The 115,343-nt window shown below is 65.1% G+C and carries 93 protein-coding genes and 5 pseudogenes (2 of these 98 running past the window's edge); 54 read left to right on the forward strand and 44 right to left on the reverse strand.

The genetic code is table 11. From position 1 onward, the window contains the following. From B1756_RS10775 to B1756_RS19655, 4 genes are all read left to right on the forward strand, one after another. Nucleotides 1-22, forward strand: the final stretch of a protein-coding gene (locus B1756_RS10775) for a bacteriorhodopsin (RefSeq protein ID WP_086888541.1). The gene continues 695 nt to the left of window position 1, outside the view; the window shows 22 of its 717 coding nt (coding positions 696-717); its start codon lies off the left edge, out of view; it ends in the stop codon at nt 20-22. Nucleotides 23-94: 72 nt separating this feature from the next. Further along, a complete protein-coding gene (locus tag B1756_RS10780) occupies nt 95-829 on the forward strand; it encodes an MBL fold metallo-hydrolase (RefSeq protein WP_086888542.1) in 735 nt (244 codons plus the stop codon). Nucleotides 830-1,036: 207 nt separating this feature from the next. Further along, a complete protein-coding gene (locus tag B1756_RS10785; RefSeq protein WP_086888543.1) occupies nt 1,037-4,603 on the forward strand; it encodes an efflux RND transporter permease subunit in 3,567 nt (1,188 codons plus the stop codon). 79 nt (nt 4,604-4,682) lie between these two features. Then, complete coding sequence (locus B1756_RS19655) at nt 4,683-4,859, forward strand: hypothetical protein (protein WP_186336450.1); 177 nt, start codon at nt 4,683-4,685, stop codon at nt 4,857-4,859. Nucleotides 4,860-4,913: 54 nt separating this feature from the next. Here the strand turns inward: B1756_RS19655 and B1756_RS10790 are convergent, their stop codons facing one another. After that, nucleotides 4,914-5,867: a transcription initiation factor IIB gene (locus B1756_RS10790; protein WP_086888544.1), complete on the reverse strand. Its 954-nt coding sequence runs from the start codon at nt 5,865-5,867 to the stop codon at nt 4,914-4,916. Between the two features lie 834 nt (nt 5,868-6,701). Between B1756_RS10790 and B1756_RS10795 the strand changes: the two genes are divergently transcribed. Continuing rightward, nucleotides 6,702-7,301, forward strand: a complete 600-nt coding sequence (locus tag B1756_RS10795; protein WP_086890147.1) for a DUF7344 domain-containing protein — start codon at nt 6,702-6,704, stop codon at nt 7,299-7,301. Nucleotides 7,302-7,706: 405 nt separating this feature from the next. On the opposite strand, the gene B1756_RS10805 is transcribed toward B1756_RS10795, so the two are convergent. The 4 genes from B1756_RS10805 to B1756_RS10820 all read right to left on the reverse strand — a co-directional run bounded on the left by B1756_RS10805 (nt 7,707) and on the right by B1756_RS10820 (nt 13,932). Next, nucleotides 7,707-9,494: a hypothetical protein gene (locus B1756_RS10805; RefSeq protein WP_086888546.1), complete on the reverse strand. Its 1,788-nt coding sequence runs from the start codon at nt 9,492-9,494 to the stop codon at nt 7,707-7,709. A 433-nt stretch (nt 9,495-9,927) separates the two neighbouring features. Next, entirely contained in the window at nt 9,928-10,866 is a 939-nt protein-coding gene (locus B1756_RS10810) for a hypothetical protein (protein WP_086888547.1), read from the reverse strand. Nucleotides 10,867-11,111: 245 nt separating this feature from the next. Continuing rightward, complete coding sequence (locus B1756_RS10815; protein WP_152031302.1) at nt 11,112-11,750, reverse strand: hypothetical protein; 639 nt, start codon at nt 11,748-11,750, stop codon at nt 11,112-11,114. A gap of 391 nt (nt 11,751-12,141) precedes the next feature. After that, on the reverse strand, nt 12,142-13,932 hold the full coding sequence (locus B1756_RS10820) for a hypothetical protein (protein WP_086890148.1): 1,791 nt from the start codon (nt 13,930-13,932) through the stop codon (nt 12,142-12,144). A gap of 255 nt (nt 13,933-14,187) precedes the next feature. Here B1756_RS10820 and B1756_RS10825 point away from each other — a divergent pair. Beyond that, nucleotides 14,188-15,499: pseudogene (locus tag B1756_RS10825) on the forward strand (RNA-guided endonuclease InsQ/TnpB family protein). Nucleotides 15,500-15,864: 365 nt separating this feature from the next. After that, nucleotides 15,865-17,223 (forward strand): hypothetical protein, encoded by a 1,359-nt coding sequence (locus B1756_RS10830; protein ID WP_086888549.1) that lies wholly within the window; start codon nt 15,865-15,867, stop codon nt 17,221-17,223. Between the two features lie 62 nt (nt 17,224-17,285). Here the strand turns inward: B1756_RS10830 and B1756_RS10835 are convergent, their stop codons facing one another. Further along, nucleotides 17,286-17,684 (reverse strand): hypothetical protein, encoded by a 399-nt coding sequence (locus B1756_RS10835; RefSeq protein WP_086888550.1) that lies wholly within the window; start codon nt 17,682-17,684, stop codon nt 17,286-17,288. A 57-nt stretch (nt 17,685-17,741) separates the two neighbouring features. After that, nucleotides 17,742-19,334: an alkaline phosphatase family protein gene (locus tag B1756_RS10840; RefSeq protein WP_086888551.1), complete on the reverse strand. Its 1,593-nt coding sequence runs from the start codon at nt 19,332-19,334 to the stop codon at nt 17,742-17,744. Between the two features lie 401 nt (nt 19,335-19,735). On the opposite strand from B1756_RS10840, the gene B1756_RS10845 reads away from it, so the two are divergent. Next, nucleotides 19,736-20,755, forward strand: coding sequence for a polysaccharide deacetylase family protein (locus B1756_RS10845; RefSeq protein WP_228434333.1), 1,020 nt, complete (start codon nt 19,736-19,738; stop codon nt 20,753-20,755). 1 nt (nt 20,756) lies between these two features. Here B1756_RS10845 and B1756_RS10850 read toward each other — a convergent pair whose 3' ends face one another. Then, a complete protein-coding gene (locus B1756_RS10850; RefSeq protein ID WP_086888552.1) occupies nt 20,757-22,688 on the reverse strand; it encodes a rhomboid family protein in 1,932 nt (643 codons plus the stop codon). 164 nt (nt 22,689-22,852) lie between these two features. Here B1756_RS10850 and B1756_RS10855 point away from each other — a divergent pair, with 164 nt between their 5' ends. From B1756_RS10855 to B1756_RS10895, 9 genes are all read left to right on the forward strand, one after another. Next, nucleotides 22,853-23,962 carry a Gfo/Idh/MocA family protein gene (locus B1756_RS10855; RefSeq protein WP_086888553.1) on the forward strand — a complete coding sequence of 370 codons (1,110 nt, stop codon included), beginning with the start codon at nt 22,853-22,855 and terminating at the stop codon, nt 23,960-23,962. Beyond that, nucleotides 23,959-25,023 (forward strand): DUF362 domain-containing protein, encoded by a 1,065-nt coding sequence (locus tag B1756_RS10860; RefSeq protein ID WP_228434334.1) that lies wholly within the window; start codon nt 23,959-23,961, stop codon nt 25,021-25,023. Before B1756_RS10855 ends, B1756_RS10860 begins: the two co-directional genes overlap by 4 nt. Then, on the forward strand, nt 25,020-25,985 hold the full coding sequence (locus B1756_RS10865; RefSeq protein WP_086888554.1) for an NAD-dependent epimerase/dehydratase family protein: 966 nt from the start codon (nt 25,020-25,022) through the stop codon (nt 25,983-25,985). The genes B1756_RS10860 and B1756_RS10865 overlap by 4 nt, the downstream gene beginning before the upstream one ends. A 258-nt stretch (nt 25,986-26,243) precedes the next feature. Next, entirely contained in the window at nt 26,244-27,347 is a 1,104-nt protein-coding gene (locus B1756_RS10870; RefSeq protein WP_086888555.1) for a DUF354 domain-containing protein, read from the forward strand. 189 nt (nt 27,348-27,536) lie between these two features. Next, on the forward strand, nt 27,537-28,454 hold the full coding sequence (locus B1756_RS10875; RefSeq protein WP_086888556.1) for an ATP-grasp domain-containing protein: 918 nt from the start codon (nt 27,537-27,539) through the stop codon (nt 28,452-28,454). 358 nt (nt 28,455-28,812) lie between these two features. Further along, nucleotides 28,813-29,754, forward strand: a complete 942-nt coding sequence (nikB, locus tag B1756_RS10880) for a nickel ABC transporter permease (protein WP_086888557.1) — start codon at nt 28,813-28,815, stop codon at nt 29,752-29,754. After that, on the forward strand, nt 29,751-30,680 hold the full coding sequence (nikC, locus tag B1756_RS10885) for a nickel transporter permease (protein WP_086888558.1): 930 nt from the start codon (nt 29,751-29,753) through the stop codon (nt 30,678-30,680). Before nikB ends, nikC begins: the two co-directional genes overlap by 4 nt. Next, a complete protein-coding gene (locus B1756_RS10890) occupies nt 30,681-32,858 on the forward strand; it encodes a dipeptide ABC transporter ATP-binding protein (RefSeq protein WP_086888559.1) in 2,178 nt (725 codons plus the stop codon). A gap of 3 nt (nt 32,859-32,861) precedes the next feature. Next, the gene (locus tag B1756_RS10895; protein ID WP_086888560.1) at nt 32,862-34,403 is read left to right on the forward strand and encodes an ABC transporter substrate-binding protein; all 1,542 of its coding nucleotides are present in this window, start codon (nt 32,862-32,864) and stop codon (nt 34,401-34,403) included. Between the two features lie 55 nt (nt 34,404-34,458). Here B1756_RS10895 and B1756_RS10900 read toward each other — a convergent pair whose 3' ends face one another. Genes B1756_RS10900 through B1756_RS10920 form a run of 5 tightly spaced genes read right to left on the reverse strand, consistent with a single transcriptional unit; the run spans nt 34,459 to nt 40,065 of the window. Next, entirely contained in the window at nt 34,459-35,679 is a 1,221-nt protein-coding gene (locus B1756_RS10900) for a glycosyltransferase family 2 protein (RefSeq protein ID WP_086890150.1), read from the reverse strand. Further along, on the reverse strand, nt 35,672-37,258 hold the full coding sequence (locus B1756_RS10905) for a nucleotide sugar dehydrogenase (RefSeq protein WP_394340681.1): 1,587 nt from the start codon (nt 37,256-37,258) through the stop codon (nt 35,672-35,674). Before B1756_RS10905 ends, B1756_RS10900 begins: the two co-directional genes overlap by 8 nt. After that, nucleotides 37,255-38,265 carry a Gfo/Idh/MocA family protein gene (locus tag B1756_RS10910; RefSeq protein ID WP_086888561.1) on the reverse strand — a complete coding sequence of 337 codons (1,011 nt, stop codon included), beginning with the start codon at nt 38,263-38,265 and terminating at the stop codon, nt 37,255-37,257. Before B1756_RS10910 ends, B1756_RS10905 begins: the two co-directional genes overlap by 4 nt. Nucleotides 38,266-38,293: 28 nt before the next feature. Beyond that, a complete protein-coding gene (locus B1756_RS10915) occupies nt 38,294-39,490 on the reverse strand; it encodes a DegT/DnrJ/EryC1/StrS family aminotransferase (RefSeq protein ID WP_086888562.1) in 1,197 nt (398 codons plus the stop codon). Then, nucleotides 39,487-40,065: an acyltransferase gene (locus tag B1756_RS10920; RefSeq protein WP_086888563.1), complete on the reverse strand. Its 579-nt coding sequence runs from the start codon at nt 40,063-40,065 to the stop codon at nt 39,487-39,489. The genes B1756_RS10915 and B1756_RS10920 overlap by 4 nt, the downstream gene beginning before the upstream one ends. An 889-nt stretch (nt 40,066-40,954) precedes the next feature. On the opposite strand from B1756_RS10920, the gene B1756_RS10925 reads away from it, so the two are divergent. After that, nucleotides 40,955-41,485 (forward strand): DUF7344 domain-containing protein, encoded by a 531-nt coding sequence (locus tag B1756_RS10925; protein WP_086888564.1) that lies wholly within the window; start codon nt 40,955-40,957, stop codon nt 41,483-41,485. Nucleotides 41,486-42,156: 671 nt separating this feature from the next. Here the strand turns inward: B1756_RS10925 and B1756_RS10930 are convergent. The 3 genes from B1756_RS10930 to B1756_RS10940 form a co-directional block, all read right to left on the reverse strand. Then, on the reverse strand, nt 42,157-43,161 hold the full coding sequence (locus B1756_RS10930; protein ID WP_086888565.1) for a DUF1616 domain-containing protein: 1,005 nt from the start codon (nt 43,159-43,161) through the stop codon (nt 42,157-42,159). 417 nt (nt 43,162-43,578) lie between these two features. Continuing rightward, complete coding sequence (locus B1756_RS10935; RefSeq protein ID WP_086888566.1) at nt 43,579-43,854, reverse strand: PadR family transcriptional regulator; 276 nt, start codon at nt 43,852-43,854, stop codon at nt 43,579-43,581. A 246-nt stretch (nt 43,855-44,100) separates the two neighbouring features. After that, entirely contained in the window at nt 44,101-44,433 is a 333-nt protein-coding gene (locus B1756_RS10940; RefSeq protein ID WP_086888567.1) for a winged helix-turn-helix domain-containing protein, read from the reverse strand. Nucleotides 44,434-45,103: 670 nt separating this feature from the next. Between B1756_RS10940 and B1756_RS10945 the strand changes: the two genes are divergently transcribed. Together B1756_RS10945 and B1756_RS10950 are read left to right on the forward strand one after the other, a co-directional pair. Further along, entirely contained in the window at nt 45,104-45,304 is a 201-nt protein-coding gene (locus B1756_RS10945) for a DUF7563 family protein (protein WP_086888568.1), read from the forward strand. A gap of 209 nt (nt 45,305-45,513) precedes the next feature. Further along, complete coding sequence (locus tag B1756_RS10950; protein ID WP_086888569.1) at nt 45,514-46,017, forward strand: DUF7344 domain-containing protein; 504 nt, start codon at nt 45,514-45,516, stop codon at nt 46,015-46,017. 40 nt (nt 46,018-46,057) lie between these two features. Here B1756_RS10950 and B1756_RS19425 read toward each other — a convergent pair whose 3' ends face one another. The 3 genes and pseudogenes from B1756_RS19425 to B1756_RS10965 all read right to left on the reverse strand — a co-directional run bounded on the left by B1756_RS19425 (nt 46,058) and on the right by B1756_RS10965 (nt 47,494). Continuing rightward, entirely contained in the window at nt 46,058-46,228 is a 171-nt protein-coding gene (locus tag B1756_RS19425) for a hypothetical protein (protein WP_161493176.1), read from the reverse strand. 148 nt (nt 46,229-46,376) lie between these two features. Beyond that, a pseudogene (locus B1756_RS10960) lies at nt 46,377-46,856 on the reverse strand (helix-turn-helix transcriptional regulator); the annotation flags it as partial. A 284-nt stretch (nt 46,857-47,140) separates the two neighbouring features. Further along, complete coding sequence (locus tag B1756_RS10965) at nt 47,141-47,494, reverse strand: hypothetical protein (RefSeq protein ID WP_086888571.1); 354 nt, start codon at nt 47,492-47,494, stop codon at nt 47,141-47,143. Between the two features lie 274 nt (nt 47,495-47,768). Here B1756_RS10965 and allB point away from each other — a divergent pair, with 274 nt between their 5' ends. The 7 genes from allB to B1756_RS11005 all read left to right on the forward strand — a co-directional run bounded on the left by allB (nt 47,769) and on the right by B1756_RS11005 (nt 57,212). Continuing rightward, complete coding sequence (gene allB / locus B1756_RS10970) at nt 47,769-49,136, forward strand: allantoinase AllB (protein WP_086888572.1); 1,368 nt, start codon at nt 47,769-47,771, stop codon at nt 49,134-49,136. A gap of 1,414 nt (nt 49,137-50,550) precedes the next feature. Next, complete coding sequence (locus B1756_RS10980; protein ID WP_086888574.1) at nt 50,551-51,099, forward strand: hypothetical protein; 549 nt, start codon at nt 50,551-50,553, stop codon at nt 51,097-51,099. A 390-nt stretch (nt 51,100-51,489) separates the two neighbouring features. After that, nucleotides 51,490-52,497 (forward strand): ABC transporter ATP-binding protein, encoded by a 1,008-nt coding sequence (locus B1756_RS10985; RefSeq protein ID WP_086888575.1) that lies wholly within the window; start codon nt 51,490-51,492, stop codon nt 52,495-52,497. Beyond that, nucleotides 52,490-53,527: an oligopeptide/dipeptide ABC transporter ATP-binding protein gene (locus tag B1756_RS10990; protein ID WP_086888576.1), complete on the forward strand. Its 1,038-nt coding sequence runs from the start codon at nt 52,490-52,492 to the stop codon at nt 53,525-53,527. Before B1756_RS10985 ends, B1756_RS10990 begins: the two co-directional genes overlap by 8 nt. A gap of 203 nt (nt 53,528-53,730) precedes the next feature. Continuing rightward, entirely contained in the window at nt 53,731-55,302 is a 1,572-nt protein-coding gene (locus tag B1756_RS10995) for an ABC transporter substrate-binding protein (RefSeq protein ID WP_161493177.1), read from the forward strand. Between the two features lie 24 nt (nt 55,303-55,326). Further along, a complete protein-coding gene (locus B1756_RS11000) occupies nt 55,327-56,313 on the forward strand; it encodes an ABC transporter permease (RefSeq protein ID WP_086888578.1) in 987 nt (328 codons plus the stop codon). After that, on the forward strand, nt 56,310-57,212 hold the full coding sequence (locus B1756_RS11005; protein WP_086888579.1) for an ABC transporter permease: 903 nt from the start codon (nt 56,310-56,312) through the stop codon (nt 57,210-57,212). Before B1756_RS11000 ends, B1756_RS11005 begins: the two co-directional genes overlap by 4 nt. A gap of 126 nt (nt 57,213-57,338) precedes the next feature. Here the strand turns inward: B1756_RS11005 and B1756_RS11010 are convergent, their stop codons facing one another. The 5 genes from B1756_RS11010 to B1756_RS11030 all read right to left on the reverse strand — a co-directional run bounded on the left by B1756_RS11010 (nt 57,339) and on the right by B1756_RS11030 (nt 63,188). Beyond that, on the reverse strand, nt 57,339-58,463 hold the full coding sequence (locus B1756_RS11010; protein ID WP_086888580.1) for a mandelate racemase/muconate lactonizing enzyme family protein: 1,125 nt from the start codon (nt 58,461-58,463) through the stop codon (nt 57,339-57,341). 88 nt (nt 58,464-58,551) lie between these two features. Continuing rightward, nucleotides 58,552-59,634 carry a magnesium chelatase ATPase subunit I gene (locus tag B1756_RS11015; protein ID WP_086888581.1) on the reverse strand — a complete coding sequence of 361 codons (1,083 nt, stop codon included), beginning with the start codon at nt 59,632-59,634 and terminating at the stop codon, nt 58,552-58,554. Next, complete coding sequence (locus B1756_RS11020) at nt 59,631-61,607, reverse strand: VWA domain-containing protein (protein ID WP_086888582.1); 1,977 nt, start codon at nt 61,605-61,607, stop codon at nt 59,631-59,633. The genes B1756_RS11015 and B1756_RS11020 overlap by 4 nt, the downstream gene beginning before the upstream one ends. Nucleotides 61,608-61,699: 92 nt before the next feature. Continuing rightward, nucleotides 61,700-62,104 carry a hypothetical protein gene (locus B1756_RS11025; RefSeq protein WP_086888583.1) on the reverse strand — a complete coding sequence of 135 codons (405 nt, stop codon included), beginning with the start codon at nt 62,102-62,104 and terminating at the stop codon, nt 61,700-61,702. Between the two features lie 7 nt (nt 62,105-62,111). Further along, nucleotides 62,112-63,188, reverse strand: a complete 1,077-nt coding sequence (locus tag B1756_RS11030) for a 2,5-dihydroxypyridine 5,6-dioxygenase NicX family protein (RefSeq protein WP_086888584.1) — start codon at nt 63,186-63,188, stop codon at nt 62,112-62,114. A gap of 286 nt (nt 63,189-63,474) precedes the next feature. Here B1756_RS11030 and B1756_RS11035 point away from each other — a divergent pair, with 286 nt between their 5' ends. Continuing rightward, nucleotides 63,475-64,239, forward strand: a complete 765-nt coding sequence (locus B1756_RS11035; RefSeq protein WP_161493178.1) for an IclR family transcriptional regulator — start codon at nt 63,475-63,477, stop codon at nt 64,237-64,239. 406 nt (nt 64,240-64,645) lie between these two features. Here the strand turns inward: B1756_RS11035 and B1756_RS11045 are convergent, their stop codons facing one another. Next, nucleotides 64,646-65,863 (reverse strand): MFS transporter, encoded by a 1,218-nt coding sequence (locus tag B1756_RS11045; RefSeq protein WP_228434337.1) that lies wholly within the window; start codon nt 65,861-65,863, stop codon nt 64,646-64,648. 254 nt (nt 65,864-66,117) lie between these two features. Here B1756_RS11045 and B1756_RS11050 point away from each other — a divergent pair, with 254 nt between their 5' ends. The 4 genes from B1756_RS11050 (at nt 66,118) to B1756_RS11065 (ending at nt 71,813) form a co-directional block, all read left to right on the forward strand. Continuing rightward, nucleotides 66,118-67,125: a TAXI family TRAP transporter solute-binding subunit gene (locus B1756_RS11050; RefSeq protein ID WP_086888588.1), complete on the forward strand. Its 1,008-nt coding sequence runs from the start codon at nt 66,118-66,120 to the stop codon at nt 67,123-67,125. A gap of 6 nt (nt 67,126-67,131) precedes the next feature. Continuing rightward, nucleotides 67,132-69,072, forward strand: coding sequence for a TRAP transporter permease (locus B1756_RS11055; protein WP_086888589.1), 1,941 nt, complete (start codon nt 67,132-67,134; stop codon nt 69,070-69,072). Between the two features lie 318 nt (nt 69,073-69,390). Then, nucleotides 69,391-70,155 carry an ABC transporter ATP-binding protein gene (locus B1756_RS11060; protein ID WP_086888590.1) on the forward strand — a complete coding sequence of 255 codons (765 nt, stop codon included), beginning with the start codon at nt 69,391-69,393 and terminating at the stop codon, nt 70,153-70,155. Beyond that, on the forward strand, nt 70,152-71,813 hold the full coding sequence (locus B1756_RS11065) for a hypothetical protein (protein ID WP_186336451.1): 1,662 nt from the start codon (nt 70,152-70,154) through the stop codon (nt 71,811-71,813). The genes B1756_RS11060 and B1756_RS11065 overlap by 4 nt, the downstream gene beginning before the upstream one ends. 9 nt (nt 71,814-71,822) lie before the next feature. On the opposite strand, the gene B1756_RS11070 is transcribed toward B1756_RS11065, so the two are convergent. Together B1756_RS11070 and B1756_RS11075 are read right to left on the reverse strand one after the other, a co-directional pair. Beyond that, nucleotides 71,823-72,893 carry a quinone-dependent dihydroorotate dehydrogenase gene (locus B1756_RS11070; RefSeq protein WP_086888591.1) on the reverse strand — a complete coding sequence of 357 codons (1,071 nt, stop codon included), beginning with the start codon at nt 72,891-72,893 and terminating at the stop codon, nt 71,823-71,825. 520 nt (nt 72,894-73,413) lie between these two features. Next, the gene (locus tag B1756_RS11075) at nt 73,414-74,211 is read right to left on the reverse strand and encodes a ZIP family metal transporter (RefSeq protein WP_086888592.1); all 798 of its coding nucleotides are present in this window, start codon (nt 74,209-74,211) and stop codon (nt 73,414-73,416) included. 117 nt (nt 74,212-74,328) lie between these two features. Between B1756_RS11075 and tenA the strand changes: the two genes are divergently transcribed. After that, nucleotides 74,329-74,997 carry a thiaminase II gene (gene tenA, locus B1756_RS11080; RefSeq protein ID WP_086888593.1) on the forward strand — a complete coding sequence of 223 codons (669 nt, stop codon included), beginning with the start codon at nt 74,329-74,331 and terminating at the stop codon, nt 74,995-74,997. A gap of 422 nt (nt 74,998-75,419) precedes the next feature. Further along, nucleotides 75,420-77,867: a hypothetical protein gene (locus B1756_RS11085; RefSeq protein WP_152031303.1), complete on the forward strand. Its 2,448-nt coding sequence runs from the start codon at nt 75,420-75,422 to the stop codon at nt 77,865-77,867. A gap of 77 nt (nt 77,868-77,944) precedes the next feature. Here B1756_RS11085 and B1756_RS11090 read toward each other — a convergent pair whose 3' ends face one another. From B1756_RS11090 to B1756_RS11105, 4 genes are all read right to left on the reverse strand, one after another. Next, on the reverse strand, nt 77,945-79,420 hold the full coding sequence (locus B1756_RS11090) for a methyl-accepting chemotaxis protein (RefSeq protein WP_228434339.1): 1,476 nt from the start codon (nt 79,418-79,420) through the stop codon (nt 77,945-77,947). 210 nt (nt 79,421-79,630) lie between these two features. Next, a complete protein-coding gene (locus B1756_RS11095; RefSeq protein WP_086888596.1) occupies nt 79,631-80,029 on the reverse strand; it encodes a response regulator in 399 nt (132 codons plus the stop codon). A gap of 114 nt (nt 80,030-80,143) precedes the next feature. Next, nucleotides 80,144-82,969 (reverse strand): DEAD/DEAH box helicase, encoded by a 2,826-nt coding sequence (locus tag B1756_RS11100; protein ID WP_086888597.1) that lies wholly within the window; start codon nt 82,967-82,969, stop codon nt 80,144-80,146. A gap of 65 nt (nt 82,970-83,034) precedes the next feature. Further along, nucleotides 83,035-83,604, reverse strand: coding sequence for a hypothetical protein (locus tag B1756_RS11105; RefSeq protein WP_086888598.1), 570 nt, complete (start codon nt 83,602-83,604; stop codon nt 83,035-83,037). A 238-nt stretch (nt 83,605-83,842) separates the two neighbouring features. Between B1756_RS11105 and B1756_RS11110 the strand changes: the two genes are divergently transcribed. Beyond that, the gene (locus tag B1756_RS11110; RefSeq protein WP_086888599.1) at nt 83,843-84,754 is read left to right on the forward strand and encodes a PGF-CTERM sorting domain-containing protein; all 912 of its coding nucleotides are present in this window, start codon (nt 83,843-83,845) and stop codon (nt 84,752-84,754) included. A 290-nt stretch (nt 84,755-85,044) separates the two neighbouring features. Then, nucleotides 85,045-85,257 (forward strand): DUF8149 family protein, encoded by a 213-nt coding sequence (locus B1756_RS11115; RefSeq protein WP_086888600.1) that lies wholly within the window; start codon nt 85,045-85,047, stop codon nt 85,255-85,257. Nucleotides 85,258-85,285: 28 nt separating this feature from the next. Here B1756_RS11115 and B1756_RS11120 read toward each other — a convergent pair whose 3' ends face one another. From B1756_RS11120 to B1756_RS11130, 3 genes are all read right to left on the reverse strand, one after another. Further along, on the reverse strand, nt 85,286-86,305 hold the full coding sequence (locus tag B1756_RS11120) for a GNAT family N-acetyltransferase (protein WP_086888601.1): 1,020 nt from the start codon (nt 86,303-86,305) through the stop codon (nt 85,286-85,288). A 129-nt stretch (nt 86,306-86,434) separates the two neighbouring features. Beyond that, nucleotides 86,435-87,688, reverse strand: a complete 1,254-nt coding sequence (locus B1756_RS11125; RefSeq protein ID WP_086888602.1) for a glycosyltransferase — start codon at nt 87,686-87,688, stop codon at nt 86,435-86,437. Continuing rightward, the gene (locus tag B1756_RS11130) at nt 87,685-89,046 is read right to left on the reverse strand and encodes a prenyltransferase/squalene oxidase repeat-containing protein (RefSeq protein ID WP_228434340.1); all 1,362 of its coding nucleotides are present in this window, start codon (nt 89,044-89,046) and stop codon (nt 87,685-87,687) included. Before B1756_RS11130 ends, B1756_RS11125 begins: the two co-directional genes overlap by 4 nt. A gap of 195 nt (nt 89,047-89,241) precedes the next feature. Between B1756_RS11130 and B1756_RS11135 the strand changes: the two genes are divergently transcribed. Continuing rightward, nucleotides 89,242-90,360 carry a DUF354 domain-containing protein gene (locus B1756_RS11135; RefSeq protein WP_086888603.1) on the forward strand — a complete coding sequence of 373 codons (1,119 nt, stop codon included), beginning with the start codon at nt 89,242-89,244 and terminating at the stop codon, nt 90,358-90,360. A gap of 117 nt (nt 90,361-90,477) precedes the next feature. On the opposite strand, the gene B1756_RS11140 is transcribed toward B1756_RS11135, so the two are convergent. Both B1756_RS11140 and B1756_RS11145 read right to left on the reverse strand, forming a co-directional pair. Further along, the gene (locus tag B1756_RS11140; RefSeq protein WP_086888604.1) at nt 90,478-91,359 is read right to left on the reverse strand and encodes a coiled-coil protein; all 882 of its coding nucleotides are present in this window, start codon (nt 91,357-91,359) and stop codon (nt 90,478-90,480) included. Nucleotides 91,360-91,733: 374 nt separating this feature from the next. After that, nucleotides 91,734-92,822, reverse strand: coding sequence for a tubulin/FtsZ family protein (locus B1756_RS11145; protein WP_086888605.1), 1,089 nt, complete (start codon nt 92,820-92,822; stop codon nt 91,734-91,736). Between the two features lie 132 nt (nt 92,823-92,954). Here B1756_RS11145 and B1756_RS11150 point away from each other — a divergent pair, with 132 nt between their 5' ends. The 3 genes from B1756_RS11150 (at nt 92,955) to B1756_RS11160 (ending at nt 95,719) form a co-directional block, all read left to right on the forward strand. Then, nucleotides 92,955-93,380: a DUF5791 family protein gene (locus B1756_RS11150; RefSeq protein ID WP_086890151.1), complete on the forward strand. Its 426-nt coding sequence runs from the start codon at nt 92,955-92,957 to the stop codon at nt 93,378-93,380. 89 nt (nt 93,381-93,469) lie between these two features. Further along, nucleotides 93,470-94,363 carry an SDR family oxidoreductase gene (locus B1756_RS11155; protein ID WP_086890152.1) on the forward strand — a complete coding sequence of 298 codons (894 nt, stop codon included), beginning with the start codon at nt 93,470-93,472 and terminating at the stop codon, nt 94,361-94,363. A gap of 150 nt (nt 94,364-94,513) precedes the next feature. Then, entirely contained in the window at nt 94,514-95,719 is a 1,206-nt protein-coding gene (locus B1756_RS11160; RefSeq protein WP_086888606.1) for a DHH family phosphoesterase, read from the forward strand. Nucleotides 95,720-95,785: 66 nt separating this feature from the next. On the opposite strand, the gene B1756_RS19660 is transcribed toward B1756_RS11160, so the two are convergent. Then, nucleotides 95,786-95,956 (reverse strand): HVO_0758 family zinc finger protein, encoded by a 171-nt coding sequence (locus tag B1756_RS19660; RefSeq protein WP_186336452.1) that lies wholly within the window; start codon nt 95,954-95,956, stop codon nt 95,786-95,788. Nucleotides 95,957-96,112: 156 nt separating this feature from the next. On the opposite strand from B1756_RS19660, the gene B1756_RS11165 reads away from it, so the two are divergent. From B1756_RS11165 to B1756_RS11175, 3 genes are all read left to right on the forward strand, one after another. Then, a complete protein-coding gene (locus B1756_RS11165; RefSeq protein ID WP_086888607.1) occupies nt 96,113-97,327 on the forward strand; it encodes a glycosyltransferase family protein in 1,215 nt (404 codons plus the stop codon). A gap of 81 nt (nt 97,328-97,408) precedes the next feature. Then, nucleotides 97,409-97,915 carry a DUF7109 family protein gene (locus tag B1756_RS11170; RefSeq protein ID WP_086888608.1) on the forward strand — a complete coding sequence of 169 codons (507 nt, stop codon included), beginning with the start codon at nt 97,409-97,411 and terminating at the stop codon, nt 97,913-97,915. Between the two features lie 49 nt (nt 97,916-97,964). After that, nucleotides 97,965-98,552, forward strand: a complete 588-nt coding sequence (locus B1756_RS11175) for an NUDIX hydrolase (protein WP_086888609.1) — start codon at nt 97,965-97,967, stop codon at nt 98,550-98,552. Between the two features lie 19 nt (nt 98,553-98,571). Here B1756_RS11175 and B1756_RS11180 read toward each other — a convergent pair whose 3' ends face one another. Continuing rightward, complete coding sequence (locus B1756_RS11180) at nt 98,572-98,823, reverse strand: bacteriophage holin (protein WP_086888610.1); 252 nt, start codon at nt 98,821-98,823, stop codon at nt 98,572-98,574. A gap of 171 nt (nt 98,824-98,994) precedes the next feature. Between B1756_RS11180 and B1756_RS11185 the strand changes: the two genes are divergently transcribed. Then, a complete protein-coding gene (locus B1756_RS11185) occupies nt 98,995-100,350 on the forward strand; it encodes a tRNA pseudouridine(54/55) synthase Pus10 (RefSeq protein ID WP_086888611.1) in 1,356 nt (451 codons plus the stop codon). Nucleotides 100,351-100,876: 526 nt separating this feature from the next. On the opposite strand, the gene B1756_RS11190 is transcribed toward B1756_RS11185, so the two are convergent. Then, nucleotides 100,877-101,356, reverse strand: a complete 480-nt coding sequence (locus B1756_RS11190; RefSeq protein WP_086888612.1) for an RNA-binding protein — start codon at nt 101,354-101,356, stop codon at nt 100,877-100,879. Nucleotides 101,357-101,487: 131 nt separating this feature from the next. On the opposite strand from B1756_RS11190, the gene B1756_RS11195 reads away from it, so the two are divergent. From B1756_RS11195 to B1756_RS11220, 6 genes and pseudogenes are all read left to right on the forward strand, one after another. Then, nucleotides 101,488-102,105, forward strand: coding sequence for a TMEM175 family protein (locus B1756_RS11195; protein WP_086888613.1), 618 nt, complete (start codon nt 101,488-101,490; stop codon nt 102,103-102,105). A gap of 75 nt (nt 102,106-102,180) precedes the next feature. Next, nucleotides 102,181-102,543 carry a metallophosphoesterase gene (locus B1756_RS11200; RefSeq protein WP_086888614.1) on the forward strand — a complete coding sequence of 121 codons (363 nt, stop codon included), beginning with the start codon at nt 102,181-102,183 and terminating at the stop codon, nt 102,541-102,543. 76 nt (nt 102,544-102,619) lie between these two features. After that, the gene (locus B1756_RS11205) at nt 102,620-103,669 is read left to right on the forward strand and encodes an RNA-guided endonuclease TnpB family protein (RefSeq protein WP_086888615.1); all 1,050 of its coding nucleotides are present in this window, start codon (nt 102,620-102,622) and stop codon (nt 103,667-103,669) included. 238 nt (nt 103,670-103,907) lie between these two features. Beyond that, nucleotides 103,908-104,993, forward strand: a pseudogene (locus tag B1756_RS11210) (metallophosphoesterase family protein); the annotation flags it as partial. A gap of 66 nt (nt 104,994-105,059) precedes the next feature. Next, entirely contained in the window at nt 105,060-105,644 is a 585-nt protein-coding gene (locus tag B1756_RS11215) for a hypothetical protein (RefSeq protein ID WP_152031304.1), read from the forward strand. Nucleotides 105,645-105,750: 106 nt separating this feature from the next. Further along, entirely contained in the window at nt 105,751-107,049 is a 1,299-nt protein-coding gene (locus B1756_RS11220) for an RNB domain-containing ribonuclease (protein ID WP_086888617.1), read from the forward strand. 189 nt (nt 107,050-107,238) lie between these two features. Here B1756_RS11220 and B1756_RS11225 read toward each other — a convergent pair whose 3' ends face one another. The 3 genes from B1756_RS11225 to rtcA all read right to left on the reverse strand — a co-directional run bounded on the left by B1756_RS11225 (nt 107,239) and on the right by rtcA (nt 110,152). Beyond that, nucleotides 107,239-107,661 (reverse strand): CBS domain-containing protein, encoded by a 423-nt coding sequence (locus B1756_RS11225; RefSeq protein WP_086888618.1) that lies wholly within the window; start codon nt 107,659-107,661, stop codon nt 107,239-107,241. Between the two features lie 162 nt (nt 107,662-107,823). After that, nucleotides 107,824-108,777: a bifunctional 2-dehydro-3-deoxygluconokinase/2-dehydro-3-deoxygalactonokinase gene (gene kdgK1 / locus B1756_RS11230; RefSeq protein ID WP_086888619.1), complete on the reverse strand. Its 954-nt coding sequence runs from the start codon at nt 108,775-108,777 to the stop codon at nt 107,824-107,826. Between the two features lie 205 nt (nt 108,778-108,982). Continuing rightward, nucleotides 108,983-110,152: an RNA 3'-terminal phosphate cyclase gene (gene rtcA / locus B1756_RS11235; RefSeq protein ID WP_086888620.1), complete on the reverse strand. Its 1,170-nt coding sequence runs from the start codon at nt 110,150-110,152 to the stop codon at nt 108,983-108,985. A gap of 132 nt (nt 110,153-110,284) precedes the next feature. On the opposite strand from rtcA, the pseudogene B1756_RS11240 reads away from it, so the two are divergent. Both B1756_RS11240 and B1756_RS19890 read left to right on the forward strand, forming a co-directional pair. Then, a pseudogene (locus tag B1756_RS11240) lies at nt 110,285-111,583 on the forward strand (MFS transporter); the annotation flags it as partial. A gap of 42 nt (nt 111,584-111,625) precedes the next feature. After that, nucleotides 111,626-112,054: pseudogene (locus tag B1756_RS19890) on the forward strand (GNAT family N-acetyltransferase); the annotation flags it as partial. A gap of 177 nt (nt 112,055-112,231) precedes the next feature. Here the strand turns inward: B1756_RS19890 and B1756_RS11245 are convergent. Further along, entirely contained in the window at nt 112,232-112,852 is a 621-nt protein-coding gene (locus B1756_RS11245; protein WP_086888621.1) for a DUF7509 family protein, read from the reverse strand. Between the two features lie 95 nt (nt 112,853-112,947). Here B1756_RS11245 and B1756_RS11250 point away from each other — a divergent pair, with 95 nt between their 5' ends. Then, nucleotides 112,948-113,331 carry a winged helix-turn-helix domain-containing protein gene (locus B1756_RS11250; RefSeq protein WP_086888622.1) on the forward strand — a complete coding sequence of 128 codons (384 nt, stop codon included), beginning with the start codon at nt 112,948-112,950 and terminating at the stop codon, nt 113,329-113,331. Nucleotides 113,332-113,379: 48 nt separating this feature from the next. Here the strand turns inward: B1756_RS11250 and hmgA are convergent, their stop codons facing one another. Further along, a complete protein-coding gene (gene hmgA, locus B1756_RS11255) occupies nt 113,380-114,606 on the reverse strand; it encodes a hydroxymethylglutaryl-CoA reductase (NADPH) (RefSeq protein ID WP_086888623.1) in 1,227 nt (408 codons plus the stop codon). A 166-nt stretch (nt 114,607-114,772) separates the two neighbouring features. Here hmgA and B1756_RS11260 point away from each other — a divergent pair, with 166 nt between their 5' ends. Next, nucleotides 114,773-115,343: the 5' portion of an ABC transporter ATP-binding protein gene (locus B1756_RS11260; protein ID WP_086888624.1), read on the forward strand. Its footprint extends 221 nt past the window's final position; the window shows 571 of its 792 coding nt (coding positions 1-571); its start codon is at nt 114,773-114,775; its stop codon lies beyond the right edge, outside the window.

Raw genomic sequence — 115,343 nt, forward strand, 5'->3', positions numbered from 1 at the left:
TGGCAGCGGTGCCGGGGAGTAGTACGCACAGCACGTCGACTCTCGACTGGCGGCAGTGAGAACGCTTTTTCCCGGCTCGAACGGACTGTCCCGTATGCGCGTAACCTTTCTCGGAACTGGCAGTGCGATGCCGACGGGCGAGCGTTTCCAGACGGGAATCGCGGTTCAGGAGGAAGAACGGTTGGTGCTCGTCGACTGCGGTTCGGGCGTCCTCCACCGCCTCCAGCAGTCGGGAATCGGCTACGAGAACGTCTCGACGGTGTTGCTGACACACCACCACTTAGACCACGTCGCGGACCTCCTCCCGCTGTTCAAGGCCCGCTGGCTCGCCGGCGAGGACCATCTCGAGGTCGTCGGTCCACAGGGGACGAAGGCGCTGGTCGACGACCTGCTCTCTGTGTTCGACTACATGGAGGGGCGACTCGACCTGCAGGTCCGTGAGGTCGTCGCCGACGAGTTCTCGGTCGCCGGATTCGACGTCGCCGCCTACGAGACGCGCCACTCCGTGCCGTGTCTGGCCTACCGGTTCGACGACCGGTTCACGTTCAGCGGCGACAGCGAGGCCTTCCCCGGACTGGCAAACTTCGCAGATGGCTCGGCTATCTTCGCTCACGACTGTTCGTTCCCCGACGACGTCGACGTCTCGAACCATCCGACTCCCGAGACGCTCGGACGAGCACTCGCCGACCACGATATCGGTCGCGTCTACCTCACCCACCTGTACCCACACACCGACGGCCGCCGCGAGGAGATGCTCGAGTCGATCGGTTCTCACTACGACGGTGACGTCCGGTTCGCCGACGACCTGACGACGGTAACGATCGATTGACTGCTCGACTCCCCACGGTTGGTTCGCCCGTGATGGGGGGCACGTGATTCTCTTCTCTCGACCAGTTCGGTCCCCGTAAAGTCACTGTGAATGGACGTTCACAAAAGTGTTAGAATCCTAATAGGTATAGGCGACCGTTTGGTACAGACGTAGCGAAGACATGGTCCCCACGATCGACGACAGACGCGAGAGGACGGGGGCGATCTGATGTCGCTTCCGGAACGCATCGCCGCCGTCGTCACCGGCTATTCCAAGACCGTTCTCGTCGTCTTGCTGCTCGTGACTGCGTTGCTCGGGGCCGGTGCGGGACTGGTCGACGACGACACGTCCCTCGACCAGTTCGAGAGCGAATCTCCCGAGGCGCAGGCAGCCGAGGACATCGAAGAGCGCTTCGCAGCCGAGGACGGCGAGGATACGACGACCGTCCAGTTGATCTACCGGGGCGACGTGACCGACGACAACGTCCTCTCACAGGAGGCGCTGGTCAGTTCCCTCGAGTTCCAGCAGGACCTCCGCGACGATGCCTCGGTGAACGCGACCCTCGTCGAGGACGACCCGATCACGGGCGTCGAGAACATCGTGGCGATGACGGCGATCACCCAGCAGGAGGTCGCCGAACTCGAGGAGCGCGGGGAGGAACTCGAAGAACGTGGCGAAGACCTCGAGGAGCGCGGTGAAGAACTCGAAGAACGCGGCGAGGAACTCGAACGGGCGGGCCAGGAACTGGCCGAGCGCGAGGCCGAACTCGAGGCCCGCAGTGAGACGCTCGGGGCCGGCATCGACGAGGTCCGGGAACTCCAGCGCGAGTACGAGGAACTCGCGGCCGTGACCGACGAGGACGACCCCGAGTACCAGCAGGCAGTAGCCGAACTCGAGGCCGAAACCGACGCTGTACTCGAGGAGACCGTCGAGATGGCGGACCTCGACGACGAACAGGCCGCCGAGTACGGCGAACTGGCCCAGCAGGCCCAGGCGATCGAGACGGGGCTGTTCGAGATCGAGCAGACGGCACCCGATCCGACTGCAGTCCCCGAATACGAGGGCCTCCAGGAGGACCTCGAGGACCTGTACCTCGGCGCGACGATGGGCGTCCTCGAAACGGAGTACGAAGGGCTCGAGGAAGATGGTGAGCAACTCGAGGCCGAACAGGAGGCCCTCGAGGAAGACGGTGAGCAGCTCGAAGACGAACAGGAAGAACTCGAAGAGGCGAGTGCGGAACTCGAGGCGGAGTTCGAGCAACTGGAGGAGGAAGACGACGATGACGACGGTCCGCCGCTCGACGAACAGATCGAGACGCTCGCCGACCTCGACGACGAGGAGTTCGAAGACGCTCTCGAGGCGACGCTCGAGCCAGACGACGCCGAGGAGGCTCCCGGACTCGCGTTCATGCCCGCCGAGTACGAGCCGGGTGAACTCGAGGCCGACGCCCGGATGACCGCGCTCACACAGGAACTCGGCGACGCCGAACTCGAGGCCGGCGAGGCCGACGAGGTGCTCGAGGCGCAACTCGACGTGCGGTCACTGGCGGGAGATCACGATCACGAGTACGTGGTCTTCGGAATCGGGATCATCACCGACGAGATCGATCGATCGATGACTGACAGCCTGGCGATCGTCGGGCCACTGGCGCTCGCGTTCGTGATCGCGGCGCTGTTGATCGCCTACCGCGATCCGCTCGACATCTTGCTCGGCGTGGTCGGCATCGTCCTCGTGCTCGTGTGGACCTTCGGGTTCATGGGCTGGGTGGATATCGCGTTCAACCAGATGATGGTCGCGGTCCCGGTCCTGTTGATCGGGCTCTCGATCGACTACGCGATACACGTGTTTATGCGGCATCGAGAGCAACGCGAGGTGCTACGCACCTCGGAACGAATAGCGAGGGATGCAGGGCGTCCCTCGGACCATGCGAGCGGACCGGAGGTCCGCGAGCAGACGGGGAGTGAAACGACCCGTGAACGACGCGAAGCGCTACGCGTTTCGGACCGCTCGCCCGAGGAACCGGACGATAGCGTCGAGACCGTCCGCGGCTCCATGACGATCGCACTGGCCGGCGTCGGCGTCGCGCTCGTCTGGGTGACCGCGACCACGGCCATCGGCTTCCTCGCGAACCTCGTCAGCCCGATCGCACCGATCCAGGAGTTCGCGATCGTCAGCGCCGTCGGCATCGTCTCCGCGCTGCTCGTCTTCGGCGCGCTCGTGCCCGCCGCGAAGGTCGAACTCGACTCGCTGCTCGAGCGGTTCGGCCTCGACCGGCACAAGCGAGCGTTCGGGACCGGTGGCGGGCGCTTCAGCGACGTCCTCAGCGTCGGTTCGGTCGCCGCACGACGGATTCCACTGGTCCTCATCATCGCCGTTCTCCTGCTCACCGCCGGCGGCGTCTACGGGGCGACCCAGGTCGACACCAGCTTCGACGAGGAGGACTTCCTCGCCGAGTCCCCGCCCGAGTGGACCCAGCAACTCGGTCCGCTCGCACCCGGCGACTACCAGGCCGCCGCCGACCTCGAGTACGTCAACGAGAACTTCCAGCGCGAGGACATGCAGGCCCAGCTACTCGTCGAGGGGGCGGTTGCCACCCCGGAGGCGCTCGAGCGTCTCGACGCCGCTCAGGAGGAAGCGAGCGAGAGTCCCGTCGTCTTCACGGGTGCAGATGACGAGGCGGACGTCGACGGCCCGCTGGCGCTGATGGCGGAGACGGCAGCCCAGAACGAGTCGTTCAACGAGTCGTTTATCGCGGCCGACACGACCGGCGATGGGGTTCCCGACGAGGATATCGACGACCTCTACGACGAACTGTTCGAGATCGACGCGACGGCAGCGAGCCAGGTGCTCGATCGGACCGGTGACGGCGAGTATCAGGCGGCCAGGATGGGGGTCGCTATCGACGGCGACGCCGCTGCCAGCGACGTCACCTCTGAGATGCGGGCTATCGCGGCGGGTATCGACGACGAGGGCGTCGGCGACGACCGCGAGGTGGACGACGAGGGCGTCGGCGTGATCCCCGACGACGGCTTGCAGGCCATCGCGACCGGTGACCCGCTCGTGAACTACGTCGTCGAGCAGGACCTCTTCGAGACGGTCATCCAGAGTCTGCTCGTGACGCTCGTGGCCGTCTTCGTCTTCCTCTCGCTCGCCTACAGGCTGACCGGCAACAGCGCGACGCTCGGGGCCGTCACGTTGCTGCCCGTCGCGTTCGCCGTCAGCTGGATCCTCGGGACGATGTACCTCCTCGGGATGCCGTTCAACGTGCTGACGGGGATGATCACCAGCCTCACTATCGGCCTCGGGGTCGCCTACAGCATCCACGTCAGCGCCCGGTACACGCTCGAACTCGATCGCACGGGCAACGTCTGGGACGCGATGCGCACGACCGTGACGGGAACTGGCGGGGCGTTGCTCGGCAGCGCGGCGACGACCGTCGGCGGCTTCGGCACGCTGGCGTTCGCCATCCTGCCGGCGCTCCGGCAGTTCGGGATCATCACCGGCCTGACGATCACCTACGCGTTCCTCGCGAGCGTCGTCGTCCTCCCGACGCTGCTCGTCCTCTGGACGCGGTACTTCGGCCCTGACGTGTCGTTCGACCTCGAGCCGAGTGCGCACTCGACGCCGGCAGCGAGCGACGGTGGCCGACCCGAGTCGGCGGCCGGTTCCGATTCAGACCACGATCCGGGTACTGACCCGGGTTCCGATGGCACCGCAGCCGACCGATCCGACGCGGGGACGACCGGACCGGACGACTCAGGCGACGACGTCGAGGGCGACCGAACGGACGGCTGATTCGGCCGCTCGAGTGGCGTCGATTCCGAGCCGTCCACTCGAGTCCAACGTTTTATCGCTGGCCGTCGTAGGCGTGACTATGTACCGTGCAGTCTTGCCCGAGGGGCAGATCCTGTGTGAGCGCTACGAGCACGTCGACGAGGGCGTCGAACTGTTCGACGAGGACGATCAGTTCGTCGCGTTCGTGCCGTACGCGGCGTTACAGGCGATGATCCACGAGGACGTCTACAGTTCCGACGAACGGTCGATCATGTAACGGGCGTCGTCGACCGCGTCTGTGCCGCACCCGGCACCACCGCGACGAACAAGGTCAGGCCGCTTCCGCCCGATCGATCGCCTCGAGCTGTTCTCGGTAGCGGTTCCTGACGGTGACGACCGTCGTCTGTGCGGTTTCGGCGACCGCACGCTGTGGTATCGTCTCCTCACAGAGCAGGCCGGCCGCGTAGATGGCCGCCGCGGCGAACCCGGTCGGCGACTTGCCGGAGTGGAGCCCCTGGTCTGTCGTCCGGTCGATGATCTCCATCGCCGTCGTCTCGACGTCCTTGTCGACCTCGAGTTCGGAGCAAAAGCGTGGGACGAACTGGCGTGGGTTCGTCGGCTCGAGGTTGATGTCCAGTTCGTGTGCGATGTAGCGGTACGTGCGGCCGATCTCGCGTTGATCGACCCGCGAGACGGCGGTCACTTCCTCGAGACTGCGCGGGATGTCTTCCTTTCGGCAGGCGGTGTAGAGCGCACTCGTGGCGACGCCTTCGATCGAGCGACCCCGGATGAGGTCCTGCTCGAGGGCACGTCGGTAGATCACGCTGGCGGTCTCTTTGACGGGTTTTGGGACGCCGAGGGCGCTGACCATACGATCGATCTCCGAGAGGGCGTACTTGAGGTTGCGTTCGCCGGCGTTTTTGGTCCGGATGCGTTCCTGCCAGACGCGAAGCCGGTGGAGCTGGCCGTGTTTGTCGGCCGACATGGAGTGGCCGTTTGCGTCCCGATTGCGCCAGTCGATAGTGGTCGTCAGGCCGCGGTCGTGCATCGACTGCGTCAGCGGCGCACCGACGCGAGAGAGTTCGTCGTGTTCTTGGGCGTTGAACGCTCGCCACTCGGGGCCGTAGTCGATGGGATCCTCGGTCAGGACGAGTCCACACTCCGCACAGACGCGCTCGCCACGATCTGGGTCGTGGACGATCGTGTCGGTCTCGCAGTCGGGACAGCGTTCGACGTCCCGTTCTTGGGACTCCGTCGTCGTCTGGTCGATGATGGACTGCGTCATCAGTAGCCGGTGGAAACCGGGCCGTCACTGTAAGGAGTTCACATGGTTCCACGACGGAAACTCCGACTTACCGTCGGCGAGGCGACCGATTCGCTCACCCGGCGAAACGGAGAGTGCCTCCCTGAGCGCTCGAGGGCGCGTAACGCGAGCGTTCGTCTCGTAAAGGTCCCTTTCAGATTCGAACTGTCGCGTGCGTTTATGTCGATCCGGCCGAACGTTCCGACTGACTGCCGTGTTGCTGACGAACCACCCGACACCCGGTTGCGCATCGCCGACCAGCCCAGCACTGCCTGTACGCCGTCGATATCGGGACACAACTGGTCGATACTCTCGACCGCGAGACGGCGGGTGCAGACGACGTCGACCGGGCGATGGCCGCCGCTCTTTCGACCGGTGGCCCGTCGACAACGCTCGTCGACGAAGCAGCCCCGTACGACCTTTGCAGCGGGTGCAAAACGTGGCCGCGTTTAAGAGAGTCACTGTTGGTGTACAACTTGGTGTGTCAACAGTGACTGCGAATCGCCGTTCGAACGAACTACGGACGCGGACGTGGATCCGTCCCAGGGCTAGCCGTCGACTCGGTGCCGAGTTCCGGCCCAGGCTCCAGTCCCGGTCCCGGTCCCGGCCACGGTCCCAGTTCGAGTTCCAGCTCCCGTCTCGTTCTCGACCTCGCCCCCCGTCGTGGCTCCCGCGAGCGACGCTCCCCCGGACGTCGCCGCGACCACAGCCCCCGTCGTCGCGGAGTTCGCGAACGAACGTCCCCTGCGACCTCAGCCCCCGAGAACTGGACTGGTCACCGCGGACCGATCGATTTCCGTTCGGAGGGTCCTCATAATGTCGTCGATCGATACGTCGCTTCCGGACGAACTCACCTCGTCGGTCTCGGATTCCGACGAGGACGATGGTCTCTCGAAAGACGTCATTTTCGAACTCCTGAAGAACCGCCGCCGACGTGAGGTCCTCTCGTACCTGCTCGAGGCCGACGAGACCGTCACGCTCGGTGAACTGGCCGAACAGATCGCGGCGTGGGAAAACGACACCGACGTCAACGCACTCAGCTCCGATCAACGGAAACGCGTCTACGTCGCCCTCTACCAGACCCACCTCCCGAAGATGGACGACGCGGGTATCGTCGAGTACGATCAGGACCGCGGCCTGATCTCCCTCGCCGACAACGCCGACCTCCTGATGATGTATCTCGATACGGACACCCACAAACAGGATCGGTGGGACCGGTGGTACGCCGCACTCAGCGTCGCCGGCCTCCTCGTCGTCGGCGGCGCGCTGGTCGGCGTTCCACCGCTTACGATTCTTCCAACGCTCGGCGTCGCCGGTGGCGTCGTCGTCGCGTTCCTCGTTCTCTCGATCGTCCACGTCGTCGCGAACCGACAGCGTGAACGGTCCGTCGACGGGAAACTCTCCCGAATCGAATAACGTCCGTACGCAGCGACTCGACGACCACTCCGGCCGATTCTCACTCGCGCTCGACTCCACCTGCGCTCGACCGACGAACCTGTTTCTCGAGCGAACTGTGATCGATCTGGAACAGACTTTTACCCACGCCGTCCGTATCGCCAACCGGCTCCCGGCGACACCAGTACCGGAGCAGTTCGCGTGCCAGCTTGCTGTTCCTCTGCGGGGGCCACTTCTGAGGAGTGACGCCGTCGCTCGAGCAGACTCCCGTTCGTCGAACGGGGTCGCCGTTTCCCTCGTCCGTCGCTCGCGGGCGCGGTCGTCGTCGGGCACCGTCGGCCACTGCCGCCACCGACGGCGATCGATCGCTCCCGAACCGCACAAAACGAGTCTGTGCTAAAATTCGACGCGGTCAATCGCGTCGACTCACTGATCGCGAACGTTGTACTGGACGTCGACGGTCGCGTCACCACTGACGAGCAGCGACTCGACGTTCCCGTCGAACCAGTACGCGTCGAGCCACTCGTCGACCTCGCCGCTGACGACGCCGTCGTCGATGACGTCGTCCTCGTCGATCGTCGCGTCCCGGAACGTGGACTTGACGACCGTGCCACTGATCTGGAACCGGTAGCTGCTCGAGCCGTCGTCCTCGCTCCCGTCGATCACCAGTGCGTGGGGGAGGAGTTCGTACTCGCCGTAGTCGTTCGGATCGATTTCCTCGCCGTCGACGAAGATGGCCGCCTCACCCTCGATGAAAGTGACGTCGGTCACCACACCCGAGAAGCGGAACGTCTGGGTCGCGTCGGTGACGGAACTCTGGACGGTCGACCCCGAAATCGTCGTCGCCTCGTCTTCGGGATCCTCGTCGCCCTCGAGTTCGATCCTCCCGTCGACCGTAATCTCGAAATTCGTGGGCGCGCCGCGACCCTCCACCTCGAGGACGTGAGGCAAGTCCTCGCCGTAGTCGGCCGGGTCGATCTCTTCGCCGTCGAGATAGACGGTCGCCGGGCCGTCGACGGTCAGTTGCTCGAGGTCGCCACTGAACCGGAAGGCGTCCTTCCAGTCTGCGACGACGCCGTGGGCGGACCCGCCGTCGGTGCCCGCTTCGGGGTCGATCGTCGCACCCTCGTCGGTCGAGGGCTCGACCTCGCCGCTGACCTCGAACTCGTAGCGCGTTACGCCCGAGGAATCGCCGTCGAAGAGGAGCACGTGCTCGAGGGCGTCGGTGTCGTCGTCTTCGTCTGCGTCCTCGTCTTCGTCGCCCGTGTCGGGATCAGACCGCGACCCACCGGCTGCGGCTTCCTCTGCGGAGGTCGGAACGCCCTCGGGCATCGAGAGGTCGGCCGAACTCGAGACCGACTGGCGCTGGAGGCTGCCCTGAACGGCACCGCTGATTCCGCCACCGGACATGCGTGCGGACCCGTCGACGACCATCGCGTAGGGATACGACCCCGCGGCGAAGTTCGAGTCTTCGATGGAGACGGTGCCACCGGACCAGACCCAGACCGGGCGGCCCTGGTCCTCGACGTAGCCACCCCACCCGGGGCCGTAGTCGGTCGAGTCGTTGTAGGCGACGCAGTTTTCGATCGCGTCGTTCCCGCCGGCGACGCGGAACGTCGAGACGCCGTTGTTCTTCCCGTAACAGTTCTCGAACCGGGCCGATCCGCCGTAGGCGGTGTTCGAGCAGTAAAAGCCGTTGTTGGGCCAGCCCTGAACGTTACAGTAGCGGAACGTCACGTCGCAGTCGGCCCGCCGGTGCATGAAGACCGCACCGGGGCCGTGGACGTGACCGCCGCCTTCCTTGGTCGACCCGTCCCCGAGATAGACGTTCTCGATCAGCACGTTTCCGCTGGGCGCGCTGATCGAAATCATAAACCCAGCACCCCGGTGGAGTCCTTTGAATCCGACGTTCCGGATCGTCGAATTACCACCCGTGACGTTCAACAGAACGCTGTTCCCGTTACTCAGGTCGATCAACGTGTTTTCGAATGTCTCTCCCTGACCGATCTGGATCGTCTGTCCTCGGGCTGTAATTTCGTCGTATCCGTCATTTCCACTGACAGTTCCTGCGAAGAGCGACCCGGCCGCGGTTGCGCCGGCGAGTTTGACGTACCCTCGCCGGCCGAGTAATGGCCTATTACCGCCGTTATCGTCCCCATCCGGGTCCGAATCGGCGTCTCGCTCGTCTCCCAGTTCCGAAGGTTCGCGTGCCATGCAAACGGGTAATACGACACTACCAGCATAAACTTTCCCGTGTATTATATCTAAAATTAACAGACGGTCGTTATTATCTGTGAGTTCGAGGGGAATTTGATCGGGAGACGATCAGGAAATCTATGTTCTGTAGTTTCTAGATATGTTTTGAGGATACCATGTTCTGCAAACCGGCCGAGTGTGTTTCGACTGCGATCACGCCCTCGAGGAGAGCCCGCTCGAGGCGGTGTACGAGAGTGAGACCTCAGCAGTACGCTGACGAACGGCTGGTGGAGGGCCGGTGGAGGGCTGGTCAGCGGGGCGGAACAGGGAGTCGGTAGACGGGCGCAAGCGGGGGGCGGATGGTGGGGCCGATCAGCGGAGGGATCGATGAAGGGTCGTCAGCGGGACCGGGCGGGTGGCCTCCGGGAGTCGACAGTGGCTGCCGGGAGAATCACTCGCCACGGGCGGCTTCTTCGGCGCTCGTCGGGACGCCGTCGGGCACGTACGGCTCGGGATCGGTGCCGACACCGTCGCCGAGGTTGACGCTCGAGCCGGCGTCTTCCTGGATACCGCCGGATTCGTCGTAGTCGGTGTCACGGACCTCGACGGTCGTTGCCTGCCCGTTCGCACCGGCGACGATGGCCGCGTGCTGGCCGTTCGTCGCGAGCTGGCAGTCTTCGACCTCGACGGTACCGGGTGCCCAGGCCCAGATTCCCCGTCCGGCGTAGCCCTCGTCGTCGATGTAGACGACGGAGTTGGTCACCTTGCTTCCTTCCGTCGCCAGCCGGTAGTGGGAGACGTAACAGTTCGCCGCGAAACAGCTGTCGACGTGGACCGTGCCACCGCCTGCGTTGCCGGGTGCGGACGCGTAGATGGCGTTGTCCGCGAAGCCCTGGATGTTGACGTTCTCGAAGTCGACGTGGCCCGCGTGGTTGGGGTTCACCCAGAACGCGGTTTCGCCGTGCCCGTTCGGGGCTGCGTTGCCGCTCGTGGAGCCGTCACCGAGGTAGACGTTCTCGACGGTGCTTTCACCGCCGCTGTCGGAGAGACCGAACGTCCCGGAGCCGGCGTCCGAGGAGTTTTCGCCCTCGAATCCGACGTTGCGGATCGTCCAGTCGCTGCCCTGGGCAGCGATGGTGATGTCCTGACCGGTGGTCATATCGATCAGTTTGTTCTCCCAGGTCTCACCGGACTCGATGGTGATCGTCTGGTTCGCGGCTTCGATGACCTCGTAGTCGTCCGAGGCCGATACGACACCGGACGCGCCGACTGCGGTCGTCGCCGTCGCGACTGCTGCGAGCGAGCGAACGTAGTTGCGGCGGGTTAATCCGGTGTTACGGCCAGTAAGCGGTGTGGAATCCGATTCGGACGTACGGGGATTCTGCGCCATACACTTGCGTAACCCAACCTTATACTCATAAACCTTTCTTTGGAAAAAAGTATAGTGTTTCGTGATTGTCTTCGATTCGTGGACGTCTGTATAACGTTCCGTCAACTTCCGTTCTGGATATAACGACGCAATACTCGGGGCCGAGACCCGAAACTGCCCGACTGTCGTACGGTCGGGGCGGGTGAGGGTGGATTGTTGTCCCGGACATTCCGGGATTTCCTTCAGTATCGTGTCGTTACAGCGGGCTATCGTGAGTCGTCGGTCTCGACGTAGATGGTCACATTACCGCCCACTTCGGTCGTCGACTCCTCCGACCGGTTCGGTTCGGGACCTGGTCGCCTCGGACCACCTGCATCGGGTCGTGGACGGACCTCGAACTCGTCAACGACCGTCCCGTCCAGCGTAAGCCTGACCGGCCCAGTCTCCAGTAGTCGAACTGTCACGCTGCGTGACTGCGTCTCGGAAGGCTCGAGCGAGCCACTGACCGATTCGCCGTTTCCCTCACCGTCGTCGGGTTCGAGTCGAACAGGGGTCTCGTACTGTTCCGGACACGGGCCGTCGTTGGAGACGGTCAGCTCGACGGTGACCGTCTCCAGGAGCCGTGGCCGTGGACGTCGGTCGATTCCCGTTACCTCACTGGCGAGGGTGGCTGGATCGGTGGTCACCTCGTCACAGGACGTCTCTTCGCCCGTGGTCGTGCCGTCCGAGATGGTTTCGTCCGACGGAGTCTCGTCAGACGGACTGGGAACCGACAGGTCACCGGACCTGCTCGGATCGCCTCCATCGTCGTCACGGTCGTCGGTTGGGTGTTGCAGTCTCGTACATCCAGCGAGTGCGGCCCAGCAAGCCGTCACCGCTCCCACCGTGATTTGCCGGCGTGACACCATCGAATCACGCCGATTCTCCGCCGACACATCGGCGCTCGATCGCTCTCAGTCGCCCGGAACGGGACTTCTGACAACCGTCATCGACGCCGAAGACGGCTGTTTCGAAGCCTACCGTCGTCGATCCCGATCGTTCACCTGCTCCGAGGGCCACCACGCTCCACACACCCGTACGCGAGATTCCACGTTCCATCCAGACAGAACGTCACGAAATTGTGTATTAGTTAATTGCTGATGGAACGCCCGCCGAACGGAGTCTGGTCGGTGTTACCAAATAGACAGCGGTAATTGACTGCTAGAAACGGTGGGTTTCACCAGTGGCGACGGTAGGTGGCCCCTTCGCACGCTCCGACCGGCCCGTATCGATGCGACTCGAGTACCGCCCGATCGATCAGTCGCTTCCTGTCACGTCGTACAGTTCGAACTCGCCGTTCGAGATGACCCGGTTGACCGCTGGATCGGCCTCGAGGCCGGCGACGCCGGATTCGCTGTAGTAGAGTTCGTCGTAGACCTCGACCTCGCGGGTGACGTCGTAGGCAGTGACCGCGAGGTAGTAATCGAGATCGTGGTACGCGCCGCTGTAGTTGCCGGCCTCGAACGGCTCGTGTTCGACTTCGCCGCTGGCGACGGTCCCGCCGGTCAGCGACTCCTCACCCTCGAGTCCGTTGATCGCGTGATCGTACCGGAACGGGTCGTACCCGAGGCCGACGAGCGGCTGGTCCTCGACGCCGTGCTCGAGGGTGTTCTCGTAGCCGCCGTAGGTCTGGTCGCTGACGTGCTGGCCGGGGTCGTAGATGATCGGGGAGCCGAAGACCGTTGCCAGCGCGAGGACGAGCAAGCCAGCGAGGACGACCGCCGAGAGCGCCGTCGCTCCCGGTCGCGTGAGCAGGCGGGAGAGGCCACCGACGACGTGGGCGAGCGCGATGCCGGCGAGGATGGTCAGGACGACGAAAATGAACCCGACCTGTCGGAAGGCCATGGTTGGCGTACCCACGAAGTAGAGGACGAACATGCCGCCCAGTGGGACCAGCGCGAGCGCGAAATAGGTGAGAAACGACCTGGTTTCCCGGTCGGTCTGGGTGAGTCCGAGCCAGGTCGCGAGCACGAACAGTCCGACGAGGAGGCCGATCACGGCAGCGTCGAGGAACATCACGACGAACAACTCGCCGAGGCTACCGCCAATTTCGGTGAGGGCGGCTTCCCGTTCGCCGACCTCCGCGGCCGCGCCGACGTCTTCGGCGAGCAGTCCCTCGACGAGGCCGATGGCTGCGTTGCGGAACCGTTCGTTCGAGAGCGCCCAGACGGTGACGATGGTCCCGAGGACGACGGTCTGGAGGTACGTCGTCGGGTGGTCGACGATCGGGTGGTCTGCGAAGCGGTAGCGGGCGAGAAACTGGACGGTGGCGACGGCGGCCACGAGGACGACGACGTTGATCATCTGCTGGGGGTGGACGAGCAACAGGGCGATACCCGACAGGTAGACGAGGATGCTGAACGGCGAGATCCCGAACGGCAGTCGGTCCATCGCTGCGGGACGGCGGATGTACGCGACGAGCGCGAACAGTATCACCGGGACGACGAAGAGCGCGTTCGAGTTCGTGTGGACGCCCATGTGCGTCGCGACGTTGTTCACCGGCAGGATCAGCCACGAGACGATCGCCGCCAGCCCGACCGCCGTCGCGTTGCCGGAGATGGCCCGCACGGTGAGCGGGACGAAAAGCAGGAAGGGAACGAAGAGGACGACCATCGTGAGCATGAGCGCCCGTTCGATCGGAATCCCACCCAGGAAGTGAAAGACGCTGCCGAAGGAGTGAACGGCCGGGTAGAACAGGTCGTGGGGTGCGAGTTCGCCACCCACGAGGTCGCGGGTCCACCCGAGGTGTGTCATCGCGTCGCCCATGCCCGAGAACCGGTAGTTTCGGATCAACGGGAGACTCACGATCGACGTGACGACCGTCCCGCCGAGTGCGATCCCGATCGCCCGTGACCGCCCGCGCGCGAGCAACGTCGTCCCGACGGCGATAGCGAGTCCCACGCCGAACCCGATCCAGGTCACCACTGGCGTCCCCGCGTAGATCGACGACTCGTAGACCGTCGCCGGGTTCGCGCGCGCAAAGAGCAGTCCCACGGCAACAGCGAGGAAGCCGACGGCCAGCGTCGCTTCGAGCGTCTGTCGTCTCACGGTACCGTCGCCTCCGACCACGTCAGCCGACACGAATCCTCTTCGGTCACGCTCGAGACGGTGCGCATCGTGCACGGACCTCGTCGATACCCGAGTTTGTTATAGGCTGAATAGGCGCAATACCACGGCCTTCAGGCCGTGGATACGCGCCGTCACTCAGTGACTCATTCCACCGACTCCGACAGGGCTGGATATTCCACCTCAAACACAGCCTTTAATAGATTATTTTTCATAACAGATTATGGACATAGTACGATGCTGGAGACGACCCGCACCTACGTCGCACGCATCACGAACCACTCACAGGTTCGTGACGACCTCGACCAGTGCGGGTTCTCCGCCTCGAAACTGTGGAACGTCGGACGCTACTACATCCAAGACCGGTGGGACGAAAACGGCAAGATACCTGACGAAGCCGAACTCAAATCGGAGTTGAAAGACCACGAACGCTACAGTGACCTCCATTCTCAGTCAAGTTCGTTCGAGACGGCGAAGCCGTCTCGTGATGCCAATGAGCTTCGCTCATTGAGCACAGCGAGTTCTCGAAGAACTTGCTGAAGCGTTCAACGGCTGGTACAACTCCGACGACGGCAACAACCCACCGGGCTACCGAAAACGTGGCGACCGACACCCGCGCTCCACCGTCACATGGAAGAAACGAGCCATCAAGCACGACGATAAACACGGCCAACTCCGCCTCTCGAAAGGGTTCAACCTGAAAGAGAGTCGGTCTGACTTCATCCTCGCGGAGTACGAAACCCGCCCCGACGTAGAAGTCGAGAACATCCAGCAAGTGCGTGCCGTCTGGAACGGAGACGAGTGGGAACTGCACCTCGTCTGCAAGAAAGAAATCCCCGTCGAGGACGCCCCCGGCGACAACACGGCGGGAATCGACCTCGGTATCAGCAACTACCTCGCCATCGACTACGAGGACGGCCCCTCGGAGTTGTATCCGGGGAACGTGCTGAAAGAGGACAAGCACTACTTCACCCGCGACGAGTACCAGACCGAAGGCGAGAACGGGCCGTCAAAGCGTGCGCGGAAAGCCCGCAGGAAACTCTCTCGACGCAAAGACCACTTCCTTCACACCCTCTCAAAACACATCGTACAACGGTGTGTCGAAGCAGGCGTGGAGAAGGTAGCAATTGGCGACCTCAGCCACATCCGCGAAGACGAGAACGGCGACTCGCGGAACTGGGGTGCATCGGGGAACAAGAAGTTGCACGGGTGGGAGTTCGACCGCTTCACGAACCTGCTCGAATACAAGGCCGAAGAACACGGCATCCTCATCGACCGGGTGGACGAAGAGAACACCTCGAAGACGTGTTCGTGTTGCGGGCAGATTCGAGACAGCAACCGCGTAGAGCGTGGACTGTACGTCTGTGAATCGTGCGAGACGGCGATGAATGCAGACGTCAACGGTGCGGTGAACATCAGGCGAAAGATAACTCAGAGTCCCCCGACGGGGGATATGAGTAACGGCTGGTTGGCACAGCCCGGAGTCTTCCTGTTCGACCGCGAGAGCGGGACGTTCAACACGAGAGAACAGGGAGACTGCAAACCCTAATATCCCAACGCTTGGGATTCCTCCGCCTTCAGGCGGAGGAGGATGTCAAAGGCATCTTATCCGTGATCGGGGCCCACCGACGACGGTGTCGACCCCGTCGTCCCCGCTCGAGAACCTCACGGACGCGCAGGGTGACCGTGATGGACGTGGGCGACGGCCACTGCCCCACTCGATGGGGTCGGCCGCTCGACGAACTTCCGGAGCACGCAATCCGAACGGGCCGCGTACAGGCTCCGTCAATGGGGTAACGCGGCCGAACGCGGCGCGTACGAATCCGTTACGCGATCGGTCAATCGCGAACGATTCTCCCCGTTTTTGCCGCTCGAGGTGGTGGCACCGATCGACGGCTCGGCCGTCTCAGCTCCATGTCCTGGCTCGCCATCGATCGGATCGACGCCGACGGATCGACCCTCGAGTGTACCCTTCGTTCCTCACCGGACCTCGAGCGGTTCCTCACGGGCGAACCGTTCCGGGTCAGCTACGATCGTTCGATCGAAGGGGTCCCCGAGGGCATCCTCGCGATTCCCGCCCTCGCGAACGTCTGCCCGGTCGCGTGGGCCAACGGCGGCGACGTCTACGTCGACCGGGTCGACGCGACGTTCGCCCACGCACTCGAAGAGGTCGAGGCGTCGCTGTGTTCGATGCACGATTTTCTCGAGGGCGGGACGCTGTACGCGCGGGAGACGACGAGCGCGACCGTGACGGAGCGGAGCGTCGCCGGCGACGACCGGCACGCGACCGGGGACGCGACCGAGGACGGTGGAAGCGCCCTCCTCTTCACCGGCGGCGTCGACTCGACGTGTTCGTACGTCCGCCACCGGGAGTCCGAGCCGACGCTCGTGAGCATCCGCGGCTGGACGATCACGCCCGACCGCGCAGACGACGAGAAGTGGGATACCCTGCGCGCTCGGGTCTCGAGCTTCGCCGACGAGCGCGGCCTCGAGACGGCCTTTCTCGAGACCAACGCGCTGTCGGCGCTCGACCACGCGATGTTGCTCGCCCACTACCGGCGGTACGTCGACGGCGCGTGGTACAGCTCCGTCGGTCACGGACTCGGGCTCCTCGGCCTCTGTGCGCCGATGGCGGCCGCCCGCGACGTCTCGGACCTCTACCTTGCTGCGACCCACTGGGACGGCATCGACCTCGAGTGGGGGTCGCGCCCGGACGTCGACGAGCGCGTCCGCTGGACCGCCACCAGATGTCACCACGACGGCTACCACCTCACCCGGCAGGACCGTCTGGACGTCATCGCCGACTACGTCCGGTGTGACGCCCCGAACCTCGAGTTGCAGACGTGCAACCGCCGTCTCGACGGTAACTGCGGCGAGTGTGAGAAGTGCTATCGGACTGCCGTCGGCCTCCGTCTCTCCGGACTCGAGCCGTCGAATCACGGCTACCCGTTCTCCGACGCCGACTACGACCAGCTTCGGCGCTCGCTCGAGGCCGGCGCGTGGGAACTCGGCGAGGACGAACGCTACATGTGGGAAGATATCCGCGACCGGGTTCTCGAGGCGGGTCCCGAACCCCGGTCACCGGAGGAACGGGCTTTCTTCGAGTGGCTCCGGGCTGCCGACCTCGAGTCGCTGGTCGAGGACACGCGGGCACCGCTGTCTCACCGACTCTTTCGGGTCGGTGCCCGGAACGCGCCGACGCCGGTCTACAACGCGGCGTATCCGGCGCTGAAGACGATGCAGACGGGTCTCGAGCGGGTTCGGTCGCGGTAGTTCGGGTCGGTGCGCCCGCTGGGTCTTGTGTTCGGTCTCGTTCTCGCAGCCGCCCGCTGCGTTCAGCGGTCCGACTCTTGCTCTTCGTCCGTGATGTCGACGTGCAGTGGGTCGACCCCCTCGCCACTGCTCCGTTCTCGGCTCTCGCCCTCACTTTCGCCGCCGACCGGAATCTTCGTCCGGAGGTCAGCGGCGAACGACTGGACCTGATCGATAAGCGTCTCGACTTCCGACTCGAACTCCTCGACCGACCGCTCGACGTAGTGGACACGTTTCGACGGGATCCGCCGGACGATGTCGTTCCCCTCGTCGTCTTCGTCGGTCTTGACGATCCAGTGGTCCTGGAAGTACGCGACGTGCTCGTTCGGGATCGTCTTTCGCACCGTCCCCTCGTCAGGCTCCTCGTAGACGATCGTCGCCTCTCCCAGGTCACGCTCGAGTTCGAGGTCGTCGTCGACCATATCGGTGACTGGTGCTCGAGACGGGTAGGGTCGGTGCTTGCGTACCCTCGCCGCCCCTCATTCCATGTATCCGAGTCCCTTCAGCCGGTTCTCGACGTCGGAGAAGTCGTCGTCGACCTCGTCGTCGCGGTCGTCCCGGGAGACGTCCGCGCGTTCGACCTTGGTGCGAGACGGGGTCGCGTCGGCGTCGAACGCGTCGAAGAGGACCCGGCCGTCGGCGTCCCTGGGGACCGGTCTGCCGATGCCGTGCAGGAGCGTCGGCGCGACGTCGACAACCCGCGCGCCACGGAGGACCCCGCCGGGTTCGATCGAGGGGCCCCGACAGAGCATGATCCCGGTCGAGCGGTGGCTCGCGACGTAGGCCCCGGGTTCGCCCATCGCCTCGTCGGTGATCGCCGTTCGCGACTCGTAGCCGTCGATGGCGTTCACGACCAGATCTGGCGATTCGGGGTCCGTCGGGAACAGTTCGTCGCCGTCGTCGACCGAGAGGAGTTGCGTACCGTCCTCGTCGGTGACCGACTCGAACACCTCGACCAGGTCGGCTTTCACGTCGGGGACGTCGGCCGGATCGACGACACCCGTCTCGAATCGCCGGGTGTCGTTGACGTAGCAGTTGCCTGCCTCGTGGACGAAGGCGACGGTCTGCTCGAAGTCGACGTCGTAGAGGGCGTGATCACCCGGAAGCTGCTCGGCCACGGAGTCGAGGACGGCCCGTGGGAGCGTCGATACCAGCCGTTCCTCGGAAATACCGACCCGCTCGAGCGCGTCGGAGATCCGATCGCGCGAGATACCGAGGCTCGCCAGTGCGCCACGAGCGCCTTCCTCTTCCCGGCGCGCGAGAAAGCCCTCCCGTTCGAGGACGTGATTCACGTAGACGAGTTCCTCGATCGGGCCGAAACCGTGGTCGGAGACGACGTAGAGGTCGGCGTCGTGGGCGTCCGTGTACTCGATCACCTCGCCGAGGACGTCGTCGAGTTTCCGGTAGTGGGCGAGGATCCGGTCTTCGTCCCAGATGAGGTGCTGGAAGCGGTCGGGGGCGGTGTAGACGAAGAAGAACAGCTCCCAGTCGTCGCCGGCGTGGTCCATCTGGAGGGTCATGAGTTCCCGCCGCGACTCGAGCATGCCGTCGACGGCGACCTCGAAGTCGTCGAGCCGATCGGCGTAGTCCGGGTAATCGAGGCTAATCTGGTAGTCGGGAACCCGCTCGTCGATCTCGTCCTCCAGGCTCGAGGGATGAGTGAACCCCTGTTCCGTCGAGGGCGTCATCATCCCCGTGACCATCGTGCCGTCGATGGTCCGCGGCGGATAGGTCATCGGCACGTTGCCGACGTGGGCCGGCGAGAGCTGTTCCCACAGCGGCGGACACTCGAGGTCCGCGCTCGTGTACATCTCGTGGGAGTAGGATCGAGAGAGGTTCTGGAAGCCGTAGATGCCGTGTTTGTCCGGCCAGACGCCGGTCGCGATCGACGGCCAGGCCAGCGGCGTCGTCGGCGGCGTCGTACTCTCGAGCGGGCCCGCAGCGCCCTCCTCGCGTAGCCGGTCGAAATTCGGGAGTTCACCCGCCTCGCTCCAGCGGTCGATCAGTCGCCACGGGACGCCGTCGAATCCGAGGACGAACGCTCGCTCTGCCGAGTGGGTATGTCCGCTCATGGTTACGTACAGAATCCTGCTGTCCGGGGAGTGGCCGGTTTCGCGCTTTGTTATGCTCGCTGTTCAGGCGACGGCGGTAGACGATCGGAATGGCGTTCGACCGGCCTACCACTCTCACTCGAGGGAGAATCCGCCGTTCGTGAACGTTACCGTCCGACCACCTGACCGTCAACTCGAGTGACTCGACCGTCGTCCCCGTCTCGATATCGGCCGTCGAGTGCTCGGCTGGGCCGGCACTATCCGCCGCGGGCAGACGTACGGCGTCGCGTCTCGCGCTCGAGCCACCCGACTGCTCCGGGTCACCCGGCGACTGAAAGGCTCCGAATAACAAACCCACCGCTCACAGAGCTTCTCGAGTATGATCGCTTGCGGTAGCCTCGGTGGATGTAGTGGGATCGTCGATGGTCCTCGACGGACCGCTGGAAGCGGTGGTGAGCACGGTGGGTAGCGTCGTCATCTCGCTCGACGCCGAACTCGGCTGGGGATTTCACGACATGGCCGACCCACCTCGAGACCGCGTCGAGGCAGGCCGCCGCGGCTGGTCCGTCTGCCTCGAGCTGTTCGACGAGTTCGACGTCCCCGCGACCTGGGCCGTCGTCGGCCACCTGATGCTCGCAGACTGTGACGGCCAACACGACGGCCATCCGGCACCCGACGGCTGGTTCGCGCGCGAACGCGGTGCGTGGGCCGACCGCGAGGACCTCCGATTCGGGTCCGACCTCGTCGAGGACCTCCTCGCGGCCGACGCCGACCACGAGTTCGCGAGCCATTCCTTCTCGCACGTCCTCTTCGGCCGACCGGAGACCGATCGCGCGCTCGCTCGCGCGGAGATCGAACGGGCACTCGAGATCGCCGAGGAGTGGGGGCTGTCCATCGACTCGTTCGTCTACCCGCGAAACGACGTCGGTCACCGCGACGTCCTCGCCGAGGCCGGGATCAGCGCCTACCGTGGACGCTCACCGACCCGTGACGGCGTCGGCGGCATCGTCGACACGCGACTGCGAAATCGCTCGTTACTCGTCCAGCCGGTCGTCGACGAGCACGGCCTCGTGAACGTTCCGGCGTCGCTTTTCTGTTACTCCTTCGAGGGACCCCGACGGACGGTCGCCGAATCGATCTGGACCGACCCGATGGTCGCCCAGGCCCGCCGTGGGATCGACGAAGCGACCCGCTCGGACGGTCTCTTCCACCTCTGGTTCCACCCAAACAACCTTATCCAGCCGCGTGACGACCAGCGCCTGCGGACGATTCTCGCACACCTCGAGCGAGCGCGCGAGCGGACCGATCTCACCGTCGAGACCATGGGTGCAGTCGCCGACCGCGTGGCCCGCGGGGACGGGGTTACGGGCCAACGGGACCCGGAGTGGGCGGAAGGACGGGATCTCTCGGGATCTGACTCCGTGCGCGCGTCCCTCGAGTGAGCTACGACACCTGTTCGCCCTCGCGTTCGGCGACGGTCACCTCGGTCTCGCCGTCGTCTGTCACCGCCAGCAGGCGGACGCCGTCGTCGATCGTCTCCGTGACGAACTCGAGGTCGCCGACGGTCGCAGATTCGTTCTCGTCTGGAATCGGCGTCTCGCCGACGCTCGAGCCATCGCGGTCGACCAGCAGGCGGAACTCCTCGGCATCCGGTTCGATGGCGACCTCGTGGCCGTCGAGTCGGACGCTCGCCGACACGGCCTCGGAGGTGAACGAACGGACGGTCTCGCCGTCGTGGGCGAGGTCGACGGCGTAAGCGCTGTCGTTGCCGACGACGTCCCAGCCACTGCGATCGGCGGTGACCTGCTCGTACCAGCCGATACCGCCGACTTCGGCGCTCCCGTTGCCATCGTGTGCGAGCAGGTCGTCGTTCACCGCGACGGTGAACAGTTGCCGGTCGGCGTCGACGACGAGCAGCCCGGACGCGCTGGTTTCGAACGTTCCGAGGTCGTCGTCTTCCTCGAGGTCGAGGCCGAATCCGGGGTCGATCGCCGGCCCTTGCTGGACGGTCACGTTCTCGCCGTAGGCAACAGTGTAGCCGTCGACCTCGATCGTCCCGTCGACTTCGTCCTCGAGGCCAGCGTCGCCGACGACGAGCGCGTTGAGGGGAACGCTCGGGAACGCGACGAGCACCGTCACCACCAGCAGGAGTGAGACGGCGACCTGTCGGCGCTCGAGTGGACCCGACGGTCGCCGGCAGAGCGACGGCAGGGCGGGAACGGCGAGCAACAGCGTGACGGCGACGAGGACGACCGCGACCGGGCCGACCGGTTCCTCGAGGGCGACGGCCGCACCGACGCCGAGGAGCGCGGTCACCGCGAGGAGGCCGACCCAGCCGATGGCCGCGAGTCGCCGGATCGACCACTGGGCGGCCCGTCCCGTTCGATCGCTCACGTCCGCGGCGAGTCGGCCCAGTACTGGGCGGTCGCTCCCGCCTGCGGCCACCGCGACCAGCGCGGCGAGGACGAACATGAGGCCGACGCCGGCAGCCTGGTATCGAGCGTAGACGTCGTCGCCGAGGACGCCCACGAGCAGCCAGAGGCTCTGGGCCGCCCCGAAGAGGATCGTGGCGAAGAAGACGCGCTCGGTCGAGGGTCGCTGGTCGCGATACCGGAGCAGCCCGATGGCGAGGACGACCCCCACGAGGAAGCCGAGCAGGTGGGCCTGAAAGCCCACACCTGCCCAGTTCGGCGGCATCGGCGGGCCGGCTTCGACGGTTGCGTAGAGGACCGGCTGGCGCAGCGCCTCGAGGACCACGTTGACCGTCGTGGCCACGAGGACGCCCAGCACTGCCCAGAGCGGTGCGACGACGACTGCGAAGCCGGCGATGGCGTAGACGGCCCCGGAGAAGCCGATGCCCGGACCGAGGGCGAAGACGGCCGTCAGGAGCGCCGTCGCGAGCATCGCCGCGGGGACGATCACGACCGCGCGAACCCACGGTCGGGCGAGCAGCCCTCGAGAGTCCCCTGCTGATCCCGCCGTTCTACCCGTGCGACCGTCTCGACGCCCGGGCGGGTAGTGACCCCAGACGTACTCTGCGATCGGCGCGAACGCGAGCGTCGCCGCCATGTTCGACAGCAGGTGGTCGGGCGAGCCGTGGGCGATTCCGGCCGTCAGTTGCCCGGTCGGGTAGAAGTACGACCACGTGACGAACGGGAACACGACCGGCTCGCTCCAGTTTCGCAAGCCACCCTGTGCGAACAGGTAGAACGCGACCACGATCGCGACCGTGACCACCGTTCCCCACGGGACGCCGTAGACGAATCGTTCTTCGAGCCGGGCACGCCAGCGACCGCGTCCCTCGAGGTACCAGACGAGGGCGAGGACGGCCACGACCGAGAGTGGGAGGGCGATCTGTCCTGGAGAGACGACCATTAGTGGGTCGATTAGGAGCAAGCACCTGTCAAATTTTGGTTCCCGGCTGGTCGGTTTCGAGCGTCGAACCAGCCCCACTCTCGAGTCGGTAATCACTGCACACTCGCCACCCTGCGACGGTACGCGCGCGATAACAATACCGGCTCGAGGTGGTCAACTGGTAGATGCTCAGTACACGGAGCCGTCGATGGGACGATACCGAGCGCCTCTCCCTCGGGATGCTCGGGGTCGGTAACATCGGCACGGTCCACCTGAAGTCGGCGCTCACGATGGACGACGTCGACGTGGTCGCCGCCGCGGACGCGGTCGCTGCAAACCGTGACCGCGCCGCCGAGGCCGGCGTCGATCGAACGTACGACGACTACGCGACGCTGCTCGAGTCGGAATCGCTCGACGCGGCGGTCGTCGCGCTCCCACCCTTCCTCCACGCCGACGCGGTCGAACGCGCCGCCGAGAACGGCGTCGACGTCTTCGTCGAGAAACCGCTCGCCCGGTCGACCGAGGAGGCCGATCGGATGCTCGAGGTTGCAGACGACGCCGGAATCGCCGTCGGCGTCGATCACACCCTTCGCTACCAGCCGGATATGCAGGGCGTCAGGACCGCCTACGAGGAGGGTCGGGTCGGCCACGTCCCCCACGCGTCGATGACCCGGCTGAACGACGGGCCGCTCGGCCGTCCACCGGCGACCGAGGAACCGCCCGCGTGGCTACTCGACCCCGACGCGGCCGGCGGCGGTGCGCTAATCGAACTCGGCGTTCACTGCTTCGACGTCCTCGAGTGGCTCTTTGGCGACCTCAGGGTCGAGGCCGCGACGCTCGATCGGACCCTCGAGATTCCCGTCGAGGACGCCGCGACGGTCCTCCTGCGAGCCCCCGAAACGGGAACGTCGATCACCCTCCACTGTGGTTCCTACCAGTGGGAGGAGTTGCCCGAGGTGAACACGCGACTTCGACTCGAGGGCGTGACGGGGACGATCAGCAACCGCGAGTACGAGCCGTCGAACTTCTACGCGAGCGCGGCCGCCGCCGCGGTCTCGAACGTCGCCAGCCGCGTGACGGGCGACGAGCCGGACGTCTACGGGCCGACGTTCTACCTGCAGGCCCACCACGCGGCGCTCGCGGACTTCTGTGGCGCGATCCGCGAGGGCGAGTCGCCACCGGTCGACGGTGCCGTGGGGCGACGGACGCTCGAGCTGGTCGAGCACGCGACCGAACTGGCGGCCGAGGACGATCGTGAACTGGCCGAGCCGCAGGAAGCGGAGGTGTCGACGTGAGCGCGAACGTGAACGGTGACGAGCGCGGGAGCGGCGACGTGGTCCGGACGGTCGGCGTCCCCCGGGAACGCCAGCGATCCAACTCCGGAACCAGTCCCGGCCCGGCACGGGGCTGGCTTCCGGACGTCGATCGGCGGCTCGATCGCCTCGAGTCGCCCGTCGAGACGCTTCTCGAGCCCGAACTCGAGTCTGGCACGGTCGTCCCGTTCGAATCGGGCTCCAGCGACGTCTCGCTCGCGTCGGCCGACCGGATCATCGTCGTCCCCGACGCCCACTACCCGTTCCATCCCTCGACCGGCGTCGTGACCGATCCGGCGCTCGTCGGCGCGGTCGCGAGCCTGCTCGCTTTCGAGACCGACGCTGACGTCGCCGTCGGGCTCGGTGGTGGCGACGCGCTCGTCGACACCGACCGGATCGCCTCGTATCTGGGCTACCGCTCGCTGCTCGAGCGGCTGGACGCCGACCTGGTGGACCTCGACGACGAACCGCGGACGCAGGTGACGCCCACGCTCGCGGATCGACCGGTCCCGCTGTGGCTCCCCGAGCGCCTGCTCGAGGGGCGGGTGGTCGTCGTGCCGTCGCTCCGACCCACGGAAGACGGCCCGATCGCCGGCGGGATGCGAACCCTCGGGGCCATCGCGGACGGGCCGGAGAACCCGCCACTGGCCGCCGTGGCCGCGACCCGGGCCGTCGACCCCGTGACGTGCGTCCTCGACGCCGTGGTGGCCTACGGTGACGGCCCGTACGCGGCCGATGCGCTGCTCGCCGGACCGACGCGGGCCGTCGACGCACTCGGGAGTTCGCTACTCGAGCGCACGCTCGCGGACGACTGGATCTTCTCGCGCGCGTACGACAACAATAAAATAACAGTCACAGTGGACCAGCGAACGATCGACGACGCCAGCGCAGCCACCGTCGACCTCGACGCGCTCCAGACGGCTCTCGGCGGCGGCGCGTTACCCCCGTCGGGCGAGACGAACCCGGCCGTCTCCGCGGCCTACGGCGTCTACGCGGCAGTCAGCGGGGACGCCGTTCCGCCACAGATGGAGGGATCGAGATGACCCGGTCGGCCGCCGTCACGGGAGCGACCGGCTTCCTCGGCTCCCGGCTCTGTGACCGCCTCGCAGCCGAGGGTTGGGACGTGCGGGCGCTCAGTCGCCCCACCTCGGACCGCAGCGGGATCGACCACCAGGGCGACCTCGAGTGGGTCGTCGGCGACGTCTTCGACCGGCAGGCTCTCGGGGACCTCGTCGACGGCGCGGACGTGGTCTTTCACCTCGCGGGGATCGGCCTCTGGAGTGCGGACCCGGCGACCGTCGAGCAGGTCAACCGCGAGGGGACCCGGAACGTCCTCGAGGTCTGCCGGGACAGCGACGTCGGTCGGGTGGTCTTCACGAGCACCGCGGGGACGCTCCGGGCGACCGACGGCGACCTCGCGGACGAGACCGACGTCGCCGAACCCATCGGGGCGTACCAGCGCTCGAAGGCAACCGCCGAGCGACTGGTCGACGCCTACGCGGAGGCCGACGGCGACGCAGTTACCGTCCATCCCACCTCGATCTTCGGCCCCGGAGACGAGGGGTTCACGATGCAACTGCTCGCGATGGGTCTCGAGCCAACGATGCCGGCGACCCTGCCCGGCGGGGCGAGCATCGTCGGCGTCGACGACGTGGTCGCCGGGTTGCTCGCGGCGGCCGACCACGGGACCTGCGGTGAGCACTACCTGCTTGGGGGCGAGAACCTCACCTACGACGAGGCCGCCGCCCGGATCGCCGACTACGTCGGCGGGACCGCTGCCCCGATCCAGGTGCCCGCGGCTGCCATCCGCGCTGCCGGCCCCGTCGCCGAGGGCGTCAGCGCCGTCACGGGCCAGCAGGTGTTTCCCTTCACCCGCGGGATGGCCGACCTCGCGACGAAGCGACTGTTCTACACCTCGCGGAAGGCCCACGAGGAACTGGGCTACGAATACCAGCCGCTCGAGGCGCACGTTCCCGACGCGCTCGAGTGGTACCGGTCGCAGTGACCGGGTGTAGTCGGCCGTTGAACCTCGAACAGTGCGGTTGTGACGACCGTTCCGCCTCATACATTGGGGTTTTCAGCCGCCTCGAGCCGTGAGCCGACCCATTGGGGCCACTCCCGGCAGGTGCAAGCAGCGTGGTAACCGTCGGCAAACTGTCCGGTAGAAGCCGTCTGTTTTCGAGTACACGGCTTCTAACCTGTTTCTCGCCCACAATCTGTACCCTTCGAATTACAAAGCGGTGATCGACCCTCTGTCCGGCCGATGCGGATTCTGGTCTTCACGAACACGCCGGCGCACGTCCACCTGTACCGTCACGCCGTCGCCAGGCTCGAGGAACGGGGACACGAGGTGTGCGTTCTGGGGCGCGAGGCCGGCTGCACTACGGACTTGCTCGAGTTCTACGGCATGCCGTACCGGACGTACGGCGAGCACGTTCCGGAGACGGCCTCGCGACTCGAGTTCGGGACGGCGCTGGCCAGTCAGTTCGCCCGGATCGCGCGGGCGACCCTCGAGTTCCAGCCGGACGTCGTCTTCGGCCGGGGTCCCTACGCCGCCGCGGCGGGCACGCTCGCGCGGGCACCGACCGTGCTCGTCCTCGACGACGAACCGACGGATTTCAACCATACCATCTCGCGGCCCTTCGCCGACACCATCCTCTCGCCGTCGGTCACTCGCCGAGACCTCGGCGACGCCCACTACACGTTCGACGGCTTCGTCGAGTGTGCGTCGCTCCACCCCGAGGTGTTCGATCCCGATTCTACCGTCCACGAGTACCTCGGCATCGACGCCGACGAACCGTACGCCATCCTCCGGTTCAACGCGCTCGAGGCGCTCCACGACGCCGGGCTCGAGGGGTTCACGCCGTCCCAGCGCCGTGACCTGATCGACCGGCTCGGCGAGCGCCTGACGGTGTTCGTCTCCGACGAGGGTGGGACCCTCGACCTCGCTGACCTCCCGGCCCGACCGTACGACCTGCACCCGGCGCTGATCCACGACGCGATGGCCGGCGCGTCGCTGCTGGTCGCCGACACCGGCACGATGGTCACCGAGGCTGGCCTCCTCGGGACGCCTGCGCTCCGCTACCGCGGCACAGATGACCACGTCTACGGCGAGTTTCAGGAACTCGAGCGGCAGGGCCTCGTCGAGCAGTTCGACACCTACGCCGAGGTCCGGGATCGAGCGCTCGCACTCGCTGGTGACGGGACGGCCGCTGACCGCTGGCAGCGCCGTCGCGAGGCGTACGTGACCGACCTGGTGAACCTGACCAACCTGCTGGTCGACGTCGCGGAGGCTCGCGGGTCGGTCGACCGGCTCGACCCCTCGAGTCGCAGGGTGGTCAGGCCGCGGTCGGTAGTCTCACGCTGATCGTGTGCTCGACGAACGATAGCTACTTGCTCACCGACAGGAACCGTCGATCATGGAGTCGACACCGTTCGCCGGCGTGGCCCTCGCCGCCGGTGTGACGAACACGCAGCGTCGTATTCAGCCACCCAGCACGGACCGTCGAGCGTCGGGACGACGTCGACGAACCGGGTCCAGACCGGCTGGTGACCGATGACGATCGACGAGCCTCGCGTGGGAATTCTCACCGGTGAGCGGTACCCCGACCTCTTCGACGACGGGAAGGCGATTGCCGCTACACTCGAGGATCGTGGCGTTCGCGCCGACCCCATCGTCTGGTCAGCCGCCGGAGATCTCGACGCCTACGATGCCGTTCTGGTTCGCTCCTGCTGGGACTACCACACCGATCCGACCGCATTCCGGGAGTTCCTGACGACTCTCGAGCGGTCGGATCCAGACGTCTACAACCCTCCGTCGGTGATGCGGTGGAACGCCCACAAGTCCTACTACCGCGACCTCGAGGCAGCAGGCGTCCCGATCCCGCCGTCGGTTTGCGTCGAGGCAGGAACCGACGTCGCTCTCGAGTCGATCCTGCGGCAGCGGGGGTGGACGGAGGCGGTGGTAAAACCCGCAGTCGGGGCGAGTTCCACGGGCGTCTGGCGGACCAGTCTCGACGACGTGGCCGACGACCAGTCACGGTTCGAGGCCGCCTGTGCCGACCGCGACGTGGTGGTCCAGCAGTTCGCTCCGGAGATCGAGCGTGGGGAACGCTCGATCGTGTTCGTTCGCGGGGAGTACAGCCACGCCTGGAACGATCCGACGAAACCGGACGACTTCAGCGACTTCGAGGAGGCTGACGACTCCTACGAACCACACGACGACCTGCGATCGACCGCCCGGTCTGTCCTCGAGACGGCCTGTGACCGGCTCGAGTGTGCTCCGTCCGACCTTTCCTACGCTCGCGTCGACTACGTCGAGCGCGACGGTCGGCTTCTCCTCATGGAACTGGAACTCATCGAACCCTATCTCGGGCTCGTGAGGGAGGACGGCGCACTCGAGCGGTTCGTCGACGCGTTCGAATCACTCGCGCTGACTGACCTCGAGAGTGTCCAAGCGATCACTGACGACTGACCCACCACCATCCTCGCTGGTGTGTTCCGTGGTATCGCTTCTGGTGCTACCGTCGTGTCGTAACGCCGGCTCCGAACCAATGAAGTTATTAAATAAAACGATAAAAATAATAATATGGCGTACGACATCGGGTCCGACGACGTGATCGTTCGGTAGCGTCGATGCGCGGGGAAGTGAGCGGACAGGGAAATCCGAATCTTTACAACACAGATTGCACTACCTAAAGTTGAGTTTCATGATGTGGAGGAGGCGGTCGAACGCGACCGACGGGACGGGACGACTGTGGGTCTCTCAGCCGGGCGTGTCGATTCCGACGCGACCACAGTCCCGGCGCCGTCGTCCCCAGAATCTGTAACACATGCTCCGAGGGTTCGCCACACGATTGGGGTCGCTGACGGTCGTGCTGGCCGGCGTTTCGTTGCTCACCTACGGGCTCATCTATCTCACCCCCGGTGACCCGGCGTACACGGTCCTCCACGAGCGACGCGGGAGTCCGCCCTCGGAGGCCGAGGTCGCCGCTTTCCGGACCGAACACGGCCTCGACGAACCGTTCCTGAGCCAGTATCTCACCTGGCTGGGGAACGTACTCCGGGGTGATCTCGGGACCTCCTACACCCGATCGGAGCCGGTGACGGCGATTCTCCTGCAGCACCTCCCGAACACCGTCGAACTCGCCCTCGCGGCGATGGCAGTCTCGCTCGCGCTGGCGATCCCTGTCGGTGTCGTCAGTGCCGTCCATCAGGACACCTGGATCGATCGGGCGAGCCAGCTGACCGCGTTACTCGGCGTCTCTATGCCCAACTTCTGGCTCGGCTACCTGTTGATCCTCGCCGTCGCGCTCCACCTCGGACTCACGCCGGCCGCCGGATCCGGCACGCTCGCACACCTGGTGCTTCCAGCGATCACTCTCGGCACCGGCCTGGCAGCGATCGTCGTTCGACTCGTCCGCACCTCGATGCTCGAGGTACTCGAGGCCGAGTACGTCGACACCGCTCGTTCGAAGGGCGTCCGGGAGCGACTCGTGGTGTACAAACACGCCCTGCGAAACGCCCTGATTCCGGTCGTGACGATCGTCGGCCTCCAGTTCGGGTTCGTCCTGAGCGGGGCGGTCGTCGTCGAGGTCGTCTTCCAGCGGCCGGGACTCGGGACCGTCCTCGTCGACGCCGTCTTCGCCCGGGATTACCCGGTCGTTCAGGGCGTCGTCCTCCTGACGGCGGTCGCGTTCGTGCTCACGAACCAGCTGGTCGATCTCGCCTACGTCGCCCTCGACCCACGAATCGATCGGGGTGAGCGCACGTGAGTGAGCGACACGCCCGTTCCGGGTCGGCCAGACACGCCTCGAGAGCGATCCTCGAGTGGGTCCGGGACCGAACGCGCTCGCAACTCGCGTGGTCGCTTCGATCCAACTCGAGTGTCCGCCTCGGCGGCGGACTGGTCATCCTGCTCTCGATCGTCGCCGTCGTCGGGCCGGTGCTTACGCCGTACGACCCGACCGCGCAGGTGCTCGAGAACCGACTCCAGGGTCCCTCACTCGCCCACCCACTTGGTACCGACGCGCTCGGGCGGGACGTGGCGACGCGGATCGTCTACGGCGCACGAGTCTCGCTCGCCCTCGCGATCGTCGCGACGGCCGTCCGGGTCCTCGTCGGAACGACGATCGGCCTCGTGGCAGGGACAGTCGGTGGAGTCGTCGATGCCGCACTGATGCGCCTCGTCGACGTTCAACTCGCCTTCCCCGCGCTCGTCCTCGCGCTCGTGATCGCGGGCGTCCTCGGGCCGAGCCTGCGGAACGTGCTGATCGCCCTTTCGGTCGTCGGCTGGGCGAGCTACGCCCGCGTCGTTCGCGGAACCGTCCTCGCGGTCAGAGACCGCCCGTTCGTCGAGGCTGCCCGCCTCTTCGGGACGCCGCGACGACGGCTCGTTCGCCGACACCTGTTGCCGAACGCCCTCACGCCAGTGGTCGTCCTCGCGACGATGAACCTCGGGACGATCGTCCTCACCGCCGCCGGACTCTCCTTTCTCGGGCTGGGCGCACAGCCGCCCACGCCCGAGTGGGGAACGATGATCGCTGGCGGCCGGGAGTACCTGCGTTCTGCCCCGTGGCTCGTCACCGGCCCGGGTATCGCGATCATGGTGACCGTCATCGGCTTCAGCGTCCTCGGTGACGGCCTGCGAGACGTTCTCGACCCCGACCACCTCGACGACGGCCAACGGAGGCGAGGCTGAATGCCCCTCGAGGTCTCCGATCTCCACGTTCGCTTCCGAACCCGGTCCGGGCCGGTCCACGCGGTCAACGGGGCCACCTTCACCGTCGACGCCGGTGAGATCGTCGGACTGGTCGGCGAGAGCGGCTGTGGCAAGTCCGTCACTGCCCGCTCGATCGTCCGGCTCGAAGACCCCGGTGAGATCGTCCGCGGGAGCGTCACGTTCGACGGCACTGACCTGACGGCGGCCGACGACCGGACGCTCCGCCGAGTGCGCGGCCGGGAACTCGCGATGGTGTTTCAGGACCCCGAGACGACGCTCAACCCGACCTATACCGTCGGCGAACAGATCGCCGAGGCGATCCGCGTCCACCGCGATCCGGCCGCTCAGCCGTTCGTCCGGGAACTGCTCGCCGGCGTCACCTCCCGGCTCGGCTCGAGCGAGACTCGAGAGCGGGTGCTCGAGTTGCTGGCCGAGGTCGGCATCCCGGATCCGGACGCACGGATCGACGACTATCCACACCAGTTCAGCGGTGGCATGCGCCAGCGGGTGATGCTCGCCATCGCACTGGCCCGCCGTCCCTCGCTGCTGATCGCCGACGAGCCGACGACCGCGCTCGATACGACGACCCAGGCGGCGATTCTCGATCGGCTCGCGACGCTCAACGACGAGTACGGGATGGGAATCGTGCTCATCAGTCACGACCTGGGCGTCGTCTCCCGGCTCTGTGACCGCATCGTCGTCATGTACGACGGCGTGGTCGTCGAGTCGGGACCGACCGAAGCGTTACTCTCGAATCCCGGCCATCCCTACACGAAGGCGCTTCTCGGCTGTCTTCCCGGCCGATCGACGCCGAGTGAGCCGCTGCCGACGGTCGGTGGAACGCCACCCGACGGCTCCCCGCCGCCGGCAGGCTGCGTCTTCGCGGACCGCTGCCCGTTCGCACGCGAGGACTGTCGATCCGCCGAACAACCCGTCGTCACACTCGAGTCGGGTCAGACGGTCCGCTGTGGCGTCCCGGCGGCTCGAGGGGCCGACCTCGAGTCGCTCCGTGAGGCTATCAGGGTCGACCGGCCCGGTACCGGGATGTCGACCACCGACGACGAAGCCGCGAGCGTGGCCGTCGACGGTGGCGTGGCGACCGGTGCCGTGACTGCTCGAACCCAGAACTCGGCGTCGACGTCCGGACAGCCGACGCCAGATGCGGATCCGATACTTGAACTCGAGGGCGTGACCAGGTCGTTCCGGACGTCCGAGGGGCTGATCGATCGGTTCGTCGGGACCGACGAGCGGCTGACGGCCGTTTCCGACGTCTCACTGTCCCTGCGGGCGGGCGAGACACTGGGGCTGGTGGGTGAGAGCGGCTGTGGCAAGTCGACCCTCGCCCGCCTGATCGCCGGTCTCGAGTCACCGACCGCGGGAACGGTCTCGCTCCACGGCGAGCCCGTCGACGACGTCGACTCGCGACGGCCGGATCAGCTCGCCGACGTCGGTGTCGTGTTCCAGCACCCGGGATCGAGTCTCGACCCGCGCCTGACGGTCGGCGAGTCGATCGCCGAACCACTGGTCGAGGCTGGCTGGGCAGCTGACCGGCGCGAGGCTCGGATCGACGACCTGCTCTCGCTCGTCGACCTGCCAACCGACCTCGCCGACCGCTACCCGCGCCAGCTCTCGGGTGGCCAGCGTCAGCGGGTGGCGATCGCCCGTGCGCTCGCACTCGAGCCCTCACTGATCGTTCTCGACGAGCCGACGGCCGCCCTCGACGTCTCGATCCAGGCAACCGTCCTCAACCTCCTCTCGCGACTCCAGTCGGACCTCGATCTGGCGTACCTGTTCGTCTCCCACGACCTCGAGGTCGTCCGCCACGTCGCCGATCGGGTCGCGACGATGTATCTGGGACGACTCCTCGAGGTCGGTCCGGCGAGTCAGGTCCTCTCGCGGCCGGCTCACCCCTACACGGCGACGTTACTCGAGGCGATCCCCGGCCGGGACGGCTCGGCTGACGCCGGTGGACTCGCCGGCGAGCCTCCGAGCCCGACCGACCGTCCGTCGGGCTGTCCGTTCCATCCACGATGTCCGATGGCCGACGACGACTGTCTGACCCAGCACCCGGACTGGCAAGCCGTCGGCGAGGCCGTCTCGCGATGTCACTACGCCGAAGAATCGGCAACCGAACGCGAATCCGAATTCGACAACTGACCCATGACCGAACACGCAGCTTTCACGATGGATCGACGAACCGCACTGAAAACAGCGCTCGGAGGAGGGACGCTCGCGCTCGCGGGCTGTCTCGCCGACGGAGCGAGCGACGACGACTTCCGCATCGGCGCGCCGTGGGACGTCGGCAGCGATCCGCTCGAGGGCGGCCACGCGCTCAGACGAATGGGCGTCACCGAGGCACTCGTCGCCGTCGACTACGACGCCGAACCCGAACCGGGGCTGGCGACCGACTGGGAACGCGTCGACGACACCCGCTGGGAGTTCTCCCTGCGGGAGGGCGTCACGTTCCACGACGGCACAGCGCTCACCGCCGACGCCGTCGTCACCTCCCTCGAGCGCACCGTCGACGCGGAGGCGTTCGCTGGCGTCCCGATCGACGTGGTCGAGGCCGTCGACGACTCGACCGTCGGCGTCGAGACCGAATCGCCGTTTGCCCCGCTGCCGGCTCACCTCTCGCGACACGAGGCGGTCGTTCTGGGCCCTGGCTCGTTCGACGACGGGGAGCTGACGGAGCCGATCGCCACCGGTCCGTTCGTCGCCGATTCGATCGATCCCGGTTCACAGCTCCGGGTGGTCCGAAACGACGACTACTACGGCGAGACCCCGGCGTTCGAATCCGTTCGTTACGAGGTCGTCGAAGACGACCAGACCCGGCGGATGCGACTCGAGAACGGCGAACTCGAGATGGCACGCATCCTCCCACAGGAGGCCGTCGACTCCCTCGAAGCGACCGACGGAATCGACGTCTATACGCCCGAAATCCCTCGGATCAGGTTTCTGACGTTCGACACCCAGTCCGAGCCGTTCGACGACCGGCGCGTTCGTCAGGCCGTAACCCACGCCGTCGACCGGGAGGCGCTTACCGACTCCGTCCTCGAGGGCGTCGACGACCCGGCGATCGCTCCCATCTCCCCCGAGATGACCGACTGGGCCGATCCGGATCTCGAGGAGTCGCTGTTCGATCCCGACCGGGCCCGTGACCTGCTCGAGGAGGCTGGCTGGACGATGGCCGCGGACGACGAGATCCGACGTCGTGACGGTGAGATGCTCTCGATCGAGATCGTCACTTTCGATGCCCGGAGTCTCCCACTGATCGCCGAAGTACTGCAGGGCCAGCTTGCCGACGTCGGTGTCGACCTCGAGATCACGGTTCTCGAGTACGGGACGATGCTCGACACCGTCTCGCAGGGCGATTTCGACGCCTACCTCACCTCCTGGGGAACGCTGTGGTATCCCGACCCCGACAGGCTCGCCGACATGTTCCACTCCGAGGGCGACCTCTACCACGGCTACGAGAACGAGACGGTCGACGCGTTACTCGAGGAGGCCCGCGAACTCGACGACCGCGAGCAGCGACGGGACCGGTACCACGAGGTCCAGTCGATCGTCCTCGAGGATGCACCGATCGCCGTCCTGACGAGCTACACGAACGTCGTCGCAACGGCCTCGACCGTCAGCGGCTACGAGCCCCACCCGACGGAGATCACCTACGGGCTCGAGCGGATCGACCTCGAGTCCAGCTGAGCACCGGTCGCTCGCAGACCCGAGTGATGGCTTCCACGGGACCACGACGGCCCGCTCACTCGAGTGCCTCGCCGGCGAGTCCGTCGGCGGCCTCGCTCGAGTCGGGGTGTGGGTCGAACGTCCCCGGCTCCGTCCACTCGCCCGGGTCGCACCCGTCTTCGTGTGCGCCACGCTGCTCTGCGGACTCCTCGTCACTCGTCGCCGCCTCGCCGCGATACTCGTAGCGCGTCGTCTCCAGCGGCTCGTTTTCTGTGGCGTCCATGGCGATGGCGATCCCTAACGCGACCAGCCCGAGCAGGACTGCCACGAAGCCGGTGAGGACGCCGGCGAGCGCGTTCGAGTCCTCCGCTCGAGCGCCACGCCAGCACGCCGCCAGCGTGCCGACCACGCCGCCAGCCAGTCCGGTCGCGCCGGTGGCGTAGAACAGCGCCGCCGGGTGAAACCCCTCGACGACGTACTGGCGCTCGAGTCGCCACAGGAAGCTCCGCAGGAGCAACAGCGAGACGAACCGGACGAACGTCGTGTAGCGGATGCTGCTCTCCTCGTCGCCGTAGACCGCCGACATGGCGACGTCGGCGACCCGTCGATCGTCGACGTTGAGGTGTGTGAGGATGTGGTTCAGGAAGCCGTACCGGTCCGTGATCGACTCGAGGTCGAGCGATTCGATCGTCTCCCGCGAGATGGCGGTGTAGCCGTTCTGCGGGTCGCCGATCGTCCAGTAGCCGGTCGCGAACTTCGAGAGGCCGGTAAGCATCGCGTTGCCGACGAACCGGAACGTCGACATCCCCTCGCGGTCCTCGGCGGTCAGCAGGCGGTTCCCTTTCGCGTAATCGGCCTCGCCCGTTGCCACGGGGTCGACGATCCGATCTAAGATGTCGGGGTCCATCTGGCCGTCGCCGTTCAGCACCGCGACGACGTCGATGCCGTCGGCCGCGGCTCGCCGGTAGCCGGTCTTTACCGCACCGCCGTAGCCCCGGTTCTCCTCGTGGCGGATCGGGACGACGCGCCGGTCGTCCCTGTCTGCGTCGCCTCCCGCTTGTACACCACTCCCGAGGTCTGGGCCCCCGTCGGCGGCCACGACCTCGGGCGGCACCGACTCGCGAGCGTTGATCTCGGCGGCGACCTCCTGAATCACGTCCCAGCTGTCGTCCGGCGAGGCGTCGTCGACGGCGTAGATCCGGTCGACGAAGTCCGGCACCGTCTCGATCACGCCGCCGACGAACGCGTCCTCGTCGTAGGCGGTCACCACCACGCCGACCGTCTTGCCCTTATACATCGTCTCCTCCGTCCGTTCGTCCCGCGTCGGTTGGTTCGGGGTGCGCGTCCGTGCCCGTCTCGATCGTTCCATCGACTGGCTCGACGTCGGTCCGACTCGAGCCCGCGTGCCCGCGAGGCGGCGCGCCCGATCGCGATCCGCCGAGCGTGTAGACGCGATGGCGCTCGAGGGCGGTCTCGCTCGCCACCGACCCGTCGCCGGCGAGGGCGTCCCGACCATCGACGATCACCGTCGGCTCGAGCGTGTCCCACTCGATCGCTCCGAACTCCTCGTGTGGCGTCACGAGGACGATCGCGTCGACCGATTCGTCGGGGAGGTCCTCGCGGTCGATCGCGCGTGCGCCGTACTCGCCCGGATCGACGAGCGGGTCCACGCCGACGACGTCTGCTCCTGCCTCATCCAGCGCATCGATGACACCGATCGCCGGCGACGCGCGGGTCTCCTCGACGCCGGGGCGATACGTGATCCCGAGGACGACGACCGTGGCGTCCTCGAGCGGTGACTCGCCTGCCGCCACATCGGTGCCATCTTCGACCGCGGCGAGTTGCCCCTCGAGTCGATCGACCACCACCGCGGGCATCCCGTCGTTGATCTCCCGCGCCGTTCTGGTGAGCTCGAGTGGCTCCTCGGCTCCCGAGAGCAGGAAGTGCGGGTAGAAGGGGATACAGTGGCCCCCGACGCCCGGTCCGGGGTCGTGCAGCTGGCACATCGGCAGGTCGTTGGCCGTGGCGAACGCCTCGCGCGCGGAAATACCGAGTTCGTCGGCGAGTCGCCCGAGTTCGTTCGCGAGTGCGATGTTGACGTCGCGGTAGACGCCCTCGAAGACCTTCACTGCCTCCGCAGTCGTCGCGTCCGAGACCGGGTGTACGTCGTTGTCCGAAAGTTCGTCGTAGACGACCGACGCCGCGCGCGTGCTCTCGTCGTCGACGCCCCCGACGACCTTCGGGTACTGGCCGCGGACGTCCCGCAGCGCCGTCCCCGAGGACGTCCGTTCCGGACAGAACGCGAGGCCGAACTCGTCGGGCTCGAGCCCCGACTTCGCCGACAGGTGCGGGCGGAGCACGTCCCGGCAGGTCCCCGGTGGCAGCGTCGATTCGGCGATCACGAGGTCTCCCGGCTCGAGTCCGGCCGCGACGTCGTCGGCGACCGATTCGACCGTCGTCAGGTCCGGATCGTCTGCCTCGTCGAGCAGCGTGGGGACGATAACGACGTGGATCCGCGCTCGGCCCGCGGCTGCAGGTCCGTCCGTGGTCGCCTCGAGTCGGCCTGCCTCGACCTGCTCGGCGACCAGTTGGTCGAGGCCGGGTTCGCCGACGACGTGGCAGTCGCCCGCGTCGACGGTCTCGACGACTGCGGGGTCGACGTCGACGCCGGTAACGTTCCCCGTCGTCTCCGCGTAGACGCCCGCGAGCGGGAGGCCCATCTTGCCGAGGCCGTAGACCGCGACGGGGATCGACCCGGTCGTCAGCGCCTCGCGCTGGGCGGAGTCGGACAGATTCGAGTCGTAGAGGCCGACCTGCTCTCGCTGTTCGATCTCCGACGACTCCGCCGCGGATCGACGACGTTCGCGCTCGCTCACTGGGCTTCCACCTCCCGTTCGGCCGCGGGTTCGTCCTCGGCCACCAGCGAGTCGATCGTCTGGACCGTCTCGAGCGCGCGGATGCCGTCCTCGGCCGTCACCTCCGGCTCCGAGCCGGTGCGTGACGCCTCGAGGAACGACTCGAGTTCGTAGCGAAGCGGTTCGCCGTTGTCGACGCGCGGGCGCTCGACGACGCTCTCGTGGCGGTACCGGCGGGTGCCGTCGTCGACCAGGTACGCCGGGTAGGAGTCCCGGTGGATCAGCACCGACTGCTGGAGGTAGTCGACCTCGAGCAGGCACTCGGCGGCCGTCACGGTCAGTTTCCGCACTTTCTTCTGGGTCACGCGACTCGCGGTCAGCGACGCGACGACGTCGTCGTAGGCGAGCGTCGCGGTGGCGTACTGGCCGTCGTCGGTCCCCATCGCCGTCACCGAATCCGGCTCGGAGCCGAGCAGCGAGGCCACGATGTCGACGTCGTGGACCATCAGATCGAAGACGACGTTCCCGCGGGCCGTCCGGTCGACCGGGGGCCCGAGTCGCTCGGCCTCGATCCCGATCACCTCGACGTCCTCGATCAGGTCGGCGACCGTCTGGACGGCCGGATTGAACCGCTCGATGTGACCGATCTGGAGCACCTGGCCGGTCTCGCTGGCGCGTCTCGCGAGCTGTCGACCCTCCTCGACCGTCGGCGCGATCGGTTTCTCGACGAGAACGTCGACGCCCGCCTCGAGACACCGCGTGACCGTCTCGACGTGGGCGGGCGTCGGCACGGCGACGGAGACGGCGTCACACCGCTCGAGTAGCGTCTCGAGGTCGGTCGCGGTCGTGCCGTACTCGGCGGCGACGCGTCGGGCAACCGCCGCGTCCCGGTCGACGACGCCCGCGAGGTCGACCTCCTGGTCCTGCAGTTCACTGTACACTCGCGCGTGATTTTCACCCATCGCGCCGACGCCGACGACGCCGACGCGCATGGGATCCGTTCGGGCTGCTGTGTCGTTCCTGCTCATGATAGGATGGCTGCGATCACGTGTGTGGTCACCTCGAACTGGCGTACGAACCGATCACGTCGACGACCCGCTCTCGATCGCTCCGCTCGAGCCCCGGATGGACGGGGATCGAGAGCACCTCGTCGGCGGCCGACTCGGCCGCTGGAAGGCGCGTCGCCGCCGTCGCGACCGTCTCGTAGGCCGGCTGGCGATGGATCGGCGGATCGTAGTAGACCGACGTGTCGATCCCCGCGTCCTCGAGTGCCTGCCCGAGCCCGTCGCGGTCGCCGCTCCGGATCGTATACTGGTGGTAGACGTGCCTGTAGCCGGACGGTTCGGTCGGCGTCTCGATCGGTGTCTCTGCCAGTGCCTCGTCGTAGAAATCGGCGTTCTCGCGACGGGCCTCGGTAAACGCCGGCAGGCGCTCGAGCTGGGCCCGGCCGATGGCTGCGGCGACGTTGGTCAGCCGGTAGTTGTGGCCGAGTTCGTGGTGGTCGTAGCCGCCGTCGCCGTCGGGGTCCCGTCCGTGGTTGACGTAGCTCGCGGCCCGTGTGGCGACGTCCTCGCGGTCGGTGACGATCATCCCGCCCTCGCCCGTCGTGAGGTTCTTCGTGGGATAGAACGAGAAGCAGGCCGCGTCACCGAGGCTGCCGACGCGGTTCCCGTCGATCTCGGCTCCGTGAGCCTGACAGGCGTCCTCGAGGACGAACAGGCCGTGATCGTCCGCGAGGTCACAGAGAGCGGGCATCGGGGCGGGGAGCCCGTAGAGGTGCACCGGCAGGAGGCCAACGACGTCGTCGCGTCGAGCGAGGACCGATTCGACGCTCTCGGGCTCGAGCGTGTAGGTCTCGGGATCGACGTCGGCGAAGACAGGCGTCCCGCCGGCCAGTCTGATCGCGTTCGCGCTCGCGACGAACGAGAACGGTGACGTGATCACCGCGTCGCCCTCCTCGACGCCGAGGGCCTCGAGCGCCGCGTGGAGCGCCGTCGTCCCGTTCGAGGTGGCGACGCCGTGGTCGACGTCGCAGTAGTCTGCGAACTCGGCTTCGAACGCCCGGACCTCTTCGCCCGCGGCGAGGTCACCGCGCTCCATGACGGCCGCGACGCGTTCGATTGCCCGGCGGCTGACGTCTGGCTCGGCGATGGGGATCGGGCGCGACCCGGAGTCGACGTCCGACTCGCGTCGCTCGTTCGCGGTGTGTGAGTCCCTGACGTCGAGGTCCTGAGTAGGTTCTGCGTCGGTCATGCGAGCTGGTTCGGCCCCTCGAGGCCCTCTGGGAGCGCTGTTTCGGTCGCGGGGACGCCGACCGCGAGCGTGTTCGCGGACACGTCCTCGGTCACGACGGCACCAGCGGCGACGAAGGCGTTCTCGCCGATCGTGACGCCCGGCAGGATCGTCGCGTTCGCACCGATCGACGCGCCGTCTTCGATAGTCGGCCCCTCGAGGTCGGCGTCAGCGCGGACGGGGTAGGGATCGTTCGTCAGGACGGCGTTCGGGCCGACGAAGACGTTGTCGCCGATGGTCGTGCGCGTGGGGACGTAGACGCCGGTCTGGAGGCTGACGTCCGACCCGATCTGGGTGTTGCCGTCGACGACTGTCTTCGTGCCCGCGAGGACGTCCGACCCGATCGTGGTCCGCTCGCGGATCACGACGTCGTGACCAGTGGTGAATCCGTCGCCGATCGTGACGTCACCGTAGACGATCGACCCGGCACGGATCGTCGCCCCGTCGCCGATCTGCGCTGGCTCGTCGAACGAGCCATACCCGAGCGTGACCGTCTCGTCGATCGAACAGTCCTCGCCGGTGACGAAGCCGCTCACGGCGATTCACCTCCGACAGCGGCCGATCCGGTGACCGGCCGGCCAGTCCGTGCGTGTCGTCTCTCTCGTATATACATTGGATCTCGATACCCGGGTGGGAATCGTCCTGATACAGCCGATGCCGGGCTTTTGTTATCTCGCGCCTGCACCCCCGTAGACTCGTGCTACAGCGACGCGGTCGTTCGCACAACGATCACGGGGTCCATACACCGCGGCTGGAGACTCGTTTTCCGACCGTTTCTCGACCGTTTTTCCCTCGTTTCTCGCCTGTATCCGTCGGCGGCTCCGCAGTTTTCGGTCCCTTCTCCGACTATAGTCCGGCCGCTCGCCGGCTGCGCTCTCCCCGCTGCCCCGCGTTCGAACGACGGCCGTGGCATCCTGCTCTCTGTCGGCCTCCCCGACCGGCCCGGCCAGTCGGCCGTCGTGACCCGACTCTCTTCTCGAACACGCACAGCCATCCGAGGGGATCGCGCTCGAGGCCGACGATCGACGGGCTGGAACCGCAGGTTCGTGAGCCGCTGGTTCCTGATGGTTGGCCGTGAACCGTTGACTCCTGTCGGCAGGCACTGCGACACCGCTCTCCGATGGCACGACCCACCGGTTACAGCGGTAGCGAGGCGAAAGCCCACCCGTTTACGGGCGAGATGAAGCCGACGTACGCCCGTTCGTGACCGTCCACGACGGCAGCGCAGACTTGGCCGTGGCCCGACTCACGTCACACTCTTGTCCTCGAATCGTTCGATATCGCGTCAGTCACGTCTTCTAACGGGTATACTCGGCTTTCGAGAAGGTAGCTGTGAGATAGTAAAGGGGGCGGGGCTGGCAGGGGGCTGTGTGAGGTATTCGTCCACCCCCGATCGACGGTCGAATCGGGACCACGAGGGCAGCCATGTCTGAACGTGAACTCACCCAGGCCGAGCTGTTCGACGTCTTCAGCAACGCTCGGCGACGACGGACCGTCCAGTTTCTCAAACGACAGGGTGGCAGCTGCGACCTCGCGCCGCTCGTCGAGCAGGTCGCAGCCTGGGAGAACGACGTCGAGGCCGACGAGGTCACGAGGACCCAGCGGCGTCGCGTCTACATCTCCCTCTACCAGACCCACCTCCCCATGCTCGAGGACCACGGCATCGTCGAGTGGGACCCCGACGCCCACCGCATCGAGCTCATCCCGAGCGAGGAGGTCTTCGAACCCTACCTCGACCGCCGCCTCGAGACCACCCGCGAGTGGCACCGCGTCTACGCCACCGTCGTCGGCGCGGGTGCCGTCGCACTGGTCCTCACGGTCCTCGCCCCCGCCACCACCACCGTCGCCCCGCTCGTTGCACTCGCGCTGTGTCTCCTCGTGCTCGCCGTCTCGGTGATCCAGTACACCACCCGTCGACCCGACCTCGAGTTCCCGCTCGTCGGCTCGAGTCCGTGATCGGTCGCGCTCGAGTACAGCTTTCTCGGTACTGCAAGACCCCGGCTAGTCGTCTTTCACTCCTGTTAAGGGTCTGTTGGTTTTCGATATATTATCTGTACTCGAGTATATGGAGAGTAGACCGAGCACACCTCGAAAGCCCCCGGCACGCTCGCGGCGGCTGGCGTCGTGCGCGCCTCGACTCGCTTACGGCCTTCGCTCGCCTGCGGTGCTACCAGCCACCAGCCGCCGCGACCGCACCGGCCCCTTTCAATCCCACCCGGTCCTCGCCCTCCCCAGCCGACTCCCTCACTGCGTTCGCTCGCCCCTCGCGCTTCAACGACCTGGCCTCGCGATACTCGGACAGGTCGTCGGCGCGCCAGCCGGCCGGGAGCGCGCCGCCGCGCCGTTCGCGCGGTGGCGCGTGAGTCGGCGAAAGAGCACGCTCTTCCGAGCATCGCGAACCCGTCGGGTTCGCTCAACGGGGAAGGGCAGGCGTTCTACGGCCCTGGTGGATTGAAAGGGCGAAGTGCGGTTGCGGTCGTTCAGGCGGCCCTATCCGAGCATACGAGGATATCCGCCTGAACGACCGCAAGCGTGCTGAGGGCTTTCGTCGTGTTCTCGTTTCTTGTCTCTTTCTTAGAATGGTTGGTGAATTGAGAAGAGTATTCTTGATAGACTCCTAGCCGAAACTACTCGTCCTCGAGTGCGTCTTCGGTCACGGTCGTCCAGAAGTAGGTGTCGACGACGGCGTCGTCCGCGGTCGGATCGTTCGGCGGCTCGCCCTCGAAGAGGAGGAAACCGACCCGGACGGGCTCCTCTAGCTCGACGTTCGGCGTCGGCGCGACGGCCGTCTCGGTCGTCACGGTCTCTCCGTCGGGGACCGACGCCTCGAGTCGGTCGAGTTCGGTCCGGTCCGTGACCTCGCCGTCGTCGAGTATCTGTTGCTGGACGACGACCGTGTACTCGGTGTGGGCACCCTCCTGGTTCTCGAGACCGACGGTCACCGATGCCGTCTCACCAGGGGCGATCTCGGCTGGGAGGTCGCCGGTGACGAGGTCACCGGTATCGTCGTCTTCTGTGTAGAGGCCGAGTTCGCTGTATCCGCCGGCCGAGGTCGGTGCCAGCAGCCCGAACAGCAGCGCGCCGATGGCGAAGACGATCGCGCCACCGAGGACGATCGTCGAGAGCGTCACGGTCGGACCCGATTCGCGACGCCGCTCGAGGGCGGAAACCGGCGACACCGTGAACCGGTCGGCTCGAGAGAGACGCAACCGCCGAACGACGCCAAGCTGGGCGGCGACGACGGTGATCCCGCCGAGCGTCGCGGCGATGGGCTCTGCGCCGAGCCCCCAGCCGGTTATCGGGAGGACGAGCACGACTATCGGTACGACCGTGAGCGACAGTGCGAACGAGATGGCGAGCCGTTCGACGACGTCGATGCCACTCCACTGCACGGGTCGGGCCGCTCGAGTGGCGGCCCTCGTTTCCGTCCCCGGGAACAGCAACGCCGTCAGGGCATATCCCGGCAGGAATAGTGCGAGCGGCAGGGTGACTGCCAGTCGCAGGGCACTCCCGCTCGAGGCCGTTGCGACGATGGCGTAGGCGACAATCGCCGCGACGGAGACGACGGCGAGGTCGAACGGGTACTGCCTGAGCGCCACGAGCGGGCGCGTGGTGTACGTCCTGATGCTCATCGTCGTCGTTCTCTCCGTCGCTCTCGTCGCGCTCGCTGTCCGCTTCGTCCAGTGTGCGTCACGGCCGCGCGCACACGCTCGTTCCCTGCGACGGCAGATACAGCGTGGCTACCCATTGCTCCCCCGTTCCGAGTCCCGGCGTTTTGTTATGGGCGGGATATCCGTCCCCGAACCCCTGTGAGGTGGCTCGCGGAGGGGACGTCGGGTATCGCGATCGGGCCTGCCGAGGCCGTCGTCGGATTCTGGGCGGTTCGTCGTGGCCGTCGTCAGACTACCAGCACGGTTTGCAGGCTGCACTGGCTACACTGACTGGTTCGATCACTGCGGGGTCGATCGCCATCGACGAGGGCCGTCCCCGAACGCCGACGACTGCCACCGCTCACCGGGGACCTGAAACCGGCTCTCGAACGCCTGCGGTTAGAATTCGACGTATTGCTCTTCCCACTCTCGTCTCGCTTCGATCTCCTCGAGCCCGTCGTCGGTAATCGCGTAATAATTCGTCCGTCTGTCGAGTTGCCCCTTCTCGACGAGCTCCTTGTTGACCAGCGTGTCGAGATTCGGATACAGCCGTCCGTGATTGATCTCGGTGCTGTAGTAGGTCTCGACCTCCTCTTTGACGGACTGCCCCGAGGGTCGGTCTGCGCCTGCGATCACGTACAGCAAGTCGCGCTGAAAGCCGGTCAGGTCGTGCATTGCTCACTCACGCGAACGGTTCTACTGATTGGCTTTTTGTTATCCGTCTCGTACAGTCCAGTAGCCCCGTGTTCATCGGCGACGGAGACTGGCCGCTCGAGCGCTGGCTGGCGCGGAAACAGGGGTTTCGTCGTCCGGGGCGTGAACCTCAGCGCGGCCAGTTTCCACGCCGACCGACCGTCGACGAAACGGAACCCGCCGGAGCCGAATCGAACCCGTGGTAGACCCGGTGGCCGCGGGCTCGAGTCAGTCTCGAGTCATCGGCCGCGAGACGACGATCCCGTCGGCGTCGATCGTCACGCACAGCTGGTCGATCGTCGCCTCGTAGGCCGTCGTGTGCGACCCGTCTTCTTCGAACCTGACGCACTCGGCGAGCAGGTCCGTCTCGATCAGGTTGTTGATGCGTCGATAGACGGTCGCCGACGAACTGTCCGTCCGATCGGTCAACTCGCGAGCCGTCTTCGGCTCTTCGCTGGTGGCGACGAGGATCGTCCGGGCGCACTCGTCGCCGAGGACGTCGAGCTGGGCGGCCGGATCGCCGGTCGATTCTGTACCCGCGTTGGTTACTTCTGTCGACATTCGATCACCCCCTGAGCGGGCGTAGCCACACGACCGACTCGAGGCGAAGGCGTGTCAGCCGTCTGGATTGTTCGAACGGAACGAATCTGCTGGGGATCGTGGTTCCTGTGGACGGGATGGGACATTCCAGTACGACGACCGGTAAGCGATACCGGTATTTGATAACGAAGGTCCTTCGAAATCGAAACTCGCCGCTTCGACGACGAAATGCCATATTTCGGTTACGTAAGCTGCGATTTATCGACCGCTTCTGGCCGGTCCACCCGACTCCCGCGCGGCTGGAATCGACAGAATCTCGCCCAACCCGTCGAAAGTGGCCCAAAGAGTTCACTTCGCGTGACAGTCCCGACCCGTAGCGGCCCCCCGAGAATCGACGGTCGACGAAGACGGTCGCGTCCGCTGGTTACCCTTTCGACCACTACCCGGTGATGCGATCACGCCATCGACGATGACGGGGGCGGTCGCGACGTAAGGACGGCTTCCCGAATCCGGAAACGCGGTGTTTCCCGATCGCTCGTGACCGGCGTCGATGAACGGTCTCCGTCCTTTATTCGCGTCAATCCACCTCGGTTCTACTGATGCTCGGACGGACTCGCGGCGACCCACATCGGGGACCGATCACTCGACTCGGTGTGAATCCGGTTCGAACCCGTCCGTCTCATCCCCTATCATGAGATCACAACGCGAAGACTGGCGACCGATGGAATCGTCGACAGCGGGACCGCGCTGTCGAAACTGTGGAACGCACGTAACCCAGCAGTTCGCACGCGTCTTCGGCGACAACGGCGACGTCGTCCACGGTTGTCCCGCGTGTACGACCTATCGCGAAATGCAGTCGGGAGGTCACCTCCCGGGCAACCGCCGGCGGTAACCGTTCGGTGACACCCTGACGACGTCCTGCCGTTGGCTCCATCAGCCTGGACGGTACCGACGAGTCACCCTCGATCGCAACGGCTGTTTCTCCGACCGACTGGCGAAAATAAAACCAGAGGTTAAAGTCGGTGGTCGATGTACCGGTTTGGTATGATGACCGACGACGGACAGCACGCAGACTCCACAGCCGAGACGACCGCCTGATCGATGTCGTTGCAGACGAGTCGATCCGAGTCGCTCGCAGAGAGTGAAGTCTTCCACATCCTCGGAAACGACAGGCGGCGCGCGATCGTGCAACTGCTCGCCGAGACCGCCGGTCAGATCGACGTCTCCGACGTCGCAACCGAGATTGCGGCGACCGAGGCAGACGGCACGCCAGTGCCCAACAACCTCTACAAGAGCGTCTACGTCTCGCTCCAGCAGACTCATCTCCCCCAGCTCGAGGAAGACGCAGTCATCGAGTACGATTCGGAAGCGAAGACGATCTCTCCGGGGCCGAACTTCGACGACGTGCTGACGTACGTCGACGGTCAGCAGGACCGCCGTCCGCTCACACTCCAGTTCCACCTCGGCCTCTGCGTCCTCGGACTCGCGCTGATCGCCATCGCGGGCCTGAACCTGCCCGGCATCTCGAGCATCGATCCGGTGTTCTGGAGCGTGCTCGTCATGCTCGCCGTCGCGGCAAGCAGCCTCTACCAGTTGCTCTCCTGAGTTCACGGTCGTCGAGTCACTCGCCTGCATCACGTACATGTCAACGCACTCGAGTCACGGACCTCGGCAGACGACGCCGGCTCACGCCGTCTGAGCCGCCGTCGTTCGGCTGGATGCCGTCGTTCGGCTGGATGCCGTCGTTCGGCTGGATGCCGTCGTTCGGCTGGATGCCGTCGTTCGGCTGGATGCCGTCGTTCGTCCCCGAATACACGGCTCCGATGCCCGACCTGCGGCTGAGCGGCTCCACTCTCCATGCAAAAACCGAGACAGCCGGTCTAATCGTGGTTCGATTGTGATTGCGAGCGAGACCGGGCGCTCGTTCCAGCGCCGGACCCAGCCCCCGTCCCTGCCCTCGAACTGGACGAAGACTGGTCCGGCGACTGTGAGGCCGTCGGTTCGTGCCCCGGGAGGCAGACGAGATTCTCCCGTCCGAGCCTGAGTTTCGTCACCTGACCGTCTTCCTCGAGGTCGGCCAGTAGTCGGCTCACTTTCGCTTTCGACCAGTCGACCGAGTCGACGATCCGAGATTGCTTCATTCGGCCCCCGTTTTCCTTGATAAGTCGTCGGACTCGTTCCCGGTCGGTCACGAACTCGTCTGGCTGGCCCTCCCGGCTGGTTCCGATCGTCGACCGCCCGTCGAGGCGCTTTCGGACCAGAAGCACCCCGCCGAGGATGGCGAGGACGACGATACCGGCGAACGCGGCCAGGTGCGGACTCGCAATCTGACCGACAGGGACAGACTCGATCGAGTATGGAAAACTCTCTATTTCGATTATCTTTCCGACTTCCCATACTATATCTGAGGCGACTAGATCTGGGTCACGGTTCTCGGCGATCATGGCGTAGATATCGGGATTGATGGCTCACTCGTGGGTTACGATCGTTGTCTCCCCACAAAGCAATTGTTGTTGATCTGCATTCTTACTCGATCTCTATACTGTCTTTATTTCTTTTCTGTGGCCGCCCGGCGGCCCCGGGTGATGGCGAGATTCGTCACAGACTTCCCCGATGGTCCACATTCGCGTTGTCCCTGCAACTGCCTGCGACTGCACCGACGGCTGTCGAGTCCCGGTCCGTTCGACGGTTCGCCGGGTGCTCGTGAGTCGATCGGACCCGCTTCCGATCAGACTCCTGGCACACCGGCGGCCTCGAACCCCGTCACGCCGAGGAACGCGAGGACGTAGAGGACCACGAGCACGGAGAGCCAGGCGACGATCGTGATCGCCGCCGCGTCGATCCACCCACCGGGATACCGGGTGTTGATCACCGCCAGATAGGCGATGAACACGAGCACCGGCCCCAGCAGCGGAATCCACCCCAGGAAGAACCCGACGACGGCCCAGACGACTGCCCCGATCAGCGCCGTGATGATCGCGTAGGTGTAGTCTTCGGCGTCGACGATGACCATCGCGCCGAGGTAGATACCCAGTGCGCCGATGAGCAGGCTCACGACGAACACGATGAGGCTCTCGATCATATCTCGGCGTTCGGCGGTGCGTCCGTTAGTTATCGCTCACGTACACGAACTGGAGCGGCAGAAAAACGGGTCGACGCCCAGTTCTCGTCAGGGTCTCCGGCCGGGCGAAAGCCCGTACTACGGGTGAAACGATCGGCGGCGGTTATACCGGACGAGCCACCGCTGGCGGCTCTCACTCGACCGCCGATTCGAGTGGTCGATGGCTTCCCCTCGAGTCGCCGGTGCCGAAGGCCCAACAGAAGCTATTTGCGCTTCCCTCGGCAACTCCCGTCCGATGACCGTCGACCTCGCCGTCAGGAACTGTACCGTCGTCACGCCCAGCGGTCGCGTCGCGGACGCGGGCGTGGCCGTCGACGACGGGACTATCGTCGCCGTCGGTCGCTCCGACCAGCTTCCAGAGGCCGAGCGAACGCTCGACGCAGATGGAAACGTCCTCGTCCCCGGCATCGTGGACTGTCACATCCACAATCGAGAACCGGGTCTCGAGTACAAAGAAGACTGGGAGACCGCGACGCGGGCCGCAGCTGCCGGCGGCGTGACGACCGTCGTCGGGATGCCGAACACCGACCCCGTCATCGACCGACCCGATCACCTCGAGTTGAAACTCGAGCGCGGCGAGGCCTCGGCGCACGTCGACTTCGGGAGTTACGTCGTCGTCACCTCCGAAAACGTCGACGAGATCGGCGCGCTCGACGAGGCCGGCGCACTCGGCTACAAGGTCTTCCTCGGGTCGACCGTGGGCGACGTCCCGCCGCCGAGCGACGGTGAGATCATCGAGGCGATGGAGCGCATCCAGGAGACCGGCAAGCGCCTCGGCTTCCACGAAGAAAACGGCGAGATCATCGACTACTACACCGAGCGCTTCCAGACCGAGGGCCGCAACGAGCCGATCGATCACGCCCACTCACGCCCGGTGATCGCCGAACGCGAGGCCGTCGAGCGCATGATCACCTTCGCCGAGGAGACCGGCGCGAAGATCCACATGTTCCACGTCTCCTCGGGGTCGGCCGCCGAGGCAGTCGCCCGCGGCAAAGACCGCGGGGTCGACGTGACCGCCGAAACCTGCCCGCACTACCTCTGGTTCACCGAGGAGGTTCTCCGGGAGAAAGGCAACGTCGCGCGCGTCCAGCCGCCGATCCGCGACGCCGACGAGCACGAGCGCCTCTGGTCGGTCGGCATCGACGACGGCGCGATCGACTGCATCGCGACCGACCACGCACCCCACACCTCCGACGAAAAGATGGTCGACGACCCATTCGGCAACACCTGGGATGCAATCTCGGGCTTCGTCGGCCTCGAGACCGAGGTCCCCGCCATGCTCACCTTCGTCGATCAGGGTCGGCTTTCCCTCGAGGAGTGGGTCTACCGCCACGCCACACGTCCGGCGCAGGTCTGGGGTCTCTACCCCCAGAAAGGGTCGCTACAGGTGGGAACGGACGCCGACTTCACGATCGTCGACCCGGACCGAGAGTGGACGCTCGAGGATGCCGACGAGCTCCACTCGAAGAGCCGCGTGACGCCGTTCGAGGGCGAGTCGTTCGTCGGCGACGCCGTTACGACGGTCGTCCGCGGCGAGATCGTCTACGACGACGGCGCAGTCGTCGGTGACTCTGGATACGGGACCGCGGTGGGACTCGAATAACGGTCGGACGGCGACCGAAGCCGATGGCCGGTTGGGTTTTCTGTGATGCGGTGTCGATCCCCGACAGTTCATGACGCAGAGAGTACCTTCTCCTATCCAAATATATCTATACAGAAATATAAAAGCGAATCTGACGAATAACTCGAAGAGCACGCAGCCACTGAATGTCGAAACCGGTCGTCGGTCGTCACCACCTCGGGCCGATCTCGAGTCGTCGACTGACGGGAGCACGCGGTGCTGCCCTCTGTTTCGTCCGCCGACCGTACACTGGGGAGCGAGCAAGTCGCGGATTCCGACTCAGCAGTATTCCGTTGCCTACTCTGGTCTCCTGCCAGGGTTGTCACTCGAGTGTCCGCGCTTTCGTGCTCCTCTGTCAGGACTGCCAGCTGCGGTGGTCGATGCGGCGACTGCTTCGTTAGGACTGTCCCTGTCCAGGGATTGGTGTGGCGGATTGATTATACTTCATAGGTACTATTGAGGATCCGAGACGTAAAGACGATCCTCACTCGCTGTGTCGAATCGCCCGAAAATAGGGATGCGGTGTGATCAGCGCGCGCCAGCCGTAAGATCCGTTCGTTCAGCAGACGACAGCAGTGATCCGGGCGTGTGTTTACATAGGTACGATTGTAATAGGTGGCGGCTCGAACCAGGATCGGCCTCGTTCGTCGTTGTCGATCACTGTCGTCGACCGGATCGAGACGATCGGCCACGAAATAGCTGGGATTCGATCGGTACGACCGGTGTACCGAGTAGGACGCGGTTCACACTCCGACGATCCGTTCGTCGTCGGCGACGAGTCGTTCGGTGAGGTCGAACGATCGGCGATCGAGCAGCGTCGTGCTGAACGCGGTAGTGCTCGAATTGGCTTTCCAGTGGCATACTCCCGGCCCGAGACCACGATAGACACGCTCATACGCTCGATCGGCAGTCGGTGACGACGATTCTAGCGTCCACGCTGGCACTGATCTCCGGCTCGATCTGTCTGGTCGCAGCTACCCAGAGTCAGTCGAGAGGTCCTCTCACGACTGGTTTGGCCACTCGAGAGGAACCGAACGATTCGGGCGTCACGCGCTCGATGAGTTCCGTGTTACCGAACAGAATACCGGCGGGCCGGTTTCGGGGGGTGGTCGCGTTCTAATGGACGTGATAGATAGGAAGAGCGACGACTGTGGGCCTGTGGCGGGATTCGATAGTCGTTCTACGAAAACCCAGATGCGTGGGCCTCGAATGTCGCTTTCGACGTTCGACCGTATGGTCGACAGGCCGGGCTGGTGCCGTTCGAACCGGTTTCGATCCGCTCAGTGTCTCATGATAGCATATATCTATACAGTTCCCTGTCACCGAACGACCGCTCAGAGGATATGTATTCGATCCATCAATAATGTTTAAATTGTTTGATCGTATTCGGACGCCTATGGCTGAGAATCCAGTCGCCGAGAAAGACTACGGAGTGTTGCCAAAACAGCAGGCATTCAAAGTTCACGCGCCAGACGCACCCGACCTCGTCGAAGGCGTCGGAGACAATCTCAAGACGGTCCACTCGGTGATGCTGACAAACGACATCTACGTCACCTGGACGACCGGTCAGCCGGGAGATGTGTTTCCGGTCCACTCCCACATGCCCGAGATGTACCAGATTCTCACGACGATCAAGGGCCGGTGTGTCTGGTACTACAAGGATAACGACGGCAACGAGCAGTCGATCGAGGCCGGTCCTGGCGACGTCGTCTACCTCCCTGGCGGTGCCGAAAACCGGGTCGAGGTGATCGGTGATGAAGAGCACATCCACATCGGTTCCTATCCGCGCGTCCGCGTCCCTCGTGTCGAACAGCTCACAGGAGTCGTTCCAGACGAGGTCGAGAACCCAAAAGATTTCAGGGTAGGCGTCGACTTCGACAACGTCCGCGACGAGTATCACGAGATTCACGACGACTCGTTTACCGAAGCGGACCACGACTCGTAGCCGTACCGATTTATGACCACAACGAGCAGCCCACTCCCCTGAGGCACCTCGTTTTTGGCACGTCCGTCCATTCGTAGATAGCACAGCGGATCACGACTATCGAGGCTCCACACGACGGTAGTCCGACATCTCGCTTTTGAAACTTGCAGAACAGTCGGATAACTTACGAAACGAATAAATAACACTGGGTCAATCTTCACCACATGCCATCACGTAGCACGGCGCATAGGAGTCGATCCCCTGCCGAACGAGCCCGTTCGAATTCGGGACCACTCGTGTGTGAACTGACTCTCCGTCTGATCGCACCAGTATGATCGCGATTCCGATCCACCGAAGCTGCGTTTCGGCGCGTCAGATGCGCGTGAACCAGTGCTTCTCTCACGGTGAACCATGTCCCTGCTTTCGATAACCGACCTGCACGTACAGTACGACGTTCCCGACGGCGTGGTCAGAGCCGTCGACGGCGTCAGCTTCGACATCGAGCCCGAGACGATCGTCGGCGTTCTCGGTGAATCCGGCTGTGGAAAGTCGACGCTTTCGAAGTCGATCGTCAGGGCCCTGCCCGACAATGGCGCGATTCGGTCCGGTGAGATTCGCTTCGACGGGCGGGATCTCTCGACGCTGAACGGTGAAGCGGTCCGTCAGGTCCGATGGGACCGAATCGCTTACGTCCCCCAGAGTGCGATGGGAAGTCTCGACCCCGTCTGTACGATCGAGGAACAACTGGTCGAGACGATCACCGCCCACCGGCCCGACACCTCGAGACGGGAGTGTCTCGACAGGGCGGGGGAAGTGCTCGACCTCGTCGGGATCAGTCCGTCGCGGCTCTCGAGTTACCCACACGAGTTGAGCGGCGGGATGCGACAGCGAGTCCTGCTGGCGATGTCGCTACTGCTCGAGCCGGACCTCATCATCGCGGACGAGCCGACGACCGGTCTCGACGTGTTGATACGTGACAAGATTTTGAACGACATCGAGATGTATCGCGACGAGTTCGGCATCTCGGTATTGATGGTCTCACACGACATCGCCGACCTCGTCGAGACGTCCGACGAGATGATCGTGATGTACGGTGGCAAGATCGTCGAACAGGGGCCAGCGAAGACGCTGTTCGACGAGGCCGTCCACCCCTACACCATGGGCCTCCGCGGCTCGCTGCCCGAACTTCACGACGACCCCGAGGACCTCATCGAGATGAAGATGGAGCCACCGGACCTGCAGTCGCCGCCGGAAGGGTGTCGGTTCGTCAACAAGTGTCCGTTCGTCACCGAGGAGTGTACCGTCGATCATCCCGGTTTCGTCGAGGCAAAGCCGGGTGTCGAATCAGCGTGTTACCGCGCCACCGAGGCGTCCGCACTTCGCGAGAAAGCGACTACGGTGAGCTGGAAAGATGACTGAGAAGACTGTACTCGAGGTGGAGGGACTGAAGAAGTACTACGGCATGGGCTCGAGCTTCCTGGGAAAGCTCCTCGGCCGACAGGAGCACCTCAGAGCCGTCGACGATGTCGACCTGGCCGTCGAGGAGGGCGAGGTCCTCGGCATCATCGGTGAGAGCGGCTCCGGGAAGTCGACGCTCGTCGAGACCATCCTTCGACTCGAGGATCCGACCGAAGGATCGATCCGCTTTGGCGACGACGAGGTAACCGCCTACTCGGGAGGTGACCTCCGGGAGATGCGCCAGCGAGCCCAGATCATCTTCCAGGACCCTTACGAGACGCTGAACCCGAAGCAGACGGTCTTTCAGGCGATTTCGGAGCCGTTGCGGAATTTCCACGACCTCCCGTACGAGGAACTCGAGGAGATCGTCGCCGAGACGCTCCACGACGTTGGCTTGCGCCCACCGGAACAGTACATCCACTCCTATCCGGAGCAACTGAGCGGCGGTGAGCGCCAGCGCGTGAGCATCGCCCGCGCGGTCGTCCTCGAACCGGAACTCCTGATCGCCGACGAGCCGCTTTCGATGCTCGACGTCTCCCTGCAGTCGGGGATCATCCGGATGCTCAACCGACTGCAAGAGCGGATCGGGTTCTCGATGCTGTACGTCTCACACAACCTCGCGGTCGTGCGACTCGTCGCCGACCGGATCGCGGTGATGTATCGCGGCAAGATCGTCGAACAGGGCCCCGCCGAGGACGTCATCGCGGATCCACAGCATCCCTACACGCGGGCACTGGTCTCGAGTATTCCGACGCTCTCGGGCGACCGGGAACGGGTCTTGCTCCCGCCCCCCGAGGACGACGCCGACGTCGCTGGCTGCCAGTTTGCACCACGCTGCCCCGATGCGACCGACCACTGCAGGGAGGCGGTTCCGGCTCTTGAGCACGTCGACGGCAGAGACGTCGCCTGTTACCTCCATCACGACGCGGAGGAAGGGAAAAACGAGGCCAACGAGCAGATACCGAACGCGCCTGCGGTCGGTGCCGAGTAATTCTGTAGTTTCTCCCACGCCAGACGATACGTTCTCGATCGTTGCGGTCACGTCGCTCGAGTGCTCACACGGCACCGACCTAACCCACAACAATTATATGTTACAATACCGATTTAGCATTCGGCGGAACTATGGTAGACGATACCAGTCAATCCGATGGTGGAGTACAGACCTCACGCCGGAAATTGCTGCAAGCAGGTGGCGTGACTACTGCTGCGATCCTTGCAGGGTGTGCTGATGGGCCGGGTGCGGCCGCAGGTGAGCGCGTCGGACCGCTGACGCTCGAGGTCGGCCAGAACACGAACTTCCCGGACGTCGCCCAGGAGGTAGCGAGGCAGTGGGGCGAACTCGGCGTCGAGTTCGAGATCGAGACCGACACCTGGGGACCGTACGTCCCGCGAATTTACTCCGACAACGAGTTCGAGAACGTCGCCCACTCGCCGTGGGGATCCTCGCCGGACCGGATCGACCCGGACTTTTTCCTCTCGACGTACCGTTCGGATTCGGTCCAGAACATCCCGGGGTACGAAAACGAGGAGTACGACGAGCTCTTTCGTGAGCAACGGGCGGCCTACGATCCCGAAGAGCGCACAGAGATCATCAGCGAGATGCAAGAAATCCTCCACGAGGACCTTCCGGAGATCACCTACCTCTGGGTGCAGGCGACGCTGCCGGTCAACTCCCGGCTCTGGGACATTACTCCGACGGAGTTCGTCGGCGCTCGGACGACCGGGTCGATGACCGTTCTGACTGCCGAACCGCTCGAGGACGAGCGGCAACTGGTCGTCGGCGGTGAACAGGAACTCGACGCGCCCAACCCGCTCGCACCGGACTCCAACGACGTCCAGTATCTCTTCAAACTGGCCTACGACACGCCGATGCGCGTCGGTCTGGACGGCGAAGTCACCGAGTGGGCCGTCGAGGACGTCGAGGAGGTCGACGAGGAGACGCTCGATCTGACGCTCCGGGAGGGAATGACCTTCCACGACGGCGAACCGGTGACGGCCGAGGACCTCGCGTTCACGTTCAACTTCCTCTCAGAGTACAATTTCCCGAGTTTCGACGCCTACACTGCCGACATCGACGGGGCAGAGACCGAAACCGACCTCACCGTTCGCGTCGAACTCGACGGCCCCAACGTCGCGTTCGTCAACAGCGCGCTGACGTTCATCAATCTCCTCCCCGAACACATCTGGGCGGACGTTCCGGACCAGGCCGACGAACCGGTCAACTGGAACGCAGACGTCGACGACCTGGTCGGGAGTGGTCCACTCGAGATCACCGAGTGGACCGGCACGGAACTGCAGTACGAGGCGTTCGACGATCACTTCGAACCCGTCGCCTACGACGAGTTTATCTTCGTCAACCGGGCGAGCATGGAGGCGATCCGGAGCGACTTCGAGGCCGAGAACATCCACATGACAACCTCGTCGCCACCGATCTCGGTCACCGAGGACCTCGCGGAAAACGACTACATCGAGATGTCGAACGCACCAGGGGTCCTCCAGCAGAAGTTTAGCTTCGACCTCTCGACGCCGCCGTTCGACGATAAGGCGTTCAGGCAGGCACTGTTGCTGGCCGTCGATACGGACCGTCTCTCGGACATTTTCTGGGACGGCTACACCGACATCGGCGACGGGACGCTCCTGCACCCGCGGTCGGAACTCACGAGCGATCACCTCCCGCAGGCTGAACAGGATCTCGAAGAGGCACGAACCGTCCTCGAGGACGCAGGATACACGCTCGAAGACGGCGTGCTCTACTACCCCGAGTGATCAGGAGGAACAGATCATCTAGCTATGTCTAACGATTTATCCAACTTCCTCGTCCGACGGTTCGTCGGGTTCGCGGTGATGCTCTACGTCCTGTTGACGGTCATTTTCGTGCTGTTCCGGATCATGCCCGGGGATCCAACCGCGATGCTCGTCACCGGTCGGTTCACCGAGGAAGCGAGGCAAGCACAGATCGAGAACTTCGGGTTGCACCGGCCACTGCACGAGCAGTACGTGATCTTCATCTCGAACGCCCTGCAGGGCGACTTCGGGATGTCGTTTTTCTACAGAGAGCCGGTCGCAGACGTGATCTTTCCGGCGCTGATCAACACGATGCTGGTCATGGTTCCAGCGCTGACGCTCGTGATGATCTTCGCGTACGTCTGGGGCTCGTTCGTGGGCTGGAACAAGGACACGGCGATCGACCGCTGGGGGACCTACATCCCGGTGTCGATCCGAGCAATCCCACACTTCGTCATGGGACTGTTGCTGTTGATCGTGTTCTCGTACACGTTGGGCTGGTTCCCGACGGGCGGGATGACACCCATCGGTGAGAGCCAGATGAGTTACGTCGAGATGGTAACCTCACGGACGTTCTTCCACTACGCCGCGTTACCGTTCCTGACGGCCTTGCTCCAGTACGCGGCCGACCCGATGCTGTTGATGCGCAACAACATCATCTCCGAGCGAGAGAAAGATTACATCGAACTGCACCGACTCAAGGGACTGACCGAAGACCAGATCCGAAACCACGCCGCGCGAAACAGTATGCTTCCACTATTGACCTGGCTGACCCCGATGGTCGGGATTGCATTCGGCGGACAGATCCTCATCGAGGTCGTCTTCTCGTGGCCGGGCATCGGGCGCGAACTCGTCCTCGCGGCGAACCGTCAGGACATGCCCGTCGCACAGGCAGCGTTCTTCATGATCGCCGTCGTGGTCCTCCTGACGAATCTCCTCGTTGACCTGGCCTACGGCTACTTCGATCCGCGGATAAGCTACGGGAAACAATGATCAGTGAACGACACGTTACGAAACTCACCAACGTCCGTCGATCGGTCTCGACGTTCGTCGCGCCGGTCTTCCAGGATCGCTGGGGAAAGATCGCCTTCGCCGTCATCGCGATCTACGCGGTAATCGGCCTCGTCGGCCCGTACCTCCCCATCGCACCGCCGCTCGAGCCGTTGATGCACCCCGACGGCGGCTACGCACAACTCGATTCGCCGAGCTGGGCGTTCCCGCTGGGGACGACCTACGTCGGTTACAGCGTCCTGAGTCAGACGATTTACGCGTTCCGAACGTCGCTGTTCGTCGGCGTGCTCGCGGCCGTGCTGGTGCTCACCGTCGGCGTGAACATCGGCCTCATTTCGGGCTACTACGGCGGGAAAGTCGACAGCGCGCTCATGGGGCTGACCGACCTCGCCTACGGCCTGCCGTTCTACCCGTTCGCGATCATCCTCGTCGCCATCTTCGGCTCGAGCACGCTCACTATCGCGCTCGTGATCGCACTCGTCTTCTGGCGATCGATCGCGCGGATCACTCGCTCGGAGACGCTCACACTCAAAGAGCGCGAGTTCATCAAGAGCTCGAAAGCCGTCGGCACGTCGAACCTCAGGATCATGTACTACCACATCTTGCCGAACCTGCTGCCGCTGATCCTGATCTACTTCGTCTTCGCCGTCACGTGGGGCATCCTGCTCGAGGCCAGCCTGAGTTTCATCGGCCTCGGTGACCCCAATACGGTCAGCTGGGGCCTGATGCTTCACGAAGCGTTCGAGGCCGGTGAACTCGCGAACGCCTGGTGGTGGGTGCTCCCACCGAGCTTCTGTCTCTGGCTGTTCATCTGGAGCCTCTACGTGGTCGCCCGCAAGCTCGAGGACAACGCGACGGTCTCGGCAAAAGGCGGCGCGTAGGCAATTCACTTCGACCGACGCGTTTTTCTTCGGTTCCGATCAGCGAGGGCGGCCAAAAACAGCAGCCGGCGACCTGCACCCCCTTCCCAGCCGACCGCCGCGGTCACCTGATCGACGCCGCGACGATCAATCCGTCCGACAGCGCTCGAGCGCCTCTGAATCGAGTTCGACGCCGAGCCCGGGCGACGATGGAACGGTGCAGGTCGCGTCTGCTATCCGCCACTCGTCGTCGTTCGCGAGCAGCGAGTCACCGACGTCGACGTTGAAGATTCCCGTCGGATACGCGACCTCGGGGGTCGAAACCGCGAAGTGGGCACTCGCCGCCTGACCGATTCCGAGTTCGAGCATCCCACCCACGAAACAGCTCACGCCGTGGGCCGCGGCGACGGTTGCGGCCGCCTTCGCACCGGTAAACCCACCGGTCTTTGCGAGTTTGAGGTTGACGATATCGGCGCTTCCCCGGGTCGCCAGCCTGGCGACGTCGCTCGCCGAAAAACAGGCCTCGTCGGCGAGGATCGGCACCGGAACACGGTCGCGCACGCGGGCGTGACCGTCGACGACGTCGCGGGAGACCGGTTGCTCGACGAACGCGAGTCCGCCGGCGTCGTCGTCCAGCCTGCGGATCTTTCGAATCGCCTCGTCGGGGCTCCACGCGCCGTTGACGTCGACCCGGATTCGAGCGTCGGGCACTGTTTCGCGGATCGTTCGCACGTTTTCCCGTTCGGCCGCGAAGTCGTCACCGCCGACTTTCACCTTGAACGCCTCGTAGCCGTCGGCCGCGGCGGTCCTGGCTTCCTCGGCGACGCGAGATGGCTCGTCGATGCTCACCGTGTAATGACACTCGAGTTCCGGGTCTCCCCCGACAGGCCCACCGAGGTGCTCGTACATCGGCAACTCTCGCTCGCGCGCCAGCGCGTCGTGTAACGCGACCTCGAGGCCGTACAGTGGGAACGGCTCGTCTGCGAGCCGACTCGAGAGGTCCTCGACGAGTCGGGGAATGCGATGAACTCGCGTTTCATCTACTGCCGGGACGAGGACGTCCTCGAGGAGGTCCAGACACGCTGATTGTGTCAGCCCCCGCGGCCAGTGGGCCATGGGTGCGATTTCCCCGTAGCCCGTGACCCCGGTGTCCGTCTCGAGGACGATCAGGATGCGGTGGTACTCGTCGTCGCCGTCGGCCGATTTGCTGGTTTTGAGCGCCTGTTCGACTGGGACCGAGATCGGAATGGGTGTCACTCGTTCGACACGCATCGAATACTCACGGCGTCTAGAACGACAGCCCGTCTCCTAACTGTTCTGGTGGCCGTAGAGCAGGTAGTCACGATAGTGGATCGACGGTTCAGTCGTCGACGTACTCGCGTTTCGCCCGTTCGACCGCCGACTCGACGTCCATCTCGGTGTCCTCGAACGGCAGTTTCGTCAGGCGGTGGGTGAGCACGAGCGGGGCGACGTCCTCGACGTGGTCGATCGATACGACTGGTTCGTCCCGGTACGCGGCGAGCGCCCGCGCCGCCCGGCGAAGGGTGTTGTCCCCGCGATGGCCGTCGACCTCGAGGTGGACGTTGATCGCCGCGATGGCCTTCTCGACGGGTTCGGGAACGGTGACGTCGGGCAGTCGTTCGCGCGCGGCGACGATGCGCTGGGTGAGCTCGCGTTGCTGGTCCGCGTACTCGGCGCGGAAGATCTCCGGGTCGGCGTCGAAGGCGGCCCGGCGACGGCTGATCTCGACGCGCTGGTCGACGTCGTCGATGCCGGCGACGTCGACGACGAGGCCGAAGCGGTCGAGCAGCTGTGGCCGCAGGGATCCTTCCTCGGGATTCATGGTGCCGACGAGCATGAACTCGGCGGGATGGCGGACGGAGACGCCCTCGCGCTCGACGACGTTTTCGCCCATGGCGGCGGCGTCGAGGAGGACGTCGACGAGGTGGTCGTCCAGCAGGTTGACCTCGTCGACGTAGAGGACGTTGCGGTTGGCCTCGGCGAGGATGCCGGGGTCGAACTGGCGGATGCCGTCGGTGACGGCTCGTTCGACGTCTAGCGTCCCGACGAGGCGGTCGGCGGTGGCGTTCAGCGGCAGGTCCACCACGCGCATGGGCTCCGTCTTCGTCGGAAGCGTCTCGCCGCTCTCGTAGCGCTCGGTGCAGTCCGGGCACATGCGGTCCGGGCTGGTCGGCGGACAGCCGTACGGACAGTCCGCGACGACCGTCCGATCCGGCAACACCTCGGCGAGCGCGCGGACGGTCGTCGACTTGGCGGTTCCTCGTTCGCCACGAACGAGAACCCCGCCGACGTCGGGATTGATGGCGTTGAGAATCAGGGCCGTCTTCAGCGATTCTTGCTCGACGATCGCTGCGAACGGGTACCTGGTCGTTCGATTCGTCGATTCAGCTCGGTCGTCGGTCGCGTGTTCCTCGATGTTCATGGCTGGATGAAGTTTCCGTCTGGGAGGTCGATCAGGGGGACGTACTCGGCGTCCATGGCGTCGGCCAGCGTCCGGTTCCACTCGTACTCCTCGCGTTTGGCGTCTCTGGCGGCACTGTCACTCCAGAGGGAGTACTTCGCGTCGTTCAACGCGAATCCGGTGTCGAGGTAGACCGCTGACACGTCTTCTTCGTCGAACAGCGAGGCGAACTGTACCGCCTCCTGTTCGGGATCTGCCCCGTTCTCGTAGGGAACGTTCACCTTCCCGTCGCTCAGCACGAGCACGACCGGGTACAGGTCGTCGTTGCCGCGTCGTTCGCGCTCGATCAATCGGTAGGCGTCGACGAGTCCGTGAGAGAGCGGCGTATTGCCACCGACCCGGAGCCGTGAGACGCGCCGGCGCGCCCGTCGAACGTTGTACGTCGGCGCTACCTCGACCGACGCGTCCTTCCCACGGAACGAGATCACCGCAACCTTGTCCCGCGTTCGATAGGCGTCCTCGAGCAGCGAGAGCACGGCGCGTTTGGTCTCGCGCATCTGCGGGCCGTTCATCACGCTTCCGCTCGAGTCGACGACGAGGACGACGAGTGCCTCGGTCGTCCCCTCGCGGAGCTTCTGACGCAGGTCTTCGGGCTCGACGACGATCGACCGGTCCTCGTTCGCTTCTCGGTACTCCTGGTTGAGCGCGGCCGCACGAACGGTGGCGTCGACTGCAATATCGTCGACCGTCTCGTCGTCCTGTGCGCGAACGTACCGTCCACTGCGCCGGCGGACGTCCGACGGGACTCGCCTCGCGTACCGATCCCGGAGTTCGCGGTCCTTCTCGAGCGTGAAGGCCGTGTCGTCGATCGGGTAGACTTCACCGTCCTCGACGATGAGTTCGCTCCGCCCGCTGTTGTTCGGGACCTGTCCGTCGGTTCCCTCCTCGGAATCGGACTGTCCGTCGTCGGCCTCGCGGGTGACCTCCTCCGGCAGGGTCATCGTCGCGCTGGTACTTCCACCCGTCTCCTCGACGGACTGCATCCGGTGGGGCAACGCGAGGGACATCGCCTCCTCACAGTGGGCTGTCGTCACCGTTTCCTCACCCTCGAGGGCGGCGATCGCACGCGCCGTCTTGCGGACGGTGATGTCGCCGCGGAGCCCGGCGACGTTGCCGTCGACTGCCGCGTTCGAAATGTCGTCTTCGATGGGCTGGGGAACGGTGACGTCGGGCAGTCGTTCGCGCGCGGCGACGATGCGCTGGGTGAGCTCGCGTTGCTGGTCCGCGTACTCGGCGCGGACGGTCTCCGGGTCGGCGTCGAAGGCGGCCCGACGGCGGCTAATCTCGACGCGCTGGTCGACGTCGTCGATGCCGGCGACGTCGACGACGAGGCCGAAGCGGTCGAGCAGCTGTGGCCGCAGGGATCCTTCCTCGGGATTCATGGTGCCGACGAGCATGAATTCGGCGGGATGGCGGACGGAGACGCCCTCGCGCTCGACGACGTTTTCGCCCATGGCGGCGGCGTCGAGGAGGACGTCGACGAGGTGGTCGTCCAGCAGGTTGACCTCGTCGACGTAGAGGACGTTGCGGTTGGCCTCGGCGAGGATGCCGGGGTCGAACTGGCGGATGCCGTCGGTGACGGCTCGTTCGACGTCTAGCGTCCCGACGAGGCGGTCGGCGGTGGCGTTCAGCGGCAGGTCCACCACGCGGACCGCTCGAGTCTCCGTCTGCAGTTGCTCGCCGCACTTCTGGCGGCTTCGGCATCGATCACACAGGTCGGTGGCTGACGACGGGTCACAGCCGAACGGACAGTCGGTGACGACCGCCTGCTCCGGAAGGACCTCCGAAAACGCCCGTACGGCGGTCGATTTGCCGGTCCCTTTCTCGCCGTAGAGTAACACACCGCCGATATCGGGGGCGACAGCGTTCACCGTAAGCGCACGTTTCAGCTCGTCCTGGCCGACCATCGCCGCAAATGGAAACGGTCCTGTCATTTCGTAGGAAATCAGTCTCGAAAAGTGTCCTCAGGGAGTTTGAGTGGGAGTGGGTGTGGGTGGTGGTCCGTGGTGTGAACCGACGGTGGGGCTCAGGCGACCTCCCACCGGTGGGTTTCACACTCGGAGAGTTCCGCCGCGCGGCGGAACGCCCGGAGGAGCCCGTAGTTGTAACACCGGGCGGTCATCATGCTCGTCATGAAGATGTCCCCGTCGTTCAGCGAGTCGAGTGGCGTCGTCGTCCCGGCCATGATCTCGTGGAGGGCATCGACGGAGCCTTCCACGATGGTGACGTCGTTCACCAGATCCGGGTCCTCGATCGCACCGTACTCGACCGTGATTTCGTCGGTGTCGGCCGAGAGCGTGAACGTATCGGCGTCGGTAAGCTCGAACTGGAACGTTCGGGGTGCGAGCTGTTCGTCCAGGGTTTCGATGCCTTCGTCGTCGGTTTTGAGCGGTTCGAAGAACTGCTCGAGTTCTGCGGTGATGTCTGACATTGTTCGATCACTTCTGTCGGAGGAGTTCGTCTGGGTTGCCGTGCTTGGCCGCAACTTCACGGATCTGTGGATCGTCGAGGAACGTCAGCTTGCCGTCCTCGACGACAGGTTCGCCGTCGATCTCGATCGTCGGATCGAGGACGAAGCCGTCGAGGTGGAGTTCCGTGCCGCCAGTTTCCTCGAAGGGGTACATGCTGAAACAGCGCATGTTCCCGATGGCGATGTGGATGTTGCCGTAGCGGCGCTCGGCCTCGTTCGGGATCGGTTTCTGGTCGAGGGGTGCGTTCCTGACCTTCGGGTGGAGGCCGAACATGAACTCCTCGCAGAAGCCGGCGTTTGGGACGCCCTCGACGATATCGCGGAGTTCGTTCGCGGCGGCACCACCCTCGATGCCGGTACAGAAGTTGTCCTCGAAGGTGAGTTTGATCGGTTCGTCCTCGGCGACGCCGACGCCGCTGAACGCGTCGTAGCAGACGACGCCTTCCGTCTCCTGTGGTGGAAGGACGCCCGCGATGGCTCCAGGGAAGGTCGCGGGGTAGGTGCCGGGTCGTTTCTCGTCGGCTGGAACCGTCCCGAAGTCACCCCCCCAGTCTTCGGGGTTGTACGTCGCCGTGACGTCGGTCCCCTTGTCACAGGTGACCCGAATCTCGTTGCCCGAGCGGGCGATCTCGAGTGCCTTCTTCTCGATTTCGAGGACGACCTCGACCGGATACCGTGCAGCCTCCTGCACGAAGAACTCTGGATCGTGTGGGTTAGCCACGCTGTACATCTCGAGACCGTGTTCCATGATCGCTTTCTGGGTCCCGCGGTCGTGGCTGGTCGCGAACGTCATTCGGAGGATTTTGTCCGCGGCTTTCAGTGCTTCGTCGATGATCGGGCCACCGCCCTGTGCCTGGATCGGGTTGAAATCGATCCAGCTGACGACGACGTTTGCGCCCTGAGCGCGGGCCTCGGCGGCGACCTCCTCGACCATTTGCTCGTTGGCGTAGCTGTCGGCCACGACGATGACCTCTTCTCCTTCTTTTACTTCCGCCCAGTTCTGGACGTAGTTTCGGATACCTGGAGCCCTATCAGTAGCTCGCATACATCACCCTCGATGTTCCCGACTGATTTATACGTTACGATAGTCACAGTCCTTTGCTCGTGACTCTCAGTGGCGCCGTCGGACAGACGTCACGATGAGCGGAAACGACAGCCGAACGGCGTATCGGCTCGAGCGGGGCCGAAGTCTCGTTTTCGATGCGGCAGTTCCCGCTGGTCGCCGTGACACCTGCCCACGCGAACAAATAACGAGATGGACGATATCACTTCACACGACCTGTTCGGTGATGGGGAACAACATTTATCACGTGTCTCGAGTATGTGTTGACATGGACCGAGACCACCGCCCGGGGATCAAGTCGACCCAGACGGTCTTCGCTATCCTCGACGTAATCAGCGAGACCGAAGGATGCAGGCTCACCGACATCGCGAACGAACTCGAAATGTCGAAGAGTACGGTTCACGACCACCTCGCCTCGCTCCGCGACGGCGGGTTCGTCAACCGGTCCGGCGACGAATACACGCTCGGATTGAAACTGTTCGACTACGGTATCCAGGCGCGAAACCAGTGGGACATCTTCGATGCGGCAGAACCCAAGATCGAGGAACTCGCGGCGAGCGTCGGCGAGCGTACGTGGTGTTTCGTCGAGTACGACCACCGGCTGGTCTACCTCTGTGGCGCTGCTGCGGCCACCCAGGTGAAGACGCCCCATCGGCTCGGCCGACACGCGTACCTTCATCACCTCGCCGGCGGAAAGGCGATGCTGGCGCACTTCCCCGAAGAGTACGTTCGTGAGATCATCGACGAGCACGGGCTGCCCCCGGTCACGGAGAACACGATCACGGACGAAGACGAGTTGTTCGAGGAACTCGAGGAGATTCGTCGAACGGGGATCGCGTACAACGACGAGGAGGCGATGATCGGGTTGCGCGCGATCGGAACGGTGATCAAGAGCGTCGACGACGAGGTTTACGGATCGATCGCGCTGTCCGGACCCGCCAACCGGTTTTCCGAGGACCGCATCGAGGCGGAACTCCGGGAACCGTTGCTCGGGACGGCGAACGAGATCGAACTCAACCTGCGGAACTTCTAACCATCACGATTGTTCGGCATGGCCGTACGTCCGATTCGTCGAGTGTCCGGTTTCGCGAGTGGAATTCGGGTTATGACGAGAGATCGTACGAGCGTACGCGTGTAAAATTCGGCGACGGATCGGCCGTCCGGGTGCTCGAGCGTTCCCTGTTACCGAACGATTTGGCGACTAATCCGGAATATCTATCTGGGGCTTTTCGACGGGCTGCGCGGTCGTCTGTCGCGTGTCGTTTCGTCGATTGGCGTTTCGTTTTCGCTCGTCCGTTCGAACGCCGCCACGATCTCATCGCGATTACTCACCGGGTGGTCCGCTCGCGCGTACGCCCGGTTCGACGTGTAGAAGAATCGTTCAGAATCGTTCAATTCGTCGTTCGCGATCGTCGCTCTCGACCGCCGGATGCAGCGGCCTACGTCGATCGCACCACGTAAACGATGACGGCGGCGATCGCGAAGCAAATCGCGTTGACCGCGAACCCGCTGAACAGACCGACGTAGTCGATAGCGAGTCCGATGACCACCGGGCCGACGAACCCGCCGAGCGGGAGTCCGGTGTAGACGATCCCGAAACTCTTGCCCGTATCACCGGCGTCGCTGAGCGCGTTGATCGCCCGATCGCGAGACGGCAGGGCCAGGCCGAAGACGAACCCGGCCGTCGACCAGATCGCCATCGCAGCGGTAGGCCCCCGGTCGACCAGCGGCGTGACGGTCAGCCCGAACACGACGCTCGTTGCCAGCAGGCTGCAGACGATCACGATGAAGAAGTCGAACCGGTCGGCGAGCCAGCCACCGACCAGTACGCCGATCGCCGTCGCGGCGAGGAACAACGTTAGCGTCGTATTGCCGATCGTCTCCTCGTACCCGAAGCCCTCGACGAGGAAGATCGCCGTGAACGCCTGGATGCCGATGTCCGAGATCGTGACCACGACGAAGAAGACGAACATCCCGAGAACTGCGGGCTGTCTCAGCAGTGTGAGACTTCCGAATCGTCCCTCGCTCTCGCCCGACCCATCCGCCTCGAGGTCGTACCCACGGTCGTCGCTCACACTGCCACTGGAATCGACGGTCGACCCTGGATCGTCGGCGGCAGCGACCTGCTGGAGGTACACCGGACCCATCGCGAACTGGGCGAAGAGGCCGAAGGCAAGTCCTGCCGCACCGACGATAACGAGTGCGGTTTGCCACCCGTACAGGAGACCGAGCGTGCCGACGATCGGTGGGGCAGCCGCAAAGCCGACGAACCCGGCGAAGGTGTGTACGCCGAAGCTCTTCCCCTCCTCGTCGTCTGCAGTGACGGCGTCGAGCAGGGCGTAATCTGCAGGGTGAAACGCTGCCTGACCGATTCCAGCGACGAACGCGAACGCGAGCAGGAACAGGTACGACGTCGCCAGTCCGATGAGCATCGTGCCGAGCGCAGACAGGACGACGCCGATGACGAAGACACGTTTCGCACCGATCCTATCGACGAATTCACCGGCTGGAATTTGAAACACGAACGTCGCGAGGTAGATCATCGAGACCATCAACCCGAGCTGGGCGTTGGTCGCGTCGAAGTCCGCTACGAGAAGCGGGAACAGCGGTGGAAGCGTCAACAGGTAAAAGTGCGAGAGCAGGTGTCCTGCACTCACGATCGATACGACCGACAACGTGGGTAACTCTCGGGGAGGCCCAGCGTTCTGTACCCTGGTAACGTCGTTATCCATCGCTGTCCAACACTCATCCGTCCATAGTATAGGTGTACTGGTTCCGGACACGATCGCTGGCTGTGTATCTCGCGCGAGTTCCACTGTGATCACCCGTTACGATCGAGGGAGACTGACGTGCAATCGACTACCGAACCCAAAGGATTAATACTCCGTGTGGGAGTCCACCCTAGTGAGGCATGAACCGGAGAAGCTATCTTGCCGGGATAGGAGGCACTGGACTCGCGCTCGTGGCAGGTTGCGTCGGCGGCGAAAACAGGGCCGACCAGAGCATCACCGTCGCTGGCGGCGACCAGGGGAGCGGCGTCCACGGCGCAGCGACGGCAATCGAAGGGGTCGCCTCGGAGGAACTCGCAGATGTGACCCTGACCGTCCAGCAGACGTCCGGGACGCAGGAAAACCAGGTGCTACTTTCTCAAGGGCAGGCGGACGTCGGTCTGACGACCGCGTTCGACTACGAACTCGCTCAGAACGAGGAGGGATACTACGCCGACAACCCGCTCGAGAACAACCCGTCGCAGGGGTTCGACGTCATCCTCGCACACATCTACATGCTCGCCCGCGAGGGAACCGGCATCGAAACCTACGACGATCTGATCGATCAGAACGTCTGGGCCTATCAGAGTGGCTCGTCGTTCCGGATCGTCGTCGAATCGGCACTCGAGGAGATCGGTCTCTGGGACGAGATCTCCGTCACTGACATGCCACCGGACGACGTGGCAGGCGGACTCGAGGAGGGTCGAATCGACGCCGTCGCTGCTGCGGGCGCGAGTTACCAGTCGCTCGTTGGCTGGTCCTCGGAAGTGGACGCGCGGGTCGATATGCAACTCGTCGACTGGGACGACGACGTGGCCGACGGGATCGATGCTGCGATTCCGGGACGCCACGAACTGGTCGAGCCCTACGGCTGGGAAAATCAGAATTTCGATATGAGTGAGGTAGTATCAATTCCAGTTCATAACCACGTCTACTTCACCGAGGCCGTTTCGAACGACGTCGCATACGACCTGACGATGCTCGCCCACGAGAACGCCGAGCAGTTGCTGGATTCGTTCCCTGGACTGCTCGACCTCTCCGAGGCGGACCTGCTCACTGGCGGCATCCTCCCGGAGTATCCGATTCATCCGGGCGTCGCAGACGCGTACGAGGAATTAGGTGTCTGGGACGACGACTGGACGACCGCCTAACCCACGATGGACCTCCACAGCAACGAATCGGATACCCTCTACAGAGCGGCCAGCGTGCTCTTCTGGATCGGGATCGCCTACTACGCGCTGGCGCTGCCGTTCGACGCCGCCCGGTTCGCGATCGCGTTCGTCGGCGGCTCGCTCGTGCTGTATCTCTACCCGAAGGTCGACAGGTCCCGGGTCGGGTACCTGAACGGCGGATTGCTGGTCGCGTCCGTCGTCACCACGGGGTACTTCTTCTATATGTACGAGGTGCTCAACGAAGCACGTATCGGCTGGAATACGACGCTCGATTACGTGCTGGCGACGATCCTGATCGCGATCGTGGTCTATCTGACCTACGTCGAGTACGGCTCGACGTTCCTGGCGGTGATTCTGGTCGGACTGGGTTACGCGTACTTCGGGCCGCTGTTTCCCTCGTGGCTGTACCACTCCGGACTCGGAATCGAACGACTCCTGCAGACGGGCCTGCTCAACATGACGGGAGTCTACGGGAACCTCACCCAGACGATGGGGATGTGGATCGCCCTGTTTCTCCTCTATGCGGGCCTCATACAGGGGTACGGAGGAATCGGGATCCTCATCAGGGCCTCACAGCGACTCTCGACGTACGTCAAGTCGGGGGTCGCACAGATGGCGGTGATCGCCAGCATCTTCGTCGGCTCGATCAACGGGAGCGCGACGGCGAATACCGCTATTACGGGCTCGATCACGATCGACGTGATGAAGCGAAACGGTCTCTCCGGCTCGAAGGCGGCGTCGATCGAGTCCGTCGCGTCCTCCGGTGGCCAGATCATGCCGCCAGTCATGGGTGCGGCGGCCTTTTTCATGGCGTCGCTGCTCGCGATCCCCTTCGTCGACGTCCTCGTCGCCGGCGTCATCCCCGCGCTCGTCTTCTACATCCCCGTCGTGATCGGCGTCCACTACGGAACGAAAGACCAGCTCTCGAGCGACGGGAGCGACCTGGCGGAGGCAGATACCGGGTCGATCGACGGCGCGGAGATTTCGCTCGTGAACGTCGTCGGGTTCGCGATTCCGTTCGCGCTGTTGATCTACCTGCTGGCGATCGCCCAGTACGGCGTCATGTACTCGGCGCTGCTCACGGTCGTCGCGATGCTGACGTCGGGATTCGCGATGAACGTCGCACAGAATCCACCGCGCGAGGCGCTCTCTGCGTTCACCGCGAACACGGTCGACGGCGCCGTCATCGCAGCGAAGACGACTGCAGCGCTCACCATGATCATCGTCTCGATCAGCCTGATCGTCGAACTCTTCATGGCGACCGGTATCCCTTCGAAGATCGCCCTGGCGATCCTGCAGATCTCCGGCGGCGTCCTCGCCCTCGCGGTGATTCTGGCACTCGCGATCTGCATCGTCATCGGCATGGGAATGCCTACCGGTGCCGCCTATTTGCTGGTCGCCGTCCTCGTTGCACCCACGCTGACCACGGAGTTCGGCGTCGCTGACCTCGCCGCCCACTTCTTCGTCATGTACGGTGCCGTCCTCTCGGCGCTGACGCCACCGATCGCCGTCGGCGTCATCGTCGCCAGCGGGATCGCCGACTCGAGTTTCTGGGAGACGGCGAAGAAGTCGATCATCCTCGGCTTTCCGCTGTTTTTGCTCCCGGTCGTCTTCATCTTCCAGCCCGACATCGCTGCCGCGGACCTGTCTGCGAGCCGGTTGCTCCTCGGGCTGAACGTGCTGGTCGGCATGATCGGCCTCTCCTACGCCCTGAATCGGCCGTTCGATCACGGTGACGGGCTCCCGGTCAACGGGTACGCACCCAGAGCTGCCCTCGCCGGACTCGGCCTCGTCTCGATCTTCTCGCCGGTGACGGCCGTCGCGTTCGTGACCTCCGTGCTCGTCCTGGCACTTCTGTTGTACCTCGAGACGCTCATCGGGGAGTCCGTCGACGGTGCGCTCTCGGAGGCCGGCTCACACCGGTAACTGGCGAGGCCCTGACGGTCTCTCTTCGACCGCCCGAGCGCAAATCCTGTGGGTCCCGGCGTTCGAGCGCGAACTCCGCCGGGTCTCGGCTTTTCCGGTGGCTGGTTTCGGGCTGGTAAAAGAAACGTCCGGTCGGACACGAGATCGATACGCATAGGACTAAATATCAAATACAATATTATAATTGGAAATTGGTATATGTGGTACATATCTAATCCATTCCGGGCCGCTCGAACTGCCACGGCCAACACAACGCTGACCGCCCCGTGGAACGGCAGCACTTAAGTCGCCTCCCCGAATCGTTTCCTACCTGTCACTATGCCCTCCGGTTCACTCGCGATCGATGCCGACGGGTTGACCAAGCGCTTTGGCTCGGCGACAGTCGTCGACGGCGTCGACCTCGCGGTCCCGCGCGGTTCGGTCTACGGTTTCCTCGGTCCCAACGGAGCCGGCAAGACCACGACCATGCGGATGCTGACGACGCTCACGCGGCCGACGGCGGGGACGGCTTCGATCGACGGCGCACCGATCACCGACCGTGACGCCGTTCGGGACCGCATCGGCTACCTCCCCGAGACGCCGCCGGTCTTCGACGAACTCACCGGCCTCGAGCAGCTCCAGTACGTCGCTCGCCTGCGGGACGTTCCCGGCGAGACCGCCGCCGAACGCATCGATTACTGGCTCGAGCGGTTCGACCTCGCCGACGACGCTGGCAAGCGGATCGGCGACTACTCGAAGGGGATGACCCAGAAGATCGGCCTCGTGGGCGCGCTCGTCCACGAACCCGCGGTGATCTTCCTCGACGAGCCGACCAGCGGCCTCGATCCACGTGCCGCCCGGACCGTGATCGACGCCATCGCGGAGATGGCCGCTGCCGGCCACACCGTCTTCCTCTCGACGCACATCCTCCCCGTCGTCGAGGAACTCGCAGACGTCGTCGGCGTCCTCGCCGACGGCTACCTCGTCGCCGAGGGGCCACCCGACGAACTGACCGCTCAGCTCGAGCAGGGCGGGGATTCGACGCTCGAGGACGTCTTCCTCGCGGTGACGACCGACCACGGCTCGCGAGCCCGGCAGGTATGAGCACGGACTGGGACGAATGCGCCGGTGGGCGACGGCGCTCGAGACTCCCCGATCCCGGGGAGACGTGGGTGATCGCTCGAACCGAACTCAGGCGGCGCTGGCGCGCGCTGCTCGACGAGGAGTTGCAGTTCGTCGCGACGCTGCTCGTCGTCTTGCTGTTCGGCACGTTCTCGCTGTTCGGCCCGGTTGCGGCCTTCGGTGCTGGTCTCGGCGTCCGCTCGGGTGACGCGGGATCGCCGATCGACTGGGTTCGCCTCGCGCTCGTCACCGTCTGGCTAATCCTCGCCGGGATCGTCGCCTATCGCGGCTACGCGAACACGCTTCGTCCGGATCGACTCGACGGGATGCTGACGACGGTCTCGCCTCGAGAACTGCTCGGCGGGGTCGTCCTCGCGGAGGGGCTGACGTGGGGCGGGCCAGCGGTGGCCTACGGGCTGGTGCTCGTGCTCGCGTTCGCCGTCGGGGCTGGCTCGCCGTTGGCGATCCCCGCCGCCACCGTCGCGCTCCTGGCGACCGTGGTCACGGCGGTGATTTCGGGATTTCTCCTCGCGCTCGCTGTTCGGAACGCCGGCGTCCGGTCGCCGCTGCTCACCCGACTTCGAACGCCGATGTTCGCCGTGCTCGCCGTCGGCTACGTCTGGGTGTTCGCCTCCGGGAGCTTCGACGCCGTGTTCGGTCCCATTCTGCAGATCCTCGAGCCGACGCCGGTGGGCTGGCTCGCCGACCTGGCGATGGTCGGCACCGATCCCGACGCGTCGGCCGTCCGCGGCGTCGGTGCTATCGTGGTGACCGCGGTTTACGTGCTCGGGATGACGGTCACGTTACCTCGGCTGGCCGCGTGGCTCTGGTACGCCGATGGCGTCCACGTCGAACGCGGCGGCGACGCTTCCGTCGACGAACTCGAGGAGGAAGGGCGGCTCACCCGGCTGGTGTCGCGGCCGGTCGTCGGCGTCGCCGTGGCCGACTGGAAGCGAGCGCGTCGGGCCCCGATCACCCTCTCGTTCGTCCTCTACCCGCTGATCGTGTTGATCAACCCGATCGCGACGGTCGTCCAGACCGGCACCGTCGGTGGCTCGTTTCCCCTCTGGATCGTCCTCTGTGGGGCCTGGGTCACGGGTGCGGCGTTTACACTCAACGTCGTCGGGAACGAAGGTGGCGTCCTCCCGACGACGGTGCTCTCGGCGGATCCGGGACGGGCACTCGTCGTCGGCCACACCCTCGCTGGCGTGGGGCTGTTCGGAACGGCGACGATCGTGGCGACGGTCGTGCTCGGAATCGCGAGTCCACACCCCTCGACGACGGTCGCGACCCTCACGCTGAGCGCGGTCGTCCTCGTCGCCTGCGCCGGGCCGCTCGCCACCGGTATCGGGACGGTGTTTCCCCGGCTCGAGTCGGTCACGATCGGCCGGAACACGGAGGCGATCGTCCCGAGTAACTTTGCCTTCGCGGGCTACTCGATCGTCCTCCTGGGCTGTGCGTTGCCAGCGATCCTCGCACACACCGGCGTCATCGGCGGGTGGCTGGCGTCGGCTTTCGGAACGCCGGTCTGGGTCGTCGGCCTCGGTGGAACGGCCGTGACGGCGCTGCTGGTCGGGACGGGTGCCGTGCTGTCGGCTCGCCACGCGATTGGTGCCGTCGAGTCACACCGGCTCGAATAACGACTGAAGCTACTCGAGGTCCGCGCCCACGGCTTCCTCGACCGAGCGGAACCCGTCGCGCTCGAGCAAGGTCACGAGGCCGCGATTGATCCGGCTCGCGGTCGCGGGGCCGCCGTAGACGAATCCGGTGTACAGTTGCACGAGCGACGCGCCGGCGCGGATCTTCGCGTAGGCGCTGCCGGCCGAATCGACGCCGCCGACGCCGACGATCGGCAGGTTGCCGTCGGTGTGTTCGGCGATCGTTCGAACGACCTCGGTCGAGCGGTCCTCGATCGGCTTGCCGCTCAGGCCACCCCACTCGTCGCGTTCGGGCGAGTCGAGTCCCTCCCGGCTCGTCGAGGTGTTCGTCGCGACGATGCCGTCGAGCTCGAGATCGACCACGACGTCGACCAGTTCCCGAACCGAGTCGGCCGGCGCGTCGGGGCCGATCTTCACCAGTAGCGGGAGGTCGCGGTCGTTCTCGGCCTCGAGGGTCTCGAAGACCGCTCGAAGGTGCTCCGGGGAACTCTCGTCGAACGAGTCGGGCGTGTTCGGACAGGAGACGTTGACGACGACGTAGTCCGCGAACGGCGAGAGCCGGTCGAACACGCGCCGGTAGTCCTCGATGGCTTCCTCCTCGCTCGAGGTGTTCATCTTCCCGACGTTGACTCCGAGGGGGACGTCGGGGACGCCGTCGGTCTCGAGTCGGGCCTTGACGCGTTCCATCCCCTGACCGTTGAAGCCCATCCGGTTGATCATTCCTTCGTCTTCCCGGAGGCGGAAGAGTCGCGGGCGCTCGTTACCGACCTGCGGATACGGCGTGACGGTGCCGATTTCGGCGAAGCCAAAACCCAGCGCCTCGAGTGCGTGGGTGACTTCGGCGTTCTTGTCGAATCCAGCCGCCACGCCCACTGGGTTCGGAAACTGGTGCCCGAGGAGGTCGACCTCGAGTGCCGGATGGTCGTACCGGTAGGCCCTGCGGAGAGCCCACCGCGTCGGTCGCGTCGACTGGGCGGCCCGCAGCGCGCGCTTGCCGAGGTCGTGGGCCGTCTCCGGCGGGAGCGCGAACGCGAGGGGCCGAACCCGCGAGTACAGCGTCATTGCCGGGGGATGGAACCGACGGGTGGTAAACGTCTCGACACCAGTCTCCAGTTCGGTACTGCTGTAACTGCCCCGTCGCCGTTCGGCCCTCGAGTTCTATCGTTCGATTTCGGCTAGGGGTCAATTATATTCCAATCTCCCCGCATACCATGATTATTGAAAGAGAATAGGGGACGAGAACACCCCGAACGCTCGCAGTCCGTTCGCGGTCGTTCGGGCGGATGTCCTCGAAGGCTCGGATAGGGCCGCCCGAGCGGCCGCCATCGGACTCACGGGTCGTTACGCTCCCCGTTCGCCTCCCGCGGTTCTCGCTTCGCTACGAACCGCGCGTACTTCGCCCTTTCAATCCACCAGGCCCGCAGTCAGCCTCCCCTCTCCCGAGTCACGCGTCGATGGGCGAGCCAGGGGCTTTCGAGGTGTTCTCGATCGATTCCCCATCTGATCGAGTACAGACAATATCTCGAATACCGACAAAACGTCGACAGAAGTGAGAGACGACTAGCCGATATCTGTCTCACGATCAGACGGCCAGGACGGTGTCGACGACCAGCATGAGCGCGAAGCCGACGACGAACGTGACCGTCGCGGTGTCGGCGTAGCCGTGACCGTGACTCGAGGGTACCAGTTCCCGGAAGACCACGGCGATCATGGCACCGGCTGCGAAGCCGGCGGCGACGGGGAAGAGGCCGGTGACGGTGGCGACGAGGACGAAACCGACCGCTGCAGCGATCGGTTCCGGAACGCCACCCGAAAGCGTCGTGTAGAGGACGGTTTTCGCGTTCGAGACGCCGGCTCGAGCGGCGGGGACGGCCATCGCGAACCCGTCGGGGACGTTCTGGACGGCGATCGCGGTCGCGATGGCGATGCCGAGGCCGGTCTCGCCGCTGGCGAACGCGATGCCGACGGCGAGGCCCTCGGGGACGTTGTGGATGGTGACGGCGCTGCCGACGAGTAGTGCGCGGCGGCGGTCGTCTGCTGGCGGTGACTCTTCACTCGACTCACCCTCGAGTATCGCCGTCCCCTCGAGTCGTTCACCGCGAAACCGAAGGTGGAGGTGCGGGAGTGCGGCGTTGGCCACGAGGAGAAACCCGGTCCCCAGGAAGAGGCCAGCGACGACCTCGAGCGGCGTTCCAAACTCGAGGCCGGGGACGAGGAGTGCGAAGACGGCCGCGCCGACCATGACGCCGGCAGCAAAGCCCACCGCGCCGTCGTAGACGCGATGGCTCACGCGGTCGGCGTAGATCGTTGGGAGCGCCCCGAGACCGGTCGCACAGCCGGCAACGAGCGCAACGGCGACGACGGTTCCGAGGGAGGTCACGGTGGACCGTCACTACGGAATGACAAATAGCCGTCTCTCACCAGTTCTCACGAAATACAGGTGTATAATCGACTTGTACCAGTAGATTGTATACTGTCGAGTACTGTGGGTACACTGATGACGTTCAGTGATCAACTCCTCGCAGAAGGCGAGGACGTCTGGGAGGCACAGAAGGCACACCCGTTCGTGACGGAACTGGCCGCCGGCACGCTCGAGGAGGCAGCGTTTCGCCACTGGGTCGAACAGGATTACCGCTACCTGCTCGATTACGCCCGACTATTCTCCATCGCGGGCGCGAAAGCGCGCGACGAGGAGACGATGACGCACTTGCTCGGCGTCAGTCACGAGGTGCTCGACCACGAGATGGACCTCCACCGCGAGTTCGCGGCCGACTACGGGATCAGCAGGGAGGAACTCGAGGCAGTCGAGAAGGCTCCGACCTGCGTCGCCTACACGAACTTCCTCCTGCGGACCGCCTACGAGGGGTCGATCGCCGAAATCGCGGCGGCGCTTTACCCCTGCATGCAGGGTTACCTCGACGTCGCCGATCACATGGCCGCCCTCGCCGAGGACCTCGAGGAGAATCCATACGCGCCGTTCATCGAGATGTACACGAGCGAGGAGTTCCGCGAGGCCGCCGACTGGTGTGCGACGTTCGTCGACGAGTGCGGCGAGCGCTACCCCGGCGAACGCGAGGCGATGACCGAGGCGTTCCTCACCAGCGCGAAACTCGAGTACCGGTTCTGGGAGATGGCCTACACGCTCGAGGGCTGGGAGCTTCCGTAGGCTGTGAGAAAGTCGATTTTTGCAGCCGTGCCCACGGTTTCTGCTTCTCGATACCGTGTCACTCGAAAACAAGTCACATCGGCGAACGGTCGATCGGCCAGCACAGTCATAAGCGATGATTACAAACTGAACGACGACACACCCCCATCGCGGCACACGTGACGATGACGAGACGAGAGAGTGCGGTCCGGAACTCGCCGGCGGCGTAGCCGCTGGCCCTGCTATCGACAATGACAGCGCGTGACACTCGAGGATCGGCGGCTGGGTCGGCAGTGACAGCCACTGGACAGGCTCGATCCGATCGGCCGAGAGGAATACTCACATCAGCAACAATAATCGTGCTCTTCTTGGTCTTTGCAGCGTTGTTCCTCGTGACTCCGGTCGCAGGAATCGAGACCCCCAGTGGACCGTCGTCTGCCAGTGTGGTGGCAAACGTCGATGCTTCCGACGACGAGGTGGTCGTCCGGTTCAACGGCGACGTCGTTACCAGTAAAAGCGTCAGCTCAGATGAGGTTCCGGAGAACCCACATCTAACCGTCGGAGACGAAGACGGTGACCTCGTCGAAATCGACGGTGACGAACTCAAAGCAGGAGATGAACCCGTCACGGCAGATAACAACACCGTTCGAGTTAGGTCGGACGACCCAGACCTCGTCGTGACGACCCGAAACGTGGTCAACGATACGATCGTCGTTGACGACGACGGAAACGTCACGACGGAAGAAAGCGAGGTACAACTCGAGGCTGGTGGCGAACCGATCGTATATCCCGACTACGACCAGTATTATTACAGCGTCCAGGACATTTCCGCCGACGACGCAATCGGTGAAGGTGAAGATCTCGAACTTACCGTCGAGTTATGGAACACGAAATTCGCTGATGGTGACGAGGAGGAAGTCGAGATCCAGTTAGTCGATGGTGGTAGCGAACCCACCAGCAGAAATGTCTCCCTCGAAGGTGGCGAGCGCGAGGATCTGTCGTTTACCCACGAGACTGCATGGGGCGACAGCGACGCTACTGCAGTCGAAGTCGACGTCCTCGAGAACGGCACCACGGGACAACAACTTGGACTTTCAATTTCTGAAGCCAAGGTGGTCGTCGACGATATCGATACGAACACGCCAGTTGCAGGCGACGATCTGATCATCAGCGCTGACCTCGTTCGATTTGGCACCTACCCAGACGGAGACGACTACATCATCGACTTCTACGTCGATGGAGAGCGGGCGGGCGATACGACTGTTTCAATCCCACCGGGGAGTGAACAGACGGTCGAATTCCCGTACGAAACTAGCAAAAACGATACTACTCTAGACGTTGCTGTTGATACAGGAGATCACTCAGACAGCACGACTGCTAGTATACTGAGTCAGCCTTTTCTCGAAAACAATCTCGAGGCGATGATCGTCGATCGGAACTGGCCGGACGAAGGGGAGAACCTCACACTCACGACGTTCGTCCAGTATCAGGACGAGGACATCGAACCCGAGAGTCCCCAGGAGTACCCGATCGAACTGTACGTCGAGGGCGAGCTCGTCGACTCACACACCGCCCGGCTCGAGCCGGACGATCCGTTCGACAGGTTCGAACTCGTCTACGAGACCCAGCCCGGTGACGCACCGCGTGTCGACGCCGAGGTGCGAAGCCCCGGTGCGGGCGATACCGCCCAGCCGCGGATCAACGGCAGCGGGTTCGAGGTTTCGATCGTCGAGATAGACGATCCGGTCAACGAGAGCGACAGGCTGACCACGATCGCTCAGATCGAGAATACGGGAGACATCACGGACGAACAGGACGTCAGACTGCGTATCGACAGCGGATACGGCGATCCTGACAGGACCTCTCGGGAGGTCGTCGACAACGCGACGGTCGAACTGGGACCAGGCCACCGCACGACAGAGCGGTTCACCTACCGGACTAACGCAGACGACGTCCCCATCGTCGAGGTCGCGATCATCAGCGGCGACGACGAGGCACTCGGAAACGCGACCGTCAGGGCCGCAGAACCGTGGTTCGACGTCTCCGAGACCACTGTCGAACACGACGAGGTCACAGACGAGGTGACGCTTTCGGCGGCGGTCAACAACACCGGCCTCGAGACGGACGAGCAGTACGTCGAGTTCATCGTCGACGGCGAGGTCGTCCATATCGACCGGGTCTCGCTCGGTCCGTGGGAAGAACGGGTGTTGTCGACGACGATCGATGCACCCGCGCCCGGATCGTACGACTTCTCGGTCGTCACCGACGACGTCGAGGAGGTCGCCACAGGCGCGGTGACTGTCGACGATCCGTCCGCCGGACCCGCCGACGATGGGGTCGACGACGAGATCGACGACACCGAACCGCCGGCCGACGATGACGACGGATTACCGTGGTACCTCGTCGCTCTTGGCGTCCTCGGCGTCCTCGCGTCGGTCTTCGTGCTGGTCGTCTATCGAAACGATCCCGAGAACTTCCCGCCGGACGCGGCGACGCTCCAGCAGCAAGCCCGCTCGGCAGCGCAAACGGCCAGCGCACGCGCGTCGGTGCTCGTCGCGGCGATCAAATCCGGCGATCCCGGGGCGATCGCCGCGGCACTCAAACGCATGGTCGGTCTCGGCGCTGGCTCGCTGATCGTCCAGAACGAACTTCCTCGAGAGGCCCTCGTCCGGGTGCGGTGCCAGACGGCAGACGATACGGTCGTTCTCGAGGACCTCGAACTCGCGCCGAACGAGCGCCGGGAACTCGGATCGCTCCCGGACGCAGGCGAGTTCACGGTCGGCGCTGGCGTCGAGGACATTACGGCCCATCAGGAGGCCTTCTCGAGTGTCTCCGGTGACGTCGGCGTCGTGCTCAAAGCAGAAGGCATCCTGATCGCTAACCTCGGCTGATCCGACCCGTCGAACGTCTGCGATTCGTTTCCGTCCGAACGCCGGGGTCCGTCGTGGAGCCCTGTGTGCCGCCCTCGCTACTCGACCGTCTGGAGTTCGTCGACCCGCTCGAGCAGTTCCTCGACGATCCGTTCCTGTCGGTCGGTCGCGGTGACGATCCGGTCCGTCGCGGATTCGGTCTCCTGTGATCGATCGCGAACGGATTCGATCGTCGCGGTAAGTTCCTCGACGCTTGCAGCCTGGTCGTCGGTTACACGGGCGACTTCGGCGATTCCCTCGGTCGCCTCGTCGACCGACTCGTCGATCGACTCGAGGGAGTCGACGACGGCGTCGATTCGGGATGCGGACGTCTCGATGTGGCCGACGGCACGGTCGACGGTGTCGATCGTGGCCTGTGACTGGTCTGTTAGTTCGTCGACGCTCTCGGCGATGTCGTTCGTGTGCGATCGCGTCTCGTCGGCCAGCGTCTTGACGTGGTCGGCAACGATAGCGAATCCGTCACCGCTCTCACCGGCTCGAGCGGCCTCGATGTTCGCGTTCAACGCCAGCAGATTGGTCTCGTCGGCGACGTCGGCGACGATCTCGACGACGGCTTCGATCTCGGAGAGCTCCTCCGAGAGCGTTTCGACACTCTCGAGGAGGTCGTCGCTGACGCGAACGATCGACTCGGTCGCCTCACGGGCGTCGGCACCGGCCTCGATTCCTGCCGTCGCCGCGGCGCTTGCGTCCCTCGCAGCGGCATCGACGTCACCTGCCTGTGCGGCGACTTCTTGCATCCCGGCCGCGAACGACTGCATTTCGTTGGCGGCGTCCTCGAGCATCGCACGCTGGTCTGTAACGGTAGCGGCGACGTCGTCTGCAGCCTCGTTTGCGCCGTCGACGACGTCGTGCATCGCCGTCGTCCGATCGTCGACACGACCGGCGAGCGTCTCGAGGCTGTCTGCCATCTCGTTTACGTCCTCGAGAACCGACAGGAGCGCGTCGTCGAGGACGTCACTGGACCCGGGTACGCTCGCTCTCGCACTCAGGTCGCCACGACTGATGTCAGCTGTCGTTCGACCGATCTCCTCGACCAGATCGACGGTCGCGTCGCGCTGGTCGATTTCGTCGGTTCGGTCGACCACCACCTCGATGACGCCAACGAGGTCGGGGCCGTCGTACAGCGGCGTCGCCGAGAAGTCGATGTGCTTTTCGTCACCGTGCCGATCGACCATCGTGCTGGTATCCCCGAACCGGTTTCGCTCGGGGTCGCGGAGTTCGACGCCGAACTCGCGATGTGCACGCGCTGGCTCCTCGAGTGCCCTGTCGGCGAGTGTATCCGCCCGGCGGCCATCCGGATAGAACAGCTCTGAGACGCGGTCGTGACCGATCGCCTCTTCACGTGCGACGCCGGTCAACTCGACGATCGCGGCGTTCCACTCGACGATGACTCCGTCCTGGTCGAGGACGAACGTCGCCTGTCCGGTTCCGTCGAGCAGCTGCTGGACGCCTGCGCGCTCGAGCGGATTCTGGGATGCTCCCGATTTTTCTCCCTCGTCGGCTCTCTCTGCCACGGTTTCCGCTCCCGGCCCCGGTCTTTCTTGCTCCTTCCCACTGCCTGTCTTCCTCATGATAAATCTACCACGATAGTAGCTACTGATAAAATTCACGGCAACCGGACAAGCTACACACACGACGTGGCAGATTCGGTGATACCGGTCCGGTTGACGAAGACTTCACGTCCCAACGCTTCAGAACGGGCTTGAGACCGTCCGTATCGACCGTTATCGATTCGCTTCGATCGCCAGCCGAACCCGATTCGCGAAGACGTTCATCTCGCCCGAGGCGTGGTTGCTCTTCTGGACGAACGCCGAAACGCCGGCCTCGAGTGCCTCTGCAGAGAGTGGCTCGAGCGGATTGCCGGTGAACAGGACGAACGGGACGTCGGCCATCTTCGAATCGCCAGTGACGGACGCGGCGAGTTCGATTCCGGTTTCGTCGGGCAGTTCGTAACTCGAGATGACGCAGTCGACGGCGTCGCTGGCGTCTGCGAGCACGTCTCTGGTTTCGGCCGCCGAGCCGATACACCTGACCTCGAATCCGTGCTCCTCTGCTAACGTTTCGCTGACGTGGCTACTGAGAAATTCGCTATCTTCGACGAGAAGCACGGTATACGCCGGCATACGATTAAACACGCGGCTGACATCTTATAATAGCTTGTGGCCGTCAGTGTCAGTCGAAGTGACAGACGGGCCGGGTGCGGGTGTCTCGTTCGCCGGGACACGACTCGTGTCCGGTCAGTCCCAGAACGACTGGGTGCGGGCGTACTCCCGTTCCTTGCGTAAGATGTCCCGATAGAACTCGTCTTCGTCCTCGCGCAGCCGATTGATGATGAGTGCGGCGTTGTGCGGGCCGACGCCGCGGGCCGCGAGGGCGATCACGGCCTGCTTGCCGTGACTCTGGACGAGACTCGCCGCCCGGAAGGCCCGCTCGGTCATCCGCTCTTGCTGCTCGTCGCGTTCGTTCGCCCGGACGGCGTCGACGACTTCCTCGGCCCACGGGTTGAGCGCGGCGATCCGCGTCGACTCACAGTCGGGACACTGCGGCTGGTCGGGCACCCGCCTCACCTTCGTCTTCGACTTCCACTCCGTACAGTGGGTACACAGCAAGATCACCCGGTCGTTCCGAATCCGCTCTTTGACGGTCTCGAGCACGCTTGCATCGGCGTTCTCGGGAGCCAGGAGTTCCTTGCTGCTCGAGCGACCGCCCTGTCCGATCGGGGTCCGACCCCGGTGGGAAACGAGGTCGATTTCGCCGGACTGGATCCCCTCGAGGACGGTGCTCGCCCGCTCGACGTCCAGATCCTCGTGGAACACCTCGCGGACGGCCTCCTCGTACATCGGCGTGTCCTCGAGAGCGGCCAGTAGACGGTCGTTCGAGAGCCGACCCGATCCCTGCCAGCGTTTGAGCGCGCCGAACTTCGTCGACACCTGCGCGAGCCGGAACGCAAGCGCGTCGGCGTTCTTGAGGCCGAGTTCGATGATCGCCTCGACGTGGTCCGGGTCGGTTTCCGCTATCACCTCGAGCACGTCGCTCGTGGCGATCGAACTCGGGACCTCGAGTTCGATCCGGTAGGGATCGACCTCGAGGCCGACCGACGAGCCGGCTCGCTGGCCCAGCAGCGACGAGAGCAGTCGGCCGAGGGTCTCGTTGACCTCGTGACCGTAGCAGGCGTTGAGGACGATCGTCCGGCCCTGGCGCTCGAGGACGAGCCGGTCCGCAGTGGGCATCGGCGTCTCGCCGTCGACCTGCCGCTCGAGCTGGTCGCAGGCCTCGGTGAGCGTGTGCTCGTCGGCGGGATAGCGACCGGCGAGTTCGCGGGCGACTGCAGCGGCGCTGGCACCTGTCTGGAACTGTGGTTCCGCAACGCTACGGATCTCGCCGACCTCGCCGGCGACCGCCGCGGGGACCGGGATCTCCTGACCGATCCACGAGGGGACTTCGCCGGCGGGGTCCTCGATCGGGCTGACCTTCACGCGCTCTTCGTCGTCGTCGATTTCGGCGATGCGCCACATCTCCCCGCGCTGGACGAAGATCTCGCCCGGCCGGGCGAAGTTGACGACGAACCGCTCGTCCAGGGTCCCGATCTGGCTTCCCGAAGCGATGTCGTGGACCTCGTAGGTCGCCTCGTCGGGGATCATCGAGAGGTTCGAATAGACGTACTGCCAGGTCCCGCCGGTCGTCTCGAGGCGTTCGTCTGCCTCGTCGAACCAGACGATCCGGTTGCGGTGGAGTTCGCCCGCGATCTCGCGGATCGTTTCTGCACCGACGTCCCGGAACGGGTACGCGCGCGTGATCGTGTCGATTGCCTCGCGAAGCGGCGTCGCGCCCCGGCTCTGGACCATCGCGGGGAGCTGGTTGGCGACGACGTCGAGGCTCCCCTCGTGGATCCCCGCGGGTTCGACCTCGCCGTCTCGGGCCCGGCGAGCGATCGCCAGTGCCTCGAAGGTGTCGTCCGGTCGCGTAGTGACGATCGTCCCGCTCGAGACCTCGTCGCGGCGGTGGCCCGCCCGCCCGATGCGCTGGAGGAGCCGCGCGACCTGTCGCGGGCTCTGGTACTGGATCACGTGGTCGACGCGGCCGACGTCGATACCCAGTTCCATCGAGGAGGTACACAGCAGGGCGTCGAGTTCTCCTGCCTTGAAGCCATCCTCGACGTCGACCCGGGCTTCCTTCGAGAGCGAGCCGTGGTGGACGCCGATCGGGAGATCCAGTTCCGTAAACCTGGAGCCCAGCGCCTCTGCGGTCTGGCGCGTGTTGACGAAGATCAGCGTCGACTCGTGTGTCTCGACGAGCTCCCGGATTAGCCGGACGTGGCTGGCCGTTTCGGCGTCGGTGACGAGCCTTCCCGCGAGGTCGTCGTCCGCCTCGGTCACCTCGGGCGTCCGGACGGTGACGTCGACGTTCCCGCCCACGTCTATCTCTCGGATCACACACTGGCGACCCCCGGTGAGGAACGCGCCGACGGCCTCGGGGTCGCCCACCGTCGCCGAGAGGCCGATCCGCTGGAACGTCCCCGCGAGGTCCCGGAGTCGCTCGAGGCCGACCGAGAGCTGTGCGCCACGCTTCGAGGCGGCGAGTTCGTGGACCTCGTCGATCACGACGTGGGAGACGTCCGCCAGTGCCTCCCGGAGCCGTTCGCCGGTCAGCATCGCCTGCAGCGTCTCGGGCGTCGTGATCAGGACGTCAGGCGGGTTCTCTGCCTGCTTTCCGCGGCGATACTGGGTCGTGTCGCCGTGGCGGACGTCGACCTCGAGATCGAGGTACTCGCCCCACCACTCGAGCCGTTCGCGCATGTCGCGGTTCAGCGCTCGCAGGGGGGTGACGTAGAGTGCGCCGAAGCCCTCGGGCGGGTCCGCCACGAGGTCGTCGAAAACGGGCAACATCGCCGTCTCGGTCTTGCCACTCCCGGTCGGCGCGATCACGAGCGTGTTCTGGCCGGCCGCAAGCGGCGGAATCGCCAGCCGCTGTGGTGCCGTCGGCGTCGAGAAGCCGCGTTCGGAGAGCGCCCCACGAACCGTCGCTCCGAGGTGCGTAAACGCCGCGACGTCCCCGTCGGTCATCGCCCGCCCTAGGGACGAGTGGTCCATAAGCGCCACGCTCGGGTCCGCATTCGTCTCCCGTGGGGTCAGTCCGGGTGTTCCTCACCGGTATCGTCGTCAGTGTCGCCACGCTCGTCACTGGCGTCGCCGCCAGCGCCGTCACTTTCTTCGCCACCTTCACTCGAGTCCTCGACGACTTCGGCTGCTTCCTCGAGCAGTTCGTCGGCAACCTCGTCGTCGACGGCCATCTCGCCGGGTTCCGGGACGTCCTCCCGGGACCGTTCGACGATCTCCTCGGGCGAGCGGTCGTCCTCGGTCACGTCGATGGCCGTCCCGGACTCGAGGTCGCTGTCCTCTCCGGCTCGATCCACGTCGTCTCGGTCGTCTTCACCAGTTCTCTCGTTGCCGTCCTCGGGGGTGCCTTCCTCAGCAGCGTCCTCGAGAACCGGGACTACCTCGATTGCGTCGTCGGGTTCACCCGACGCTGTCCGGCCCAGATACCGTGAGATCGCGTACGCGACGAGGGCACCGATCGCGAGCACGGCGATCGCACGGGCGAGTTTCGACCGGTTCGTCGATGCTGCCGGTTCCGCGGACGCCGAAGCGTCGTCGCTCGTTGCGATGAGCGACGCGATCGGGCTGAGAAGGGGGTCCATGTGCCGAGGTTCTCCCTCGAGTGAGAAGGTGGTTCCCGGTGGGTACGCAAGCGGCCGGTCGGCCTGAGTAGTCGAGTAGGAACGGCCTACCACCGAGTATGCGGCCCATAGCTACACGCTCGAGGTCGTCATCGGAATCGATGACAGTCACGAACTCGAGAGAGTCTCGACGCCATCGCGTACAGTGGTCGATTCAGGCCTGGACCGTTCGAATCGGGCTCGAGGAGGTCGATCTCGCGTGAACGCCACGAACCGCTCCGGAGCGCGAACCGTCCTCGTCCTCGCGTTGGTGACGGTGGGCCTCGTCGTCTCGGTCGTGGCCGGACCCGGTGTCGGTGCGGTCGCCGCACAGGGCGAGGCGGTCTCCGAGGAAGCCGTCGAGGAACCCGTCCCCGAGGAGGGTGACGCAATGTTCGAGGCCGAGGCCGACGATGGCAGCTGGATCAGCTACATCAATCCGCGCGATGCCTACCGGACGCCGTACCTCGGTGAGGGGTCGGGCAAGCTCTGTGTCACGCTGTTCAACGAGGCTGGTGAGCCCGTAACGGGCGAATCGATACCCGATACGACAGTCACGATCGAGACTGGCGACGAGCTCGCGTGGCACGACCACGCCGATCCGTTCGTCGTCGAGTACCCACTTTCGACCCACTACGACCAGCCGCTGGACGCCGACCAGTTCGGCACCACCGATGACCTCCCACAGGGCGACGGCTACTACGACTCTCACTGCCTCGAGTGGCACGGCCTCGATGAGAACGAGACCGTCGAGTACGGCCCGGTCGAACTCGAGGGTGAACACGCCGACGATGTCGAGGTCGTCGGCTATATCCAGCAGGCCCACGACTCCTGGGACTCCGACGTCGACCCGCTCGAGGCGGCCCAGCCCTACGAGGACGTCGGCGGCTGGACCTACGAGCCAGATGCCTCCCACGGGCAGGTCGTGGCCGTCCTCCAGCTCGACGGCGACGTCGATCCGGACGCTCACGGCGGTGGGGGCGCTGACGAGGGCGACGCCGCCGAGACGCAGGAAGCCGGCGAGGGCGGCCCCGCGGACGATCCAGACGATCCCACGCCGGGACTCGGCCCCGCCGCGGCGCTACTCGCGCTGGCCACGCTGGCCGTCGCGACTCGAGTACGACGTCAGTGAGTCGTCGCCGTCGGCTGGTTCCCTCGACCGTCAGCAGAGACTGACCGGCGTCAGCGAGTGGACCCAGCGCTACTCGAGTACACTCAGCGGCCCAGAGAACGGGCAGGATCAGTAAACACCCATGGAGCGTGGGTGGACGGGGCCTGTGGCGCGCGATAGACTGTGCCCTTCCCCCGTCTACGTTCGAGTTCTGAGCCACTCGTGATAAGCGTGGTGGCTCCCGTCCGTCGATTTCCTCTCGCACACGCGTACCAATCACGTTTTGGGGGTTGCCACGAGAGTCAGTGCCGATGACCGCAGACGCCGACGAGCCAACGGTGCCGATCGTCTGTTCGGAGTGTGAGACGACGTCACGGATCCCGCTGTCGGAGGTCGCCGACGCGATCGCGCGACACAACGACCGCCTCCACGACGGGGTCGACGTCGCGATGGTCGACCCGGAGATTAGCGAGGCCATCGCCGACCTCGCGGCCGAGGACCTCGGGTTGCTCGAGGACGGTTGAGGACCTCGGGTTGCTCGAGGACGGCCGACTACTTCATGGAGCCAGCGACCCGCTGGTAGGCCGACTTCGCGACTGCCATCTCGAGGCCGGCCGATTCGACGACGTAGTAGGGGCGCAACTCGCCGTTGAACTTCCCCTTGTACTCACAGAGCCGTTCCGTGTTCGCGCCGACGAGGTCGTAGCCGGTGATCGACTCGAGGTCGGGGTCGGTAACGAGATCCTCGAGGACGACGGCGTGGAGCAGGTTGTTGACGCTGACGTGGTCGTAGGAGGCGGTGACGCCGCCCTGCCAGTAGTAGGCCAGTTCGTCACCGAAGAGCGTGAGGATACCGCTCAGGTACTCCCCGTCGGGGTCGCGGGCGACGTAGGTTCGCCAGCGATCCTCGTCGAACGCCGCGAGCAGGTCTCGAAGGAACGTCCTGGTCATTGGGGCCTCGTCGTCGTATGCGGCGTACTGGTCGACGACGTCCTCGTAGATCCGCAGGGCGGCGTCGATCCCCTCGGTCCCGATCTCGACGTCGCTGTCTTCGTACCGGCGCATCTCGTTGCGCAGGCTCTTGCTGAACCCGGCCATCGCGTCCTCGAGGTCGCCACAGCCCTCGAGGTCGACGACGTAGGTAAAGCGGGGATCGACCGCGAGGTCGTTCCAGGCGTACGGTCTGGGGTCCTCGTAGCCGACCGGGGCTGTCATTCGAAAGAGGGTGGTCCGCTGGTCGACCGCGAGATCCGCGAGGACGCCCTCGGCCAGTTCGGCGTTGATTCGTTCCCACTTCCGGCGCTTCGGGCTGTTGGGAAAGATGACCGGGCCGAGGCGGGGCACGCCGAGGCCGGGTGGCGGAGAGGTGACCGTCCGGCCGACGGGTTTCTCATCGACGAACACCGGGAGCAGGCCGACGGCCTGCTGTCCCTTGAAGGCCCCATAGAGGCGCATCTCGGCATCGGTGTGTGCGTCGAGGACCGCCAGCGCGTCCGGATCGTGAAAGACCTCGCCGCCGCGGTTCGGGAGCGCGTCTGCCCACGTCTCGAGGTCGATTCGGTCGACGTCCATACGGTCGCCTGCGGTGATCGTCCGTTTCGTTATCACGTCGATACCTCGCGTAACCGGGTTCCTAGAGGTGCACTCGGGTCGGCCACGGGATGCTTTCCTCCCGGCCGACGCACCGTCGACGCCGACAGCTCACCCCTCGAGGGTCGCCAGAATCCGCCCCCAGTCCACACTCGCCTGCTCGAACGAGACGTCGGGCCGAACCCCGGCGGCGTTTCGGCCCAGCTCCCGTCGGAACGCTGGTTCGTCGAGGTACCGGGCCATCCCATCGGCGATCGACTCGACGTCCCGGTCGGCGACGAGGAGTCCGTTCTCGCCGTCTGTGACCACGTCCGGGACGGAACCGACGGGTGGAACGACGGGCGCGAGCCCGGTCGCCATCGCCTCGAGCAGCGCGAGCGGGAGCGCGTCCCGCTCGGAGGTGAGGACGAAACAATCGGCCCTCCGGTAGCAGATCACCGGGTCGTCGACCCAGCCAGCCATGTCGACCCGATCGGTCAGCTCGGCGGTTTCGAGAGCCTCGACCACGGCGGGGCGGAGCGGTCCGTCGCCGACGATCAGCGCGCGGAACTCTCCCTCTCGGCCATCGGCCAGCACCTCGAGCGCCGCCACGAACCGGAGCGGGTCCTTCTCGGGGCTGAGGCGGCCGACCCAGACGAAGTCGTACTCGACGTCGGTCACGTCGCTGCCATCGTCGTCTTCACCGGATCCGGACTCGGGCGGCCGGTAAACGTCGACGTCGATCGCGTTCGTGAGGATCTCGATTCGGTCGGGCGAGACGCCAACGTGGGTCAGGCGCTCGGCGTGGTCGGTGCCGGGGACCGAGACGGCGTCGAACCGACCGAACAACCACCGGACGACCGGGCCGTACCACTGGTCGACGTGGTGGTCGAGGTCGATCCCGATGACGCCGAGGTGGGTCGGGTAGCCGTAGACGGCCTTCAGGACCAGCGCGTAGATCCCGTACGGGAACAGCGAGATCGAGACGACCGCGTCGTAGTCGTTTCGAAACCCCTCGTAGAGGGCGAGTACGAACAGGACCACGAGCCGGACGAGTCGCGGGCCGACGTCGGGGACGGCCACGTATCGCGCCCCGTCCACGTCGTACCGGGGCTCGAGGGCGACGAACGTCGTCTCGCCGGCGATCTCCGCGAGCGGGCCGAAGTGCCGGCGGTTCTTCCGACCGAGGCCGGTGACGACGAGGACGCGCTGATCCGCCGCGGGGGTCGCATCCGCGGCTGCCGTCCCGGCAGTATCCGTTTCGTCGGCCTCTCCCTCGCTCCCCCGGGAACCGTTCGCCGGTGACGCTGTGTCTGTCTCCCGGTGCCGTCCATCCTGCGACAGCGGGCTCCCATCGTCCCCCGATCCGCTCGTCGCCCGGCTCATACGTGCTGGGAGGCCATCGAGCGATCGTCAGCCGGCTGTTCGCCGCCCTCGAGTGCCGACTGCGCTCGCTCGTTCGCGGGCCCGTCGGCCGACTCCGACTCGAGCACCCGCCGTGAGCACGCGAGCAGAAACTCCGAGAGGGCGTAGGCCATCCAGCCCTGACACCAGCGCATGAGCGTCACCCGTCGGGTGTGGGTGCGGTACTTCCGGTAGTAGAACTGGCCGTCCCGGACCTGCAGGTTCGCGAGCACCCAGCGGAGGATTCGATCCGCCATCTCGAGGTCGCCCTCGCGGGTGAAGACGAGCATTCCCTGCGTACTGGCGTGGATATCCCGCGGGTAGGCACTCGATTCGTCGAAGTTCGGCGCGCCGTCTAACTCGAACAGCTCCTCGCGGTAGAACTCGAGGCCAGTCGCTATGGTGTCGTCGTACCGGTCGGCGTCGACCACGTCGCGGTAGCGCTGGAAGGCTTCGATGACGAACCCGTTGTGGTGACTGTCCATCGAGAGGTGCGAGGCGTCGGCGGGGAGGCGGTAGGGCCACCCGCCGACGGCGGTCTGGGCCGATGCGACGTGGTCCAGAATTTTCGTCGCGCGCTCGCGGAGCTGATCGTCGCCGAAAAACGCGTAGAGGTCGACCAGCATCGCCGCACCGAGGGCGGCCGAGTTGATCGTGTAGGAGTCCTCGGGGTGGTTCATGTGGTAGTCGATCTTGGCCCCGTCCTCGCACTCGCGGTAGTTCAGGTCCTCGACGAGGAACGATTCGGCGGTCCGGGCGAGGTCGGGGTACGACTCCTCGAGGTGAGACGCCCGGAGGAGCGCCTGAACCGCAAACGAGGTCGAGACGATGTCCGGATCGCTCGGGACGCCCTTCGAGTGGAGGTGCTGGATCGGGTGGCGGTGGCCGCCACAGAAGCCGCTGTAGTCCGTGATCCGTTCGTCGACCAGCCACTCCGCGAGCCGGTGGGCCTCTCCCTCCGGGTCGAACGCAGATCGGACACCGACGCCGCGGTCGGCCAGCTCCTGGTAGTTCAGGTTCGCCATCGTAAACAGCGCGGCTCCCTTGTAATTGCGCCGCTGCTCGACGCGGAACAGCGGTCTGACGTCGACCGGTGCGCGCTTGACCGTCTCCTGCACAGCGAGGTTGAGCCACCGGTTCTCGACCGGCAGCGACTGGAGGAGTCGGCTGCTCAACCCGTCGCCGTAGTCCGGCCCGACGTACTCGTTCCGACGCGCGTACGCGAGCGTCGCGTCGAGTACCTGCGGGTACTCCTCGAGTGCGCGTCGTGCGACCGGCTCGCTCCCACCGGAGACCGCCGTTCCGTCAGAAGTAGTTCTCGAAGGGGCTCGTGACTGCATCGCTCACATCCTCGAGCCTGCTGGCCATTGGTATAGGGCTGCTACCTGCAGCCGTGGTACGTCTGCAACGGGGCAACCGAGGGCTAGTCTCGGCCGACGACGAACGCGAGGCGGGTACGGAGAACCGACGGCACGGGTACGAGGCCGATAACAAACTCGCCCAGTCGGTTCACCGTACGATCAACGAACGTCCTCATGAACGTCCTGTTCTTCACCAACACGCCCGCCCACGCCCACCTGTACCGCAACGCCGTCCACCGACTGCGCGAGCGCGGCCACGACGTCTGCGTGCTCGCGCGCGACTACACCTGCACGCTCGACCTGCTCGAGTACCACGACGTCGCCTACCAGTGCTTCGGCTATCTGGGCACCAGCAAGCGCTCGCTCGCTGCCAACCTGCCGAAACACTACGTCAACGCCCTCCGACTCGTCCGGCGGTTCGACCCGGACCTCGTCTTCGGAATGGGTGGGTACGCTGCTCACACTGGCGCGCTCACCGGGACGCCGTCGGTCCTCGTGCTGGACTCCGAGCCGACCCGGGTCGACCACGCCATCTCGCGGCCGTTCGCCCGGACCATCCTCACGCCCAACACCTTCCGGAAGGACCTCGGCGAACGTCACCACGTCTTTCAGGGACTCAAGGAGTGTGCGTACCTCCACCCGGACGTCTACGAACCGGATTCGTCGGTTCGCGAGGAACTCGAGGTCGGATCGGACGAACCCTACGCCATCGTCCGGCTGAACGCCTTCGGTTCCCAGCACGACGTCGGCAAGCAGGGAATCACCGGCGACGACCGTCGCCGCGTCATCGAACACCTCGCCGACCACGCGACGGTGCTCGTCTCCGACGAAGGCGGTGACGCCGACCTCGAGGGGCTGCCCGCCGACCCGTTCGACCTCCACCCCGCCCGGCTACACGACGCTCTCGCCGAAGCTGACCTGCTCGTCGCCGACACTCAGACGATGGTCACCGAAGCCGCCATCCTCGGTACCCCCGCGATCCGGTCGAACTCCTGGGTCGGCGACGACGACATGGGCAACTTCCTCGAACTCGAGTCCCGGGGGCTGATCGACAACGTCACCACGACCGAGGAGATCACAGCGCGCGCCACCACGCTCCTGACCGACGACGGCGTCGCCGACACCTGGCAGCGCCGTCGCGAGTCGTTCCTCGCCGAGACCGTCAACCTCACCGACGTCCTCGTCGACGTCGCACTCGCACGCGGCCGCGTCGACGACCTCGAGTCGGTCAGCCAGTACGGACAGGCCGTCCGGCAGGACTCGCCGTCGTCCGTGGGGATCGGTGGTGATTGAGGCTGCTCGAGACGTCCTCGGACAGGCTGACACCGCACCCAGCGCAGCCGCTCTCGAGTCGATGAAAAGTCGCGAATAGAGAGAACGGATCCGGGCGACGGATCCTCTAGATGGCGATTACAGCAGTCCCGTCTTCTGGAGCTTCATCAGGTCCTCGGTGTCGAGGGTCTCGCCTTCCTTGAACTTCTGATAGATCTCCTCGGCTTCTTCTTTGGCCTCTTCTTTCTTCTTGTCGCGAGCGGACTTGCGCTCCTGTTCTTCTTCCTTGTCCAGTTCGCGCAGGCGCTTCTGGACGCGGACGAAGTCCTCGTGGTGACGGTCGGCCGCTTCCTGGGCCTCGACGAACTTCTCGTGCATCTCGTCGGCCTCGTCACGGATGTCGTCGGCCTCGCGGTAGGCCTCGATCATCTGGTTGTGGTGTTCCTGGGCCTGGTCTGCGAGTTCCGTGACCTTCTGGTGGTGCTTGGAGGCCTCAGAACGGACTTCCTCGGCTTCCTCGACGAGTTCTTCCAGGTCGTCGTTCTGCTCGAGTTTTCCCTTGCGGTCTTCGTACTCTTCGCGCTTGGCCTCGATCTTCTCGATGAGTTCTTTCTCCTCGTCGCTCGAGAGGACCTCGGTCTGCTGTTTGAACTCGAGTTCTTCGATCTCGGACTCGAGCTGTTCTAGGTCCTTGCCCTCGTCGAGTTCCATGTCCGACTTGAGCTGGTCGACCTTGTCGAACAGCTCGTTGGCTTTGGCGTTGAGCTCGTTGCGGCTCTCCTTGTGCTCCTGGACCTGCTCGTTGAGTTCGTCGCGCTTCTCGCGGTGCTCCTGGGCCTCGTCGACTTTCTCGCGGGTCTTCGCGTTCAGCTCGTCGCGTTTGGAAGCCCGCTCAGAAGCCATCTGGTTCAGCTCGTTTCGCCGGTCACGGAGTTGGCCGGCCTTCTTGATGAGCTGTCCTTTCGAGTCGTTTTCGAGGTCGTCTTCTGTCAGTTCGATGTTTTGCGATTCGTCTACCATGTGTTACTCAAACCTCTGTTCCATACCGCACCGGGGACCAGCGAACCGACGGCTGGTTGGCGTACCCATCAGCGGGCCGCCGACCCGTCCGGACTGGGAAACACGGCGACCGCTCACGACCTGCGAAACCTCGGTGAATAAGATTTCCTGTCATCGATCGTCGAGCGATACGCGCCCCGGTGGCGTTCTGGTATCGGCTACTACTGTCGCCTCTAATTTAAATGTACCGATCGGTAGACCCCTGAAAACCGTTAGCAGGGGCCTCGTCTGCCCTGTCGGACCCTGTCACGGATGCACGTAGGACATATAAAATGGCTCGAGCGTGTGGCCTGAGACGGTACTCGACGAGCGAGGGCGATCGGCTGACGGGGGCCTCAGAACAGTCCCTCGAGACGGTCGTCGGTCAGCGCGTCGGCGGGGTCCTCACGGTCGCCCTCGTCTTCCTGCGCGCGTTTTGCTTCGCGTGCGCGTTCCATGAACTCGTCGAGTCGGGACGAGCGTTCGGCACCGCCGAGCAAGACGAGCGCGCCGAGGCGGTCGCTCTCGAGCGGGAAGTCCCCGCCGCGGACCTGCATGCTGTCGGTCTCCTCCTCGAGCCAGCGGCGGGCCTTCTCGACGCCCTTGCGGGGGACCGCTTCGGGTTTGCCGGCGATGACGAGCAAGGCGGCGTCGGCTCTGGTCGCGTCGGGCAGACTGGTGCCGGTCAGCAGCGCCTGTCGGGAGACGCTCATCACGGTCCGGAGGTTCTCGCTCGCCTCCTCGGCGGCGATCTCGCTCGCGTACCCGAGGACGGAGATGCCCCCGGCACGGAAGGTGTTGATGACCTCGCTCGAGTCGACGACGCTTTCGCCGACGCCGTCGACGGCTTCCCCGGAGGCGAAGAGCAGGCCGACGCGCTGGGCGATCTTGCCGTTGATGCGGTCGAAGGCGTCCTCGACGCTCTCGCCCTGTTCGTGCCAGGAGTCGTTGTCGATCAGCAGGGTCGAGTCGGCCTCCCGGGCCAGCGTCTTGAGCGAGCGGCCGGCGTTGGCCTGGTAGAGCGCGCCCTCGTTGCGTCCGGGGAGGATGCCCAGCGCGTAGACCGGCACGTCGTAGATCTGCTGGAGGTGGTGGACGAGCGCGGGGGAGCCACCGCTACCGGTGCCACCGCCGAGACCCGCGACGACGAAGATGGCGTCGGCTCTGGAGGTGACGCGGCCGTCGAGTGCGTTGACGACCTGCTGGATGTCTGCTTGCATGATCTCGGCACCGAGTTCGTTGTCCGCGCCGACGCCGTGGCCGTTGACCCGGTCGGCACCGATCAACAGCGTGTCGACGAACTCGAGGGAGTGGAGGTCTGCTTCGGCGGAGTTGATGGCCAGGGCACCCTGAACGGCTCCGAAGCCCATGTCCGCGTCGAACTGGGCGAGCCGTTCGGTGACGTTGCCACCGGCCTGACCGACTCCGATCAGGGCGACTTTCATACGCCTGTCATGCCGCCGATATCAGAAGAACGTTGCGATGCACCACTCCGCCCAGGAAAAAGCAAGCGATCGAACGACGCTCACTGGTTCCCAATGGCAAGCCACTTGTTCGCGTCGGCGCTCACTGCGAGTATGCTCCACGATCAGCGGTTCTCCGTTCCCGACTCCCCCGACGCGCTCCGGGCCGAGTACGATGACGACCTCGCGACGATCGTCGACGAACACGGCCTCGAGAGCGCCGCGAACGAGACGAGCGTCGACGGGGACGCCCTCGAGGCCGTCCTCGCGGGTGAGTCGCCCGACCTCACGCTCGAGGAGGCAGCCGAGATTCAGGCGCTCGCCGACGGGGCACCGGACGCCGAGACGGTCGTCGAGATGGCCTGCGAGCACCTCCTGCTGGGGATGTCGTCGGCCGTACTCGACGTCGACGCGCTCGCGGGAGCCGTCGAACTCGACCTCGAGGCCAAAGAGATCCAGCAGAAGATCGAGCGCCGGGCCCCGATGTCGCTGTCGGAGTTCGTCCACCTCGAGTACGCGATCGTCGACGGGTTGCCCTGAGACGGCCCTCGAAACGGAGCGTGGGTCCTTCGGAATCGTCGGCCAGGTGAGCAGTGCGGTTTATGGTCGTCCGCCTACAGGAGTCGACCATGCACGTCGCGATTCTCGGCTGTGGCTACGTCGGCCTCGAGCTGGGCCGCCAGCTCGTCGACGCCGGCCACGATGCGGTTGGCGTCCGGCGCTCGGCGACAGGCCGTGACCGGATCGAGGAGGCGGGGTTCGAGGCGGTCCAGGCGAACGTCACCGACCGCGAGTCGCTCGCGGCGGTCCCGGACGTCGACGCGATCGTCTTTGCAGCGAGCAGCGGCGGGCGCGGTGCGGCTGCTGCCCGTGACGTTTACGTCGAGGGTCTGCAGACGGCGATCGACGCCTTCGGCCAACGTGACAGCCCACCGGAACGGCTGATATACACGTCATCGACGGGCGTCCACGGCGACCACGGCGGCGACTGGGTCGACGAGGAGACGCCCCTCGAGCCGACGACCGACAAGACCGAGGTACTCGCCGAGGCCGAACGCGTCGCCCTCGAGCGCCCCGCGGAACACGGCTACGACGGGACTGTCGCCCGCTACGCCGGCCTCTACGGTCCGGATCGGTACCGCCTCGAGCGCTACCTCGAGGGGCCGGTCACCGAGGGCTACCTGAACATGGTCCACCGGAACGACGCCGCGGGCGCGGTTCGATTTCTACTCGAGAACGACGTCGCTCGCGGCGAGGTCGTCTTGGTGGTCGACGACGAACCGGCCGACCGCTGGGACTTTGCCGACTGGCTCGCCGAACAGTGTGGTCTCGAGGCGCCGCCCAAGCGGACGACCGAAGACCGACTCGCCGAAGACGACCTCTCTGAGGCGGCTCGCCGGCGCGTCCTGACGAGCAAGCGGTGCTCGAACGCGAAACTCCGGGAACTGGGCTACGAGTTCCGGTATCCCACCTATCGCGAGGGCTATCGCGATGCACTCGAGGCGTACGTGGCAGACACCTGAGCAGTCACTCGCGGTGGCCGGCCGGGGCTGGTTCGGTACTCGAAACCAGCCGAAATGGGTCTGTCGCCCCCGTCGACGGCCCCTCGAGGTCAGCAAACGTGACGATTCGATCAGGGGAAAATTCTTTATCACTGCCTCTGAGTGTCGGATATGAACCATCGAGACGCCTCGACGACGGCGTTCGTCGAGGCGGCTGGATCGGCGATCGAGATCGACGGAACGACCGTCGAGGCGGTCGCCGACGGATTCTGGTCACTCGAGCCACTGGTGCTCTCGCTGTTCGTGGTGGGAGTGGCAGCGCTGCTGGTCGGCGGCTGGTGGATCGTCCGCTGGTTCCGCCGGCCGCCGGGGATTCGACTGCAGCGAATTCTTGCCGACTACGACGAGGTGACGGTGTTGATGCACCCCAACCCCGACCCCGACGCGATGGCGTGTGCGATGGGCGTCGCGGCGATCGCAGACTGGGTCGACACCGACGCAACTCTCCAGTACGCCGGCGAGATCCGCCACCAGGAGAATCGGGCCTTCCGGACGGTCCTCGACCTCGACCTCGAGGCCGTCGAGTCGAGTTCGAACCTCGCGACCGACGCGGTCGTCCTCGTCGATCACAACACGCCTCGCGGATTTACTGGCGCACAGTCGGTCGAACCGGTCGTCGTGGTCGATCACCACCCCGGAAACGGAACCGGGACCCGGTTTACCGACGTGCGAACGGACTACGGCGCGGCGTCGACGATTCTCGTCGAGTACTTCGACGAGATCGGTGCGGTGACGCCCGACGAGGAAAGCAGCGGTCTCGAGTTGTCGCCCGAACTCGCGACGGGGCTGCTCTACGGGATCCAGTCTGACACGAATCACCTGACCAACGGCTGTTCGCGCGCCGAGTTCGACGCCGCCGCGTACCTCTTCGAGGCCATCGACGAGGACCTGCTCGAGCGCATCGCGAACCCACAGGTCAGCGACGACGTCTTGCAGGTGAAGGCGACGGCGATCACCGAGAAGCGCGTCGAGGGCTCGTTCGCAGTCTGTGACGTGGGCGTCGTCGGGAACACCGACGCGATCCCACAGGCTGCAGACGAGTTGATGCACCTGGAAGGGGTCACGGCGGTCGTCGTCTACGGCGAGAAAGACGGGACCATCCACCTCTCGGGTCGGTCCCGGGACGACCGGGTACACATGGGCGAGGCACTCCGCCACGCGGTCAGCGACATCCCGATGGCGAACGCCGGCGGGCACGCGCGGATGGGCGGCGGACAGCTCTCCGTCGAGCACATGCAGGGTATCGGTCCCTCGAGCGGGGTCGACAAGGCGGAGTTCGAGGAACGGCTCTTTTCGGCGATGGCTGGCGAGCGCTAGCCGCGGGTGTGCTGCAGTGTGGGTCCGGATTCGACGGTGTGTGGCCTGTCAGGCCGTCTGTGGGCGTTACCGGATTTCTTTCCACTCCGAATCGCAGTCGGGGCAGCTCCGGACCGTCTTGATCTCGTCGGGGTCGTTCTCGGTCTTCAGCGGCTGTTCACACTCGCCACAGACCAGCCGGTCGTAGGTGTCCTTCTCGAGTTCGCCTTCGCGGAGTGCCTTCCGGACTGATTTCATGTGCCCGGCAGTAGGAAGCTAGGGGTGAAAAAGACCGGGGCTCCTTCGGGGCTCGTGTCGTCCGGAAATCACGTGGACGGAGTGACCCGAGGTGGCTCGGAGGCGGCCCTCGCCGGAGTCGTGGCCGTTTTACCGGTCGGGCCGAACACCTAACCGATGGAATACGTGCAGGAGCGGATCGCGACGCTCCACGACCTCGCGGCGGACGTCCCCGGGCCCGGGTCCGACGGCCCCGCGAGCGCCGTCGACGCGGCCGCAGCGCGCCTCGGGGAGGCGGCCATCGTGGTTCCGATGACCGACCGCGAGTACGAGCACCCGGCGGCTGCGCGCGTCCTCTCGGAACTCGAGTCGGTCGATCCCGCCGCGGTCTACCTCCCGATCCGGTCGCCGCCGGACCGCCTCGAGCCGTTTCGCGAGTGGCTCGAATCGTACGACCTGCCGACGCGCGTGCTCTGGTGTAACGCGCCGGGCGTCGATGCCCTGCTCGAGGAGGCGGGGCTGGCCGGGCCGCACGGGAAAGGCCGAGACGTCTGGCTCGCGCTCGGGCCGGCGGCCGCCGCCGGCGAGTACGTGGTCGTCCACGACGCCGACGCCAGCAGTTACGAGGTCGACCACGTCCACCGGCTGCTCGCGCCGTTGACGATGGAACTGGGCTACGACTTCGTGAAAGGTTACTACGCACGGGTCGAGCGCGGCCGCCTCTACGGCCGGCTCTGTCGACTGTTTTACGAGCCGCTGATCGAGACGCTGGCTGTGAGCCACGACGCGGACGTTCTCGCGTACCTCGGGGCGTTCCGCTACGCGCTCGCCGGCGAGTTCGCGGCGACTGCCGACCTCGTCCAGCAGCTTCGGGTGCCACGCTCGTGGGGGCTCGAGGTCGGGACGCTCGGCGATGCGTTCGACCACGCGGGCTTTTCGGGCACCGCGCAGGTCGACCTCGGTCGTCACGTCCACGACCACCGGACGGTCGCCGGCGAGGCCGGTCTCGAGGGGATGAGCCGCGAGGTCGCGGCGGAACTCCTCCGGGTACTCGAGGCCCGCGGGGTCGACCCCGACTACGAGACGCTCCCCGACCGATTCCGCGAAACTGGCGAGCGCCTGATCGCCCAGTACCGCGCCGATGCGGCGTTCAACGGCCTCTCTTACGACGTCGACGACGAGCGCGACCAGCTCGAGCGATACGCGGCGGCGATCGAACCGCCCGGTGACGTGGTTGGAAGCGACGGCGAGGGTGGGGTCGACGACGCCGGCGGCCGTGGTCCGGGAGAGCGGCTCCCGCCGTGGGCCGACGCGCCGATCGACCCGGGGGCGGTCCTCGAGGCCGCCCAGCCGTGGCGAGACGACCGACTCGAGACGCGGACACAGGACTGACCGGGTGCTTACTCACACTCGCGTCCGTGCGCTCGACCGCGGCTATCAATCTTTATCTGCGAACCGCCCGTTGGCCCGGGTATGAACGTGACCGGCGACGAACTGGCGGGCGTCGTCGACCTCTTCGGCGGGCTGACGCGCACGGAACTCGAGCGCGCGCTCTCGGAAGCGGCGTTTCGTGCCAGCGGTGACAGTCTCGAGCCCGATGACGTCGAGGCACCGCTCGAGGCGGCCCGTGAGGAGTTCGCCGTGGTCGCTCTCGAGCCCGCCGACGCGTCCAACGAGGCGACCTGGGCCGACGACGGCGAGCCGGAGCCGCTGTTCGTCGCCGGTCCCGCGGCATTTCCGACCCTGCCGGAGGGTGCAGAGGACCTCCCACACATCATGGACGTCGACACTCGTCGCCCGGACCGGGAGGCTCTCGGTGCGACGGTTCGCGACCGGTTCCTCGCGGACGTCTCGAGCGCGGTCGAGGCGGGCGACGCCGATCGCTGTCGGCACCTGCTCGACCTGAGTTACGACCTCGAGGCGTGGGCACCGATCGACCTGACCGACGAACGCGACCGACTGGAGGCGGCTCTCGAGTGACGGTGGCGAAGACGAGCGAGAGTGAGACCGAGACTGAGAAGACGAGCACATGGCCCGATTGAACCTGGATCCCGTCGCGGCACACGAGCCCACCGAGATCGACGATCAGCCCAACGACGCGGCCGTTCTCGCGCCGATCGTCGACCGCGACGGCGAGGACTACCTGCTGTTTACTCGCCGGGCGGACCACCTCGGGGAACATCCCGGACAGATGAGCTTTCCCGGCGGCGGTGCCGAACCCGAAGACGACTCTATTCTCGAGACCGCACTCCGGGAAGCAAAGGAGGAGATCGGTCTCGACCCCGGAGAAGCGGAGGTCGTGGGTCAGCTCGACGACATCAGGACCATTTCGGAGTACGCCGTGACGCCGTTCGTCGCCCACGCCCCGGACCGGACGTACGATCCCGACGACGGCGAGGTCGCCGAGATCGTCACGCTGCCGCTGTCGGGGCTGCTCGACCCGGCAAATTTCGAGTACGAACGCCGCGACGACCCCCACTACGGTGAGATCGTCGTCCACTACTTCCACGTCGACGGCTACACCGTCTGGGGCGCGACCGGGCGCATGCTGGTGCAGTTGCTCGAGCTCGCGACGGACTTCGAGGCACCCGAGCCCTCCGCCGACTCTCGGCTCTGAGACAGCGGTTCTGACGGCGTCAGTGTCTCGCCAGTCGGTTGTACAGCCAACCGAACAGGTACCCGAGGACGAACGCGTCGACGAATCCCAGTGTCGTCCCCCAGACGAGATCGCCCGGATCGCGACTGTAGCCGGGGTAGATGTCCTCGAGGAGTACGCGCCACTGTTCGCCGTAGTCGGTCCCGGCCGCGAGCTCGAGGACGGCGACGAGTGACGCCCAGAAGACACCCGCTGTCAGTCCAAGCGCGCGCGGGTCGATTCGTCCTGCCATCGACGGCAGATACGACGCCACGAACCATCATAGTGGTTGGCGTGGGTTCCCGGTCAGCATGAGTTCGCAATTTGCGTGAGTCCGTAGTCAGCGTGGATTCGGTCGGTCTGATGTCGGACGGGACGCAGCCGAACAGAAAGCGTGTTACGCGCGCTCCACCAGGGCCTGCATATGACTGTCGTGGACGACGCCCGCGCACTTCTCGAGACGGGACCCGTCTGTGACTCCTGTCTCGGTCGCCCGTTCGCCGAGCGGAGTTTCGGCCTGATCAACGCCGCCCGCGGTCGGGCGCTCCGGACGACGATCGCACTCGAGGACGATACCGACTACGACCCCGACGAGCCCGCAGACTGCTGGGTCTGTGAGGGCTACGCCGGCACCGCCGACGCCGTCGCCGAGACCATCGCCGCCGAACTCGAGGGGACCCACTTCGAAACCTACCAGGTCGGGACCCGCGTCCCGCCACTGGTCGAGGAGAACGACCGCCTGCTGCGCGAAGATGCCGGTCTCGACCCGGAGGTCGGCGAGTCGGTGAAACGCGAACTCAACCGCGAGGTGGGCCGTCGCGTCGGCGCGAAAACCGGTGCCGAGGTCGACTTCGACCGGCCGGACGTCCTCGCCGTCGTCGACCTCGAGGGCTTCGACCCACTCGAGGCGCTCGAGGCCGAGACGGTGACGAGCCACGCCGTCGACGTGCAGATCAACCCGGCGTTCGTCTACGGCCGCTACCGAAAGCTCGAGCGCGACATTCCACAGACGGAGTGGCCCTGCCGGGAGTGCGGTGGCAGTGGCGTCCAGCTGGGTGACGACGGCGAGGAGCCCTGTGACTACTGTGGCGGCTCGGGATACATGTACGAGACGAGCGTCGAGCAGGCCGTCGCACCGCACGTCGTCGCGGCGATGGACGGCGACGAGGGCACGTTCCACGGGGCCGGCAGGGAGGACGTCGACGCCCGGATGCTCGAGGATGGCCGCCCGTTCGTCGTCGAGGTGAAACGACCACAGCAGCGCGATCCGGACGTCGAGACGCTCGAGGCCGAGATCAACGACGCGGCCGACGGTGCCGTCGAGGTCGAGGGACTGCGACTCGCGACCTACGAGATGGTCGAACGCGTCAAAGAACACGACGCGAGCAAGCACTACCGCGCGGACGTCGCGTTCGCCGACCCGGTCGACGAGGAATCCTTCCAGACGGCGCTGGCGGAACTCTCTGGAACCACGGTCGACCAGTACACCCCCGAGCGCGTCGACCACCGCCGGGCGAACCTCACCCGGGAACGGACCGTCTACGAGATCGACGGCGACCTCCACGAGCCCACCAGCGCCGAGGTTCGCCTCCACGGCGAAGGTGGCCTCTACGTCAAGGAACTGATCAGCAGCGACGGCGGTCGAACGGAACCCAGTCTGGCCGGCCTTCTCGAGACCGATGCCGAAGTCACCGCGCTCGACGTCACCGGCGTCGAGGGCGAGGACGAACCGTTCGAACTCGAGGCCTACTTCCGGGACGAGAAGCGATCCGCTGAGTGACGTCACATCAGGTGTCGTCGTCGGCGCACGCACTCGAGATTTCGTGCACAACTCCGGCTAGGAGTCTATCAGGGTACCATCAATCAAAAACTCGATCTTTTCTGTGAAGTGTTTGAGAATCAGCATACGAGGAAACCCCTCAGGCCGCCACCGACCTTCGTCCTTTCAATCCACCAGGACCGCAGCCGGCCTGCCCTCTCCCGCTGAGCGAACTCGACGAGTTCGCGATGCTCGGAAGAGCGTGCTCTTCCGCTGGATCACGCGCCACCGCGCGATCTGCTCGGCGGCGTGCTCCCGGCCGGCTGGCGCGCAGACGAGGCGTCCGAGCATAGCGAGGACGGGGCGTCGACTTGCGAGGTCTTCGCGAGCACCGCGAGCGTGCCGGGGGCTTTCGAGGTGGTCGTAATCGAACCGGCTTCCACACAGGTACAAACAATATACTGAATTCCGATGATAATACGACAGGAATGATAGACGACTAGCCGACACGTAACGAACGTGGCAAACGTAGAATCGGCAGAATCGACTAACCGGTGAAGCCGTAGAGGTCGTCGCCGACGTGATGAAGCGAGTCGACGACCTTGCCCTCGTCGCCGGTCATGTCGTCGGCGTCGACGCGAGCGCGGCCGACGGCGAGCACCTTCCCGTGGGACTCTTCGGCGATCAGGATCAGGTCGCCGTCGGAGATGTCGTCGGTCGTCTCGGTGATGCCGGGGCGCATCACGTCTGCGCCGTCGCTGACGAACGAGACGGCACCGGCGTCGACGGTGACGATCCGCTTGTCGGGATCGTAGGCGTTGGCACCGCGAACGGTCAGGAACGGTTCTTCGTCGAAGTACGCGACTTGCGGTTCGCCGTCGATGAGGACGACCTCCCAGTCCGTCTCCTCGAACTCGACGCGCTCGTAGGCGTCGCCGTCCGGCACGACGCCGAGGTGATTCGAGAGGGCGTCCTCGAGTTCCGAGACGGCGTCGCTCCGGAGGTGGTGGCGAGATTTGACCTGCATACTCGCGCTACCTCGCGGACGCATTTAATAGATTAGATTCCGGTCGCGTACCCTCCTGCCGACGCTCGAGGCCGTCTCATCGCGAGCGAACCGGGCCAGCGTATACACGGGTCCGCGTGGACTCGCCGACCATGCGAACCCTCGGCGGCGACGGCACAGACCGGATGGAGGGGCTCTCCGACGGGCTATTCGCGATCGTGCTCACGCTCCTCGTGTTACAGTTCGAGGTGCCCGACGTTCCGGCGGACGACCTTCCGGCCGCCGTCGCAGATCAGGAGGCACTGCTGGTCAGTTACCTCCTGAGTTTCCTCGTCGTCGGACTCTACTGGGTCGTTCACCACAACCTCTTCGACCACATCGTCGAACACGATCGGCTCCTCCTGTGGCTGAACCTGCTGTTTTTGCTCTCGATCTCCTTTCTCCCCTATCCGACGGAGATCGTCGGGCTCTACGGCACCCAGTTCGCCTGGACGCTCTACGCGAGTAACTTCGTCCTCGTCGGCCTGCTCGTGACCGCCTGCTGGAGCTACGCCGCTCGAGCGGGCTACACCGCGGCGGGGATCGACGACCGGATGGCGCTCATGATCACGATCAGGGGGCTGATCACGCCAGCCGTCTTTACGCTCTCGATTGGCGTGGCCGTCGTCTCCCTGACGGCGGCGTTTGTCGTCCCGCTGTTGATCGTCCCGCTACAGGTCGTCTGGGCCCGGTATTACCAGCGCGTCACGGGCGACGATCCTGACGGGTGATCGATCCACCACCCGGACCCACACCGACGGGGGAAACCACTATCCCGCCGGGACTGGTAGACTGGCGGGTCCCGAATGGCCGAGGAGTACGTCTTCATCAGCGACCTCCACATCGGCGGCGACGAGCAGCTCACGTCGATCGACTTCGAGGCGGAACTGGTCGCGTTCCTCGCCGATCTCGAGGCCCGCGGCGGCGACGTCGAGTTGATCATCAACGGCGACGCCTTCGGCCTCTGGGAGTATACCGAGGTGACCGGCCCGGCGAAACTCGAGCGGGTCATCGAGGAACACCCACGCGTATTCGAGCAGTTTCGAGCCACGGGCGAGGCAATCGATATCACACTGATTCCGGGGAACCACGACTACGACCTCGCCTGTTACAGGTTGAACAGGCGCAATGCCACGGTCTTTAGGCCGTGGATACGCGCCGTCACTTAGTGACGCAACCCGCCGACGATAGCACAGTCAGATATTCCAACAGATATTCAAACAATCGTAACTAATTACAATTATAATGGTCACGGTGACTGTCACCGCGAAGTTCCACAACCCGTCCCTCTCACGGCGGAAAGAGTGGCAACACGCCTCTGGACTCTACCGTGATACCAAGCAGTTCTGCATCGACGGATGGAAAAACGGCGACTTCGACAAGTCCGTGACCACGGCCAGCATCGACAACGATCTCTATTCGGCCATCCAGAACCAGGCCATCCGAGAGGCGAAATCAGACCACAACAAGGACGGAGATGTTCGCTACCGAGAGAGTCAGCCGTTCGCCGTCAACAACCAGAACTGGGAAATCGACACAACTGAGAACGGCACGGTCGTCGTCGGCTTCCCGTGCGTCTCTCAATGGTGGTACACGCCTATCGAAGTGTATGACGACATTGCCGACCCTGTAGACCGACTGGTCGAGGGTGACGCAAAGAAGACACGGCTACAAGTGTACCGCCGTAGTGACGATTGGTTCTGTACGTTCAATATCGAGTACGACGCCGACACGTCGGGCGAAACGCCAATCGGCGTCGACATTGGTGAACGGCACATCCTCGCCGTGACCGCATACGGTGATGGTGAGTCGATGTTGGTGTCGGGTGGTGAGGCGAAGTACGTTCGACGCAACTATCGTTCCCTACGCGATTCGCTTTCGGAAGCGGGTGCGCTTCGCGCACGCAACCGCGTTGGTAACAAAGAACAGCGTCGAATCACAGACTTGAACCACAAACTCTCCCGTCGCCTCATCGCGTTCGCGGAACAGTTCGAGAACCCCGTCATTCGGATGGAAGACCTCGAAGGTATCCGTGAGAATAGTTCGTGGTCAGGTGTTCACTCGTGGCATTTCCACCAACTCCAACAGTTCATCACGTACAAAGCCGAACGCGCTGGTATCCGCGTCGAGAAAGTTGATGCCTACCATACCAGCCAACGGTGTTCGGCGTGTGGTTCGATGGGAACCCGTGATGGCGACCACTTTTCGTGTTCGGAGTGCGGTCGAGGACGCCACGCCGACCTGAACGCTTCGGAGAACATTGCACAACGGGAGGGAGAACCATGCACGGCCTAACAGTTCGGCTGAGGCGAACCGTGCTACCTCGCTGGTTGAATAGCCAGCTATCTTCGATACTCGCTGTATGCGGGGAGGAAGGCCCCATTGACAGGGCTGTACGCGCTGGAAAGCACGTCCGTGGTCACAACTGGACGGCGACCGTCGACGGGTCACGCGAAAGCGTACTTGAACCCCGAGGAAACGCGCAACCTGAATATCCACGTCGTGGATTCCCGCGACTTTAGGCGCGGGAGGATGTCAACCCGAACACGTCGACCGACTCGCGGAGTTCAACGTCTCGCTCGAGCCAGAAATCTCGATCACGCGCGAGGTCGACGTCGGCACCGACGAAAACCCGCGGATCTGGATCGAGCACGGCCAGCAACACGACGCGAACAACCGGATGCCCGACTGGGGAAACCCCGACGCCCTCCCGCTCGGATACTTCGTCGTCCAGCGGATCGTCGCCGCGGCGGGGCGGTACTCCGGACACGCACGGGGCGACTGGCTGCGTGACGTCCAGTCGGTCGCGCCGATGGAGGAACTGCCACGCTGGCTCTTCTCGAACTACTTCTACCGGGAGATGAGCCCGTTTCTCCGGGCCGTCGTCGTCCCGCTGCTGCTGTTTTTCAACGTCACCCTCCTCTACCTGTTCGGGACGGTTCTCGAGGTGGCTGGCATCCTGCCGCCGCGATTTTTCACCGACAATCCGGTCGTCCGCGCGCTCGGCGTCGCCGACGTCGTCCTCGAGATCATGATCGCCATCAATCTCGTGATACTCGTCGTCTTGCTCGTGCTTGCGGTGCCGTTCTGGCTGTTCAGACGCGATTTCAGGCGCACGCTCGACCGTTTCGGCGTCGCGCTCTCGGGCGTTCGCGTCGGCCAGGGTGACGAGCCGTTCTTGCGGGCGGCCCGGGAGACCTTCGAGGCGAACCCCGACGTCGCCGTCTTCGTCTACGGCCACACCCACCGCGCGTCGCTCACCCGGTGGGGTGACCGACTGGTCGTCAACACGGGGACCTGGCTGAAGAAGCTCCAGCACGTCGAGAGCCGGTTCTCGCGGCTCCCGGGGGTCTACTACCCCTCGTTCCGACTGAACTATTTTCGGATCTTCGCCGAAGGAGATCGGATCGTCGTCGAGTACGAGGAGATCGAGACCGACGAGTCGACCGACCTCACCCGGTTCGAGCGACTGGTCGCACGTCGCCCGCCGGCGACGGAACCGATCCCGACCCAGACGGTGATCGACCCCGACGGCCCGCTCGAGGTGCCCGAGACGGTCTCCACGGACGGTGAAAGCGACGAAAACGCGCCAGGGGTGGCGACCAACCGTACCGACTGACCGTGGGACGAATCGGTCGGTACGGTTCCCGAAGACAATTATATGTAGATTGATTGAGCATCCAGTATGAACAGGAGGGCGTTCTTCACCGGAAGTGTGGTGGCGGTCGGTCCGGGTATCGCCGGGTGTGTGACGGATCGACGCGACGGTGAGGTGCTCACAGATGCAGTTCTCACGACGAAACGTATCCGCGTCGACTGGGAGTCCGCTGCCGGATCGTTCAGAACCCACGTTTTGAGCGCCTATCCGGACCAGTCGACACTCCGCGGTACTGTTGCGGCGGAAATCGACGACGTCGTCCGTTCGATAGACGATATCCGCGTCCCGGAGTCCGTAGACGATCGACTTCGAAGTGCCTTCGACGACTTTGCATACGCCGTTGGGGTCGGCCATGAAGATGCCGACGAAGAGGATACCGGAGACGAGACGATCACGTTCGACTCCGCGCCTCCATCGACCGTCTCACGGGAGCAGTTCAACCGTCTTCAGTTCGGGGATTCCCTCGACGTCCGGCTTTCGGGGACGTCGTTCGATCCGAATCTCGAACTTCTCGAGAGAAACGAAGGCCGTCACGATGGTCCGACCGAAATGGTGATCAGTTCGCGCGACTTCTCGGATGTCCACAGCGGGAGAGATCCACCGTCGATTTGAGCGGCGTAGCGCCGTTCGACAGAGACGCCCGCCACGTGAACGCGGCGACGACGAGTCCACTTCCCATCCCGACACGACTTTCACCCGGTCGTTCGTAGGCGGAGGTATGAGCGACGACGCACAGGCCGAAGCCGGCACGGCCAAAGGCCAGGGCCCCGTCCACATCTCCGAGGACCTCGCCCGCCACCTCGAGAACAAGCGCGAGGAACTGTTCGAGAAGTTCGAGATCCGCGACGAGTTTCCGTCGGCGGTCCTCGAGGAAGCCAAAGAACTGACGGGTGACGTGCAGGGAGACATCGACGCCGAGATCGACGATCGGGAGGACCTGCGGGACCTGACGACGTGGACGACGGACCCGATCGACGCCCAGGACTTCGACGACGCCATCTCGATCGAAGAACGCGACGACGAGTACGTCCTCTGGGTCCACATCGCGGACGTGACTCACTACGTCCACCCGGACTCGGCGATGTGGGCGGAGGCCGTCGAGCGGGGTAACACGGTGTACCTCCCCGGCTACACCATCCACATGTTGCCGCCGATTCTGGCGGAGTCGGTCTGCTCGCTCGTGCCCAACGAGGAGCGCTTCGCCCACACCGTCGAGATGCATCTCGACAAGGAGACGCTCTCCTACGAGGAGATCGACATCTACAAGTCCGTCATCGAGTCCAACGAGCGACTCACCTACTCGCAGGCCGAGAACCGGATCGACGACCCCGACGCGCCGCTGCACGAGGAGAACAAACTGGTCCACGAGGTCGCCGACCGGATGCACGAGATCCGCAAGGAAGACGGCTCGCTCGTCCTGAACCCCGCCCGGGACCGCGCCCACACCATCATCGAGGAGTGCATGCTCAAGGCCAACAAGGCGGTCACGCACGAACTCATGTGGACCCGGCAGGTCGAGGCCATGTATCGCGTCCACCCCCAGCCCACCCCTGACGAGTGGTCGAAGGCGCTTCAGGAGATTCAGGACCTGGATGGCGTCTCGATCCCCGGCGACACCTGGGACGACCCCCGGAAGGCCGTCAACGCGACGCTCGAGGAGGCACCCGGTCGCCAGCTCGACAAGATCCAGTGGGCCGTGATGAAGGTGATGCCACGGGCGAAGTACATGAACGATCCCTTCGGCGGCCACCACGCGCTGAACTTCGAGATTTACGGCCACTTCACGAGCCCCATTCGCCGGCTCTCGGACCTGATCAACCACTGGATCGTCTACCAGAACGACGTCCCAGAGAACCTCGTGGAACTCTGTGATCGCGCGAGCGACAAGCAGAAAGACGCCGAACAGTGTGAACGCGAGTACAAGCAGTTCCTCCAGGAGGTCGGCCTCGACCCGATGGCGGTAAACAACCGCGGGATCGAAGTAGTCGACGCCGAGGAGGCCGACAAGACGTTGTAAGCGAGGCCGAGTGAGGAACGAACGAGGCCTCGAATAGCGAACGGAGAGCGAAGCGAGCCGTGAGCCGAGTGAGGAACGAACGAGGCCTCGAATAGCGAACGGAGAGCGAAGCGAGCCGTGAGCCGAGTGAGGAACGAACGAGGCCTCGAATAGCGAACGGAGAGCGAAGCGAGACCGAAAAGAGAACGGTCAGTACTCGGGTCGCTGGGCCTGGATCACGTCGGACAGTTGCATGTGTTCGTCGGCGAGCAGTTCGTTTAAGTCGTCAGACGTGATGATCCCGACCAGCTGGCCGTCGTCGTCGCAGACGGGCAGGCGACGGATGCCGTGCTCGCTCATCAGTTCTGTCGCCTTGTAGAAGCCGTCGCTCTGATCGATCGTCGCCGGGTCCTCGGACATGACGTCACCGGCGGTCGTCTCCGAGGGGTCCATCTCGTCACCGAGCACGCGCGTCGCGAGGTCGCGGTCGGTGACGATTCCGGTCGGCTCGTCACCGTCCGTGATCACGACGCTCCCGACGTGCGAGTCGTCCATCCGCGAGGCGAGGTCCTGAACCGATTCGTCTTCGGGTGCCGTTACGACGTCACTCCGGGCGAGGTTTTCGACTGGCATGATCCGCGTTCCCCTCCCACCGAACTCACCATAAACCCACGACCTACTCCCAGCCGATCCTGACTTCCACACGGGACGACTGACTCTCGAGCGGCGACCTGCACCGATCGTCTCAGAGTCCTTCGCGCTCGAGAAACGCGAGGTCAGTGTAGCGCCAGACAGTCACCGGGAGACGCCGCCTGTTTCCTCCTCGAGCACACCCTCGACCTCGGCTTTCGAGACGAGCGCGACGTCGCCGGGGATGGTTCGCTTGAGTGCCGCGGTAGCGGCGGCGTACTCGAGGGCGGTGGGGACGTCCTCGCCGACGAGGCGGCGGGCGACGAACGCCCCGGTGAAGGCGTCGCCGGTGCCGATGCGGGAGACGGTGTCGGTCTCGATGGCGGGCTGTTCGTGGACGACGGTGTCGTGCCAGGCGACGGCGCCCTCGGCTCCGCGGGTGACGACGACGGTCCGGAAGTCGTGGGTCGAGCCGAGCTTGTGAGCGAGCTGGCGGGAGTCGCCCTCGAGGCCGAGGACGTTGCGGGCGTCGCGGGCGGCGATGACGAGGACGTCGATGCCGGGGAACAGCGACGAGAGGGTCTGGCGGGCGGCCGACGGCGACCAGAGCTTCCGTCGGTAGTTGAAGTCGAAGACGGTCGTCGTCCCGCCCTGTTTGGCGGCCTTGAGCAGGTTGGTGGTCGTCTCCCGCAACGTGTCCGAGAGGGCGGGGGTGATCCCAGAGGTGAAGAACACCCGGGCGTTCTGGATGGCCTCGAAGTCGACTTCCTGGGCGCGCGTCGTGGTGACCGCTGCCCCCTCGCGGTCGTAGACGACGCTGGTTCCCCGTGGAGCACCCGCACGCTCGACGTAGTAGGTGCCCTGGCGACCCTCGTCGGCCCAGACGACGTTCGTCTCGATGCCGTAGCCCTCGAGTTCCCTGACGACGCGCCGTCCGAGGGGATTGTCCGGTACCTTCGAGAGCCAGGTGGCGTCGACGCCGAGGCGGTTGGCTGCAACTGCGACGTTGCTCTCGGCGCCGCCGACGCGGATTTCGAGGGTGTCGGTCCGCTCGAGCCGGTCGTTCCCCGGCGGGGTGAGCCGGAGCATCGTCTCGCCGAAGGTGACGAGGTCGCTCACGGCTGCTCACCCGACTCGAGGACTAGCGTGTAAGCCGGTTCACACCGGGGCCTGGCTCGCGGTCCGGCCAGTGTGTCGTTCATGGGTTCGGACACGTGGGCGACGAGTAAAATTGTATCGTTACTGGTGTTTTTCTTACCGTCTCGAGTCGATGAGTGAACTGTTCACAGGTCGGGGCGACCCGGTCTCGAGCACCCGGCGGCGATCACTCACTCGCGTCGACCGATTGCTCCGGCGCAATCGAGACGACGCCTTCCCCGTCCCGGTCGTCCCCATCGGCTCGACTACGCTCGTCGATGGCGACGGCGAATCCGAACGACTCGAGCAGCGCACAACTCGCCTCGACGTGTTCGGTGAGCGCCGGGACGCGAAGTCGGCCGCCCGAGACGGCGAGAAACGGGAGCAACTGGTCGGCCAGATGTCGGTCTACGGGTGCGTCGCCAGCGAGAAACCGGTTCGCGGCGTCGGCGGCGTTCTCGCCGACGCGTTCGGCCGGGGTGCCGCGTTCGCCTAACGCGGCGAACCCCGCGACGCCGGTCCCGTGGTCGATCCGGAGTACGATTGCCGTCCCCGGGCAGTCACTGGCCACGGTCGTCTCGCGGTGTTCAGTAATCGTCGTGCCATCCGCGTGCTCGCTGTCGGCATCGGCACTCGAGTCGCGTCCACCGTCCGAATCGACGATCGAGAGTCGCTCGAGCCCGCCCGCAGCCTGTCGGTGGGCTACGTCGCGGTCGGCGAGGGCGGCCGCTTCGGTCGAGTAGAGGCGAACGCCCTCGAGCGGTCCGCGCTCGGTGAGATCGATCGGCTCGAGACGAGAGGGTGCGAGGCGGAGTGTGGCCCGCCCGCCACCGTCGGGGTAGAATCCACGCCTGTCGACCTCACAGGCGGCGACGAGGCCGTACCGCCGCAAGAGCGGGAGCTTGACGTGTCGGAAGTAATCGACCGGCGGTGACCACTTCACGTCCGTTCCGCCGGTGACGGTGAGTGTGAGTGGCGACTCGAGGACGGTCGCGAGCGGGACGACGGCGTCGAACAGGAGGGTGATGCTCCCGGCGGTGCCGATGTCGACCTCGTATGTGCCGCCGGGGACGGTCGGATCCGTTTCGTTCGTCTCGCCCCCGGCACCGTCGCTCGAGCCGGTGGGATCGAACCTCACCGTCTCCGCGCCGAGTTCGGCCCCGGTGACCGAGGCGTCTGTCAGTTCGACCATCGTCTCGAGGGCGGCCAGGTGCTGGTGGCCGAGCCCCGGCGTCGACCGGTTCCCACGGACGTTCTCGATTCGGATCGGCTCCCCGCGCAGGACCGAGAGTGCGAGTGCCGTCCGGACGAACTGGCCGCCGGCTTCGGCTCCGTCGAGGTCGCGCGTGGTCGTCATACACTCGGCTTCGCGCTCGAGTCACTCCTACCTGTCTCTCGGGGGGCCGGGATTGGTCGGTGCCGATCTGCCCCCGTCCCCGCCTTACCGGTTGGTCAAATTTTTACGTCGTGGGACGGCGAGTGGCCCTGAATGCGACTCTGGTCCGATCCGAACCGCCGCCGGTGGATTCTCTGGGGGATCCTCGGCGTCGTCTTCTTGCTCGTCAACGTGAACCGACTCTCGTCTGCAGTACTCTCCGAGGACCTCATGGTCTCGTTCGACACGACGGGCGCCCAGCTCGGGACGCTCCACGCAACGTTCTTCTGGGTCTACGCGTTCATGCAGATTCCGACCGGAATTCTCGCGGACCGCGTCGGCCCGCGACGGACCGCCACCGCCGGTGCCGTCGTGATGAACGTCGGCGTCGTCTGGTTCGCGCTCGCCGACAGCTTCGCGGCCGCGATGGTCGCCCGGGGGCTCGTCGGCCTCGGCGGCAGCGTCATCTTCGTCTGCATCCTCCGATTCTGTGCTAACTGGTATCGCGCGGACGAGTTCGCCACGATGAACGGCCTCACGTTCGCCGTCTCGGGATTCGGCGGCATCTTCGCGACCACGCCGCTCGCGCTGGTGGTCGACGTTGGCGGCTGGCGACCCACCATCGCCGTCCTCGGCGTCCTCGGCCTCCTGTTCGCCGTCGTCGTCTTCGCGCTGGTCCGGGATACCCCCGCGAAGGCCGGCTTCGAACCGCTCGAGGGCGTGCCAAACCAGCCGACCGTCTCCACGAGCGAGCTGCGAACGAACCTCTCGACGGTGCTCCGGGACCGCTGGATCTGGGTCGTCAGCATCATGCTGTTCTGTACCAGCGGGGTGAACCTCACCATGTTCGGCCTCTGGGGGGTTCCCTACGTCGTCCAGACGTACGGCGTGTCGGTCACCTACGCCTCCGTCTTCACGCTACTCGGCGGCGTGGGCCTGATGATCGGTCCGCCCGCCATCGGCTGGCTCTCCGACCGCCTCGAGCGCCGCGTGGAGCTGCTGGTCTCCGGCGGGACGGTCGTCGTCGCCTGCTACGGGGTGATCGCGGTCCTCGGTGATCCGCCGCTGTTCGTCGTCGGTGCCGCGTTCCTCCTCGCCGGGGCGATGCTCGGCTCGTTCCTGCTTTCCTACCCGATCGTCAAGGAGCGCCACCCGGCGAGTGCGAGCGGCATCTCGACCGGAACGGTCAACGGCGCCGGCTTCTTCGGCGCGGCGATGTTGCCGACGCTGATGGGCTGGGCGCTCGACGCCTACTGGACGGGCGAACTCGTCGGCGGCGTTCGCGTCTACACCCAGTTCGGCTACCAGCTCGCGTTCGGGATCGCGACGGTCGCGAGCGCCATCGCTCTCGGCTGTGCGGTCTGGATCTACCGTCAGGAGCGTTCCGATCCGGTCACGAGTACTCTCGAGCCCGGCAGAGACGGGAACGGCTCACGAAACGCCGACGGCGATCACGTCGACGTCCGCGTCGTCGACTGGGACGCCGCCAGCCCCGACGCCCTCGCCGTCCGCGAGGCGGTCTTCGTCGAGGAACAGGGCGTCGACCCCGACCTCGAGCGCGACGGCCGCGATCCCGAGGCGATCCACGCCCTCGCAACCGACGGCGACGACCCCGTCGGGACGGCACGTCTCCGCCCCCTCGAGGACGGCGTGGGGAAGGTCGAGCGCGTCGCTGTCCGGGAAGACCGACGCGGCGAGGGCATCGGCCGGGACCTGATGGCCACCCTCGAGGCCGAGGCCGCAGACCGCGGGCTCGAGGCCCTGACCCTGCACGCCCAGACCCACGTCGCCGAGTTCTACGCCGACCTGGGCTACGAGCGCTCGAGCGAGGTCTTCGAGGAAGCCGGGATTCCGCACGTCGAGATGGACAAACGACTCGAGTGACGTACTCGAGCCAGGGTTCGTGAGTGGGGAAGAGAACAGTCGGCGTATCGCGTCCGACTACCGTCCGATCCGACTATCGCCCGCAGTTCCTCGTGCGCGCTCGCGAGGAGAGCGCCCCGAGCGGGGAGAGTTCCGAGCGGGGAGAGTTCGCCGGAGCGTCCTGATCGCTGTGAAATCTCACTCGAGTCGTGGTAACTGGTCGGTCTGTTCTTTTCGGATAACGTCACGAACGAAGAGGCGGAGTTGTCGAAAGAGATCGTCTCGGTTTTCGTATGCGTAGATACGGGCTTCCCAGCGATCGCGAACTGCGGCGATCATCGCACTCCGAACACCAGACTCGTGAACGAACAGTACTCGTTCACGGCAGTGATTCGGTGATTCATCATCGAAGAGGGACTCGAGGACCGACCCCACTTCGATTCCAACACCCAGGTTATCGCCGATCGTGGGGACGACGTATGCAACGACGTTACTCGCCCGAGCGAACGCAATACTCTGGGACGCTGCGTCCATTTCGTCGAGGGAAACGTCGACATCTATCGCCAGATACGCATTGACTCCGGCGGACGTTCGAAGATGATCTCGAGCCTCTAGCAAGAGATTCAGTGCAGCCTGGTCCCGATCGAGTGATTGGTTAGATTCGACGAGCGTGCCGAAGTCTATCGATTCGGGGACTGTGGTTGGGTCGGCGGTATCGAGCACCTGCTCGACGTCGAAGGCCTGGTACGGCCCCATCAGGTACACGAGGAACCGGGATCGCGGGAGGTCTCCGAGTTCCTCGATAATTCGGTTTCGCATACCCTCCTTCCCCCGACGATAATATATAAATGGCCGTGATTTCAGCGAATTTTGACTCAGAGAACGCTTAAGGCCGTTGGAGCCGATGTGTAACTATGGTGGGATCCGAGAACGCGGCGCAGCAACCGGGAGAAGAGCTGCTACCCGAACACAGCGTCCTCTCGCTCGAGGAGTATCTGGCGATGCAGCGCTCGATCGGGAACGAAACCCGGTTCCGGCTCCTGAACACGCTCGTCGACAATGGCCCCCAGAGCGCGACCGAGTTGCGTGAGCGACTCGAGGTTCGGTCGAACGCGCTCCACTATCACCTGGACGAACTCGTCGACGTCGGACTCGTCGAGAACCGAAAACGAACGGAACCCGATACCGACGGGCTCTACTCGTATTACCGGGCAACGTCGCTGGGTGAAGGAATCCTCGAGGATGGAGTCCGCGAACTGATGCGACGTGAGTGGGACGCGCTCGAAACGTACAGCTAACGTCTCGAGGATTCTACCGCCGCTGCAAGGGTTTTCGCGACCGGCTTCTTACCGTCCGAGTTCCTCGTGTGCGCTCGCGAGGTGACGCGAGGAGAGCGCCCCGAGCAGTGAGAGTTCGCCGGCGAGTGCGCCGACGGCGATGACCTCCGCGAGCGCGTCGGCGTTCGAGCCCGCGGGATCGCCGCCGCCGCGCAGGCCGAGGATCTCGAGCGCCTCGGACTGGGTCGGCAGTTTCGTTCCACCGCCGACGGTGCCGACCTCGAGGGAGGCCAGTGAGACCGACGCGTAGAGATCGCTGCCACCGTCTTCGCGCTTTCGGGCGTCCATCGTCGTGATCGTGTTGGCGGCCTCGACGACCTGGGCTTCGTCCTGTCCGGTCGCGAGGAAGGCGGCGGCGACGACGTTCGCGGCGTGGGCGTTGAACCCGAGCGCGCCGGCTTTGGCGCTGCCAGTGAGGTTCTTGCGGGTGTTGGCCTCGGCGATGGCCTCGGGGGTGGTGTGCAGGCGTTCTTCGACGAGTTCTCCCGAGATGACGACGTCCGCCGTCACCGAGCGTCCGCGGCCCTCGATCGCGTTGATCGCGGCGGGTTTCTTGTCCGAGCACATGTTTCCGGACAGCGCCACGAGCGAGGCTGGGGTCTCCTCCTCGACGACCTCGCAGGCAGCCGCGGTGGCGATCGTAGCCATGTTCATCCCCATCGCGTCCTTGGTATCGTAGGCGAACCGAAGGAAGACGGAGTCGCCGACGACGTAGGGCTCGACGCCCAGCAGCTCGCCGTGGCTGGTCGTCGACTCGGCTGCCTCGGCGAGGGCGTCGCGATTCTCGTCGACCCACTCGACCGTCTCGGCGGCCTCCGCGACGCCCTCGACGCGGAACACCGGCGCGCGGGTCATCCCGTTTTTCGTCACACGAGCGGTCGCGCCGCCGGCCGTCCCGATCACGGACAGCCCGCGGTTCACGGAGGCCAGCAGCGCCCCCTCGGTAGTCGCGAGCGGGAGGTAGTACTCGCCGTCGGCCGCACCGCCGTCTACCGTCGCCGGACCGACGACGCCCATCGGCACCTGGGCCGCGCCGATCATGTTCTCGACGTTCGGTTCGGCCTCAGCGGCCGGGAAGCTGTAGTCGGCGATCGTCTCGAGGTCGACGCCCGTCTCGGCCTCGAGCACCAGCCGGCGGGCCGCGGCGGCGGTGTCGTGGTCGGCGTGGTCCTCGAGTTCGTGGATGCGAAGGTCGCCCTCGCGGACGCGCGTGGCGAGGTCCTCGGCAGTGGTCATGGGTGGGCAGAGACAGTGGCCCGTCCTAAGGGTTGCTGATTCCGTCTGACCGACGATAGGCGGTTCAACTGACTGCTCCTCGTTCGGATTCTTTTCACGTCGTGTGACAGCCATCGATACTGGTAGCTGTCAACTGTTATCCGGGAGATCGTGGTATCGGCCGCCTATGGCTTCGGACGCGAGGGACGGATCGATCGCCGTCGCCCTCGAGAACGTCGGTCGGACGTACCAGCTGGCCAAGCCGGTCCACGCGGTCGAGGACGTCTCGCTGACGCTGGGGGAAGGGTCGTTCACCGCGGTGATGGGGCCGAGTGGGTCGGGAAAGAGCACGCTGATGAACCTGATCGGCTGTCTGGACACCCCCACGGAGGGGCGGATCGAGATCGGTGGACGGTCGGTCGAGACGCTCTCGGACGCCCAGCGGGCCCGGCTTCGGGGTACCGAGATCGGGTTCGTCTTCCAGACGTTCAACCTCATGCCCCGGTTGACCGCCGCCGAGAACGTCTCCCTGCCGATGGTGTTTCACGATGCCGTCGACCAGGACCGCCGCGAGCGGGCGCGCACCCTCCTCGAGCGCGTCGGCCTCGGCGACCGTCTCGATCACGCCCCGAGCGAACTCTCGGGTGGGCAGCGTCAGCGGGTCGCGCTCGCACGCGCACTGGTCAACGACCCGACGCTGGTACTCGCCGACGAGCCGACGGGCAACCTCGATACCGACACCGAGGCCGAGATCATGG

This window comes from Natrarchaeobaculum aegyptiacum (assembly GCF_002156705.1).
GTDB lineage: Archaea > Halobacteriota > Halobacteria > Halobacteriales > Natrialbaceae > Natrarchaeobaculum > Natrarchaeobaculum aegyptiacum.

What these genes read in the sequence shown, in the direction of transcription:
- B1756_RS10780 (WP_086888542.1), top strand. Translation starts at nt 95, where the DNA reads ATGCGCGTAACCTTTCTCGGAACTGGCAGTGCGATGCCGACGGGCGAG.
- B1756_RS10785 (WP_086888543.1), top strand. Translation starts at nt 1,037, where the DNA reads ATGTCGCTTCCGGAACGCATCGCCGCCGTCGTCACCGGCTATTCCAAG.
- B1756_RS19655 (WP_186336450.1), top strand. Translation starts at nt 4,683, where the DNA reads ATGTACCGTGCAGTCTTGCCCGAGGGGCAGATCCTGTGTGAGCGCTAC.
- B1756_RS10790 (WP_086888544.1), bottom strand. Translation starts at nt 5,867, where the DNA reads ATGACGCAGTCCATCATCGACCAGACGACGACGGAGTCCCAAGAACGG.
- B1756_RS10795 (WP_086890147.1), top strand. Translation starts at nt 6,702, where the DNA reads ATGTCGTCGATCGATACGTCGCTTCCGGACGAACTCACCTCGTCGGTC.
- B1756_RS10805 (WP_086888546.1), bottom strand. Translation starts at nt 9,494, where the DNA reads ATGGCACGCGAACCTTCGGAACTGGGAGACGAGCGAGACGCCGATTCG.
- B1756_RS10810 (WP_086888547.1), bottom strand. Translation starts at nt 10,866, where the DNA reads ATGGCGCAGAATCCCCGTACGTCCGAATCGGATTCCACACCGCTTACT.
- B1756_RS10830 (WP_086888549.1), top strand. Translation starts at nt 15,865, where the DNA reads ATGTCCTGGCTCGCCATCGATCGGATCGACGCCGACGGATCGACCCTC.
- B1756_RS10835 (WP_086888550.1), bottom strand. Translation starts at nt 17,684, where the DNA reads ATGGTCGACGACGACCTCGAACTCGAGCGTGACCTGGGAGAGGCGACG.
- B1756_RS10840 (WP_086888551.1), bottom strand. Translation starts at nt 19,334, where the DNA reads ATGAGCGGACATACCCACTCGGCAGAGCGAGCGTTCGTCCTCGGATTC.
- B1756_RS10845 (WP_228434333.1), top strand. Translation starts at nt 19,736, where the DNA reads ATGGTCCTCGACGGACCGCTGGAAGCGGTGGTGAGCACGGTGGGTAGC.
- B1756_RS10850 (WP_086888552.1), bottom strand. Translation starts at nt 22,688, where the DNA reads ATGGTCGTCTCTCCAGGACAGATCGCCCTCCCACTCTCGGTCGTGGCC.
- B1756_RS10855 (WP_086888553.1), top strand. Translation starts at nt 22,853, where the DNA reads ATGCTCAGTACACGGAGCCGTCGATGGGACGATACCGAGCGCCTCTCC.
- B1756_RS10865 (WP_086888554.1), top strand. Translation starts at nt 25,020, where the DNA reads ATGACCCGGTCGGCCGCCGTCACGGGAGCGACCGGCTTCCTCGGCTCC.
- B1756_RS10870 (WP_086888555.1), top strand. Translation starts at nt 26,244, where the DNA reads ATGCGGATTCTGGTCTTCACGAACACGCCGGCGCACGTCCACCTGTAC.
- B1756_RS10875 (WP_086888556.1), top strand. Translation starts at nt 27,537, where the DNA reads ATGACGATCGACGAGCCTCGCGTGGGAATTCTCACCGGTGAGCGGTAC.
- nikB (WP_086888557.1), top strand. Translation starts at nt 28,813, where the DNA reads ATGCTCCGAGGGTTCGCCACACGATTGGGGTCGCTGACGGTCGTGCTG.
- B1756_RS10890 (WP_086888559.1), top strand. Translation starts at nt 30,681, where the DNA reads ATGCCCCTCGAGGTCTCCGATCTCCACGTTCGCTTCCGAACCCGGTCC.
- B1756_RS10895 (WP_086888560.1), top strand. Translation starts at nt 32,862, where the DNA reads ATGACCGAACACGCAGCTTTCACGATGGATCGACGAACCGCACTGAAA.
- B1756_RS10900 (WP_086890150.1), bottom strand. Translation starts at nt 35,679, where the DNA reads ATGTATAAGGGCAAGACGGTCGGCGTGGTGGTGACCGCCTACGACGAG.
- B1756_RS10910 (WP_086888561.1), bottom strand. Translation starts at nt 38,265, where the DNA reads ATGAGCAGGAACGACACAGCAGCCCGAACGGATCCCATGCGCGTCGGC.
- B1756_RS10915 (WP_086888562.1), bottom strand. Translation starts at nt 39,490, where the DNA reads ATGACCGACGCAGAACCTACTCAGGACCTCGACGTCAGGGACTCACAC.
- B1756_RS10925 (WP_086888564.1), top strand. Translation starts at nt 40,955, where the DNA reads ATGTCTGAACGTGAACTCACCCAGGCCGAGCTGTTCGACGTCTTCAGC.
- B1756_RS10930 (WP_086888565.1), bottom strand. Translation starts at nt 43,161, where the DNA reads ATGAGCATCAGGACGTACACCACGCGCCCGCTCGTGGCGCTCAGGCAG.
- B1756_RS10935 (WP_086888566.1), bottom strand. Translation starts at nt 43,854, where the DNA reads ATGCACGACCTGACCGGCTTTCAGCGCGACTTGCTGTACGTGATCGCA.
- B1756_RS10940 (WP_086888567.1), bottom strand. Translation starts at nt 44,433, where the DNA reads ATGTCGACAGAAGTAACCAACGCGGGTACAGAATCGACCGGCGATCCG.
- B1756_RS10945 (WP_086888568.1), top strand. Translation starts at nt 45,104, where the DNA reads ATGAGATCACAACGCGAAGACTGGCGACCGATGGAATCGTCGACAGCG.
- B1756_RS10950 (WP_086888569.1), top strand. Translation starts at nt 45,514, where the DNA reads ATGTCGTTGCAGACGAGTCGATCCGAGTCGCTCGCAGAGAGTGAAGTC.
- B1756_RS10965 (WP_086888571.1), bottom strand. Translation starts at nt 47,494, where the DNA reads ATGATCGAGAGCCTCATCGTGTTCGTCGTGAGCCTGCTCATCGGCGCA.
- allB (WP_086888572.1), top strand. Translation starts at nt 47,769, where the DNA reads ATGACCGTCGACCTCGCCGTCAGGAACTGTACCGTCGTCACGCCCAGC.
- B1756_RS10980 (WP_086888574.1), top strand. Translation starts at nt 50,551, where the DNA reads ATGGCTGAGAATCCAGTCGCCGAGAAAGACTACGGAGTGTTGCCAAAA.
- B1756_RS10985 (WP_086888575.1), top strand. Translation starts at nt 51,490, where the DNA reads ATGTCCCTGCTTTCGATAACCGACCTGCACGTACAGTACGACGTTCCC.
- B1756_RS10990 (WP_086888576.1), top strand. Translation starts at nt 52,490, where the DNA reads ATGACTGAGAAGACTGTACTCGAGGTGGAGGGACTGAAGAAGTACTAC.
- B1756_RS11000 (WP_086888578.1), top strand. Translation starts at nt 55,327, where the DNA reads ATGTCTAACGATTTATCCAACTTCCTCGTCCGACGGTTCGTCGGGTTC.
- B1756_RS11005 (WP_086888579.1), top strand. Translation starts at nt 56,310, where the DNA reads ATGATCAGTGAACGACACGTTACGAAACTCACCAACGTCCGTCGATCG.
- B1756_RS11010 (WP_086888580.1), bottom strand. Translation starts at nt 58,463, where the DNA reads ATGCGTGTCGAACGAGTGACACCCATTCCGATCTCGGTCCCAGTCGAA.
- B1756_RS11015 (WP_086888581.1), bottom strand. Translation starts at nt 59,634, where the DNA reads ATGAACATCGAGGAACACGCGACCGACGACCGAGCTGAATCGACGAAT.
- B1756_RS11020 (WP_086888582.1), bottom strand. Translation starts at nt 61,607, where the DNA reads ATGACAGGACCGTTTCCATTTGCGGCGATGGTCGGCCAGGACGAGCTG.
- B1756_RS11025 (WP_086888583.1), bottom strand. Translation starts at nt 62,104, where the DNA reads ATGTCAGACATCACCGCAGAACTCGAGCAGTTCTTCGAACCGCTCAAA.
- B1756_RS11030 (WP_086888584.1), bottom strand. Translation starts at nt 63,188, where the DNA reads ATGCGAGCTACTGATAGGGCTCCAGGTATCCGAAACTACGTCCAGAAC.
- B1756_RS11035 (WP_161493178.1), top strand. Translation starts at nt 63,475, where the DNA reads ATGGACCGAGACCACCGCCCGGGGATCAAGTCGACCCAGACGGTCTTC.
- B1756_RS11050 (WP_086888588.1), top strand. Translation starts at nt 66,118, where the DNA reads ATGAACCGGAGAAGCTATCTTGCCGGGATAGGAGGCACTGGACTCGCG.
- B1756_RS11055 (WP_086888589.1), top strand. Translation starts at nt 67,132, where the DNA reads ATGGACCTCCACAGCAACGAATCGGATACCCTCTACAGAGCGGCCAGC.
- B1756_RS11060 (WP_086888590.1), top strand. Translation starts at nt 69,391, where the DNA reads ATGCCCTCCGGTTCACTCGCGATCGATGCCGACGGGTTGACCAAGCGC.
- B1756_RS11065 (WP_186336451.1), top strand. Translation starts at nt 70,152, where the DNA reads ATGAGCACGGACTGGGACGAATGCGCCGGTGGGCGACGGCGCTCGAGA.
- B1756_RS11070 (WP_086888591.1), bottom strand. Translation starts at nt 72,893, where the DNA reads ATGACGCTGTACTCGCGGGTTCGGCCCCTCGCGTTCGCGCTCCCGCCG.
- tenA (WP_086888593.1), top strand. Translation starts at nt 74,329, where the DNA reads ATGACGTTCAGTGATCAACTCCTCGCAGAAGGCGAGGACGTCTGGGAG.
- B1756_RS11095 (WP_086888596.1), bottom strand. Translation starts at nt 80,029, where the DNA reads ATGCCGGCGTATACCGTGCTTCTCGTCGAAGATAGCGAATTTCTCAGT.
- B1756_RS11100 (WP_086888597.1), bottom strand. Translation starts at nt 82,969, where the DNA reads ATGACCGACGGGGACGTCGCGGCGTTTACGCACCTCGGAGCGACGGTT.
- B1756_RS11105 (WP_086888598.1), bottom strand. Translation starts at nt 83,604, where the DNA reads ATGGACCCCCTTCTCAGCCCGATCGCGTCGCTCATCGCAACGAGCGAC.
- B1756_RS11115 (WP_086888600.1), top strand. Translation starts at nt 85,045, where the DNA reads ATGACCGCAGACGCCGACGAGCCAACGGTGCCGATCGTCTGTTCGGAG.
- B1756_RS11120 (WP_086888601.1), bottom strand. Translation starts at nt 86,305, where the DNA reads ATGGACGTCGACCGAATCGACCTCGAGACGTGGGCAGACGCGCTCCCG.
- B1756_RS11125 (WP_086888602.1), bottom strand. Translation starts at nt 87,688, where the DNA reads ATGAGCCGGGCGACGAGCGGATCGGGGGACGATGGGAGCCCGCTGTCG.
- B1756_RS11130 (WP_228434340.1), bottom strand. Translation starts at nt 89,046, where the DNA reads ATGCAGTCACGAGCCCCTTCGAGAACTACTTCTGACGGAACGGCGGTC.
- B1756_RS11135 (WP_086888603.1), top strand. Translation starts at nt 89,242, where the DNA reads ATGAACGTCCTGTTCTTCACCAACACGCCCGCCCACGCCCACCTGTAC.
- B1756_RS11140 (WP_086888604.1), bottom strand. Translation starts at nt 91,359, where the DNA reads ATGGTAGACGAATCGCAAAACATCGAACTGACAGAAGACGACCTCGAA.
- B1756_RS11145 (WP_086888605.1), bottom strand. Translation starts at nt 92,822, where the DNA reads ATGAAAGTCGCCCTGATCGGAGTCGGTCAGGCCGGTGGCAACGTCACC.
- B1756_RS11150 (WP_086890151.1), top strand. Translation starts at nt 92,955, where the DNA reads ATGCTCCACGATCAGCGGTTCTCCGTTCCCGACTCCCCCGACGCGCTC.
- B1756_RS11155 (WP_086890152.1), top strand. Translation starts at nt 93,470, where the DNA reads ATGCACGTCGCGATTCTCGGCTGTGGCTACGTCGGCCTCGAGCTGGGC.
- B1756_RS11160 (WP_086888606.1), top strand. Translation starts at nt 94,514, where the DNA reads ATGAACCATCGAGACGCCTCGACGACGGCGTTCGTCGAGGCGGCTGGA.
- B1756_RS19660 (WP_186336452.1), bottom strand. Translation starts at nt 95,956, where the DNA reads ATGAAATCAGTCCGGAAGGCACTCCGCGAAGGCGAACTCGAGAAGGAC.
- B1756_RS11165 (WP_086888607.1), top strand. Translation starts at nt 96,113, where the DNA reads ATGGAATACGTGCAGGAGCGGATCGCGACGCTCCACGACCTCGCGGCG.
- B1756_RS11170 (WP_086888608.1), top strand. Translation starts at nt 97,409, where the DNA reads ATGAACGTGACCGGCGACGAACTGGCGGGCGTCGTCGACCTCTTCGGC.
- B1756_RS11175 (WP_086888609.1), top strand. Translation starts at nt 97,965, where the DNA reads ATGGCCCGATTGAACCTGGATCCCGTCGCGGCACACGAGCCCACCGAG.
- B1756_RS11180 (WP_086888610.1), bottom strand. Translation starts at nt 98,823, where the DNA reads ATGGCAGGACGAATCGACCCGCGCGCGCTTGGACTGACAGCGGGTGTC.
- B1756_RS11185 (WP_086888611.1), top strand. Translation starts at nt 98,995, where the DNA reads ATGACTGTCGTGGACGACGCCCGCGCACTTCTCGAGACGGGACCCGTC.
- B1756_RS11190 (WP_086888612.1), bottom strand. Translation starts at nt 101,356, where the DNA reads ATGCAGGTCAAATCTCGCCACCACCTCCGGAGCGACGCCGTCTCGGAA.
- B1756_RS11195 (WP_086888613.1), top strand. Translation starts at nt 101,488, where the DNA reads ATGCGAACCCTCGGCGGCGACGGCACAGACCGGATGGAGGGGCTCTCC.
- B1756_RS11200 (WP_086888614.1), top strand. Translation starts at nt 102,181, where the DNA reads ATGGCCGAGGAGTACGTCTTCATCAGCGACCTCCACATCGGCGGCGAC.
- B1756_RS11205 (WP_086888615.1), top strand. Translation starts at nt 102,620, where the DNA reads ATGGTCACGGTGACTGTCACCGCGAAGTTCCACAACCCGTCCCTCTCA.
- B1756_RS11215 (WP_152031304.1), top strand. Translation starts at nt 105,060, where the DNA reads ATGAACAGGAGGGCGTTCTTCACCGGAAGTGTGGTGGCGGTCGGTCCG.
- B1756_RS11220 (WP_086888617.1), top strand. Translation starts at nt 105,751, where the DNA reads ATGAGCGACGACGCACAGGCCGAAGCCGGCACGGCCAAAGGCCAGGGC.
- B1756_RS11225 (WP_086888618.1), bottom strand. Translation starts at nt 107,661, where the DNA reads ATGCCAGTCGAAAACCTCGCCCGGAGTGACGTCGTAACGGCACCCGAA.
- rtcA (WP_086888620.1), bottom strand. Translation starts at nt 110,152, where the DNA reads ATGACGACCACGCGCGACCTCGACGGAGCCGAAGCCGGCGGCCAGTTC.
- B1756_RS11245 (WP_086888621.1), bottom strand. Translation starts at nt 112,852, where the DNA reads ATGCGAAACCGAATTATCGAGGAACTCGGAGACCTCCCGCGATCCCGG.
- B1756_RS11250 (WP_086888622.1), top strand. Translation starts at nt 112,948, where the DNA reads ATGGTGGGATCCGAGAACGCGGCGCAGCAACCGGGAGAAGAGCTGCTA.
- hmgA (WP_086888623.1), bottom strand. Translation starts at nt 114,606, where the DNA reads ATGACCACTGCCGAGGACCTCGCCACGCGCGTCCGCGAGGGCGACCTT.